The organism is Trueperaceae bacterium (genome assembly GCA_023954415.1).
Classification (GTDB): domain Bacteria; phylum Deinococcota; class Deinococci; order Deinococcales; family Trueperaceae; genus JAAYYF01.
This window is the reverse complement of record JAMLIB010000007.1, coordinates 57672-173014: the sequence shown is the minus strand read 5'-3', so window position 1 is coordinate 173014 and position 115343 is coordinate 57672. Positions and strand designations below refer to the sequence as shown.

109 protein-coding genes and 2 tRNA genes (2 of these 111 cut by a window edge) are annotated in these 115343 nt (G+C 69.6%); 55 read left to right on the top strand and 56 right to left on the bottom strand.

The genetic code is table 11. The annotated features are described in order from the left end of the window. Both M9914_10610 and M9914_10605 read left to right on the top strand, forming a co-directional pair. Positions 1–59 carry the 3' end of an excisionase family DNA-binding protein gene (locus M9914_10610; GenBank protein MCO5174629.1) on the top strand. The gene continues 166 nt to the left of window position 1, outside the view, so the window shows 59 of its 225 coding nt (coding positions 167–225); the start codon falls outside the window, past its left edge; the stop codon is at positions 57–59. Between the two features lie 75 nt (positions 60–134). Beyond that, the gene (locus tag M9914_10605) at positions 135–1292 is read left to right on the top strand and encodes a site-specific integrase (GenBank protein MCO5174628.1); all 1158 of its coding nucleotides are present in this window, start codon (positions 135–137) and stop codon (positions 1290–1292) included. 569 nt (positions 1293–1861) lie between these two features. Here M9914_10605 and M9914_10600 read toward each other — a convergent pair. The 3 genes from M9914_10600 to M9914_10590 form a co-directional block, all read right to left on the bottom strand. After that, a tRNA-Val gene (locus M9914_10600) sits at positions 1862–1936 on the bottom strand. A gap of 117 nt (positions 1937–2053) precedes the next feature. After that, positions 2054–2464: a type II toxin-antitoxin system VapC family toxin gene (locus M9914_10595; GenBank protein ID MCO5174627.1), complete on the bottom strand. Its 411-nt coding sequence runs from the start codon at positions 2462–2464 to the stop codon at positions 2054–2056. After that, on the bottom strand, positions 2461–2700 hold the full coding sequence (locus tag M9914_10590) for a type II toxin-antitoxin system Phd/YefM family antitoxin (GenBank protein ID MCO5174626.1): 240 nt from the start codon (positions 2698–2700) through the stop codon (positions 2461–2463). The genes M9914_10595 and M9914_10590 overlap by 4 nt, the downstream gene beginning before the upstream one ends. Before the next feature lie 290 nt (positions 2701–2990). Here M9914_10590 and M9914_10585 point away from each other — a divergent pair, with 290 nt between their 5' ends. Beyond that, the gene (locus M9914_10585; protein ID MCO5174625.1) at positions 2991–3839 is read left to right on the top strand and encodes an ABC transporter substrate-binding protein; all 849 of its coding nucleotides are present in this window, start codon (positions 2991–2993) and stop codon (positions 3837–3839) included. Beyond that, positions 3836–4882 carry an iron ABC transporter permease gene (locus tag M9914_10580; protein MCO5174624.1) on the top strand — a complete coding sequence of 349 codons (1047 nt, stop codon included), beginning with the start codon at positions 3836–3838 and terminating at the stop codon, positions 4880–4882. The genes M9914_10585 and M9914_10580 overlap by 4 nt, the downstream gene beginning before the upstream one ends. Here the strand turns inward: M9914_10580 and M9914_10575 are convergent. The 4 genes from M9914_10575 to M9914_10560 all read right to left on the bottom strand — a co-directional run bounded on the left by M9914_10575 (position 4848) and on the right by M9914_10560 (position 9076). Continuing rightward, positions 4848–5570 (bottom strand): response regulator transcription factor, encoded by a 723-nt coding sequence (locus M9914_10575; GenBank protein ID MCO5174623.1) that lies wholly within the window; start codon positions 5568–5570, stop codon positions 4848–4850. The two genes, M9914_10580 and M9914_10575, sit on opposite strands and share 35 nt — an antisense overlap. Positions 5571–5594: 24 nt before the next feature. Continuing rightward, complete coding sequence (locus M9914_10570) at positions 5595–6566, bottom strand: aldo/keto reductase (protein ID MCO5174622.1); 972 nt, start codon at positions 6564–6566, stop codon at positions 5595–5597. Between the two features lie 144 nt (positions 6567–6710). Then, complete coding sequence (locus M9914_10565; GenBank protein ID MCO5174621.1) at positions 6711–7625, bottom strand: hypothetical protein; 915 nt, start codon at positions 7623–7625, stop codon at positions 6711–6713. Continuing rightward, positions 7622–9076, bottom strand: a complete 1455-nt coding sequence (locus tag M9914_10560) for a rhodanese-like domain-containing protein (protein ID MCO5174620.1) — start codon at positions 9074–9076, stop codon at positions 7622–7624. Before M9914_10560 ends, M9914_10565 begins: the two co-directional genes overlap by 4 nt. A 197-nt stretch (positions 9077–9273) precedes the next feature. On the opposite strand from M9914_10560, the gene M9914_10555 reads away from it, so the two are divergent. After that, a complete protein-coding gene (locus tag M9914_10555) occupies positions 9274–10236 on the top strand; it encodes a LysR family transcriptional regulator (protein MCO5174619.1) in 963 nt (320 codons plus the stop codon). Next, on the top strand, positions 10229–11155 hold the full coding sequence (locus M9914_10550) for a hypothetical protein (protein ID MCO5174618.1): 927 nt from the start codon (positions 10229–10231) through the stop codon (positions 11153–11155). Before M9914_10555 ends, M9914_10550 begins: the two co-directional genes overlap by 8 nt. Before the next feature lie 37 nt (positions 11156–11192). Here the strand turns inward: M9914_10550 and M9914_10545 are convergent, their stop codons facing one another. The 4 genes from M9914_10545 to M9914_10530 all read right to left on the bottom strand — a co-directional run bounded on the left by M9914_10545 (position 11193) and on the right by M9914_10530 (position 17864). Continuing rightward, the gene (locus M9914_10545; GenBank protein ID MCO5174617.1) at positions 11193–12833 is read right to left on the bottom strand and encodes a THUMP domain-containing protein; all 1641 of its coding nucleotides are present in this window, start codon (positions 12831–12833) and stop codon (positions 11193–11195) included. 103 nt (positions 12834–12936) lie between these two features. Next, a complete protein-coding gene (locus tag M9914_10540) occupies positions 12937–15408 on the bottom strand; it encodes an EAL domain-containing protein (protein MCO5174616.1) in 2472 nt (823 codons plus the stop codon). Between the two features lie 144 nt (positions 15409–15552). Next, positions 15553–16731 (bottom strand): anhydro-N-acetylmuramic acid kinase, encoded by a 1179-nt coding sequence (locus M9914_10535; protein MCO5174615.1) that lies wholly within the window; start codon positions 16729–16731, stop codon positions 15553–15555. Continuing rightward, positions 16728–17864 carry a serine hydrolase gene (locus M9914_10530; protein MCO5174614.1) on the bottom strand — a complete coding sequence of 379 codons (1137 nt, stop codon included), beginning with the start codon at positions 17862–17864 and terminating at the stop codon, positions 16728–16730. The genes M9914_10535 and M9914_10530 overlap by 4 nt, the downstream gene beginning before the upstream one ends. Before the next feature lie 173 nt (positions 17865–18037). Here M9914_10530 and M9914_10525 point away from each other — a divergent pair, with 173 nt between their 5' ends. From M9914_10525 to M9914_10505, 5 genes are all read left to right on the top strand, one after another. Then, positions 18038–19537 carry an ABC transporter substrate-binding protein gene (locus M9914_10525; GenBank protein ID MCO5174613.1) on the top strand — a complete coding sequence of 500 codons (1500 nt, stop codon included), beginning with the start codon at positions 18038–18040 and terminating at the stop codon, positions 19535–19537. A gap of 11 nt (positions 19538–19548) precedes the next feature. Beyond that, positions 19549–20499, top strand: a complete 951-nt coding sequence (locus M9914_10520; GenBank protein MCO5174612.1) for an ABC transporter permease — start codon at positions 19549–19551, stop codon at positions 20497–20499. Then, a complete protein-coding gene (locus M9914_10515) occupies positions 20496–21335 on the top strand; it encodes an ABC transporter permease (protein ID MCO5174611.1) in 840 nt (279 codons plus the stop codon). The genes M9914_10520 and M9914_10515 overlap by 4 nt, the downstream gene beginning before the upstream one ends. 211 nt (positions 21336–21546) lie before the next feature. Further along, positions 21547–22281 (top strand): hypothetical protein, encoded by a 735-nt coding sequence (locus tag M9914_10510; GenBank protein ID MCO5174610.1) that lies wholly within the window; start codon positions 21547–21549, stop codon positions 22279–22281. Positions 22282–22463: 182 nt separating this feature from the next. Then, positions 22464–22892: a hypothetical protein gene (locus M9914_10505; protein MCO5174609.1), complete on the top strand. Its 429-nt coding sequence runs from the start codon at positions 22464–22466 to the stop codon at positions 22890–22892. A gap of 58 nt (positions 22893–22950) precedes the next feature. On the opposite strand, the gene M9914_10500 is transcribed toward M9914_10505, so the two are convergent. Then, complete coding sequence (locus M9914_10500) at positions 22951–24468, bottom strand: beta-lactamase family protein (GenBank protein MCO5174608.1); 1518 nt, start codon at positions 24466–24468, stop codon at positions 22951–22953. Positions 24469–24690: 222 nt separating this feature from the next. On the opposite strand from M9914_10500, the gene M9914_10495 reads away from it, so the two are divergent. The 7 genes from M9914_10495 to M9914_10465 are packed head-to-tail and all read left to right on the top strand — an operon-like array spanning position 24691 to position 32067. Then, a complete protein-coding gene (locus tag M9914_10495) occupies positions 24691–27693 on the top strand; it encodes a monovalent cation/H+ antiporter subunit A (GenBank protein MCO5174607.1) in 3003 nt (1000 codons plus the stop codon). Then, positions 27693–28031 (top strand): Na+/H+ antiporter subunit C, encoded by a 339-nt coding sequence (locus M9914_10490; protein ID MCO5174606.1) that lies wholly within the window; start codon positions 27693–27695, stop codon positions 28029–28031. Before M9914_10495 ends, M9914_10490 begins: the two co-directional genes overlap by 1 nt. Then, entirely contained in the window at positions 28028–29656 is a 1629-nt protein-coding gene (locus M9914_10485; GenBank protein MCO5174605.1) for a monovalent cation/H+ antiporter subunit D, read from the top strand. The genes M9914_10490 and M9914_10485 overlap by 4 nt, the downstream gene beginning before the upstream one ends. After that, a complete protein-coding gene (locus M9914_10480) occupies positions 29653–30138 on the top strand; it encodes a Na+/H+ antiporter subunit E (protein MCO5174604.1) in 486 nt (161 codons plus the stop codon). Before M9914_10485 ends, M9914_10480 begins: the two co-directional genes overlap by 4 nt. Further along, entirely contained in the window at positions 30135–30419 is a 285-nt protein-coding gene (locus M9914_10475; protein ID MCO5174603.1) for a K+/H+ antiporter subunit F, read from the top strand. Before M9914_10480 ends, M9914_10475 begins: the two co-directional genes overlap by 4 nt. Continuing rightward, on the top strand, positions 30416–30841 hold the full coding sequence (gene mnhG / locus M9914_10470) for a monovalent cation/H(+) antiporter subunit G (protein MCO5174602.1): 426 nt from the start codon (positions 30416–30418) through the stop codon (positions 30839–30841). The genes M9914_10475 and mnhG overlap by 4 nt, the downstream gene beginning before the upstream one ends. After that, positions 30838–32067: an MFS transporter gene (locus M9914_10465; GenBank protein MCO5174601.1), complete on the top strand. Its 1230-nt coding sequence runs from the start codon at positions 30838–30840 to the stop codon at positions 32065–32067. Before mnhG ends, M9914_10465 begins: the two co-directional genes overlap by 4 nt. Before the next feature lie 79 nt (positions 32068–32146). On the opposite strand, the gene nagZ is transcribed toward M9914_10465, so the two are convergent. The 4 genes from nagZ to M9914_10445 all read right to left on the bottom strand — a co-directional run bounded on the left by nagZ (position 32147) and on the right by M9914_10445 (position 37661). Next, positions 32147–33691 carry a beta-N-acetylhexosaminidase gene (gene nagZ, locus M9914_10460; GenBank protein MCO5174600.1) on the bottom strand — a complete coding sequence of 515 codons (1545 nt, stop codon included), beginning with the start codon at positions 33689–33691 and terminating at the stop codon, positions 32147–32149. A gap of 55 nt (positions 33692–33746) precedes the next feature. Next, entirely contained in the window at positions 33747–34856 is a 1110-nt protein-coding gene (locus M9914_10455; protein ID MCO5174599.1) for an ABC transporter permease, read from the bottom strand. Further along, positions 34849–35820, bottom strand: a complete 972-nt coding sequence (locus tag M9914_10450) for an ABC transporter permease (GenBank protein ID MCO5174598.1) — start codon at positions 35818–35820, stop codon at positions 34849–34851. The genes M9914_10455 and M9914_10450 overlap by 8 nt, the downstream gene beginning before the upstream one ends. 74 nt (positions 35821–35894) lie before the next feature. Further along, positions 35895–37661, bottom strand: coding sequence for an ABC transporter substrate-binding protein (locus M9914_10445; GenBank protein ID MCO5174597.1), 1767 nt, complete (start codon positions 37659–37661; stop codon positions 35895–35897). Between the two features lie 211 nt (positions 37662–37872). Between M9914_10445 and M9914_10440 the strand changes: the two genes are divergently transcribed. The 3 genes from M9914_10440 to M9914_10430 are packed head-to-tail and all read left to right on the top strand — an operon-like array spanning position 37873 to position 40606. Further along, positions 37873–38619 (top strand): GntR family transcriptional regulator, encoded by a 747-nt coding sequence (locus M9914_10440; protein MCO5174596.1) that lies wholly within the window; start codon positions 37873–37875, stop codon positions 38617–38619. Then, a complete protein-coding gene (locus tag M9914_10435) occupies positions 38616–39686 on the top strand; it encodes a GNAT family N-acetyltransferase (GenBank protein MCO5174595.1) in 1071 nt (356 codons plus the stop codon). Before M9914_10440 ends, M9914_10435 begins: the two co-directional genes overlap by 4 nt. Continuing rightward, on the top strand, positions 39683–40606 hold the full coding sequence (locus M9914_10430) for an N-acetylmuramic acid 6-phosphate etherase (GenBank protein MCO5174594.1): 924 nt from the start codon (positions 39683–39685) through the stop codon (positions 40604–40606). The genes M9914_10435 and M9914_10430 overlap by 4 nt, the downstream gene beginning before the upstream one ends. A gap of 10 nt (positions 40607–40616) precedes the next feature. On the opposite strand, the gene M9914_10425 is transcribed toward M9914_10430, so the two are convergent. The 3 genes from M9914_10425 to nirK all read right to left on the bottom strand — a co-directional run bounded on the left by M9914_10425 (position 40617) and on the right by nirK (position 43605). Then, entirely contained in the window at positions 40617–41498 is an 882-nt protein-coding gene (locus tag M9914_10425) for an SCO family protein (protein MCO5174593.1), read from the bottom strand. A gap of 10 nt (positions 41499–41508) precedes the next feature. Continuing rightward, on the bottom strand, positions 41509–42288 hold the full coding sequence (locus tag M9914_10420) for a formylglycine-generating enzyme family protein (GenBank protein MCO5174592.1): 780 nt from the start codon (positions 42286–42288) through the stop codon (positions 41509–41511). Positions 42289–42408: 120 nt separating this feature from the next. Next, positions 42409–43605, bottom strand: coding sequence for a copper-containing nitrite reductase (gene nirK / locus M9914_10415; protein ID MCO5174591.1), 1197 nt, complete (start codon positions 43603–43605; stop codon positions 42409–42411). A gap of 222 nt (positions 43606–43827) precedes the next feature. Between nirK and M9914_10410 the strand changes: the two genes are divergently transcribed. The 4 genes from M9914_10410 to M9914_10395 are packed head-to-tail and all read left to right on the top strand — an operon-like array spanning position 43828 to position 49173. Beyond that, the gene (locus M9914_10410; GenBank protein MCO5174590.1) at positions 43828–44328 is read left to right on the top strand and encodes an Rrf2 family transcriptional regulator; all 501 of its coding nucleotides are present in this window, start codon (positions 43828–43830) and stop codon (positions 44326–44328) included. 42 nt (positions 44329–44370) lie between these two features. After that, complete coding sequence (locus M9914_10405; GenBank protein ID MCO5174589.1) at positions 44371–45414, top strand: aldo/keto reductase; 1044 nt, start codon at positions 44371–44373, stop codon at positions 45412–45414. 2 nt (positions 45415–45416) lie between these two features. Further along, positions 45417–47138 (top strand): glucose-6-phosphate isomerase, encoded by a 1722-nt coding sequence (gene pgi, locus M9914_10400; GenBank protein ID MCO5174588.1) that lies wholly within the window; start codon positions 45417–45419, stop codon positions 47136–47138. A 4-nt stretch (positions 47139–47142) separates the two neighbouring features. Next, complete coding sequence (locus M9914_10395; GenBank protein ID MCO5174587.1) at positions 47143–49173, top strand: S8 family serine peptidase; 2031 nt, start codon at positions 47143–47145, stop codon at positions 49171–49173. 133 nt (positions 49174–49306) lie between these two features. Here M9914_10395 and M9914_10390 read toward each other — a convergent pair whose 3' ends face one another. After that, the gene (locus tag M9914_10390) at positions 49307–49786 is read right to left on the bottom strand and encodes a hypothetical protein (protein MCO5174586.1); all 480 of its coding nucleotides are present in this window, start codon (positions 49784–49786) and stop codon (positions 49307–49309) included. 272 nt (positions 49787–50058) lie between these two features. On the opposite strand from M9914_10390, the gene M9914_10385 reads away from it, so the two are divergent. The 6 genes from M9914_10385 to M9914_10360 all read left to right on the top strand — a co-directional run bounded on the left by M9914_10385 (position 50059) and on the right by M9914_10360 (position 55316). Then, the gene (locus M9914_10385; GenBank protein ID MCO5174585.1) at positions 50059–50622 is read left to right on the top strand and encodes a hypothetical protein; all 564 of its coding nucleotides are present in this window, start codon (positions 50059–50061) and stop codon (positions 50620–50622) included. Continuing rightward, positions 50619–51950 (top strand): hypothetical protein, encoded by a 1332-nt coding sequence (locus M9914_10380; protein MCO5174584.1) that lies wholly within the window; start codon positions 50619–50621, stop codon positions 51948–51950. The genes M9914_10385 and M9914_10380 overlap by 4 nt, the downstream gene beginning before the upstream one ends. 72 nt (positions 51951–52022) lie before the next feature. Continuing rightward, positions 52023–52394: a GntR family transcriptional regulator gene (locus tag M9914_10375; GenBank protein MCO5174583.1), complete on the top strand. Its 372-nt coding sequence runs from the start codon at positions 52023–52025 to the stop codon at positions 52392–52394. Next, entirely contained in the window at positions 52391–53350 is a 960-nt protein-coding gene (locus M9914_10370) for an ABC transporter ATP-binding protein (GenBank protein ID MCO5174582.1), read from the top strand. The genes M9914_10375 and M9914_10370 overlap by 4 nt, the downstream gene beginning before the upstream one ends. Continuing rightward, a complete protein-coding gene (locus M9914_10365; GenBank protein ID MCO5174581.1) occupies positions 53347–54033 on the top strand; it encodes a hypothetical protein in 687 nt (228 codons plus the stop codon). The genes M9914_10370 and M9914_10365 overlap by 4 nt, the downstream gene beginning before the upstream one ends. Before the next feature lie 131 nt (positions 54034–54164). Further along, complete coding sequence (locus M9914_10360; protein MCO5174580.1) at positions 54165–55316, top strand: carbohydrate-binding domain-containing protein; 1152 nt, start codon at positions 54165–54167, stop codon at positions 55314–55316. Between the two features lie 133 nt (positions 55317–55449). Here M9914_10360 and M9914_10355 read toward each other — a convergent pair whose 3' ends face one another. The 8 genes from M9914_10355 to M9914_10320 form a co-directional block, all read right to left on the bottom strand. Further along, on the bottom strand, positions 55450–56883 hold the full coding sequence (locus tag M9914_10355; GenBank protein ID MCO5174579.1) for an amidase: 1434 nt from the start codon (positions 56881–56883) through the stop codon (positions 55450–55452). Then, positions 56876–57082 carry a hypothetical protein gene (locus M9914_10350; GenBank protein ID MCO5174578.1) on the bottom strand — a complete coding sequence of 69 codons (207 nt, stop codon included), beginning with the start codon at positions 57080–57082 and terminating at the stop codon, positions 56876–56878. The genes M9914_10355 and M9914_10350 overlap by 8 nt, the downstream gene beginning before the upstream one ends. Before the next feature lie 88 nt (positions 57083–57170). Then, positions 57171–58184 carry a succinylglutamate desuccinylase/aspartoacylase family protein gene (locus tag M9914_10345; protein MCO5174577.1) on the bottom strand — a complete coding sequence of 338 codons (1014 nt, stop codon included), beginning with the start codon at positions 58182–58184 and terminating at the stop codon, positions 57171–57173. A 97-nt stretch (positions 58185–58281) separates the two neighbouring features. Continuing rightward, entirely contained in the window at positions 58282–59151 is an 870-nt protein-coding gene (locus M9914_10340; GenBank protein MCO5174576.1) for an ABC transporter permease, read from the bottom strand. Beyond that, positions 59144–60061 carry an ABC transporter permease gene (locus M9914_10335; GenBank protein ID MCO5174575.1) on the bottom strand — a complete coding sequence of 306 codons (918 nt, stop codon included), beginning with the start codon at positions 60059–60061 and terminating at the stop codon, positions 59144–59146. Before M9914_10335 ends, M9914_10340 begins: the two co-directional genes overlap by 8 nt. A 91-nt stretch (positions 60062–60152) precedes the next feature. Then, on the bottom strand, positions 60153–61682 hold the full coding sequence (locus M9914_10330; protein ID MCO5174574.1) for an ABC transporter substrate-binding protein: 1530 nt from the start codon (positions 61680–61682) through the stop codon (positions 60153–60155). Positions 61683–61827: 145 nt separating this feature from the next. Continuing rightward, on the bottom strand, positions 61828–62817 hold the full coding sequence (locus M9914_10325) for a succinylglutamate desuccinylase/aspartoacylase family protein (GenBank protein ID MCO5174573.1): 990 nt from the start codon (positions 62815–62817) through the stop codon (positions 61828–61830). Continuing rightward, on the bottom strand, positions 62814–63878 hold the full coding sequence (locus M9914_10320; GenBank protein ID MCO5174572.1) for a dipeptidase: 1065 nt from the start codon (positions 63876–63878) through the stop codon (positions 62814–62816). The genes M9914_10325 and M9914_10320 overlap by 4 nt, the downstream gene beginning before the upstream one ends. A gap of 176 nt (positions 63879–64054) precedes the next feature. On the opposite strand from M9914_10320, the gene M9914_10315 reads away from it, so the two are divergent. Further along, positions 64055–64786 carry a FadR family transcriptional regulator gene (locus M9914_10315; GenBank protein MCO5174571.1) on the top strand — a complete coding sequence of 244 codons (732 nt, stop codon included), beginning with the start codon at positions 64055–64057 and terminating at the stop codon, positions 64784–64786. Between the two features lie 24 nt (positions 64787–64810). Further along, entirely contained in the window at positions 64811–65857 is a 1047-nt protein-coding gene (locus M9914_10310; protein MCO5174570.1) for a dipeptidase, read from the top strand. Between the two features lie 138 nt (positions 65858–65995). Here M9914_10310 and M9914_10305 read toward each other — a convergent pair whose 3' ends face one another. From M9914_10305 to M9914_10255, 11 genes are all read right to left on the bottom strand, one after another. Then, complete coding sequence (locus tag M9914_10305; protein ID MCO5174569.1) at positions 65996–67375, bottom strand: right-handed parallel beta-helix repeat-containing protein; 1380 nt, start codon at positions 67373–67375, stop codon at positions 65996–65998. A gap of 112 nt (positions 67376–67487) precedes the next feature. Continuing rightward, on the bottom strand, positions 67488–68303 hold the full coding sequence (locus tag M9914_10300) for a MurR/RpiR family transcriptional regulator (protein ID MCO5174568.1): 816 nt from the start codon (positions 68301–68303) through the stop codon (positions 67488–67490). 60 nt (positions 68304–68363) lie between these two features. Beyond that, positions 68364–69230, bottom strand: a complete 867-nt coding sequence (locus tag M9914_10295) for a ketose-bisphosphate aldolase (GenBank protein ID MCO5174567.1) — start codon at positions 69228–69230, stop codon at positions 68364–68366. Between the two features lie 74 nt (positions 69231–69304). Continuing rightward, complete coding sequence (locus M9914_10290) at positions 69305–70960, bottom strand: iron ABC transporter permease (protein MCO5174566.1); 1656 nt, start codon at positions 70958–70960, stop codon at positions 69305–69307. Further along, positions 70957–72054 carry an ABC transporter ATP-binding protein gene (locus tag M9914_10285; GenBank protein ID MCO5174565.1) on the bottom strand — a complete coding sequence of 366 codons (1098 nt, stop codon included), beginning with the start codon at positions 72052–72054 and terminating at the stop codon, positions 70957–70959. The genes M9914_10290 and M9914_10285 overlap by 4 nt, the downstream gene beginning before the upstream one ends. A gap of 137 nt (positions 72055–72191) precedes the next feature. Further along, positions 72192–73226, bottom strand: coding sequence for an extracellular solute-binding protein (locus M9914_10280; protein MCO5174564.1), 1035 nt, complete (start codon positions 73224–73226; stop codon positions 72192–72194). Next, positions 73223–74179 carry a carbohydrate kinase family protein gene (locus M9914_10275; protein ID MCO5174563.1) on the bottom strand — a complete coding sequence of 319 codons (957 nt, stop codon included), beginning with the start codon at positions 74177–74179 and terminating at the stop codon, positions 73223–73225. The genes M9914_10280 and M9914_10275 overlap by 4 nt, the downstream gene beginning before the upstream one ends. Positions 74180–74329: 150 nt before the next feature. Continuing rightward, positions 74330–75199: an ABC transporter permease gene (locus M9914_10270; GenBank protein MCO5174562.1), complete on the bottom strand. Its 870-nt coding sequence runs from the start codon at positions 75197–75199 to the stop codon at positions 74330–74332. Beyond that, the gene (locus M9914_10265; GenBank protein MCO5174561.1) at positions 75196–76113 is read right to left on the bottom strand and encodes an ABC transporter permease; all 918 of its coding nucleotides are present in this window, start codon (positions 76111–76113) and stop codon (positions 75196–75198) included. Before M9914_10265 ends, M9914_10270 begins: the two co-directional genes overlap by 4 nt. A gap of 78 nt (positions 76114–76191) precedes the next feature. Continuing rightward, a complete protein-coding gene (locus M9914_10260; GenBank protein ID MCO5174560.1) occupies positions 76192–77688 on the bottom strand; it encodes an ABC transporter substrate-binding protein in 1497 nt (498 codons plus the stop codon). 127 nt (positions 77689–77815) lie between these two features. Beyond that, a complete protein-coding gene (locus tag M9914_10255) occupies positions 77816–78568 on the bottom strand; it encodes an amidohydrolase family protein (GenBank protein ID MCO5174559.1) in 753 nt (250 codons plus the stop codon). 176 nt (positions 78569–78744) lie between these two features. On the opposite strand from M9914_10255, the gene M9914_10250 reads away from it, so the two are divergent. Then, entirely contained in the window at positions 78745–79746 is a 1002-nt protein-coding gene (locus tag M9914_10250; GenBank protein MCO5174558.1) for a succinylglutamate desuccinylase/aspartoacylase family protein, read from the top strand. A 130-nt stretch (positions 79747–79876) separates the two neighbouring features. Here M9914_10250 and M9914_10245 read toward each other — a convergent pair whose 3' ends face one another. Then, positions 79877–80614 carry a GntR family transcriptional regulator gene (locus M9914_10245; protein MCO5174557.1) on the bottom strand — a complete coding sequence of 246 codons (738 nt, stop codon included), beginning with the start codon at positions 80612–80614 and terminating at the stop codon, positions 79877–79879. Between the two features lie 282 nt (positions 80615–80896). Here M9914_10245 and M9914_10240 point away from each other — a divergent pair, with 282 nt between their 5' ends. Genes M9914_10240 through M9914_10230 form a run of 3 tightly spaced genes read left to right on the top strand, consistent with a single transcriptional unit; the run spans position 80897 to position 84110 of the window. Continuing rightward, entirely contained in the window at positions 80897–81655 is a 759-nt protein-coding gene (locus M9914_10240; GenBank protein MCO5174556.1) for an amidohydrolase family protein, read from the top strand. 35 nt (positions 81656–81690) lie between these two features. Further along, positions 81691–83133, top strand: coding sequence for a M20/M25/M40 family metallo-hydrolase (locus M9914_10235; GenBank protein ID MCO5174555.1), 1443 nt, complete (start codon positions 81691–81693; stop codon positions 83131–83133). Next, complete coding sequence (locus tag M9914_10230) at positions 83133–84110, top strand: succinylglutamate desuccinylase/aspartoacylase family protein (protein MCO5174554.1); 978 nt, start codon at positions 83133–83135, stop codon at positions 84108–84110. Before M9914_10235 ends, M9914_10230 begins: the two co-directional genes overlap by 1 nt. An 84-nt stretch (positions 84111–84194) precedes the next feature. Here the strand turns inward: M9914_10230 and M9914_10225 are convergent, their stop codons facing one another. The 3 genes from M9914_10225 to M9914_10215 are packed head-to-tail and all read right to left on the bottom strand — an operon-like array spanning position 84195 to position 87020. Further along, the gene (locus M9914_10225; protein MCO5174553.1) at positions 84195–84920 is read right to left on the bottom strand and encodes a GntR family transcriptional regulator; all 726 of its coding nucleotides are present in this window, start codon (positions 84918–84920) and stop codon (positions 84195–84197) included. Between the two features lie 28 nt (positions 84921–84948). Next, a complete protein-coding gene (locus tag M9914_10220; GenBank protein ID MCO5174552.1) occupies positions 84949–85413 on the bottom strand; it encodes a RidA family protein in 465 nt (154 codons plus the stop codon). Next, a complete protein-coding gene (locus M9914_10215; GenBank protein MCO5174551.1) occupies positions 85410–87020 on the bottom strand; it encodes a tetratricopeptide repeat protein in 1611 nt (536 codons plus the stop codon). The genes M9914_10220 and M9914_10215 overlap by 4 nt, the downstream gene beginning before the upstream one ends. A gap of 271 nt (positions 87021–87291) precedes the next feature. Between M9914_10215 and M9914_10210 the strand changes: the two genes are divergently transcribed. The 4 genes from M9914_10210 (at position 87292) to M9914_10195 (ending at position 91717) form a co-directional block, all read left to right on the top strand. Next, a complete protein-coding gene (locus tag M9914_10210; protein ID MCO5174550.1) occupies positions 87292–88794 on the top strand; it encodes an ABC transporter substrate-binding protein in 1503 nt (500 codons plus the stop codon). 83 nt (positions 88795–88877) lie between these two features. Beyond that, positions 88878–89801, top strand: a complete 924-nt coding sequence (locus M9914_10205; GenBank protein MCO5174549.1) for an ABC transporter permease — start codon at positions 88878–88880, stop codon at positions 89799–89801. Further along, entirely contained in the window at positions 89794–90657 is an 864-nt protein-coding gene (locus tag M9914_10200; protein MCO5174548.1) for an ABC transporter permease, read from the top strand. The genes M9914_10205 and M9914_10200 overlap by 8 nt, the downstream gene beginning before the upstream one ends. 46 nt (positions 90658–90703) lie before the next feature. Then, positions 90704–91717 (top strand): succinylglutamate desuccinylase/aspartoacylase family protein, encoded by a 1014-nt coding sequence (locus tag M9914_10195; GenBank protein ID MCO5174547.1) that lies wholly within the window; start codon positions 90704–90706, stop codon positions 91715–91717. A gap of 58 nt (positions 91718–91775) precedes the next feature. Here the strand turns inward: M9914_10195 and M9914_10190 are convergent, their stop codons facing one another. From M9914_10190 to M9914_10165, 6 genes are all read right to left on the bottom strand, one after another. Further along, complete coding sequence (locus tag M9914_10190) at positions 91776–93218, bottom strand: amidase (GenBank protein MCO5174546.1); 1443 nt, start codon at positions 93216–93218, stop codon at positions 91776–91778. Beyond that, positions 93215–93421: a hypothetical protein gene (locus tag M9914_10185; protein MCO5174545.1), complete on the bottom strand. Its 207-nt coding sequence runs from the start codon at positions 93419–93421 to the stop codon at positions 93215–93217. Before M9914_10185 ends, M9914_10190 begins: the two co-directional genes overlap by 4 nt. Then, positions 93421–94320, bottom strand: coding sequence for an ABC transporter permease (locus M9914_10180; GenBank protein ID MCO5174544.1), 900 nt, complete (start codon positions 94318–94320; stop codon positions 93421–93423). The genes M9914_10185 and M9914_10180 overlap by 1 nt, the downstream gene beginning before the upstream one ends. Continuing rightward, positions 94313–95230: an ABC transporter permease gene (locus tag M9914_10175; protein ID MCO5174543.1), complete on the bottom strand. Its 918-nt coding sequence runs from the start codon at positions 95228–95230 to the stop codon at positions 94313–94315. Before M9914_10175 ends, M9914_10180 begins: the two co-directional genes overlap by 8 nt. Positions 95231–95309: 79 nt before the next feature. Next, a complete protein-coding gene (locus M9914_10170) occupies positions 95310–96863 on the bottom strand; it encodes an ABC transporter substrate-binding protein (GenBank protein ID MCO5174542.1) in 1554 nt (517 codons plus the stop codon). A gap of 371 nt (positions 96864–97234) precedes the next feature. After that, positions 97235–97945 carry a cysteine hydrolase gene (locus M9914_10165; protein ID MCO5174541.1) on the bottom strand — a complete coding sequence of 237 codons (711 nt, stop codon included), beginning with the start codon at positions 97943–97945 and terminating at the stop codon, positions 97235–97237. Between the two features lie 255 nt (positions 97946–98200). Between M9914_10165 and M9914_10160 the strand changes: the two genes are divergently transcribed. The 8 genes from M9914_10160 to M9914_10125 are packed head-to-tail and all read left to right on the top strand — an operon-like array spanning position 98201 to position 107314. Next, the gene (locus M9914_10160; protein MCO5174540.1) at positions 98201–99724 is read left to right on the top strand and encodes an ABC transporter substrate-binding protein; all 1524 of its coding nucleotides are present in this window, start codon (positions 98201–98203) and stop codon (positions 99722–99724) included. Beyond that, entirely contained in the window at positions 99725–100642 is a 918-nt protein-coding gene (locus M9914_10155) for an ABC transporter permease (protein ID MCO5174539.1), read from the top strand. 1 nt (position 100643) lies between these two features. Then, positions 100644–101522 carry an ABC transporter permease gene (locus tag M9914_10150; GenBank protein MCO5174538.1) on the top strand — a complete coding sequence of 293 codons (879 nt, stop codon included), beginning with the start codon at positions 100644–100646 and terminating at the stop codon, positions 101520–101522. A 33-nt stretch (positions 101523–101555) separates the two neighbouring features. Continuing rightward, positions 101556–102719 carry a hypothetical protein gene (locus M9914_10145; protein ID MCO5174537.1) on the top strand — a complete coding sequence of 388 codons (1164 nt, stop codon included), beginning with the start codon at positions 101556–101558 and terminating at the stop codon, positions 102717–102719. After that, positions 102712–104373, top strand: coding sequence for an amidase (locus tag M9914_10140; GenBank protein ID MCO5174536.1), 1662 nt, complete (start codon positions 102712–102714; stop codon positions 104371–104373). The genes M9914_10145 and M9914_10140 overlap by 8 nt, the downstream gene beginning before the upstream one ends. Before the next feature lie 56 nt (positions 104374–104429). Beyond that, positions 104430–105539 carry a Xaa-Pro peptidase family protein gene (locus M9914_10135; protein ID MCO5174535.1) on the top strand — a complete coding sequence of 370 codons (1110 nt, stop codon included), beginning with the start codon at positions 104430–104432 and terminating at the stop codon, positions 105537–105539. A gap of 2 nt (positions 105540–105541) precedes the next feature. After that, complete coding sequence (locus M9914_10130; GenBank protein ID MCO5174534.1) at positions 105542–106336, top strand: DUF108 domain-containing protein; 795 nt, start codon at positions 105542–105544, stop codon at positions 106334–106336. A gap of 36 nt (positions 106337–106372) precedes the next feature. Next, positions 106373–107314 (top strand): GntR family transcriptional regulator, encoded by a 942-nt coding sequence (locus tag M9914_10125; GenBank protein MCO5174533.1) that lies wholly within the window; start codon positions 106373–106375, stop codon positions 107312–107314. A gap of 89 nt (positions 107315–107403) precedes the next feature. Here the strand turns inward: M9914_10125 and M9914_10120 are convergent, their stop codons facing one another. The 5 genes from M9914_10120 to M9914_10100 form a co-directional block, all read right to left on the bottom strand. After that, entirely contained in the window at positions 107404–107742 is a 339-nt protein-coding gene (locus M9914_10120) for a type II toxin-antitoxin system PemK/MazF family toxin (protein MCO5174532.1), read from the bottom strand. Further along, positions 107727–107996 carry a ribbon-helix-helix domain-containing protein gene (locus M9914_10115; GenBank protein ID MCO5174531.1) on the bottom strand — a complete coding sequence of 90 codons (270 nt, stop codon included), beginning with the start codon at positions 107994–107996 and terminating at the stop codon, positions 107727–107729. The genes M9914_10120 and M9914_10115 overlap by 16 nt, the downstream gene beginning before the upstream one ends. A gap of 122 nt (positions 107997–108118) precedes the next feature. Beyond that, positions 108119–108364, bottom strand: coding sequence for a hypothetical protein (locus tag M9914_10110; protein ID MCO5174530.1), 246 nt, complete (start codon positions 108362–108364; stop codon positions 108119–108121). Continuing rightward, positions 108361–108900, bottom strand: coding sequence for an ABC transporter permease (locus M9914_10105; GenBank protein MCO5174529.1), 540 nt, complete (start codon positions 108898–108900; stop codon positions 108361–108363). The genes M9914_10110 and M9914_10105 overlap by 4 nt, the downstream gene beginning before the upstream one ends. Beyond that, positions 108893–109675, bottom strand: a complete 783-nt coding sequence (locus tag M9914_10100) for an ABC transporter ATP-binding protein (GenBank protein MCO5174528.1) — start codon at positions 109673–109675, stop codon at positions 108893–108895. The genes M9914_10105 and M9914_10100 overlap by 8 nt, the downstream gene beginning before the upstream one ends. Positions 109676–109927: 252 nt before the next feature. Here M9914_10100 and M9914_10095 point away from each other — a divergent pair, with 252 nt between their 5' ends. Together M9914_10095 and M9914_10090 are read left to right on the top strand one after the other, a co-directional pair. Next, positions 109928–110272: a metalloregulator ArsR/SmtB family transcription factor gene (locus tag M9914_10095; GenBank protein ID MCO5174527.1), complete on the top strand. Its 345-nt coding sequence runs from the start codon at positions 109928–109930 to the stop codon at positions 110270–110272. Beyond that, a complete protein-coding gene (locus M9914_10090) occupies positions 110269–110538 on the top strand; it encodes an SRPBCC domain-containing protein (protein MCO5174526.1) in 270 nt (89 codons plus the stop codon). Before M9914_10095 ends, M9914_10090 begins: the two co-directional genes overlap by 4 nt. A gap of 63 nt (positions 110539–110601) precedes the next feature. On the opposite strand, the gene M9914_10085 is transcribed toward M9914_10090, so the two are convergent. Both M9914_10085 and M9914_10080 read right to left on the bottom strand, forming a co-directional pair. Beyond that, positions 110602–110677, bottom strand: a tRNA-Ile gene (locus tag M9914_10085). A 180-nt stretch (positions 110678–110857) separates the two neighbouring features. Continuing rightward, positions 110858–112087 carry a DUF2156 domain-containing protein gene (locus M9914_10080; protein MCO5174525.1) on the bottom strand — a complete coding sequence of 410 codons (1230 nt, stop codon included), beginning with the start codon at positions 112085–112087 and terminating at the stop codon, positions 110858–110860. A gap of 227 nt (positions 112088–112314) precedes the next feature. On the opposite strand from M9914_10080, the gene M9914_10075 reads away from it, so the two are divergent. The 4 genes from M9914_10075 to M9914_10060 all read left to right on the top strand — a co-directional run. Beyond that, positions 112315–112791: a transcription elongation factor GreA gene (locus M9914_10075; GenBank protein MCO5174524.1), complete on the top strand. Its 477-nt coding sequence runs from the start codon at positions 112315–112317 to the stop codon at positions 112789–112791. Positions 112792–113003: 212 nt separating this feature from the next. Next, positions 113004–113570, top strand: coding sequence for a hypothetical protein (locus tag M9914_10070; protein ID MCO5174523.1), 567 nt, complete (start codon positions 113004–113006; stop codon positions 113568–113570). Beyond that, positions 113567–114553 (top strand): hypothetical protein, encoded by a 987-nt coding sequence (locus M9914_10065; GenBank protein MCO5174522.1) that lies wholly within the window; start codon positions 113567–113569, stop codon positions 114551–114553. Before M9914_10070 ends, M9914_10065 begins: the two co-directional genes overlap by 4 nt. Before the next feature lie 77 nt (positions 114554–114630). After that, positions 114631–115343: the 5' portion of a hypothetical protein gene (locus tag M9914_10060; GenBank protein ID MCO5174521.1), read on the top strand. 106 nt of this gene lie beyond the right edge of the window; only the first 713 of its 819 coding nucleotides appear in the window; it begins with the start codon at positions 114631–114633; its stop codon lies beyond the right edge, outside the window.

Here is a 115343-nt window from a genome sequence, read left to right as displayed (position 1 = left end):
TCATACCCGCCAGCGAACTACACGACTGGCCAGCACGAGAACTCCGAGGCGAGAACTGACCCCGTAAGCCCTCCCACAACCAAGCCACCTTGAGCCCACCCACGCGGTGGGCTTCTTCATTTCTGGAGGACCCCATGCGCAAGTACCAGAAGCTCCTCAACAAGCCGTACTTCAACGAACGCTCCAAGCTTTGGGAAATCCGCTTCTCCGCAGGCACCAACCCCGAAACAGGCGAACGAATCCGGCACGTCATCACCCACAAGACCAAGAAAGGCGTCAAGGAGAAGGCCATCGAATTCCTGAAAGTACAAGAACTAAACGAGATGCCCGCTACTGGCCTCACGGTCGGCGCCTACCTCCTGAAGTGGCACAACGATTCACAATACAGCTGGTCACCCCGCACCAAAGAGCTGTACCTGCATCAGATCGAGAAGCACATCATCCCCAGAATCGGAGACCACATCCTCGAAGAGCTGAAGCCGCATCACGTGCGAAGCATGGTCGCCGACATCGCTGAGAAGGGCCTGCTGTCCACCGCCAACAAGTGCCGCCGCCTTGTCTGGACCGCCATGGAGGACGCCGCCGACTCTGACCTCATCGCCAAGAATCCAGTGAAGACAGTGAAACCAGTGAAGGAGGAGGCGAGGAAGATACGCATCCTCGAACCGCACGAGACCCGCAAGTTGCTCGACGCCACCAGGAGCCACCGGCTCTACGCGCTGTTCTACGTTCTTGTCGCTACCGGCCTTAGGCGTGGCGAACTACTAGGGCTCAGCTGGAAGGACGTCACCGAAGATGGCCTTCTTATCCGAAACGCCCTGAAGCTAGTCGGCAATGAGCCGGTACTCGGACCGCTCAAGACCAAGAAGAGCCGCCGTTTCGTCGCCCTCTCCCAAGACGTGCTCGACGTCCTAAACGCCCACCATGACCGGCAAAAGCAAGAACGCAAGGAATGCTACGGCAGTTGGACCGAAACCGGCTTGGTCTTCACGACCAAGATCGGAACCGCCATCCACCCCAGGAACCTGCTTCACATCCTCAAGAACGAGCAGGAGAAGGCGGGACTACCCCAGACCTCCATCCACTCCTTCCGGCACATGAACGCCTCGCTGCTCATCACTAACGACCTCGATATCAAGAGCATCTCTGAACGCCTCGGCCACAGCAGCACCAGCTTCACCATGGACCGCTACGGGCACATCCTCCAAGAGCACCGGCATAAGAGCGCACTCAGCGTCGACCAACTCCTTGGAGTCAGTCAACCCACCGTTGCGCCAACCGAAGAGGAATAGCCGAGCATAGGCCTACTCCGCCTTAGGGCCTCCAAAAGCGATGAATCCAATCCCGGTCAACGCAACCGCAAGCAGGGCCGGGAAATAGACGATCGCCGGGATGCTGAACACCTTACGGGTCGGGGGAATAGCGTTTGCAAATTGGCCCGTGCACGATGCTGAGTTCCAGTCGGGCGACGGAAATGTGCAATCGATCTTCCTCCAAATGGGAAAGACCTCGGTTGTCTGGATCCAAAAGGTAAACCCACTCCGTGTAACCCCGTTGGAGGTGCCGAATCCCACTACAGACAACAAGAGTGCAGCCGAGACCAAGATGTATCCAAAGACTCTCTTACTCACGCCCCTACACCCCTTCACCACACAACTGGATGGTGGAATCATACCGCCTATCGGACAAACCGAGGCACCCGAACTTTCCTGTATCAACGCAGCGAAAAGGCGTACGACACATAGCGACCGGCTCACCTCCGAACATCGACTGGTCAGTGTGCTGGTCAGTGTGAGCAGATTTACCGGGAAAGCCCCCGGACTCTGTCGGAGGCTTTCCTCGTCCTACACGTAGTTTTTGGTGGTGGGCGGCACAGGGATTGAACCTGTGACCCCTCGCGTGTGAAGCGAGTGCTCTCCCGCTGAGCTAGCCGCCCACGTGACCAGCGCTCAATAGGGTAACGGTACGGTGGGATTCCGTCAATGAACCGACCCCCTCGGCCTAGGCCTCGAGGCGTCGGCGAGACACCCTCCGTCACGGTACTGGGCCCCCGTCACATCTCGAACGGGTTCAAGACTTCCACCTCGAGGCCATCGAAATCAGCCGTGTTCCTCGTGACAAGGGTCAGCCCGTGAACATAGGCGGTAGCGGCGAGCAGTCCATCGATCACCGGCAAGGTTCGCACGGCGTTCAGCCTCCCCCACGCTTCCGCCACTTCGATGGAGACCCTCAGGATGCGGTCGGCGTACTCGGTGCCCAGGGTGCCAAGCCAGGCCTCCAGTTGTGCAGCTCGGTACGCATCCCGCGACCTCAAGCGCTCTATGCCCTGGCGTATCTCACCCACCACCAGAACGCTCAAGAACAGTTGACGGTTCTGCACGCCCGCGAGCCAGGCCCTTACCCCCGTGTTCGCGTTGGCCTTCCTGATCTCGGATATCACGTTCGTGTCGAGCAGGTAGCTCACAGCTCGACCCGGCGGGCGGGTTCGCGTGAGCGCTCGATCTCCAAGTCGCTCAAGTCGGGCACAGCCAGGAGGAACGCCTTGAAGTCGAGCTCCCCGGTCAGCTTGGCATAGGTCTCGGCCGAGACGATCACCGCCACCTCTTCACCGTGGCGCGTCACGATCTGCGGCCCGTCCTCTTGAGCCTTGCGCAGTAGCTCGCTGAACCTCTGCTTCGCCTCCTGGACCTGCCATGCCATTCCAAGCCTCCATCTAGTCTGTCTAGGCCGAATATTACCACCGCGGCAACTCGTGAGGGTGCTAACCGGGGTACCCAAGGCACAGGCGCCTCGACCGTCACGTGGCCGGAAAAGCCCCCGGCGCGAAGCGGCGCGGTGGCCTCCTTACCGATTCGTGACAATTCGCACGAACTCCCTAGGGATAATCCGACTGTCGCGCGTGGGAGCCGTCCGAGCGCGCTCGCCGTTCACGAGCCGCCCGGCAGCGACGCTACCCACGATCCCCACCGCCCCTCCCGGAAGGAGCAGTCATGAAACTGCGCTCACTAGCTCTGTCCATCTTCGCCTTCGCCCTGGCCTTCGCCTCCCAGGCCGCCGCCGAGCGGATCATCTCGCTCGCGGGCGAGGTCACGGAGATCGTCTACGCCCTCGACGCCCAGGACCAGCTCGTCGCCGTCGACGCCACCTCGGTCTACCCCGCCGCGGCCAACGACCTCCCCAACGTCGGCTACTACGGTCGCCTCTCGGCCGAGGCCCTCATGGCCTTCGAGCCGACGCTCGTCATCGCCAACAACCAGGCCGGGCCGCCCGAGGTCCTCGCCCAGCTCGAGGCCGCCGGTGTCCGCGTCGTGCACGTCGGTGACGAGCCCTCGCTCGAGACCCCGGCCGCCAACGTGCGCCTCGTCGCCGAGCTCGTCGGCGCCCAGGCCAAGGGCGAGGAGGTCGCCGAGGCCATGAGCGCCAAGCTGGCCGCCGCGGCCGCGCGCGGCGCCGAGCTCGATCCGAAGCCCCGCGTCCTCTTCCTGTACCTCGGCGCGCGCAGCATGCAGTTCGCCGGCGGCACGAACACCGCGTCCAACGTCCTGATCGAGGTGGCTGGCGCCATCGACGTGGGCGCCGAGCTCGGCTTCTCCGGCTACGCCCCCTTCACGCCCGAGGCCATCGCCGCAGCGGCTCCCGACGCGCTCATCGTCACCGACCGCGGCATCGCGGCCCTCGGCAGCGAGGACGCCGTCTTCGAGATTCCCGGCATCAGCGATACCCCGGCCGCGGCCGGCAAGCACCTCAAGGTCTTCGAGGACCTCTACTTCCTCGGCCTCGGCCTCCGTACCGGCGACGCCCTGACCGAGCTGGTCGACTACCTGTACTCGCTGCAGTGACCACAACGGGCGAGCGCGCCGCCTCTCGGCGGCGGCTCACCTTCATGATCCTCGCGGCGCTCCTGCTGGGCGGGCTGATGCTCTCGCTCGGTTGGGGCGCCGTGAGGATCGCGCCCGCCCAGGTCGTTGGGATAGCGCTCGAGAAGGCCGGGATCCAGACCGGCATCGAGTTCTCACGGCAGCAGAGCGCGGTCCTCTGGAACATCCGTCTGCCCCGCGTCCTGATGGGCGTGGTCGTCGGCGCGGCGCTCGCCCTCGCCGGCGTCGCCCTGCAGGTCGCCTTCCGCAACCAGCTGGCCGAACCCACGCTCCTCGGGGTGAGCGGCGCGGCCACGCTGGGCGTGGTGCTCGCCTACGTCCTCGGCCTCGTGAGCCTGGGGCGCTGGGTCCTGCCGGTGGCCGGCACCCTCGCGGCCGTCGCGAGCGTCGTCTGGCTCCTCCGCTTCGCGCGGCGGCACGGCCGCTCGGACCGGCTCACCCTCGTGCTCGCCGGCGTGGCCCTGCAGCTCTTCCTGGGAGGCGTCGTGACCTTGCTCGTGAGCGCGTTCCGCAAGCCGGGCATGCCGGACGCGACCTCCCTCACCCTCGGCGCGCTCACCAGTGTCTTCTGGCAGGACGTCGGCGTGGCCGCCGTCCTAATGCTGGTGGCGGGCGCGCTGCTCAGGCGGCGAGCGCAGGTCCTCAACATCCTCCTGCTGGACGAGGGGACGGCCCAGGCGCTCGGCGTCGACGTTGGCCGCGTCCGCCTCGCGCTCGCCTGCCTGGCGGGCGTGGCGACGGGCACCGTGGTCGGTTACGCAGGCAGCATCGCGTTCATCGGGCTGATCGTGCCGTTCGCGGTGCGCCTGCTCATCGGGGACGACCACCGGTCGCTCCTGCCCGCGGCCGTCCTGGGGGGCGCCGCCGTGGTCACCGTCGGCGACGCGCTCGCGCGCAACCTCATAGCCCCCATGGAGCTGCCGCTCGGCGTCCTGACGACGGTGGTCGGCGGGCCGCTCTTCTTCTGGCTCACCGGCCGCGGGCGCGGCGCTGGTGGTTGGTGAGCGGCGTGAAGCGGTAACCGACGCCCCACACGGTGTGGAAGTAGATCGGCTGCGCCGGGTCGGGCTCGAAGTGGCGCCTGAGGCGCACCACGAAGTTATCCACCGTGCGGCTGCTCGGGAACGCGCCCTTGCCCCACACGGCGTCGAGGATCTCGTCGCGGCTCACGACCTCACCGGCCCGGCTCGCGAGCAGGCGCAAGATGCCCACCTCGCGCTCGCCAAGCAGGAGCTCGCGGCCGTCGGCCGCCCTGGCCGTCCACGACAGGAGGTCGACGGTGTTCTCGCCGAAGACCAGCCGCGCGTTCACGGCGCGCAGCGCGCCCGAGCGGTCGAGGAGCTTGCGCACCCGCAGGAGGAACTCGGGCAGGTGGAAGGGCTTGGCGAGGTAGTCGTCGCCCCCCGCCTCCAGCCCGGCCACGCGCTCCTCCGGGCTCCCCTTGGCGGAGAGGAAGAGGACGGGCGTGGCATCGCCGGCCTTGCGCCGCTCGCGGCAGAGCGTGTATCCGTCCTTGTGCGGCAGCATGACGTCGAGGACGACCAGGTCCGGGCACTCGTCGCGCCAGGTCGCCGCTCCGGCCCGTCCGTCGGGGGCGTGGCGGACCTCGAAGCCCTCGGCCTCCAGGTTGTCCTTCAGGACCGAGGCCAAGGCGGCCTCGTCCTCGACGATCAGTACCTTCGCGCTAGTCATCGCAGGCTCGCTTCTTCCCCAGCGTCAACCGGTCGCGGCCTCCTCGCGCCTGTCGTGAGCCGGCGGGACCTCTGGCGAGAGCGCCGTGATCTCGTCGCGCATGGTCTCGCTCATGACGAACTCGGCCGCGGCGAGGGACGGCTCCAGCTGCTCCACGCTCCTGGCCCCGACGATGGCCGCCGTGACGGCCGGATGCGACGAGCACCAAGCGACGGCCAGCGTCACCGGGTCGACGCCGACGCGTCTTGCATATGCTACGAAACGCTCGGCCGTCTCCGCGTAGCTCTCGTGCCCGTAGCGCGTGTGGTAGCGCGCGTTATCCACGAGGCGGCCGCTCACGCCGGCGGCGCCGTACTTGCCGGACAGCAGGCCGGCGCCGAGGGGGCTGAACGCCATGACCCCGAGCCGCTCGGCCAAGGCCAGCGGGAGGATCTCGACCTCCGCCTGGCGCTTCACCAGGTTGTACATGGGCTGTATCACGGCGAAGCGCTCCAGCCCGGCGCGCTCCGAGATCCCGATGGCCTTCATGTACTGCCAGGCGGCGAAGTTGCTCGCGCCCACGTACAGCACGAGCCCGCGGCGCACGAGGTCGTCGAGGGCGCGCAGGGTCTCCTCCAGCGACACGTTCACGTCGAACTGGTGCAGGAGGTAGACGTCGAGCCTGTCGGTGCCGAGGCGCCTGAGCGAGGCCTCGACGGCGCGCACGATGTGGCGCCTCGACGAGCCGCCCGAGTTGGGCTCCGGGTAAGCGCGCCCGAACACCTTGCTCACCAGCACGATGTCGTCGCGCCTGCCCTTCATGAGCCGGCCGACGATCTCCTCCGTGCGGCCGGCGTTGTAGACGTCGGCCGTGTCGACGAAGTTGACGCCCGCCCCCAGGCTGCGCTCGAAGATGCGCGCCGCCTCCGCCTCGTCCGCCTCACCGCCGAAGGTCATGGTGCCGAGGCAGACGCTCGACACCTTGACCCCCGTGCGTCCCAGTTGCCTGTACTGCATATGCCGCCTCTTCTCTCCGTCGCTACGCCCCGAACAGGTCTCCCACCAGGTAGTTGAGGCCCGTACCGACGGCTACCGTCACGACAGTACTCTCCGGACCGAGCTCCCGGGCCAGTTAGACGGCGACCGCCACGTTCGGCCCGCTCACCGGACCGACCTCACTTCCACGCTGCCGACCCCGACGTCGAGGCTCAGCCGGGCCGCCGGGAGTTCTCCCGCCACCGCGGCAGGGCTCGCGTAGACGTTGCCGTTACGCTCGAAGCCGGATCCGACGCGCACGGAACCGATGCCGGTATCGACCTCAAGCGTCAACGCCAAGCCCTCGGGCACGAGGAGGGTGACGCTCCCGACCCCACCGTCGATCTCACCCGTGAAGCCGCCTGCCCGCGGCAGGGTGACGGTCAAGCTCCCCACCCCGGAGTCGAGGTCGAGGCGGGTCAGCCTGGCCGCGGCCAGGTCCAGGTCCACGTTGCCTACCCCACCGTCTATGACCAGCTCGGTCGGCACGTCCTGATCCAGGGTGAGGTCCCAGGCGCCGCCCCTGCCGCCGCCCCATGAGAACGGCAACCAGGCGCGCCGGCGCGCCCTGATGCTCACCTCGGCACGGCCGTCGCGGAACGAGGTCGAACGCTCGATGCGCTCGCCGGCCGCTTGGCTCACGGTGCCTCGGATCAGGTCGCCGCCGCCCTGTGCCGCGCTCAAGCGCAGCGGGCTGACACCCACATCGAGTACGACGCGAGCGCTCGTCGCCGCGCCAACGGGCTCGCTGATGCTGATGGACTGGCTACCGCCCCCGCCGCCGCCGTAGGCGGCGAGCACGACGACCACGCCGACGGCCAAGGACGCGACGAGCAGCCGGTAACGCCCGCGCGTCAGCATGTCGGCCCCGACGGCTATGAGGGCGACGGGCCAGTACGCCAACAGGTTGCCGAGGAAGCGCCAGACGGGGCCGAGGCCCAACCCCAGGTTGCCGGCGAGTATCACGACCCCGAGCGCGATCAGGGCCAGCGGCCACCAGCCGCCCCCACGCGGCGACGGTCTTCCACTCGGTTCGGTCACGTTGCGCTCACCCCTTCCGCGCCGCCTGCCATAGCGCCGCCACTCGGAGCCGCCCCACCCGGAGCGTGGCCGACGCGCTCGAGCCACACGTCCAGGCTGCCGTCCAGCTCGACGACGTTGGCGAAGCCCCTGTTCCTCAAGGCGCTGGCCACCGCCGCCGCCCGCCCGCCGCCTTGGCAGTGGACCACGAGCCTGCGGCCGCGCGGCAGCTCCTGGAGCCGCGCCAACACGTTGCCGGCGGCGATCTGCCTGGCGCCCGGAAGATGTTTCGCGGCATGCTCGCTCGCCGTGCGCACGTCCAGCACGTCGGCACCCGCGAGCGCGTCACCGCCCTCGGGTCGCAAGAGCGGCAGGGGCGCAACCTCCAAGCCTTCCACGGAGGTCAGGTAGCCCCTCGCCCCGTCTATCCCGACGCGGGTCAGCCGCTCGCTCAGCGCCCGCGCATGCTCCGCGCCGGTGGCGAGGAGGACGATCTCGCGCGTCTCGACGTCGGGGTCGATGACCCACGCGGCGTACGTGGCGAAGGAAGCGCCACCCGGCACGGCCAGAGCGCCCGCGACGGAGCCGGAACGCTGCTCGGCGACCGTGCGCGTGTCCACCAGGACGAGGTCGCGGTTCACGCGGCCCCGCAGCTCGCCTGAAGAGAGGCGGCGCAGCGGTCCGCGGTCGCCGAGGACGGGCGGGCCGTCGCGGTTGACACGCTTCATGCGCCCGAAGTAGGTGGGGGCGTCCGGCTGGCCTTCGAGCAGGGCCGTCGTGAAGCCGGCCTCGTCGCCAGCCGCCAAGTACGGCGCCCACCAGGCGGTGAGGCGCTCGAAGCCCACCGTGCTGCTGGCCACCGCCCCGAGCGCCTTGCCGCACGCGCTCCCGGCGCCGTGGCCTGGCCAGACCTGCACGTGGTCGGGCAGGGTGAGGAAGCGGTCGCGGAGGCTGGCGAAGAGGCGCCGCGCACCCTCGAAGCGCGTGCCGGCGCCGCCCGCCACGGCGTCGAGCAGGTCGGGGCGACCGACGTCCCCGACGAACACGAAGTCGCCGCTGAGGAGGTGGGAGGGCAGCGCGGAGCGCGCGCCGTCGGTCACGAGGAGCGCGAGGTGTTCCGGCGTGTGGCCGGGCGTGTGGAGGGCCTCGAGCGTCACGTTGCCCACCCTGATGACGCTCCCGTGCGTGAGCCCGCGGTGGTCGAAGGCGTAACGCCAGTCGGGGCCGCCCTCGTCGGAGAGGTAGAGCTCCGCCCCGGCGGCCGCGGCCAGCTCCCGGGCACCCGACACGTAATCGGCGTGGATGTGGGTGTCGGTGACGGCGACGATGCGCAGGCCCTCGGCCGCGGCCGCCTCGAGGTAGACCCGGACGTCGCGCCGCGGGTCTACGACGACCGCCTCGCCGCTGGCCTGGCAGCCGATCAGGTAGCTGCCCTGGGCGAGGTCGTGATCGTAGAACTGTTGGAAGTACACTTCCGCCCCTCTCGAGCCGCGCCGCATGTCCGAACGGCCGTGGAACCCAGGTTAATGCCTGCCGGCGCGGCGCGGTGTGGGCGGCGCACCGTGCGGCCCGGGAGCGCAACGCGAGCGCCCGGCGCATCATGAGCGCAACGCGCCGTGGGCGCGGCGCCCACTCCCCCGAGAGTATGCGCCGAGTGCATAATGGTGCCATGCCAGGCTCGCCGGACGCCGATCAGCTCCTCACCCTCCTCGCCGTGGCCGAGGCGGGCAACGAGAGCGCAGCGGCGGAGCGCCTTGGCGTGGGCCAATCGTCCGTCAGCCGCAGACTGGCAGCTCTCCAGAAGCTCTCCGAGGCGCCGCTTACGCACCGGGCGGCGACGGGCACACGCCTGACGTCCGCCGGGGCCGCCCTGCTCGGACCGGCGCGCGCGCTGAAGGCAGCGTTGCTCGAAGCCGGGACCTTGATGGACCCGGCCGGCGGCGCCCTCGGCAAGGTCCGCTGCGGCGTCAGCCCGCACCTCGTCGCGCGCCTCGCGGGCGCGGCAGCGACCTCGCGCATAGAGGTTGAACTAGTGGAGGCCCACTCGGATGCCCTGGTGAACGCCGTGCGCCGCGGCGAGCTGCCGGCCGCCGTCACGTTGAGCGCGCCGGCCGGGGGCGAGCCGGGCCTGCGCGTGCTGCGCGCCGGCGAGGAGCGGCTCGTGCTCGCGGCGCTGCCCGGCGAGGGCGCGCTGCGCACTGGTCCCGCACGCTCGGGCACCGAGCCCGCGGGCCTCGCGCACGAGTCGTCGCGCGAGGCCGGCCCCCGAGACACCCGCAGCGGCACGGCGGCGCTCGGGCTCGTCAAGTGGCTCCTGCCGGCCGCGCCGAGCGTCGTCGGGGAACGCGCCCGGGCGCTGTTGCGCCGCGCCGGCCTCGCCGCCGCGGCGCAGACCCCCGTCCCCAGCCCTGGCGCCATGCGCGCCGCGGTGTTGGCCGGGGCGGGCGTCGGCGTCGCGCTGCGCTCCGAGCTCGCGGCTGAGGCGGCGGCGGGCTGGCTCGCCCTCGCGCCGCTCCCCTTCGGGGCGGAGGGCGACGACGTCGTGAGCGTCTGGCTCGTCGCCTCCGACTCGCTGGGCGAAGACCACGCCGAGAGCCTGACGGACCTGGCGGCGGAGGCCATGCGTGGCTGATGCCCCGGGCGCCTACCTTGGGCTCGACGCCGGCGGCTCGAGCACCCGTTGGCTCCTCGTGGGCGAGTCGGGCGACGAGCTGGCGCGCGGCAGCGGCGGGCCGATCTCGGCCATCCAGCTGCGCACGGACGAGCGGGAAGCCGCGCTGGAGCGACTGGCGGCACTCCTTGCCGAGGTCGGCTCGACCGCGCGCCCGGTGCGCGTGGTCGCGGGCGTCACCGGGCTCGAGCCCGGCTCGCCCGACGCGCTGACGCTGGCCATGACGGCGGCGCAAGCGTTGGCGTTGCCGGAGCCGGCGGTGCGCGTCATGCCCGACATCCACGTCGCCTACCTCAGCGCCTTCGCCCCGGGGTCGGGGGTGCTCGTGTACGCGGGAACGGGGAGCATCGCGTTCCATCTGAGCGCCGGCGGCGTCGGCACCCGGGCGGGCGGGCACGGCTACCTGATAGACGACGCCGGGGGCGGCTTCTGGATCGGCCGCGAGGCCCTCAAACGCGTGCTGCGCCGCGCCGACGAGCAGGGGGCCCCCGCCGGCGGGACGCTGGCCGGCGGGCTGTACGCCGCGCTCGGCGGTAGCGACTGGGACGCGATCCGCCGCGCCGTCTACGCAGGCGGCCGCGCGCGCGTGGCCGCCCTGACCAGGGTGGTCGCGCTGGCGGCGGCACGGGGCGACGACGACGCGCGCGCCGTACTGGCGGCGGCCGGCGCCGAGCTGGCGCGGTTGGCGCGCGTCGTGAGCGGTCGCCTCGGTGTCGCGCTGCCGGTGGTGCTGGCCGGGGGCGTAGCGCGCTGCGGCGCGCCGCTCACCTCGGCCATGGAGGAGGCGCTACCGTCGGGCACGCGCTTCTCGGTGAGCACGCGCGAGCCTGTCGAGGCCGCGGCCGCGCTGGCGCGGGAGCAGGCCGGGCTCTCTGGTTGAAGCGCGAGATCGAGCGGCGAGGCTCGACAGGACCCCGTCACCCCTCGAGGTAGGCGCGCAACGCGCCCTCGCCGCCCTTGAACGTGTGCGCCTTGACGCCGCCCTCGCGCAAGCGCTCCGCCACGTATGCGCTCCGCTGGCCCATCGGACAGAACGCGACGTAGACGCGCCCCGGCTCGAGGCTCCCGCCCGACAGGTCGCTCGGCACGGCGACGACCTCCGGCCAGTCCGGCACCCAGGTGCGCATGGCCTCGTCGCGGCAGTCGATGAGGACCGCCCCCTCGGGGAGGGCCGAGACGCGCAGGCCGTCATCGGTCGCGGCGACCACGAGGACCCCTTCGCCCTCGCGCATGGCGCGTAGCGGGATGCGGCTGTCGCCCCGCTTGACGCGGGCGAGCTCGGCGGCGAGCGCCGACTCGTCCATGCCCCCCTCCTGCCGCTCGAGCCTCTCCGCCCGGCTCGAGGTGGCCGGCCGCACGGGCGTGATGTTGCACTCCTCCACGGCCTTGGCGGAGAGCTCCGCCGTGCCGATGCGCTCGGCCAGCGCGATGATCTCCAGCTTGTCGTAGGCGATGAGCGGGCGCAGGACGGGCCGCGCCGCGGCCGCGTCGATGGTGCGCAGGTTGGAGAGCGTCTGCGACGACACCTGCCCGATGGCCTCGCCTGTCACCAGGGCGTCGACGCGGCGGCGCGACGTGCGCCTACCCCGCTGGCGCGGCCCCTCCTCGCCGGGTCCGGCGCCGGCGGACGCGTGGGCCTCGAGGGCGTCCGCCACGCCGTCGGCGGCCTTCACCATGAGGCGCTTGAGGCCGACCTGCCACAGGTTCGTGTCCAGGTGGCCACGCATCTCGCGCATGGCCGGCCGCAGGTCGACCACGTGCGCCTCGGGCCGCGAGCCGGAGCCCCACGTGTCCGACAGGCGCTTCGCCACCCGCAGCGCCAGGCGCTCCGACTCGAGGTCGCCGAGGCGGAAGTGCACGAAGTCCACCTCGACGCCGCGGCGCATCAGGGACCAGGCGGCGACGATCGAGTCGTAGCCGCCGGACAGGAGCGCGAGGGCGTGGCCGCCCGTGCCGAGCGGCAGGCCGCCCGGGCCATGGTGGCGGCGGCTGAAGAAGAGCGCCTGGCGCTCGTCGACCTCGATCTCGACGGTCACTTCCGGGTGCGCGAGGTCGACCTTGGCGCCGGGGTTGAGGGCGGCGCCCAACTTGCGCTCGACGTCCATCGACCCGAACGCGTGCCTCCCGACCCGCTTGCAGCGCACGGCGTAGGTCCTGCCACGCACGCGCTCGGCGTAGAGCTCGGTGCCGAGGGCCACGATGGCGGCGAGGTCCGGCGCGGCCACCGCCTCGACGAACGAGAAGGTGCCGATGCCGAACACGCGCTCGAGGGCGCGGGTCGCCAGGGCGGTCGCGTCGACGGCACCCGCGGCGCCGGCGGCACCCGCGGTCGCCCGGTCGCCGAGGCCGGCCTCGTCGCCAACGGTGCCGGGTGCGGTGCCGAGCGCCACCTGGACCATGACGCGGTTGCCGCGCACGAAGGCGCGCGCCTCGAGACCGGAGCGCTGCAGGGCGTCCTTCACCGCCAGCCGCAGCTTGCGGAGGAACGTAGCGCGTGTCGTGCGCGACTTGATGGTCACCTCCGCGGTCGGGCGGATGGTCACGAACAGCTGGTCCATGGGTAGTTCCCTCATGATGATCGCCGTGGGCGCTACCGGAGTGCGCCGCGCCGCGGTCCTAAAGATAAGCCCCGCAAGGCCCCGCCGCCCGCCGGCGCGCCTTTCAGGTAGCGGCGAGCTCGTCCCAGCCGGCCACGCGGCCGCGCTCAAGCAGGTCGCCGAGCGCCTCGGCCGGGGCGGGGCGGCAGATGAGGAAGCCTTGCGCCTCCTCGCAACCGAGGGCGCGCACGGCGCGCCACTGCGCGAGCGTCTCGATGCCTTCGGCCACGACCCTGAGGCCCATGCTGTTGCCGAGCGTGACGATGGCGCGAACGATGGCCCCGTCGGCGTCTGGGTGAACGTCGGCGTGCGCGGTCGCCGGCACCTCCGTGACGTCCCTCAGCCCCCGCACGAACGCCCCATCTACCTTCAGTGCGTCGATCGGGAAGCTGCGCAGGTAGGCGAGGCTCGAGTACTCGACACCGAAGTCGTCCAGCGCGACCCGCACGCCCATCCGCTTGAGCGCGGAGAGTTTCCTGGCGCTGCCGACCACGTCGGTCATGGCCGCGCGCTCCACCACCTCGATCTCGAGGGCCGAGGGCGGCAGGCCGGCGGCGGCGAGGGCCGCTCCCACCTCGTCGACCAGCTCGGGGCGGGCCACCTGGCTCGCGCTCAGGTTCACGGCCACGCGCAGGTCGGTCAGCCCGGCGTCGCGCCAGGCGCGGAGCTGGCGCGTGGCGAGCTCCAGAACGCGACGGCCGAGCGGGTGGATGAGGTTCGTCCGCTCCGCCAGCGGGATGAAGTCGCCGGGCGGCACGAGGCCGCGCTCGCCGTCCCGCCAGCGCACGAGCGCCTCCAGGCAGACGATGCGGCCCGTCCGGATGTCGATGCGGGGCTGGTAGTGGAGCAGGATCTCGTCGCCCGCGAGCGCGCGCCGCAGCGCCTCCTCGAGCTGCATGCGGCTCGCCGACGCCATCTCCATGTCCGGCTCGAAGTAGCCGTAGTGCGCCTTGCCGCCCTGCTTGACGTGGTACATGGCTATGTCCGCGCGGCGCAGCAGGTTCTCCGGACCGTCGCTGTCCTGGGGGAAGAGGCTGATGCCGACGCTCGCCGTGACGTTCACGAGGTGGTCGCCCACGCGGAACAGCTCGCTCAAGGCCGCGGAGACGCGCCGCGCGAGCTCGTCCGCCTCGGCGCGCACGTCATGGCCGACGACGAGCAGCATGAACTCGTCGCCCCCGAGCCGCGCCAACGCCTGACCGGGCGCCAGGCAGCCGGTCAGGCGCTCCGCCACGGCCACCAGCACCCGGTCGCCCGCCCAATGACCGAGCGAGTCGTTGACGAGCTTGAGGTTGTCCAGGTCGAGGAAGAGCGCGGCCACCTCGCTCCCTCGCGCCTCCGCCGTGGTCACCGCCTGGGCGAGGAGCTCGCGGAACCGCTCCCGGTTGGGCAACCCCGTGAGCGAGTCCGTGAACGCCAGCCGCTCGAGGCGCTGCTCGAGCGAGGCGCGCTTGATGAGCTGCGCGGCGTAGCCGGCGTACACGCGCGCCGCCTCCACCGACTCGCTGGTGAACTCGTCCGTGGCGGTGAAGTTGTCGAGCGTCAGGAAGGCCGTCGCCCCCTTCTCGCTCATGAGCACGGGCACCACGAGCACGGACCGGATCTCGGACGCGCGCCCGTGACGTACGAGGAGCTCCCGCTCGCGAGGGCTCAGCTCGGGGTCCATCTCGGGGTTGACGACGATCTGCGGGTGCGCGTCGTCGACGGACACGCCGAAGCCGACGCCCCTTGGCGAGAAGCGGATGCCGCTCAGGTCGCGGAGGTCGTGACCGTTCGTGGCGGCCAGGGAGTAGTGCCCGTCCTCGCTCCTGAGGAGGAGCGACCCGGCCTGCGCGCCGGGGATGGAGCCCACCGCCTGGTCGAGCATGTGCTGGTAGAGGTCGGGGCCGTAAGCGGTGAGGATGCCCTGCTCCATCATGTGGATGATGCCGCGGCGGAACTCCGCCATGCGCCCGATGCTGCGCTCGCGCTCCTGGAGGTCCTCCAACCGGCGATGGTTGGTGACCGCGACCTCCGCCAGGTGGGCCGCCACCCGCACGAACGCGCGCTCCTCCTCCGTCGGCGCGCGCGGCTCCAGGTAGTAGACAGCGAACGTGCCGACGACCTGCCCCTCGGGGCTGAGCAGCGGCGTCGACCAGCATGCCCGCAGGCCGTGCGCCAGCGGCAGCTCGCTGTTCCCCACCCACCGTTCATCCGTGGCTATGTCGGTGACAACGACCTCCTCGCCGTAGTAGGCCGCAGTGCCGCACGACCCGACGCTCGGCCCCACGAGGAGGCCGTTGATGTGCTCGTTGTAGCTGTCGGGCAGGCTCGGGGCAGCGCCGTGATAGAGGCGCTCACCGGAGCGGTCCGTGAGGAGGACCGAGGTGCGCACCCCTTCGAGCTGCTGCTCGAGGAAGAGCATTATCTCCGTCAGGACGGCGCTCCGGTCGGCGCCGCGAGCGATCATCTCGAGGACCCGGCTCTGGGTCAGCTGCAGCAGCCGCGCCTTGTTCCCATCGTCGCGCCGGTCGTGTGAAGAACGGATGGTTTCCATGCGAGCGCCCGGGCCGGCCCCCGCCTCGGTTAGGACATTCTGGCAGACGGCCCCGCCCGCGCCTGTGGGCATTGCGTCATGCCGGCCGGAGAGTGGCGGGTCTCACACCCCGCTCTGGCGACCGCCGTGCTCGCCGGTGGGGGCCTAGCCCGTCCTTCCAGACCACGGTCGCGAGACCTTGCCCGCGACGACCGGCCAGCGCGCCCCGGTGGCGGAGGGCAGGACGTTGGGCTCGCCGTGCACGCAGAAGTAGCCCATGACCGCCATGGCGAGGGTCTCGCGGTCCTTGTCGTCGAAGCCGAGCTCCGCGAAGCCTCGCACGGGCGCGCTCATGGCGCGCCGCAAGCCCTCGAGCAGCGCCGGGTTCCGCGCGCCGCCGCCGGCCACGAGCACCTCGTCGACGCCGAGGGGGGTCAGGTGGTCTGCGAGCCCGTCGGCGACCGTCCTGACGGTCAGCTCGGCGAGCGTCGCCATGAGGTCGGGGAGGTCGGGGGCGCCGTCCGGCCAGCCGCGCGCCAGGGCGGCGTCGAGGTGGAAGTGCTCGCGGCCCGTGGTCTTGGGCGGCCGGAGCGCGAAGTACGGGTCCGCCAGCAGGCGCTCGAGCGCCAGGCCGTCCACCGTGCCGGCGAGCGCCAGGCGGCCGTCGCGGTCGAACGGCTCGCCTGCGAACCGCGCCGCCGCCTCGTTCAGCAAGCAGGTCGCGGGGCCCGTGTCGAACGCGAGCACCCCGTCGGGGTCGCCGCTCGCCGGCAGGTACGTGACGTTGGCGATGCCGCCAAGGTTGATCACGGCGCGGGAGACGCCGGGCGCGGCGTACAGGACGGAGTCGGGGAAGCTGACCAAGGGGGCGCCCTGGCCGCCGGCCGAGAAGTCGGACTGGCGGAAGTCCGAGACCGTGGTCACGCGGCAGCGCTCCGTGACGACCGTCGCCTCGCCGAGCTGCAGGGTGCTCTTCACGTGCCAGCCGCGCTCCGGCTCCACCCGCGGGATGTGGTAGACGGTCTGGCCGGAGAGCGCCACGAGGTCGACGCGGTCGCGCGCCTGGGCGGCCGCGACGACCTCGGCGTAGAACAGGCCGACTTCCTGGTGCAACTCGGTCAGGAGGATCACGTCGGAGCTCTCCGGCTTGAGCGCCGCGTGCAGGCGCGCGGCGAGCGCGTCGGGGTAGACGTGCGCGGCGCGGGCGATGACCTCCCATCGCAACGCGCCCCCCACGCGCTCGAGCCGCGCCGTGACGGTGTCCACGCCGTCGAGCGAGGTGCCGGACATGACCCCGACGACGGTGGCGGGCGGGAGGTCGGGCTTGTCATAGCGAGGGCTCACGCGCCGCCCTCCGCGAACGCCTCGGCGACCGCGGCGTGGACCGCGCGCCGCAGGCGCATCACACCTTCAGCCGAGCCGCGCCTCGGGTGCACGCGGTTCGTCAGGAGCACGACGACGCAGCCGCGGCCGGGGTCGATCACGACGCTCGTGCCCGTGAAGCCGGTGTGGCCGTAGGCGCTCTCAGAGGGGCCGGGGCCGAAAGGCCAGTCGGCTTCCGCGCAACGCCACAGGATGCCGCGGCGCGGGCCCTCGCCGCCGGAGCGGTCGCGGACCGCCGCGCGCAGCAGGTCGGCCTGCGCGAACGGCGCCTCGAGGCGCAACCACGCTTGGGCGTAGCGCGTGAGGTCGGCGGCGGTAGCGAAGAGGCCGGCGTGCCCAGACACGCCGCCGAGGGCGTCGGCGTTCTCGTCGTGGACCCGTCCGACGAGGAGACCGCGCAGGCCGTCGTCCTCCGTGGCGGCGACGTCGAGCGGCGCGGCGCCGGTCAGCGGCCCGTAGCCCGCCCCCGTCATGCCGAGCGGCCCGAAGACGATCTCCTGGGCGTACTCGTCGATGCGCTTGCCCGTCACGCGCTCGACGATGGCCGTGAGGACGATGACGCCGATGTCCGAGTAGAGGTGCGCGCCGGCCGGCTCCGTGAGGCTGGACTGCAGCGCGTTGGCCATGGCGACCCGCCGGTCGTCCGTGAGCGCGAAGAGGGGTCGCCACGCCGGCAGGCCGGAGCGGTGGAGCGCCAGGTCCTCCACGGTCACGCTGCCAAGCGAGGGCTCCTGCATCCAGCCGGCGTTGCTGAAGAAGCGGTCGACGCGGTCGCCCAGCGCTACCTCGTCGGCCTGCACGAGGCTCAGGAGGCTCGGCAGGCACGCGGTCACCTTCGTGACGGAGGCGAGGTCGTAGCGCGTGCTCGCGCCGACGGCCGCGCCGCCGTACGCGGCGGCGCCGCGCGCGACGAACGCGCCGTGGCCCTCGGGGCCCGCCACCTGCAGGACGGCGCCGGGCGTGACGCGCTCGGTGACGGCCCGCTCGAGGAGCGGGGCGCAGGCGGCGACGGCGCGCTCGGCCGCTGCGGTCGCGGCCGTGCCCGCGGTGGCGGACGCGGCTGCCCCGGGCGGCTCTGTCGGGTTTCGCTGCATGAGGAAGAGTAGCACCTGGCCACAGACTGGTCTAGCAATGGTACGGTAGTGGGCGTAGACGCTCATCCCCACCGCCGCAACGCGCGGCCCTGACCGGTTCGGCGACGACGCACGCCCGAGCCGGCGCAGGCTCACCGAAGCGTGATGGCGACGCGACACGGAAGGAAGGGAACATGCGCGCAGCAAGACTCCTCCTCATCGCCGCCGTGGCCTTCGTCGGCACGGCCTTCGCCCAGCAGGGAAGGCTCGAGGTCGCCATCGACACGGCGCCGGTCGGGCTCGACCCGCACATCGTCACGGCCTTCTCCTCGTTCGCCGTCATCGGCCAGATCTACGACGGCCTCCTCGAGGTCGACTCCGGCCTGGAGCTCGAGCCGGCCCTCGCCACGTCCTGGACCGTGTCCGACGACGGGCTCACGTACGTCTTCCAGCTCCGCGACGGCGTCAAGTTCCACAACGGCCGCCCGTTCTCGGCGGACGACGTCGTGTACTCGTTCGAGCGCATCATGAACCCGGAGACGGGTTCGCCCCAGGCGAGCCGCTTCAACGAGGTCGCCTCCGCCGTCGCCACGGGCCCGCTCGAGGTGACGTTCACGCTCAACGTGCCCTTCGCGCCGTTCCTCTCGAACCTCACGAACCTGACGGTCGTGCCCCGCGAGGTCGTCGAGGCCAACGGCGGCAGCCTGCAGCAGGTGGCCGTCGGCACCGGTCCGTTCATGCTCAAGGAGATCGTCCCCGACACGTATGTGCTGCTCGCGGCGAACCCTGACTACTACCGCCCCGGCCAGCCCAAGGTCGCCGAGGTCCGCTACAACATCGTCCCCGAGGCCTCGACGCGCGCCGCCGGCATCCGGACCGGCACGTACCACATCATCCCGGACGTCGACCCGGCGACGGCCGAGACGCTCAAGAACGTCCACGGCGTCACCCTCATGGGCGTCCAGGACCTCTCCTACACGCTCCTCGGCCTGAACGTCAGCCGCGCGCCGTTCAACGACCCGCGCGTGCGCGAAGCCATCAACTACGCCATCGACCGCGCCGAGCTCATCGACGCCGTGTACTTCGGCAACGCCGTCGAGGGCGGGCCCCTCAGCCCCGGCCTGGCCGCGTGGGCGACCGACACGTCCGACTTCGCCTGCTACGCCAGCAACCCGGACAAGGCGCGCGAGCTGCTCGCCGAGGCCGGTTACCCCGACGGCTTCCACGCCGGTCTCCTCACGTTCGGCACCATCCAGGTCGTCAGCGACGCCGCTCAGGTCCTGCAGGCGCAGCTGGCGCGGGTCGGCATCGTCCTCGACGTCAACGTGGCCGAGTTCGGCGCGTTCGTGCAGGCGTGGCGCAACTCCGACTTCGACACCTTCGTGAGCCTCAACGGCGGCTCGACCGACCCGGACGGCTACCTCCACCGCACCTTCGTGACGGGCGGCTCGACGAACGTCTTCAAGTTCTCCGACCCGGCCGTCGACCAGCTCCTGCAGCTCGGGCGCACCACGACGGCCTTCGGCGAGCGCGTCAACATCTACGACCACCTGCAGAAGCGCCTCGCGTGCACCGGCCCCATCAGCCACCTCGCTTACGGCACGCTCTTCAGCGCGGTGACGGACGCCGTGACCGGCTTCCAGCAGCTCCCCACCCGTGGCCTGCGCTACCTGCGGGAAGTGGAGCTCCGCTGAGGGCCTGACGCTTGTTCCAGTACACGGTCAGGCGCCTGCTCGACCTAGTGTTCGTGCTCATCGGGGTATCGATCCTCGTCTTCCTGATGGTGAGGTTCATCCCCGGCGACGCGGTCGCCATCATGCTGGGCGCCAACACCGACATAACGCCTGAGCGCGTCGACGCGCTCAGGCGCCAGATCGGCCTCGACCTGCCCGTCTACGAGCAGTACTGGAACTGGTTGACCGGCGCCCTCAGGGGCGACCTCGGCACGTCCATCTGGACGGGCACGCCCGTCGGCCAGGAGATCCTCGCGCGGCTGCCGGCCACGTTCGAGATCACGCTCCTCGCCCTCGTCCTCGCCTTACTCCTGTCGTTCCCGCTCGGCGTGCTCGCCGCGCGGGCGCGCGGGACGGGCGGGGACGTGGTCGTCAGGGTCATCGCCATCGTCGGCCTCACGCTGCCGTCGTTCTGGGTAGGCGTGCTCCTCCTCTACTTCTTCTCCATCTACCTCCCCCGGTGGCCGGCCATCGGCTACGTGCCGTTCGGCGAGGACCCGCTCGGCAACCTGGCGCGCGTGGCGCTGCCGACGGTGGCCGTGAGCCTCCCCATGGTGGCCGGCCTCACGCGCATCCTGCGCTCCAGCCTCCTGGAGGTCCTCTCGAGCGACTACGTGCGCACGGCGCGCGCCAAGGGCGTGAGCGAGCGCGTCATGCTCTACAAGCACGCGCTGCGCAACGCCATGATCCCGATGATCACCGTCATCGGCGTGCAGCTCGGCTACCTGCTCTCCGGGGTCGTGGTCATCGAGCAGGTCTTCGCCATCCCGGGCGTCGGGCGCCTCATGGTCGGCGCCATCAACGAGCGCAACTACCCGCTCCTGCAGGGCGTCGTGCTCGTCGTGACCGGGGTGTTCGTGGTCGTCAACCTGCTCGTGGACCTGGCGTACGCGTGGATCGACCCGCGCGTGGAGTACTCGTGAACGCGAGGCGCTTCTTCGCGCGGCTATGGCGCAACCGGGTCGGCTTCATCGGCTTCGTCGTGGCCCTCGTCGTGGTGCTGGCGGCGGCCCTCGGTCCGCTGATCGCGCCGTACGACCCCCTCGCCCAGGCGATCCGCGAGCGGTTCCAGGGGCCGTCGGGAACGCACCTGCTCGGCACCGACAACTTCGGTCGCGACACGCTCTCGCGCATCCTCCACGGCTACCGCACGAGCGTCCTCGTCAGCCTCGGCGCGGTGTTCATCGCCACCATCGTCGGGGGCGGGCTCGGCCTCCTCGCCGCCTACTGGGGCGGCTGGCGCGACCGCCTCATCATGCGCTTCATGGACGTGCTCCTCGCCTTCCCCATCATCCTCCTGGCCATCGCGGTGCTGGCGGTCCTCGGTCCCGGGAGCTTCAACACGGGCCTGGCCATCGGCATCGTCTACACGCCCGTCTTCGCGCGGCTCGCGCGCGGACCGGCCCTGACGGTCCTGAGCTGGGACTACGTTGCCGCCGCTCGCGCCCTCGGCGGCGGGGCGCTACGCGTGCTCGGCAAACACGTGACGCCGAACGTGATGGCCCCCATCCTCGTGCAGGTGACGCTCTCGCTCTCCACGGCCATCCTCGTCGAGGCGTCGCTCAGCTTCCTCGGCCTCGGCACGCAGCCGCCCACGCCTTCGCTCGGGCTCATGCTCTCGGAGAGCCGCGGCACCATGCTCCTCTCCCCGTGGGTGTCGGTGTTCTCCGGTCTCGCCATCCTCCTCGCCTCGTTCGGGTTCAACCTCTTCGGCGACGGCCTGCGCGACCTGCTCGACCCCACCCTGCGCGACGCCTGAGACCGGCACCCGTGCCGGGCAGCCCGATCCGCGCCGCCTGCCGCCGTGCCCCACGCGCGCGGCCCAGTGGTGGGGTTGTCGTTGACGCCGCGCCCCTGCGCGCGGCCCTGTGGCCTCGTAGTCCGCTTGGCGACCGCGACCTAAGCGCTCCCTCAAGCAGCCTGGGCCGTCCCTCACACCCTCCCGACCGACCTGCCCTTACACTCGTGTCATGACCACGACTACCCGACGCAACGCCGCGCTGGTCGCTTCCCTCCTGCTCGCTACCCTGCTGGCGACGGCCTCGGCGCAGGTGGATGCCCGCGCCCGCGCCCTCCTCGAGGGCCTCCAACCCGTGACCACCGAGGAGATCCGCAACGTCGACCAGACGGTCGTGAACACCGTTTACATGGACGGCGAGGAGATGGCGACGAACGCCCGCATCGTCATCGACTTCGAGGGGAGGCGCCTGGTCATGCTGACCGAGGTCATGCCCGGGATGTCGACGAGCATCGTCCTCAAGGACGGTCAGGTCACGATGAGCATGCCCGGCATGCCGATGACCCTGCCCGTGCCCCCGGAGACGGCCACGGAGCTCGAGAAGATGTTCGATCAGAACGAGCCCATCCTCCTCGAGGAAGGCGACATCGCCACGTACGACGGCGAGGTCGACTACGGAGGCATCGTCTCGGGAGAGCAGGTCACCTACACGTTCCACGACGAGAGCGGCGAACCGACCACCCTCCGCTACGTCTTCAAGGACGGCAAGATCGTCGGCCTCCACATGGACATCGACTCGGCCGGGGAGTACCTCGTCGCCTACGACACGGCGGTGGACGCCCAGGCGCTGATGGGCTACGACTCGACGACCTACATGCTGGACGGCGACACGTGGAACATGGTCAGCCACTCGCATATCGAGGCGGTCGCCTACAACGTCGTGCTGGACGAGAGCCTGTTCGAGTAGGCGGAGGCTCGTCCACCAGCTCCCATCGGCGAATCAGGGTTCAGCGGCCTGGCCTGAGTGACCACTCCTACGCGAGCAGCACGTCGACGCTCGTTTCGGTGGTGACCACGGCATCTGCACGCATCACGAGCAACGTCCGTTTGGCGCGTGGATGCTGCTCTCCGGCACGCTACAGTGCCGCCATGCCCACCTTCGAGGACCTCGACGGGCTCGCGCGCGCCATGCCGGAGGCGGATGCCCGCCTGTCCACGACGGGCCGGCCCGATTACAGCGTCAAGGGCAAGAGCTTCCTGCTCCTGAGGCCGCCCCGCAAGGACGCCATCGACCCCGACACGGGCGAGCCGATGGACGACGTGCTCGTGTTCAGGACCCAGGGGCAGGCGGGCAAGAGCCGGTGGCTGGACGACCCAACCCTCCCGCTCTTCACCACGCCCCATTTCGACGGTTGGCCAGCCGTACTCATGCGCGTGCGGCACCTGGACGCGGCCGATGCCGCCTCGCTGCGGGAGCTGGTCACCCACGCATGGGCCGCGCAGGCGCCGAAGGCGCTCGTCAAGGCCTACCTAGCGCGACGCGACGCCGTAGACCCGCACTCGCAGCGGGAGAGCTGACGGCCTAAGGCGAGGCGAGAGTAGGAACCCCCGAGAGAACCCGGGGCGCGCGGACCGGCTACAACCTCCGCATCACGCGCCCGGACTGCAGCCCCCACACCTTCCCGCCGCCGTCGCGCAGCACGCGCGCGGCCGCCTTCCTGGCCGGGTAGACGAGCGCCACCTCGTCCGGGCCGACCACGAACGCGGGCACGTCGAGGGGCGGCCAGCCGACCTCGGCGCGCAGCTCCCCCGCCTCCGACAGGTAGAGGCGCGTCCGTCCGTACGGCTCGCCCGAGAGGTAGTCGCCTATGACCGACCCGGGCTCGCCGGCCGCTGTCGCGCCTGGCGAGTCGGCGTAAGGCGCGGGGTCGTAGGGCGCCGGGTCGTAGGCCACCGTGTCGAGCGGCAGCCCGGCGCATGCGTTCACCACGCTCACGAGGAGCTGCTCCGCCGGCACGCCCTCGAGGTTCGACAGGATCACGATCCCGATGCCGAGCTGCGGCGAGTAGCCGATGGCGCTTGAGACGCCCTTGAGGCTACCGCCGTGGCTGATGATCGTGAGACCGTGGTAGTCGTCGCGGCGGGCAAGGCCCAGGCCGTAGCTAGCTCCAGGACCACTGACGATGCGGGGCTCGACCAGCTCGCGAGCGCCGCCCGCCATGAGGTGGCGCACGTAAGCCCGTAGGTCCACGAGCGTGCTCTTGAGCATGCCGCCCCCCTGCATGACTCCCGTCGTCTGCCAGGCCGGCGAGCGCACGACCGCTCCACGGGCGTCGCGCGCGTAGACCGTGGCGTGGTCCGGGTCGGCCAGCACGCCCTCGAGGTCGAACCGTGAGCGGCGCATGCCCAGCGGCGCCAGGACCTCGCGCTCGACCGCCCGCGCGTACGGCTCGCCTGCCACCCGCTCGATGACGCCGCCGACCAAGCAGAAGGCGTCGTTGCTGTACGAGTAGAGCTCGCCCGGCGCGGCCAGGGGCATGGCGTGCGCGTCCAGCCATGCGCTCAGGCCCGCGAACGAGGCGACCCGTGAGGCCAAGGTGGCGATGCGACGCTCCGCGTCGTCATCTGGGATGGCGGCGGCCGAAGCGTCGACGTCCGCCAGCGACCTGGCGGGGGTTCCGGACATGCCCGTGACGCCCGGCGCGAGCGTGAGCTTGGCCTCGGCCAGCGTGGGCGCGGCGGAGACCGGATCGCCCGCCTGGCTGGCGTGGCGCAGCCACGTCATCGTCGGCGTGGGCGGCAGGCCGCTCGCATGACTAAGGAAGTGGTGGAGGCGCGCCGGCGGGCCGTCCGACCAGAGGCGCGCGAACGGCAGGTAACGCCCCACCTCGTCCTCGAGGCTCAGCAGGCCCCGCTCCCGCAACCCCAGCGCGGTGAGCGCCGTGAACGACTTGGTGATGGAGGCGACCCCGAAGACGGTCTCGGGCGTGACCGGCAGAGCAGCCTCGCGGTCGCGGTGACCGAAGCCCCGCTCGAGGATCACATCGGTGGCGGTGAAGACGCTGATGCCGAGGCCGGGGCTCCCGGCCTCGGAGCGAGCTGAATCGGCGACTTCTGCCAGCGTAGCGGCAAGGCCGGTGGGGAAGGCGGGCATGCCGCCGATTACACCATCGCCGGCCCCGCCTTGCCCACGTCAGCGGGCCTGTGCCGGGCCCCGCCGAGGCCGCGTCCAGCGGCACGCCGGCTGCGCCGGTCGACCGCCGAACGCCGCGGAGCGTGCGGTACACGTGAGACAGGACGCATCGCGGGGCGGGTCGAGGGTGTCACAATGGAGCACCGCGCCCGGTCGCCGTCGGGTACGCGCCCAACGCCAACCATGACCATAGCCGCCACCTACCTACCCGTACTGGCCCTGTTGCCTTTCGTGGTCGGTATGGTGGTCGCGCTCCTACCCCGCCACGCGCGCAACACCGCGGCCGGTCTGGCAGGTGGGACGGCGCTGGTCGGCGTGCTCCTCACCGCGCTGGCGTACGGCGGGGTGACGGAAGGCGCCGTCTTGCGCCAGACGTGGAGTTGGCTTCCCGACATCGGGCTCGAGCTCACGTGGCGGCTTGACGGCCTGAGTTGGCTGTTCGCCCTCCTCGTTACGGGCATCGGCGCCCTCGTCGTGCTCTACGCGCGCTACTACATGGCCGCGGAAGACCCGGTACCGCGGTTCTTCTCTTACCTGCTCTCGTTCATGGGCTCCATGCTCGGGCTCGTGTTGTCTGGCAACCTCATCCAGCTCCTGTTCTTCTGGGAGCTGACCAGCCTCCTCTCGTTCCTCCTCATCGGCTACTGGCACCACAACGAGAACGCGCGCGACGGCGCCCGCATGGCGCTCACCGTCACCGGGCTCGGCGGCTTCCTGCTACTGGTCGGGGTGCTGCTCGTCGGCCATGTCGTCGGCAGCTTCGACATCGACACGGTCATCACCAACCGCGAGGCGCTCATGGCCAGCCCGCTCGTCACGCCGGCCATCATCTGCCTACTCATAGGCGCTTTCGCGAAGAGCGCCCAGTTCCCCCTGCACTTCTGGCTACCGCACGCCATGGCCGCGCCGACGCCCGTGTCGGCCTACCTGCACTCGGCCACCATGGTCAAGGCCGGCATCTACCTGATGATGCGCCTATGGCCCGTGATGGCCGGCAACGACACCTGGTACTACGTCGTCAGCGTCGCGGGTCTGGTGACCTTCCTGCTCGGCGGCATCGCTGCCGCCTTCCAGTACGACCTCAAGGGCATCCTGGCCTATTCGACGATCAGCCACCTCGGGCTCATCACCCTACTGCTAGGCCTATCGACGCCGGCCGCGGCCGTGGCAGCCATCTTCCATACCCTCAACCACGCCACCTTCAAGGCGTCGCTCTTCATGGCCGCGGGCGTCATCGACCACGAGACGGGCACCCGCGACATAAGACGGTTGAGCGGTCTCCTCAGACACATGCCGTACACGGGCACGCTGGCCATAGTCGCCGCCGGCGCGATGGCCGGCGTGCCGCTGCTCAACGGCTTCATCTCCAAGGAGATGTTCCTCACCGAGACCCTGGCGTTCCATACGGGCTCGTTACTGGACCGGCTCCTGCCGCTCATAGCCACCCTGGGGAGCGCCTTCAGCGTCCTCTACTCCGTGCGGTTCATCCACCAGGTCTTCTTCGGGCCGGAAGCCACGGACCTCCCCCGCAAGCCGCACGAGCCCGTCAGCTGGATGCGCCTGCCCATCGAGCTCCTCGTCCTGATCTGCCTGGTCGTCGGCATCATCCCGAACCTGTCGGTCGGCCCGCTCCTGCGTTCGGCGGTCGTCGCCGTGCTCGGCCCGGAGGCGCCCCGCTTCCACCTCGAGTTGTGGCACGGGTTCACCCCGGCGTTCATGCTCAGCCTCGTCGCCATGGCGCTCGGCGCCGGCCTCTACTTCGCCCTCTACCGCCGCCTGGCCAACCGGGAGGCCCGCGACCGCCCCTGGGCGGGCCGCGTGCGCGCGCGCCGCATCTTCGACGGGGCCATGACCGGCCTGTTCGCCGGTGCCGGCTTCATCACGCGCCTGGCCGGCACCGTGAGGCTCCAGCCGCAGCTCTTCCTCATCGTCCTCGCCGCGGTCGTGGCGGGGGCGGCCCCCTTCGCCTACCACGCCGTGACCCAGGCCGGCGCCGGCCTCACGCTCGGGACTCGGCCCCTCACCCCCGTCTCGCTGCCGTTCATCGTCGTGTGGGCGTTCGGCATCGCCAGCGCCGCCGGCGCCACCATCCTCGCCAAGTTCCACCGGCTCGCCGCCCTCATCCTCACGGGCGGGGCGGGGCTGGCCGTGTGCCTGACCTTCGTCTGGCTCTCGGCGCCCGACTTGGCCGTCACACAACTCCTGGTCGAGATCGTGACGACCGTGCTCCTCCTGCTCGGCCTACGCTGGCTCCCCGCCCGCGTGGCCACCAAGGAGGACCTCGAGCGGTCAAGGGCCGTGGTCGTCGCGCGTCGGGGGCGCGACCTCGTGCTGGCGCTGATCGCCGGCGGCGGCATGGCGACCCTCGCCCTGGCGGCCATGACGCGCCCGAGGGTCAGCGGCATCGCCGAGTTCTTCAATGCCAACGCGCTGGAGGGCGGGGGTGGCCGCAACGTCGTCAACGTCATCCTCGTCGACTTCCGCGGTTTCGACACCATGGGCGAGATCACGGTGCTCGCCATCGTGGCCCTCACCGTGTTCGCGCTGCTGAGGCGCTTCCGGCCCGCCCGCGAGGTCGTCGGCAGCACTCGTCAGCAGCGGCGCCAGGACGCCTACGACGAGGCGCGATCGGACAGGGAGGTAGGCGACACCGCGCGCGACTACCTGTTCGTGCCCCGAATCGTCATGCACCTGCTCTTCCCCGTGATCACGCTCTTCGCCATCCATCTCTTCCTGCGCGGGCACAACGAGCCGGGCGGTGGCTTCGCCGCCGGGGTGGCGATGGCCACCGCGTTCATCATCCAGTACATGGCGCGCGGCACTCGTTGGGTCGAGGAACGCCTGCGCGTCCTTCCGCTCATCTGGATCGGGACCGGTCTCCTGGTGGCGGCGTTCACGGGGATAGGCGCCTGGTTCTTCGGACGGCCCTTCCTCACGTCCGCCCACGACCACTTGCACGTTCCGCTCATAGGTGAGGTGAGCCTCGCGTCCGCTAGCCTCTTCGACCTGGGCGTGTTCGCCCTCGTCATCGGCGCGACCGTCCTCATGCTCATAGCCCTCGCGCACCAATCCATCCGCAGCGCCCGCACCGGCCTCTCCGCCCAGGACCTCGAAGGGGCGACGAGCGCGCCCGGCCCCGCCGCGGCCGAACCCGCCGTCAAGCTCGGCGAGGCGGGAGGCGACTGATGGAGATCGTCGTCGCCATCGGCATCGGCGTCCTCGCGACGACCGGCGTCTACCTGATCCTCAGGCCACGCACCTTCCAGGTGATCATCGGCCTGTCGCTCCTGACTTACGCCGTCAACCTCTTCATCCTCGCCATGGGCAGGCTCGTGGTCGACGGAGCGCCCCTCCTGACGGAAGGCGCCGACCCGAGCACTTTCGCCGACCCCGTTCCGCAGTCGCTCGTGCTCACGTCCATCGTCATCAGCTTCTCCATGACCGCCCTCTTCTTGGTGGTGCTCCTGGCAGCCCGTGGCATCACGGGCACCGACCACGTCGACGGCGACGGGATGAGCGCATGACGGGGCTGCTGGAGGTACTCGACCGGCACGTGAGCATCGTGCCGATCCTGCTGCCGCTGGTCGCCAGCGCGGCCATGCTCCTGCTGCACGAACGGAGACGGCGCGCCAAGGCCATCGTGAGTTCGCTCACGCTCGCGGCCATGCTCGCCGCGACCTTACGGCTCCTCGCCGTGGTCGCCGACGCGAGCACGCCCGAGATCGTCGTCTACCGACTCGCGAACTGGAGTGCGCCGTACGGGATCGTGCTCGTCGCCGACAGGCTCTCCGTGCTCATGGTCCTGGTGACCGTGCTCCTCGGGGCCGCCGGCATGACCTACGCGCTCGCACGCTGGGCGACGCTCGGGCCCAGGTTCCATAGCCTCTACCTGCTGCTGCTCATGGGCCTCTGCGGAGCCTTCCTGACGGGCGACCTCTTCAACCTCTACGTGTTCTTCGAGGTGCTCCTCGCCGCCTCATACGGCTTGGCCCTGCACGGTTCCGGCAAGCGGCGCGTGAAGGCCGGCCTCCACTACGTCGCCATCAACCTGGCCGCCTCGGTCGTCTTCCTCGTCGGCGTCAGCCTCGTCTACGCCGTGACGGGCACCCTGAACATGGCCGACCTGGCCGACAAGGTCGGGCAGCTCGGCCCGGACAACCTCGTGCTCTTGAAGGCCGGGCTCTCCATCCTCGGCGTGGCCTTCCTCGTGAAGTCGGGCGCCTGGCCGCTGTCTTTCTGGCTCCCGACCACCTACTCCGCAGCCGCAGCGCCCGTCGCCGCCATCTTCGCCGTGATGACGAAGGTCGGCGTCTACGTGATCCTGCGGCTGGTGGCGCTCCTGTGGCCCGGCGGGGAGGCCCTCGCCCTGTTCGGCAGCTCGTGGCTGCTCTACCTCGGCCTCGCCACGGTCCTGTTCGGTACGTTCGGCGTGCTGGCCAGCGCGGAGCTGCCACGCATGGCCGGCTACCTCACCATGATCTCGTCAGGAACCGTGCTCGCCGTCGTCGCGAGCGGCGACCCCGTCGTGCTGTCAAGCGCCCTGTACTACCTGATCGGCTCGACCATCGGGATCGGCGTCATCTTCCTCCTCTGCGAGCTCGTGAACCGCCGCGACGGCGAGGTGGCCCAGGCCGTCGGCCCCGTCTTCCATGACGACTTCGAGACGCAGCTGCGCAACGAGTTCGAAGGCGTCGAGTTGGGCGTCACGCTGCCGCTCGCCACCACGCTGCTCGCCGCCGCCTTCTTCTTCGTGGCGTTGCAGCTGGTCGGGCTGCCGCCGCTCTCGGGGTTCATCGCCAAGTTCGGCATGCTGGCGGCCGTCGTCGAGGCGGGGTCGGGCGGCTACGCGCACGCGCCGGCCTCCGCGGCCTGGTGGGTCGTCGGCGTCATAGTCTTCTCGGGCTTCTGCGTTCTGGTGGCGCTCATGCGCAAGGGCGTCAGCGTGTTCTGGGCGGAGCCGGCCGGGACCACGCGGGTGGTCAGGCCGCTAGAGGCCGTCCCGGTCGCTTTCCTGATCGCCCTGCTCGTCGCGCTGACCGTGCTGGCCCAGCCGGCGCTGCGCTACACTGCCGCCGCCAGCGCAGGGCTCGAGGCGCGCTCAAGCTACCTGAGCAGCGTCCTGCAAGCACCCGCGGGGGAGGAGCCGTGAGGCGCATCGTCCCCCACCCCCTCCTCGCAGCCCTCCTTGCGGCCATGTGGCTCCTGCTCCAAGAGTCGCTCGCCCCGGCCGACATAGCTCTCGGGGTGGTGCTCGGGCTCGTGCTCTCGCGCGTGATGGTGGCGCTGGAGCAGGAGGCGCCCAGCATCAGGCGCCCCCTGGTGGCCCTCGGCCTGTTCCTGGTCGTGTCCTACGACGTGGTGCGCTCCAACTTCGCCGTCGTCGCCATCCTGGCGGACCGGCGCCGCAAGGCTCACTCCGGCTTCGTGAACGTGCCTCTGACCATCAAGAGCCCTTACGCGCTCGCCGCACTGGCGACGATCATCACCGCCACGCCGGGCACTTTCTGGGCTGCCTACGATTCCCGCACGAACGTCGTGACGATCCACGTGCTCGACCTCGTAGACCCCGACTACTGGGTGAGCGCGGTAACGCAACGTTACGAGCGGCGCCTCCGGGCGGTGTTCGAATGACGGCGGAGGCCATCCTCCACTGGGGCCTGCTGGCGGCCCACGGAATGCTGGCCATCGGCCTCGTCTTCGCCGCCGCGCGCCTCATCCGGGGCCCGCGGGCGCAGGACCGCGTCCTGGCGTTCGACGCCGTCTACCTCAACGCCGCGCTGCAGATAGTCATGTTCGGCATGCGCGCCGGCCAGAGCGGCTACCTGGAGGCGGCACTCGTCATGACGCTCCTAGGCTTCGCCGGCAGCTCCGCTCTCGCGAAGTTCCTCATGCGCGGGGAGGTCATCGAGTGACCCCCTTCGTCGCCGCCGTCGTAGTCCTTCTCGCGCTCTTCGGCGCGGCGCTCGCGGCCGTCGGCTCGTACGGGCTGCTGCGGCTGCGCTCCTTCTACGAGCGCGCCCATCCGGCGACGCTGGCGGCCACCCTCGGCGCCACGTCCATCCTCCTGGCCGCGCTCCTCTTCTACTCCACGTCCGCCGGCAGACTCCTCCCCAAGGCGCTGCTCCTGATCGTGTTCATCCCCCTCGTGAACCCTGTCACGACCATGCTCCTGGCGCGCGCGGCGCTCTCCCGCGACAGGGCGAAGCGGCGCCTCACGCCCGTAGTGACCGGGAGCGCCGACGAGGACTGGCTGCGGGAGGCCGACGAACTCGTGCGTGCGCAGGCCGAGGCGGCGAAGCAGCCGGCCGTACGAGAGGACGACGGTGGCGCGTGAAGCGGGGCAGGACCGGCCTGGGCAGCTGGCAACTCCTGGGCCTCGGCGTAGGCGCGGCTAGTCTGGCCATCACCTGGGGCCTCTACAACAACTTCATGCCGCTGCTTCTGCGGGACTACGTGCGTTCGAGCGGCATGCGCGGCGCGATCATGGGCCTCGACAACGTGATGGCCATGATCCTCCTCCCGCTACTCGGCACCTGGTCCGACAGGATCGACGGCCCGCTCGGCAAGCGTCTGCCCTTCCTGATCGTGAGCATGCCGCTTGCCGCCGTCCTGTTCGCGCTCCTACCCTTCGCGAAGGCCGCCTTCTGGACGCTCCTGGCGGTCGACGTCGCGTTCCTCCTCACCATGACCGCCTTCCGCGCGCCGCTCGCGGCGCTCATGCCCGACCACGTCCCGCCCAGCGGCAGACCCCACGCCAACGCGGTCCTCACCATGTTGGGGGCCGTCGGGGGCGCCATCGGCCTCCTCTTCGTCGCCCCCATGGCGGACGTGGCGCCCTGGTTCCCGTTCGCTGTAGCCGGCGCCGTCATCCTCGCGGCGCTGTTCGCCGTGCGGGCGGCCACGGAGCCGCATCCGCCCTACGTCAGCGCCGGCGTCATCCAGGAAGACGCGCCCCTGCTCGGTGGCCTGGTCCGCGACGCCGCCACGGTCTTGCGCGCTAGGGAGGGCGGGATCCTCCTGGTGCTGGTGGCCGTCTTCTTCGCCTTCTTCGGCTATTCGGCGCTGGAAGCGCAGTTCAGCACGTTCGCCACGGAGGAGTTCGGTCTGAGCGGCGGCAGCTCGGGCATGATCATGGGGGTGACCATCGCCGGCTTCGTGGTGATGGCGCTGCCGGCCGCCCGACTCGCGCACCGCCTCGGCGAGCTGAACACCATGCGTCTCGGCGCCTCGCTCCTCGCCCTCTGGCTGCTCGTGGCCACGCTGACCGCCGACCCCGCCACCCTCTCCATCTGGCTCGGACTGGGCGGCGCGTCGTGGGCGTTCGTACTCGTGCCCGCCTACCCTCTGGTCGTCAACCAGGGCGGCGAGGACCGCGTGGGCTTCTACACCGGCATCTACTACCTGTTCGGCTCGGCGGCCGCCATCCTGGCCCCCAGCTCGGTCGGCGCCGCCATGGACCTGTTGGGGAACAGCGTGCTCCTGCCGGCCGTCGGCGTCAGCATGGTCATCACGGCGGTGACGCTCACGCTGGCCATGCGCTCGCGATCGGCCCGAGCGTAAGGCCGGCCGGCCCAACGCCAGACCGCTGCCGGCGCCCCAGCTTCCCGAACTCCCCGGCGATCCGGCTGGAAGGCGGGCGCTAGGCGCGCGCCGTGAGCGGCACGGGCAGCTTCCCGGTGACCGGGCGGCCGAGCAGGGCGTCCACCACCGCTTGCGGCGCGCTCCCCCGGTAACCGAAGGCTAGCAGCGCCGGCCCAGGCACCACCGCGGCGGAGTACGGGTTCCAGAGGGCGACGTGGACGAACGGCACGCCGGCGTACCTGGCCCACTCGGCAGCGCGCAGGGCGGAGGCGACCTCGCCGTCAGCCACGCGCGTGCGGCTAGTCGAGACGTAGACGACCGCGTCCGGCAAGGGGTTCATGCCGCCCAGGCCGGGGGTCACGTCGGCCGTCTCGCCCCACGTCAGGTGGATGCGCTCGACGTAGACGCCCCGCCGTTCCAGCTCGCTCACGAGCCCGTCGGCCGGCCGCGCGCTGAGCTGGCTGGCGGCGTTGGCCCGCACGGCCGTGGTGGCTATCAGCGCGATCCGGTCGCCCGGCGCCAGCCTCGGGAGCTCACCGACCGCCACGAGCCCGCGCCGCGTGGCCTCGGCCATCGTGGCGTAGTCGGCCAGCTCGCCCGCGGTCTCGCCGCCTGTCCCGTAAGACCGGCCCGCGGGGCGTGCGGGGAAGCGCCGCGCGAAGCTCGCGATCCGCCCGAGAGTCGTGGCGTACTCCCCCGCGTCGAGCTCCCCGGCCGCCACGGCCCCCTCGATGGCGCCGAGCGCACGGCGCTGCACGGCCAAGGGACCCAGCGTGAGGGGCAGGTCGGCGCCGGCCCGCAGGGCCATGACGGCCGCGGTGCCGGGATCGAAGCGCTCAGACACCGCCTTCATGTCGAGCGCGTCCGTGATCGCCAGCCCCCCGTAGCCGAGCTCTGTGCGCAGCAGGTCGTGCAGCGCCCGACGCGAGAGCGTGGCCGGGAGGTCGGCCTCGAGGGCGGGGAGCACGATGTGCGCGCTCATCACGGCGGCCGCTCCGGCCCCGAACCCAGCCTGGAACGGCGGCAGCTCGGTGCGCCTGAGGTCGTCGAGCGAGCGCTCGACCGTCGGGAGCGCCAGGTGGGAGTCGAGGCTCGTGTCGCCGTGGCCGGGGAAGTGTTTGAGGGTGGCGCCGACGCCGGCCGACTGGAGCCCGCGCACGAACGCGGCGACGTGCCGCCCCACGAGGGTCGGGTCCGCCCCGAACGAGCGGTCGCCTATGACCGGGTTGAGCGGGTTGGAGTTGACGTCCGCCACCGGGGCGAAGTCGAGGTTGATGCCGATGCCGGCGAGGGCGCGGCCCGTCGCGGAGGCCACCGCCTCCGTTAGCGCCACGTCGTCCGCGGCGCCAAGGGCCATGGCCGGGGGCGGGAACGGCACGTCCAGCACCCGCAGGACGCCGCCGCCTTCCTGGTCGATGGCGACGATGAGGTCGTCACCGGCCAGCGAGCGCGCCTCTGCGAGGTAGTCGGCGAGCTGGTAGCGGTCCTGGACGTTGCGCCCGAAGAGGCAGACGCCGGCCAGCCGGCGCTCGCTCAGCAGCTCGCGCTCGTCCGGGGTGATGGCGGTGCTCGAGAGGTCGCCCATCAGTGGCAGCACGCTCACGCTTCGGTCACCTCGACCTTCGTCCGCGGCGCTCCGCGGGTCAGTGGAGCTCGGGTCATCTGGACCTGACGTCCGCGGCGTCGCGCAGGGCGTCGCCGACGAAGTTGAAGGCCAGGACGGAGAGGACGATGAGCGCGCCTGGCGCTAGGAGCCACGGGTAGAGCCTGAGCGACTCGAAGTTCTGCGCGTCCTTGAGGAGGAGCCCCCACGAGGTCATGGGCTCCTTCACGCCCAGGCCGAGGAACGACAGGGCGCTCTCGCCCAGGATGTAGCCGGGCAGGGCGAGCGTGGCCGCGACGACGAGGTACGAGGTCAGGTTCGGCACGACGTGCTTGACGATGACGGTGAGGTCGCGCACGCCGAGCGCCTTGGCCGCCGTGACGAACTCCGTCTCCCGCACGGCCAGCACCTGACCGCGCACGACGCGCGCGAGGCCCGCCCAGCCGATGACGGCGAGCACCGCGACGATGCCGAGGTACACGGCCGTCGACGGCCACGTCGTGGGGATGACCGTGGCGAGGGCGAGGAGGATAGGGATGCGCGGGAAGCTGAGGAGCACCTCGATGAGGCGCTGCAGGACCTGATCGATCCAGCCGCCGTAGTAGCCGCTGACGCCCCCCACCAGGATGCCGATGCTGAACGAGATGAGGATGCCGATGAGGCCCACAGTGAGCGACACCTGCGAGCCCACCAGCATGCGCGAGAGGAGGTCGCGTCCGAAGCGGTCGGTGCCGAGCGGGTAGTAGTCGCCCCCGACGGCGCCGAACAGGTGCCTGTCCGTCTCGATGAGGCCGAGGAACCTGTACCGCTCGCCCTTGACGAAGAGACGCAGCGGCAGGGGCTGCTCCTTGTCGGCGACGAAGACGCGCCGGAAGGTGACGGGGTCGCGCTCCTGGGTCATGGCGTACGTGTGCGGCCAGGCGAGGTGACCCTCGAACCAGAGGCTCAAGGGCTGGGGCGGCTGGTAGACGGCGCGGTGCTGGGTCGTCACGTCGAAGGGCGCGATGAACTGGGCCAGGAGCGCCACGAGGTAGAGAAGCAGCAGGATGATGCCGCCGAGCACGCCCGTGCGCGAGCGCGTGAACCGGCGCCAGGCCAGGCGGAGCGGGCTGGGCCCGGCGTCGTCCTGCTTGCGCTGGGCGGCCGCGACGGTCGCGTCAGTCATAGCGGATCCTCGGGTCCACCCACGCGAGCGCGACGTCCGCGAGCAGGTTGCCGACCATGAGGAGCGCGCTCGCCAGGAGCAGGAGCGTCATGGCGACGTACTGGTCCTTGGCGAGGAGGGAGTCGTAGAGCAGCGGCCCGATGGTGGGGAGGTTGAGCACGATGCTGGCGATGATGGTGCCGTTGATGAGCTCGGGCAGGCTGAGGCCGAGCATGGAGACGAGCGGGTTGATGGCGGTGCGCACGGCGTGGCGGTTGACGACGCGCCGCTCGGAGAGCCCCTTGGCGCGGGCGGTGCGCACGTAGTCGGCGTTCAGCACGTCGAGCAGGTTGGCGCGCATCTGACGCATGACGGACGCCACGCCGGTCGTGCCGATGGCCAGGATCGGGATCCACATGTGGTTGAGGAAGTCGAGGAACTTCTCCCAGCTCCACGGCACGCCGATGTACTTGGGGCTGAAGAGGCCGCCGACCTGCGTGCCGCCCGTCTGCAGGACGAGCGCGATCAGGAGGAGGGCGATGAGGAAGTCCGGCACGGCTAGCCCGACGTAGCCGATGAAGCTCGAGACGGCGTCCGTGAAGCCGTTGCGCCTCAAGGCCGTGATTATGCCGAGGGGCACCGCGACGACCCACGAGAAGAGCATGGTTATGCCGGCGATGACCACCGTCCAGAAGAGCCGCTCGCCGATGACCGTGGAGACGGGGCGGTTGGCGAAGAAGCTGAAGCCGAAGTCGCCCTTGGTGACGATGCCGGTGATCCACCGGAGGTACTGCTGATAGAGGGGCTCGTCGAGGCCGAGCTGGACGTTGATGCGCGCCACGGCTTCCGGCCCCATGCGTGGGTCCTCGAGATAGCGGTCCGTGAAGGAGCCCGGGGCGGCCTGGATGACCACGAAGCAGACGACCGACACCAGGAGGATGGTCGGGATCATGATGGCGACGCGCCTGATCAGGTAGGCGAACACTGGATGCTCCCAGTCTAGATAGGTCGGGCCGACACTTGCGCGTGTCGGCCCGACCGATGGGCGAAACTAGGCGGTCACTTCACGTAGTAGAGCGGGACCGGGTTGTAGCCGGGGATGACCCCGAGGTTGTAGACGTAGTTGCCGACGCGGTCGTGGACGGCGGCGATGTTGGCCGGCTTGGCCACCATGATTACCGGCGCGTTCACCGCGTTGAGGCGCTGCCACTCCTTGTAGAGCGCGACGCGCGCGTCCTGGTCGACGAGCGTGGTGCCCTGGTCGAAGATGTCGTAGACGCGGCGTTCCCACGTGGCCATCGCGTCGAAGTTCGGGGCGCCGCCCGGCTCGGCCGGCTGCGTGGCGCGGTGCCAGTAGTACAGCGAGCCGCCCGGCTGCCAGATGGGCTTGCGGAGCTCCGGGTCGGGCTGGTTGCCGAGGGCGATGATGATCGCCTGGTAGTCGCCCGCGAGGCCCGTGCCGAGGAGCGCGGAGCCGGAGACGCCGACGAGGTTCGCCTTGACGCCGATCTTCGCGAAGTCGTTCTGGAAGATCGTGGCCATGTCGGTGAACGTGCCGGAGTCGACGTTGTAGGTGAGCGAGAACTCGAGGTCCTTGCCGCCAGGCACGTTGCGGACGCCGTTGCCGTCGGTGTCCGTGATGCCGAGGGCGTCGAGGGCGGCGCCGGCGGCCGCGAGGTCGAACGGCAGCATCAGCGACTTCGTGTCCTCGTAGAAGGTGCCGTCGGCCGGCGCGGTCGGCGTGCCGGGGATCTCGGCGAGGCCGTTGTAGACGTCATCGATGATGCGCTGGCGGTCGACGGCCTGCTCCATGGCGCGGCGGAAGGCCACGTCCGAGAACCAGGCGCCGAAGGTGGGGTCGTCGAAGTTGAAGGCCACGTGCGGCGGGGAGCCGAAGAGCGCGGGGCTCGTGATCACGCGGAAGTCGGCGCCGGCCACCTCGCGGCTCTTGAAGTCGGGGAACTGGGCGCCGGAGATGTTGAGCGTGTCGAGGTTGCCTGCGAGGAACTGGGCGGCCTGAGCTTCGTTGCCGCGGACGACGAGGTAGTCGAGCCGCTCGGCGTACGGCAGGGAGGTGCCGTTGGTGTCGACCTTCCAGTAGTCGGCGTTGCGCACCAGACCGACCTTCTGACCGGCCACGTAGGAGTCGTACTTGTAGGGGCCGGTGCCGACTACCTCGCTCAGGGGGGTGTCGGTCGACCACGCGTTGTTGATCTCGGCCTGGGAGGCGCCGCCCTCGACGGAGTACGCGAGCAGCTTGTGCTTCGGCATCATCGGGAAGCGCTGCTGGAGGAGGAAGGCGGCGGACGGAGCCGGCAGCGTGATGACGACCGTGTTGTCGTCCGGCGCGTCGAACGTAACGGCGCGCTGCTCGCCATCGACCGTGTAGATGAACTGCGCGGCGTCGCCCGCGCGCGCTTCGGGGTTGGTGATGATCTGCGTGTAGGTGAACACGACGTCTGCCGAGGTGAACGGCGTGCCGTCGTGCCACTTGACGCCCTCGCGCAGGTGGAAGGTGTACACCGTGCCGTCCGCGCTAACGTCCCAGCTGGCGGCCAGGGCCGGCTCGATGGCGTACGTCTCGAGGTTGAACTCCACTAGCGAGTCGAAGACGACGCCCGTGAGAGTCTGCGTGTTGTTGTCGATCTGGCCGTAGTACATGAACGTCGGGGGCGAGTCGGCCAAGCTGAGGGTCAGCGTTCCGCCGACCGTCCCCGGCTCCATGCCAAGACCCGGGTAGCTGACTACCTTGGGCTGGGCAAAGGCGGCGCCTCCCACGGCGATCACCGTGGCGATGGCAAGCGTCATCAGCGTCTTGCGCGGCATTCGTGCCTCCTTGTCTTCACGTGCTGCTCAGTAGTACGCCCACAGGATAGACCAGTTGGAGACCACCCGCAAGGGCGGCCGCGGCGACCACCGGGAGGGCGACCCTCCCTTAGGACCGTTGACCGACTGGTATAGCAGAGGTACATTCAATGTGCGTCCCACAACGACCTTCGCCGGCGCCGGGCGCCCCGGAAGGACTCGAACCGCGACCATGAGGCTCACCGACATCCAGATCGACAAGGCTCTGCCGACTCCAGCGTACCTGCAGTTGAAGGAGTCCCTCGGCCACGCGATGGACTCGGGCCTACTCACCCCGGGCAGCGCCCTGCCGTCAGAACGGGGCCTGGCCACCAGCCTCGGGCTCTCGCGGATGACCGTGCGGCGCGCGTTCGAGGAGCTCGAGGCCGACGGACGCGTCGAGCAGAGGCAGGGCTCCGGCACGTACGTGCGCGGCCAGCGCGTGGAGCAGATCATCGACAGCCTCACGGGCTTCACGGACGAGGCGAAACGCCTGGGCCTCCGCCCCGGGACGAAGCTCCTCAAGGCGGAGCGGGTCGGGGCCGACGAGGCCACCGCGGTGGCCCTCGGCGTCGAGCCAGGCACGACGGTGCTGAGGCTTACCAGGCTGCGCACGGCGAACGACGAGGCCCTCGCCCTGCAGGAGGCGCACCTGGCCACCCACCTGTCCGGGCTGTCGCTAGACGCCCTGCAGCTCCGCGGCTCGCTCTACCGCAGCCTCGAGGAGCAGTTCGGGGTCAAACCGGTACGGGCGCGCCAGACGATCGGGGCCCGCCTGCCGACGCGCGCGGAGAGCACCGCCCTCGGCATCGGCCGCGAGGTACCCGTCCTGGCGCTGGAGCGCACTACCTACGACGCGGAGGAGCGCCCGTTCGAGTACGTGCGCAGCGCCTACCGCGGCGACAGCTACCGTCTCGCCCTCGACCTGAGGGCCTCGTGACGGTCGCCGGCGGAGGACCGCGCGCCGACCGCGTAGCGCTCCGCACACTCACGCCCGATGAGGCGCTCCTCGTGCCCGAGGTCTGGCGCGCCGCCTGGGCACCCGGGGGCGCCGTTCAGGACGGCGGTCCGGCGGACGACCGCCCGGAGACCCCTCGGCTCGGGGCCACCCGCGCATGGGAGCCCGGCCCCTACCCACTCGAGGAGCGCGTCTGGCGCGAGCGCCTCGCCGCGCACCACGCCCCCGACCTACTCATCGGCGCCTTCGCCGGACCGGAGCTGGTCGGCGTGGCGTACGGGCGCCTGCCCACCGCGGCTTGGCTCCCGAGCGACGTCGGCTGGGTGTCGCTGTTGGCCGTCGCCGCCGCCTGGCAGGGCATGGGTGTCGGCACACGCCTGTTCACGGAGCTCGCCGGGCGCCTGCGCGCCGCGGGGGCGAAGCGGTTCAGGCTCGGCAGCGAGGCCAACCACCTCCTGCCCGGCCTGCCGCAGGAAGCCCCCGCCGCCGCGTGGCGCCTCGCCAGGCGCGCCGGCGCGCGCTTCACGGCCGCCGAGCACGACCTCCACCTCGACCTCGCGCCGCCGCTGCCGGCCGCTCCCTTACCCGCAGGCTGGCGCGTGCGGGACGACGACCCGGCTGGGGCGCTGGCCTTCGTCGCGCGAGCGTTCCCGGGCCGGTGGACGCACGAGGTCGAGGCCTACCTCGCCGCCGGCGCGACCGTCCTGACCCTCGTCGACGAGCACGCCGTCGGCGCGCCTGACGGCCGGGCCCAGACCCAGGGGTTCTGCGCCGTCTTCACGGGTGACGAGCGGCTCGTCGGGCCGCAGCTCTACTGGCGCCTGGCGCTGCCGTCCAGCGCGCGCGTCGGCGGCATGGGGCCCCTCGGGGTCGACGACTCGGCGCGCGGTGGCGGCCTCGGCCTCGCCATTGTCAGGGCGGGTGCCGAGTGGCTCAAGGAGCGCGGCTGCACGGACGCCGTCATCAACTGGACGACGCTGACGACGTTCTACGGCAAGCTCGGGGCGCGGGTGTGGCGCACGTACCAGCGCGCGGAAGGACCGCTATGAGCAGCAGTCGACGCGAAGGCGGGCGGCCGAAGCCGGTCGCGACGGAAGCGGCGGCGGCCGATTACTCGGGCCTCGACGCCTGGCCGGCCGGCGCCATCCTCGCGGCGATCACGGCCTCGAACCGGCGGGCCGTCGAGGCCGTCGAACGCGCCATCCCCGAGCTCGAGCTGGCCGCGCTCGGCATCGAGGAGCGGCTGAGGGCCGGCGGGCGCCTCATCTACGTCGGCGCAGGCACCTCTGGGCGCCTTGGCCTCCAGGACGCGGCCGAGCTGGCTCCGACGTTCGGCTTCGACGACGCCACGACGCTCCTGGCCGGTGGCGACGCCGCGCAGAGCAAGGCGAAGGAAGGGGCGGAGGACGACGTCGCGGCCGCCGTACACGACGTTGACGCGGCCGGGATCGGCGCGCGGGACGCGGTGGTCGGCATCGCGGCGAGCGGCGCCACGCCGTTCACCGTCGCCGCGGTGAGGCACGCCAAGGCGCTCGGCGCGTTCACGGTAGGCATCGCCAACAACCCCGCCACGCCGCTCCTCGAGGTGCCGCACGTAGGCGTCCTGCTGGAGACGGGGCCGGAGGTCCTCGCGGGCAGCACGCGTCTGGCGGCCGGCACGGCGCAGAAGGCCGCCCTGAACGCCCTCTCGACCACGGCGCTCGTGCGCCTCGGCGGGGCCTACGAGAACCTGATGGTGGGCATGCGCCCGGTGAACGCCAAGCTGCGCGTGCGGGCCGTGAAGATCGTCGCCCAGGGGGCAGGGGTGAGCGAGGCGGCCGCGGCCGCGGCCCTGGAAGCCGCCGGTGGCGACATCCGTTGCGCCATCGTGAGCGCCAAGGCCGGCGTGAGCGTCGAGGTCGCGCGGGCGGTCTTGGACGAGCACGGCCGCAACGTGCGCTCGGCACTCGACGGCCTGCGGGCGGGCTGAGCCGGCCCCGTCAGTCGTTCGCGGCGCGGATCGCGGCGAGCGCCGGCTCGGGATCTACGCCGAGCCCCTCGAGCCGCGCGGTAGGCACGCCGTCGGCGTCGAGCACCGTGACGAGGTTGCTGTGTGCGAACACGCCGTTGCCGCCGTCGCGGTACTGCACGCCGAGCAGCGTGGCGAGCTGGCGCGTCAGGAGCGGGCTGCCGATCAGCCAGTGCCAGCGGTCCTTGTCCAGGCCCTTCTCGTCCGCGTAGGCGCGCAGCTTGTCCGGCGTGTCGCGGTCCGTGTCGAACGACACCATCACGAACTGGGTGCCTGCCGCGATGTCGGACGGCAGCGCCGCCTCGATGTCCTGCGCGGACTTGACGAGGAGCGGGCACGCGGTGGTGCAGTCGCCGTAGAACATCACGACCACCGAGGGGTGGCCGCGCAGCTCTGCGAGCTTGAACTCGGCGCCGTCCTGGGCCGTGAACGCGCTCGTCAGGTGGAAGAGCGAGGTGCCCGGCAGCTCACCCGCGGCCAGGACCGTGTCGGCGTGCTCGGCGACGGGCTCGGCGTGGCCGGCGTGGGCGGCCGCGTCTTGGGCCTGCGCCGCGCCGGCGTGCTCGGCGTGCGCGGATGCGGCCGGCGTGGGCGTCATCGGGGCGGACTGCTCGGTCGGCGCGCCGACATGCTCGGCATGGGCGGCCGCGCCGACGGCGTCAGGCTGCGTGACCGAGGCGGCGTGGGCGGCATGGGAAGCGACCGCGTCGGCGCTCGCGGCCTGCTCGCGCTTTCCATCACAAGCGGCTAGGAGGAGGGCCGCGGCCACCACGAGCGCCGCGCCGCGGCCACCACGGCCCGCGAACGGTCCGCGGGCGGCCACCTTGCCGTCCAAGCCTCTGCCGTGTCTCATGCCGGTCTCCTCAGTTCGCGCAGCGGAACCCGAGTCCGCCGCTCGAGTAGTCGCCCGTCAAGCCGCTGCGGAAAGCGTAGCGCAGGAACGCGGCGTAGTCGCTCTTGTCTACGGCCCCGGCGCTGCCACCACCGCAGACGAGCTGCAGCCGCCTGTCGCCGTCGCTGCGGCTGTCGCCCGTGTTGAAGCTCGCGCCGATGTCGAACACCCACTCCCACACGAGACCGTGCATGTCGTACACGCCGTAGTAGTTGGCGGCGCCGAGCCCGACCGGGCCTGGCACAGGGTCGCGGCTGGCAGTCAGCGAGAGGACCCGTTCGTTGTAGCCGGGCTCGTTCCGGCCGAGCTCGCTCGAGAACCCGGCGTTGGCAACGAACTCCCACTCGGCCTCGGTGGGGAGGCGCGAGCCCCGCGCCTCGCAGTACGCCGCGGCGGCGAACCAGGTCACGTTCGTGACGGGGGCGTCGGGGTCGAGAGCGCCCAGGTCCGTGCCGGAAGCCCAGCCGCGCAGGTAGGCGGCGCCGCCGAACACCTGGGGGACGTTGCCCCGCTGCCACTCCGGGTGCGTCTCGACGAAGGCGAGGAACTCGGCGTTGGTCACGGGCAGGACGTCGATCCGGAACGCGGCCACCACCGTCGCCCCTTCGCCCTCGATCGGGAAGAGGGGCTCCACCAGGCCGCCGTCGACCGCCGCCATGCTTGCCGCGGCAGCCGGGCCGGTGAAAGCGCAGGTCGCGGCGAGGAGCAGGGGCCTCCATGCCTTGCGGAAGATGTCGGTGAACGTGCTCATCGCGCCTCTCCGGCCGGGTCGGCGGCGCGCCTCTCCGGCGCGCCGCCGTCTAGCTCCTGGGGTCGTGCGCCCTCGCGCCTCGACGGCGAGCGGCGGCCCGACCCCACGACTGGCAGGTTCCTACTGGCCGTCGGCGGGGACGTACGGGCGGATGTCGGTGCGCTCGGTGAAGACCACGTGGTCGTGATCGCCGGTCACCACGAGCTGCCCCACGGCACCCTTGTTGAACGCGCGGAAGATGGCGTGGTCGACGAGGTTGTACGTGCCCGGCACGTCCGTCTTGAACTCCACCACCGTAGCGCCGCCGGCCGGCACGAGCGTCGTCTGGACGTCGTGATTGACCAGGCCGCCCGCCTCGACGTAGACGTTGTCGAAGATCTCGCCGATCACGTGGAAGGAGCTCGTGAGGTTGGGGCCGCCGTTGCCGAAGAAGATGCGGACGGTGTCGCCGGTCTCCGCGAAGATGGCGTTCTCACCGACGAGGGAGCCGACGGAGCCGTTGAAGACGACGTAGGCGGCGTCCTCGTCGATGGCGCGCTGCATGTCGAAGTCCTGCAGGCCGCGCTCGCCGAAGTTGCCCTTCGTGTAGAAGTCGCCCTGCACGACGTAGAACTCCTTGTCGACCGGCGCGTAGCCTTCCTTCGGCTCGACGACGATCAGGCCGTACATGCCGTTGGCGATGTGCATGCCGACGGGCGCGGTGGCGCAGTGGTAGATGTACACGCCCGCCTGGAGCGCCGTGAAGGAGAACGTCGCCTGCTGACCGGGGGAGATGAGGGTCGCCTCGGCGCCGCCGCCCTGGCCGGTCACGGCGTGCAGGTCGATGTTGTGGGGCATGAGGCTCGACGGGTGGTTCTGCAGGGTGAAAGTGACGAAGTCGCCCTGGCGGACGCGGATCATGGGGCCGGGGACGGAGCCGCCGAAGGTCCAGAAGCGGTACTCGACACCGTCGGCCAGGCGCATGACCTCCTCGGTGACCTCGAGCTCGATCTCGACGTGGGCGCGGTAGTCGCGGTCGACGGGCGGCGCGACGTTGGGCGCGTAGCCGAGCACGCCCTCGATCAGCGGAAGCTCGGCGACCGGCACGAGGTCCTCGGGGTCGTCGAGGAACGCCTTCCTCGTCGTGGGCATGTTGACGGTCAGCTCGTGGGCGTGGTCGGTCGTGCTGGTCGCGGCGTGCGCGGCGTGCGCGGGCTCGGTGGCCGTGGCGGCGTCGACGCGGCTGCCGAACAGGGCCACGCCCACGGCGAGCGCAACGAAGAGGGCCGCCAGGCCGTAGATCGCTCCGATGGGGACGTTACCGCGTTCGTCTCGCATGCTCTTTCCTCCTGGGCTCCGGTCTCTTTTCGTTCGGCGGCGGGGCTCGCCACCAAACCCGGATAACTGACTCCAAATTAGTCCTCGGGAGGCCGCCCTTCCAAGGACAGATGTCCTGTCCGTCGCCCTGCGGTAAACCGATTAACCGTAGCTCCAGACGGCACGCGCGGCTAGAGTGCATTCCAGGAGGTGCGGGTCCGATTCACCTGCTACCCTGGATGCGTGGCTGAGCCCATCGACCTCTCACCGTACCGGACCCTCCTGCGCCGCGAGGAGAGCTACGCCATCCACGCGCTCATCTACGCCTCGGAGAACCCGGGCGCGGCCGCGGCCAGAATCGCCGGTGACCTGAAGATCCCCCCTGCCTTCCTCGCCAAGGTGCTGAGACGGCTCGCCCAGGTCGGGTACGTCGAGAACCGCCAAGGGCGGAACGGCGGCGTGAACTTGATAGTAGACCCCACGAGCATCTCCTTGCTCGACGTGATAGAGACGATGTCGGGGCCGCTCATAGTCGACACGTGCCAGACGAAGGCCCGCTGCGCCACCCAGGAGCGCAAGGGCTACTGCCGCCTGAACGTGGCGTGGGTGAACGCCTCCCTCGCCATCCGGGAAGTGCTGGCGGGCGTGCGCCTCTCGCACCTGATCGATCCGCCGCGGGCGACGACGCGCTCCGGCGACGGCGCCGGGCCCCGCCCGCTGGGGCGCGTGACCGCGGACGCCTGAGCGAGAGGCGCTATAACCTAGGGCGTGACCGACGCCCCAGCGATGACGTACGCCCGCACCGGCCGTTCCGGGTTGCTCCTCCCCAAGGTCTCCCTCGGCCTCTGGCACAACTTCGGCGACGACCGCCCGTTGGCCTCGATGAGCGCCGTCCTGCAGCGCGCCTTCGAGCTCGGGATCACGCACTTCGACCTCGCCAACAACTACGGCCCGCCGGCCGGCGCGGCCGAGAAGAACTTCGGCGAGATCCTCGCGACCGACTTCGCCGGACTGCGCAACCGGCTCGTCATCTCGACGAAGGCCGGCTACTACATGTGGCCGGGGCCTTACGGCGAGTGGGGCTCGCGCAAGTACCTCCTCTCCAGCCTCGAGGAGAGCCTGGACCGCATGCGCCTCGACTGGGTGGACATCTTCTACAGCCACCGCTTCGACCCGGACACCCCTCTCGAGGAGACCATGGGCGCGCTCACGAGCGCGGTCCAGCAGGGCCTCGCGCTCTACCCCGGCATCTCGTCGTACTCGGCCGCCACGACCCGCGAGGCGGCGCGCATCCTGCGCGAGTCCGGGACCCCGCTCCTCATCCATCAACCTTCATACTCCATGTTCAACCGCTGGATCGAGGACGGCCTGCTCGACGCGCTCGGCGCCGAGGGTGTCGGCTGCATCGTGTTCTCGCCGCTCGCGCAGGGTCTGCTCACCTCGCGCTACCTGGGCGTGAACGCGTCCGACGTGGCGGGCAGCCTGCCGGCCGGCTCCCGCGCGACGGAGGGCGGTTCGCTCAAGGCCAGCTCGCTCACGCCGGACAAGCTCGAACGCATCCACGCCCTGGCGGCGATCGCGAAGCGGCGCGGGCAGACGCTCGCCCAGCTCGCCCTGGCGTGGTGCCTACGCGACGAGCGGGTGACGTCGGTCCTCATCGGGGCGTCCAGCGTGGCGCAGCTGGAGGAGAACGTCGGGACGCTCGCCAACCTCGAGTTGAGCGCCGCCGAGCTGGCCGAGATCGACGAGCTCGCCGTCGAGGGCAACATCAACATCTGGCGGAAGTCGAGCGAGGCCGGCGGGGAGCGCCCGGCGGAAGCGCGGAGCTGACGGTGGCCGGCTCGTCCGAGCGGCCGGCGGCCGGCGGCGCCCGACCCGGCAACGGGGCAGGCGCCGCGTACACGGGCGCCCCGGCACGGGCCGCCACCGCCTGGGCGGCCCTGCGCGAGCACCAGGAACGCCTGCGCAACGTGCGCGTCGCCGACCTCTTCGCCGGCGACGATGGGCGCTTCGAGCGCTTCTCGTTCCAGGCGGGCGAGCTGTTCGTCGACTTCAGCAAGAACCGCGTCACCCCCGAGACGTTCGCGCTGCTCCTGCGCCTGGCGGAGGCGAGCGGGGTGGAGGAGCGCAAGCGCGCCATGTTCGCGGGTGAGCGCGTGAACACGACGGAGGACCGCGCCGTCTTGCACGTCGCGCTGAGGAACCGCTCGAACACCCCCATGTACGTCGACGGGCACGACGTGATGCCGGAGGTGAACGCCGTGCTCGCCCAGATGGAGCGCTTCGCGGACGCCGTGCGCTCCGGCGCCTGGCGCGGGCATACGGGCGAGCGCATCACGGACGTCGTGAACATCGGGATCGGCGGGTCGCACCTTGGACCGCAGATGGTCGTCACGGCCCTGGGCCCCTACACGACGCCCTCGCTCCGCACGCACTTCGTCTCCAACGTCGACGGGGCCGACATCGCCGGGGTACTTGAGGGCCTGCGGCCGGAGTCGACCCTGTTCGTCGTCTCGTCGAAGACCTTCACTACCCAGGAGACGATGACCAACGCCCATACGGCGCGCCGCTGGCTGGTGGAGGGCCTCGCGGACGAGGACGCCGTCGCGCGGCACTTCGTGGCGGTGTCGACCAACCTCCAACAGGTGGCCGCCTTCGGCATCGACGAGGCCAACGCGTTCGCGTTCTGGGACTGGGTGGGCGGGCGGTACTCGCTCTGGTCGGCGATCGGCCTCTCCATCGCCCTTGCCGTCGGCTTCCGGCGCTTCGTCGAGCTACTCGAAGGGGCGCACGAGCTGGATCGCCACTTCCTGAACGCCGCGCCGGAGCGCAACGTGCCGCTGCTCCACGGCCTGCTCGCCGTGTGGTACGGCAACTTCCTGGGCGCCGAGAGCTGGGCGGTGCTCCCTTACGACGAGTCGCTGCGCTACCTCCCCGCCTACCTGCAGCAGGCGTCGATGGAGAGCAACGGCAAGGACGTCGACCGCTCGGGCGAGAGCGTGGCGTGGCAGACGGGCCAGATCGTGTGGGGCGCCCCCGGCACCAACGGGCAGCACGCCTTCTACCAACTGCTCCACCAGGGCACCAAGCTCATCCCGGCCGACTTCATAGTGCCGGCGAGGCCGCTCCACCGCTTCACGGACCACCACGACATCCTGCTCTCCAACTTCCTAGCCCAGACGGAGGCGCTGATGCGCGGCCGCACGCGCGAGGAGACGCGCCGTTCGCTGGCCGGCCAGGGCTTGACGGGCGAGCGCCTCGAGCTCCTCGCGGCGGCGAAGGCCTTCGCGGGCAACCGCCCCACTACGTCCGTCCTCATGCCCCAGCTCACCCCGCGCGCGCTCGGCAACCTCATCGCTATGTACGAGCACTCCATCTTCGTGCAGGGCGTCGTCTGGGACGTGAACAGCTTCGACCAGATGGGGGTCGAGCTCGGCAAGGAGCTGGCGACCAAGCTCCTCGGCGAGGTGCGCTCGGGCGCCTCGGAGCCGGGCGCGCACGACGCGTCGACCGCTGGGCTGCTGGCGCATATCGCTCAGTTGCGGGCGTCCTGAGCCGGTGGGCGCGCCGGTAGCGCTGCGCCTCCGCGCCAGGCTCACGCTCGGCGCGCTGCTCTTGGCGTTGGTCGGCTGCTTCGACACGACGCCCCAGGTCGTCGAGCTCGCCGTGCCCGTCCTCGAGATGAACGGCTTCACCCGCTCGAGCGTGACGGTGACGGCGCCGGGCGCCTGGACGCTGGACGTCATCCCGGTCGACCCGACGGTGCGCGGCGCAATCACCCTCTCGCGCTCCAACGGCACCGGCTCCATGAGCGTGGACGTGAACGTCGACCCGACCGCCATGCCGCGCATCGACCAGGCGTTCCGGCTGCGCCTGATCGCGAAGGTGCGGGGCGGCGAGGTCGTGAGGACGAGCGACGCCGTCACGTTCTCCTACCCCGACGTGGTGGGGACCGTCGCGGTGGTCCCCGAGGGGGCTAGGGCCGCCGCCGGGCTCTTCGGCACCGGCACCGCCGACGCGCCCTCCGGCACCGCGGCGCCCGTCGACATGTCCGGCGGCGACCTCGATGCGCCACTCGATCCCACCGCGCCGAGGACCACCCTCATAGTCGGCCTGGAGCCGCGCGGCGTCGTGCTCAGCCAGGACGGACGCGTGGCGATGTCGGCGACATCGCCGAGGTCGGCGACATCGCCCGCGCTGGCCGTCGCCACCGCACTCGCCGACATGGGCCTCGGCGGGGCCGGGACGGACGCGTTCGAGGGAGCGAACCTGACCCTCGTCGAGGTGCCGACGCGCTCGGCCGCTGCCGCGGCGGCGGCACTGCGCGCCACGCCCGGCGTCAGCTACGTGGAGTTCCCGCGGCCGCTCTACCCGGCGAGCAACGACCCCTACCGCCAAGAGCAGTGGAACCTGGACGAGCTGGCCGTCGAGCCCCTCTGGTACAGCGCCAGCGGGGCCGGCGCCACCATCGCCGTCATCGACTCCGGGTTCTTCCCCGCCCACCCGGACCTGTTCGCCAACGTCGTCGGCACCTACGACGCGGTCACGGGCGGCAGCTCCGTGACCTTCACCAACTGCGGCACGCACGGCACGCACGTGGCCGGCATCGCCGCGGCGGTCGCGAACAACGGTGAGGGCGTGGCCGGGGTGGCGCCGCAGGCGAAGCTCCTGCTCGTGAACGTGGGGAACGCCGCAAAGACGGACTGCGTTATGAGCACGGAGTGGCTGATCAAGGCCCTCGAGTACGTGACGAACGGCGGCAGCCCACGCGCGCAGGTAGTGAACATGAGCCTCGGCAACAACAGCGGCGCCGACCTCGGCAGCGGCGTGCGAGCGGCCATCCAGGCCACGGCCACCGCGGGCGTGAGCCTGGTGGCCGCGGCGGGCAACACGGCCAGCGGCGTGTGTCCGAGCGGCTTCACCGCCCAGCCGATCATGTACCCGGCCAGGTACCCGCAGGTACTCGCCGTCGCCGCCACGCGGCCGGGCATGACGCGCGCCTGCTACAGCCACGTGGGCCCCGAGATGTTCGTCGCGGCGCCCGGCGGGGCGGGGCCGGGCACCCCGGCCGACCCGGACCATCAAGTCCTCAGCACCGTTGCCGGCGACGACTACGGCGTCATGGCCGGCACGAGCATGGCCTCCCCTGCCGTGGCCGCCGTCATTGCGATGCTGCGGGGCGCCGTGCCGAGCGCGAGCGCGTCGCAGGTGGCGGACGCCATCGCCGGCACGGCCCTGGACCTGGGCGCCCCAGGCCGCGACTCGTGGTACGGCTACGGCTTCGTCGATGCCCAAGGGGCGTACACGCAGCTGGTCGGCGAGCCGCCCGAGCCGCCCGAACCCGTCACCGGCCTCCTGCTGCGGGTACCCGGCTACCCGGACGCGCTCCTTGACGCGGACCTGGCGTTCACGCTGCTCGAGGCCGCCCCCGGACCGCTCGTCGTTGAGGTCGGCAGCGACGACAACGGCAACGGCACCCTCGGCGAGCCGGGCGAGTGGTACGGCACGGCCACGCTGACGGTGCGCTTCGGGCTCACGGCGCCGGACCCGGCCAACCGGGTGACGGTGACGGTCGCACGCGTCCCCTGACGCTCCTGCCGCGCGCGAGACCCCGACCGCGCGGCGCGAGGGAGGGCCCGCCGAGACGCTCGGGCCTTCCCTCGCTGTTCGCTTCAGACTACTGGCGTAGGGCCGTCACAGCGCCCATGGCGCTGCTCGGCGGTCACTGCGCGAGCTGCTCCGCCTGCGTCTTGGCGTCGACCAGCGCGAGCCTGACGTGGTAGTGAGGTTCGGCCATGCCGGGGTGACCGCCGTTGTACGAGATGTCCACATGGTCGACGACCTTGCCCAGCCGCGCGAGCAGTCCGGCCGCGAGGTCGCTCCAGTTGGCCGCCTTCTGCATCTCGCTCACGGGCACCATGAAGAGGACCTCGACCAGGTCGCCGTCCTTGCCGTACGCGAGCCACGGGCCGACGGGGGCGTCCGCGGGGTCGATGTACAGCGCGCCGGCGCCGGGTATGAAGTCCGGCAGGGGAAGGATGGACGAGACGGCGACGTACGGCGCCGGGGGAGGCGACTGCAGCAGGTCGCTGTCCTGAGCGAGGGCGACGGCCGCCGCGAGCGCGACGGCGAGGGCGACGACAGGGAGCCGCCAGGTCCGGAACGAGGTGACAGGTGTGGTCGTGTGCGTGGTGGTGTGCATGGAGGTCCTTTCCTGCGCTTGAACGGGTGAGGCCTCATCCCGACGCGCATAGGATACTCCTTGATGGCAATAATGCAAGTCATAATTGTTATTATGGCCACCAAGCGGGGCTCGGGGACCGGGTAGAGTGTCCCGAGACCGCCGTTGCACGCGAGACCGCTCGAGGAAGTGGGTGCGAGACGCAGTACCAGGGCATCATTGGCGGAACTTCCGCTCCGAAGACGACACGGGAAGCGCTCCTCGACGAGCTCCTGGCCGCCAAGCCGGAGGGCTTGGCGCTCGACGAGCTGGCCCTCAGGCTCGGGGTGACGAGGACCGCCGTGCGCCAGCAGGTCGCGTTCTTGGAGCGCGACGGGCTCGTGGCGCCCAACGGCCTCCGCCCCAGCGGCCGCAGGCCCAGCCGCACCTACGGCCTCACCGAGCTCGGCCGCGAGTCGTTCCCGCGTCGCTACGACCTGTTGTCGTCGAGCATGCTGCAGGCGCTGCGCAAGTCGGTAGGCGACGAGACGGCCGAGGACGTCCTCATGGCGATGGCCGACGACCTGGCCGAGCGCTGGCTGGCCGCCGTCGCCGGTCTCGAGCCGGCGGCCCGCAGGACCGCGGTGATCGAGAAGCTGAGCGAGCTCGGCTACCATGCGCGCCTGGCGGGCGACGGCCGGTCGGTCGAGGCGATCAACTGCGTGTACCACCTGGTCGCCAAGGAGACGCGCGCGGTCTGCCGTTTCGACGAGCGCCTGCTCTCCCGGCTGCTCGGGACCGAGGTGCGCCTCACCTCCTGCATGGCCGAGGGCCAGCGGAGCTGTGTCTTCGCCGACCGCGCCGGGGGAGAGCCGTGACCTCCTTGGACCGCGCCGTCCGTTACACCCTCCGGCCGGTGGTCGCCGCCGCCGCCCTAGCGCTAGGCGCATGCGCGGTCGCGCAGGACGCCGCGTCCGCCGGCCCGCCCCCGCCTCAGGCCTCCGCCGCCCTGCGCCCCATCGCCGTGCCGGCGCGCCCGGAGGGAGCCGTGCTCGACCTCTTCCAGTACGACACCGCCTTCGTCAAGCAGAGCACGGCCGGGAGCGCCGAGTCCGTCCTCGACGACGTGCTCATAGGCACCCGCTCCCTCAGGGCGACCACGGACGGCGACGGCAAGCAAGTGAACCTGCGAGCCACCAACGTCGGCCCGTTCGATCTCGGCGGCGCCTTCCTGCGGCTCGACCTCAAGCTGCGCGGCGTTGCCGCGCTCGACTACCTGCTCGTCTACCTGAGCACGGACGGCTTCGAGACGTACGACGCCTTCCCCGTGCTCGGTGGCCAACGACCCTCCGAAGAGACGTACGCGGAGGACGACGAGTGGTTCACCATCACGGCGAACCTCGGCACGACGGTGGCCGGCGGGCCCCCGACCATCGACCTCGGCCAGGTGACCGACATCCAGTTGAGCCTGCGCGACTCGGGGGCCGGCCCGGTGACGGTCTGGTACGCGGCCCTCGAGGCCGTGGCGGCGCCTGCACGCGGCCTCGTCTCGATCGTCTTCGACGACGCGCGCGACGGCGTCTTCTACTACGCGTTACCGCTGGCCAGGCGCCTCGGCGTGCCCGCCAGCATCGCCGCCATCGTCGACCTGGTCGGCGAGCCGAGCTTCATGACGGTCGAGCAGCTCCGCGTGGCGGAGCGCTTCGGTGGTTGGGAGGTCATCGCCCACCACACGACCCCCCTCGAGGAGGGCGGCTTCGACACGCTGTCGCCAAAGGACCTCGACCTCGAGCTGGCCGGGGTGAAGGGGTGGCTGCTCGCCAACGGCTTCCGCCACGGGGCCGACGTGATCGCGTACCCATACGGAGGGTTCGACGACGCCTCGCTCGAGCAGGTCAGGGGCTACTTCGCGGCCGGGCGGACGATCATGCGCACGCAGGGCCTCGAGACGTTCCCGCCGGCCGACCCTTACCGCGTGCGGGCCATCAGCGTGGTCCCGGGCGACGGTCCCGGCGTCGTCAAGGCCCTCATCGACCGCGCCGCGCGGGAGCGCGCCTGGCTGGTCCTCGTGTTCCACCAGGTCGCTCCCTCCGGGTCCGGGTACGACACCTACTACGCGGCCGAGGACCTGGCCTCCATCTTCGGCTACCTGCGCGTAGCCGACGTGGATACTGTGCTCTTCAGCGACGCGCTCTTCGGACGGTGAGCGCCGCCGCTTGACAGGATCATCGCTTAAGTGGTTACCTAGTGGAGTAACCAACCACTAGGAAGGACCACCGTGGTCGACGACAGCAAAGCCCTCTTCCTCCAGATAGCCGAGCGCGTCGAGGACTCGATCGTGGACGGCAGCCTGGCCGAGGACTCCCAGGCGCCGTCGACCAACGAGCTGGCGGCCTTCTACCGCATCAACCCCGCGACTGCCGCCAAGGGCATCTCCCTCCTGGTCGACAAGGGGGTGCTCCACAAGCGCAGGGGCATCGGCATGTTCGTGGCGCCCGGCGCCAGGCGCGCACTGATCGCAGAGCGCCGCGCGGCGTTCGCCTCCAACTACCTGGACCCCCTGGCGGCCGAAGCGCGCAAGCTCGGCCTGGACGTCGACGAGCTCACCCAGCTGCTGAGAGAGCGGTTCACCGAAAGGACCAAGGCATGACGAGCGTGATCGAGGTAGAACACCTCACCAAGCGGTACGGAGCGGCCACGGCCCTGGACGACGTGAGCCTCTCCCTCGCCGAGAACACCGTCCACGGCCTCCTCGGTCGCAACGGGGCCGGCAAGACCACCCTCATGTCCATCCTCACCGCTCAGAACTTCCCGACCTCGGGCACCGTCAGGGTGTTCGGCGAGGCCCCCTACGAGAACGCCCGCGTGTTGGGGCGCCTCTGCTTCGTGCGGGAGAACCAGAAGTACCCCGACAACTTCAAGCCGGTGCACGCGTTCCGCGCCGCGAGCTACTTCTACCCGAACTGGGACCAGCACCTCGCCGAGCGCCTGGCCGCGGACTTCCAGCTCCCCACCGACCGCCTCATCAAGAAGCTGTCGCGCGGGCAGCTCTCCGCCGTCGGGATCATCATCGCCATGGCGGCACGCCCCGACGTCACGTTCTTCGACGAGCCCTACCTCGGCCTCGACGCCGTGGCGCGGCAGGTCTTCTACGACCGCCTGCTGGAGGACTACTCCGACCACCCGCGGACCATCGTGCTCTCGTCGCACCTCATCGACGAGGTCGCCAACCTGCTCGAACGCGTGATCGTGCTCGACAAGGGTCGCGTCGTCATGGACGCGGCAGCGGACGACGTGCGCGGCCTGGCGGTCTCGGTCGTCGGCGACGCGTCGGCGGTGGCGGCCTTCGCCGCCGGTCGTGAGGTGCTGCGGCGGCAGAGCCTCGGCAACGTCACGTCCGCCGTCGTGAAGGGCCGGGTGTCGGAAGCGGACAGGGCGCGGCTGGCGCGCTCCGGCATAGAGGTGACGCCCGTCTCGCTGCAGCAGCTCATCGTCAGCAGTGCGGGCGGTGGCCTGGACCAGGCCGCCGACGGCGTAGGCACGGTGGCCGGCTCACGCCTGGGCGACGAGAGCGTCGTCCGCGCGCACGAAGGAGGCGCAAGGTGACTCGCATAGGCAACGTGATGCGGCTTCAGCTCGTAAACCGTCAAGCGTACGTCGTCCTTCCGCTCATCGTCCTGGGGGGCGCCGTCCTGATCGCGTTCCTCGTCTTCCTACTCGTGCCGTACGGCGGCCCGAAGCACGCGATCGGGGCCACGGCCGCCCCGCTCTGGGCGTTCGTCGTCGTCGGCATCCAGGCCCTGACCCTCTCGTTCCCGTTCTCCCAGGCCCTCGGCGTGACGAGGCGCGACTTCCACCTCGGCACCGTCATGACCGCCGCGCTCACGTCCGGCATGCTCGCCCTGATCTACCTGGCCATCGCGCTGCTCGAGAAGGCCACCGGCGGCTGGGGCATGAGTGGCTTCTTCGCCTTGCCTGGCCTGGACGGCGACGCGCCGCTGGCCGCGCTGGCCAGCTACTTCACGCTCGCCATGCTCTGCTTCCTGAGCGGGTACTGGTGCGCCGCCATCTTCAAGCGGTGGGGCACCGTCGTGCTCCTTACGGTGCTCGTCGGCGTCTCGCTGGCCGTGGTCGCCGCCGCTCTGCTGGTGATCCGCTTCGGCGCTTGGGACGCCGTCGTCGGCTGGCTCGTCTCGCAAGGAGTGTTGGGCATGTCGGCGTGGGGCCTCGTGTTGGCGGCGGCCCTCACCGCGTCCTCATACGTGACCCTCCGCAGGGTCACCCAGTAACGTCCCGGGCACGGCCCGCCTGAACGAGATGCAAACGAACCCAAAACCGGACCTGAACCGCGGGCCGCTAGCCTCACAGGCGTAGGCGCGACGGCACGGACACATGAGGCGCGCCACCAGGAGGGAAGACCATGACGAACCTCGACGGAACCACCACCAGCGGCCCGGCTCCAAGCGTTACGCGCCCCTTCGCCAGGCTGGCCAAGCTGTTCACGGCACCGATCCTCACCCTGCTCGCCGCCTGCGCCACGTTGCCGGCCATGGCGCAGCCGTCGGCGGGCGCCACCATCACGTTCGCCGACCAGGCGACGGTAGCGGGGGAAGGCGCCGTGGCGAGCGCCGGACACGTGACCATCACGGCCGGCGGCACCTACGTGATCTCGGGCCAGAGCAGCGACGGCTCGGTCACCGTCGACGCCGCCGGTGCCGGCGTCACGCTCGTCCTGAGCGGCGTCGACGTCACCAACCCGGAAGGCCCGGCCATCTACGTCGCCGCCGCCGAGTCGGCGACCGTCACCCTCGCCTCCGGGTCCGCCAATACCATCACCGACGGGGGCGAGAGCGAGTACGACGCGGCCCTCTACAGCGACGCACCCCTCGTGATCGACGGTGACGGCGCCCTCGACGTGCACGCGGTCTACGAAGGGATCTCGAGCACGTCGCACATCGACATCCAGGGCGGCACCATCAGGATCTTCGCGACCGAGGACGGCATCAACGCGAACCAGGACGGCGTGAGCCGCATCACCGTCAGCGGCGGCTACGTGTACGTCGCGACCGAGTCGGGCGACGGCATCGACTCGAACGGGACCATAACGATCACGGGCGGCGTGGTCGTCACCCAGGCTGCCCTCGTGGACGCCAACAGCGGCCTCGACGCCGACGGCGACGTCACCATCGACGGCGGCCTGGTAGTGGCGACGGGCAGCACGATGATGGGCTCCCTCGCCACCGCCTCCGCCCAGGAGAGCATCGTCGTCGACTACGGCGCCAACCAGTCCGCCGGCACCCTCATCGTCGTGCGCGACGAGGCCGGCAACGACCTCCTGACCTTCGCACCGGCCAACGGCTACCGGCAACTCATCTTCAGCTCGCCCGACCTCCAGGACGGCGTCACCTACACCGTGTACTCCGGCGGCACGCCCGCTGGGGACGGCAGCGACGGCCTCTACGCCGACGGCGCCTCCGATCCGGGCACGGCGGTGACCACCGTGACGACCGAGAGCTCGCAGGGTGCGGGCGGACCGGGCTTCGGGCGCGGGGGCGCCCCCGGCAGGCCGTGACCTGATCGGCGGCCCGGAGTGGAGGGGCAGCAGCGACACACATGACTTCGCCCGCGGCGCCGGACCGGCCGCGGGCGAAACCGTTCAGTAGGGCGGTCGGATGAGGAGCCGCGTCACCCGTTGCTCCTCTACCTCACGCGACGGGCGGCCGCCTCCCATGCCAGTCGGTCGCCTTCTGGAAGGCGTTGCCGACGCGCAGCACGGTCGCCTCGTCGAAGAGCCTGCCCGCGATGTGCAGGCTGAGGGGCAGGCCCTCGTGGTCGAAGCCGGCGGGCACGACCATCGCCGGCGTGCCGGCCAGGCTGAACACGCGCGTGTACTGACCGGCGGCCTTGCCGACGCCGTAGATCTTCTCGAGCGCCTCCTGCTTGGTCTTGATGGGTGGGCGCGGGACGATGGGCACCGCGCCGCCGGCCGAGCCGGCCCCAACCAGCACGTCGACGTCCTGGAGGGCGTCGAGGACCTGCTGGCCTATGACGATCCTCGCGCGCTGAGCCAGGTTGGCGAGGCCGGCGGGCAGGATGGCGCCCACCATGGAGCTGACGCGCGTGTTGTAGTCGAAGTCCATGTAGCGTTCGAGGAGGTTCCGCCTGTGATAGGCGGCCGCCTCCGGTTTCGTAAGCCCCGGGGAGATGAAGCGCGTCTCGCGCATCAGCGGCAGGCTCACGCTCGAGAGGACCGCGCCTTGCGACTCGAAGAACTCCAGCGCCCGGTTCACGGCCGCGATGGCATCCGGGCCCGTGATGTCGTCCTTGACCATCTCCTCGACGACGCCGACGCGCAGCCCCTTCAACGAGATGTTCGTCAGGGCGGCCGAGTAGTCGGGGACTGGCTCGCTGCTCGTCGTCGGGTCGAGCGGATCGCGGCCGGCGATGACCTGCAGGACCACGGCGACGTCCTCGACGGTCCGGGCGAGGGGTCCGACGCAGTCGAGGGTCCAGGCGAGCGGGAAGACGCCGTCGCGGCTGACGCGCGACCAGGTCGGCTTGAAGCCCACGACGCCGCAGGCGGTCGACGGCCCCCTGATCGAGCCGCCCGTGTCGCCCCCGAGCGCCGCGCTGACCAGCCCGGTCGCCAGCGACGTGGCCGAGCCGCTGGACGAACCGCCCGGGTTGCGCTCCAGGTTCCAGGGGTTGCGTGGTGTGCCGTAGGGGAAGTTGATGGTCGGGCCCATGTGGAACTCGTGGGTGTTGAGGGTGCCGAGCAGGATGGCCCCGGCCGCCTTGAGCCTGGCGATCACGGTGGCGTCGCGCTCGCAGATCGAGTCGGCGTAGATCTTCGACCCGCCCGTCACGCGCTTCCCCTCGATCTGCATCTGGTCCTTGACGCCGACGGGGATGCCGTGGAGGGGGCCCTTGTAGTCCCCTGCCCTGATCTCCTGCTCAGCGAGGCGCGCCCTCTCGAGCGCGGAGTCGGCAAAGACCGTGATGAAGGCCTTGATCTTGTCGTCGTAGCGGGCGATGCGGTCGAGGTAGAGCTCGACGAGGGCCACGGGCGACAGCTCGCCGGCGCGGATGAGCGCCGCCTGCTCTGTCAAGGACATGAAGGCGAAGCGCTCGTCAAGCATGGCCGCCTCCCAAGTAACCCACCAACACCGGCCACGGCTCGTTCTGCAGCTCCCCGTACCCTTCGAGGTGCGTCAGGCCCTCGATGAGCGCGTTCACGCTGGCCGTGACCTCCACGAGCTCCTCCTCGGGGATCACGTACCCCTGTTGCTTGAGCAGCAGCCTCACCTGCTCGAGGTCGAGGTCAAGACCGGTACCCATGTCGCCACCTTGCTTCGCATGTGCCACTTGGTCACTCACTTCCTGGTTCCGAAACCGTAAGCGCTTACCCGCCGAGTCATCCGACGGCTCACTTCCCGTTGACGATCGGCTCCGCCGTGGCGCCGTTGCAGAGGATGTAGGCGTAATCGCCCGGGTTCACGCGCGACAGCGTGCCGCGCAACATGATGACCACCGTCTGGTCGTAGGGTGCGGTGAGCTCTTCGAGCAACTCGAACGTGTGCGGCGAGTAGACGCGGCCGAGGACCGTGCCGGCCGGCACCGTGTCGCAGAGCCGGTCGAAGCCGAGCTCGGGCACGAAGAGGCCGCCGTGCCTGGGCGCGAGGAGCGTGCGCGCGCCGCTCAGCATGGTCTGCTGCGGGGGAAGCACGATCTGACCTTCGAGCATTCCCAGGTGGATCAAGACGTTCCTGATCCCGACGAAGCACCGGTCGACGTACGCGGCCGGGTTCGTGACGTTGCCGCCCCACTGGGCGATGACGGAGGGGATGCCGAGGCTCTTGGCGTACTGGGTGAGGGTGCCCGTCTGCTCCGGCGTCGGGGCGGTGTAGAGGAGGTCGCTCCCGCAGAGCTTCGACAGCTCCACCGACTTGCGCCCGACCTCGCTCGGGTCGTTCTCGAGGAGGACGTAGTTGATGGCGGTCTCGGAGTTGCCGCAGTGGAAGTCGATGAGCGCGTCGAGGCCGGGAACGAACTCCTCGCTGATGACGTGGGCGATCTGCTCCGTGAGCCAGCCCGTCGACTTGCCGGGGAACACGCGGTTGAGGTTCGTCTTGTCCGTGTTCATGCCCTGGCCGGTGGAGCGCGTGAACGACTCGAAGGCGACGGGGTTGCCGACGGGCAGCGCCCGGATGGTGCCGCGCAGCTTGGCCGGGTCCACCCTGTCGAGCACCGCCTTGATCACCTGGACCGTGAACGCCTCGTCGCCGTGCGAGGTGCTGAAGAGCCCGAGCGTCGGGCCGGGCTGGGCGCCGTGAAGCGTGTGGATGGCCAGGCTGAGGGTCTCACCTGAGGCGCGGGTGGTGACGGGCGCCCAGCGGTGGGAGCGGCCGGGTTTCTGGCTCGTAGGGGTTGCGAGTGCCATGCGTACTCCTATGACTGGACGGCGGTGGAAGTCTCGTGTGAGAGCCGGCCGCCAGCGTGTGGTGGTCTTGTTCGAGGGACCGTGGTCGAGCGTTCCGCTAGAGCGTAGGGTCGAACACGTCGCGCAGCCAATCTCCGAGGAAGTTGACGGCCAGCACCGTGAGGACGATGGCGAGGCCGGGGAAGGTCGGGAGCCACCAGGCCAGGACGAAGTACTCCCTGCCTGACGCGAGCATCGAGCCCCACGTCGGGATCGAGGGCGGTATGCCCAACCCGAGGAACGTGAGCGAGGCCTCGGAGATGATGACCGTGCCCAGTTGCAGGCTGGCGATGACGATGACGGAGGCGAACACGTTGGGCAGCACGTGCTTGAGCATGATCACGAGGTTGCGTGCGCCGAGCGCCCTGGCGGCGGTGACGTACTCGAGCTCGCGCACGGACAGGACCTGGGCCCGGACGACCCGGGCGTACTCCACCCAGCCGGTGATGGCGAGTACCAGGATGATGTTGCCGAGACTGGCGCCGAGCATGGCCATGAACACGATCGCCAGCAGCAGGAACGGGAACGCGAGGAAGACGTCGACGACGCGCATGAGGATGGCGTCGACCTTGCCGCCCAGGAAGCCGGCGAGCAGCCCGAGGAGCGTGCCGAGCGTGCCGGCCAGGAGGACGACGGACACGCCAACCAGCAAGGAGATGCGCGTTCCGTAGATGACGCGGGAGAGGATGTCCCTGCCGAGCTGGTCGGTGCCGAGAACGTGCACGTTCGTGCCCTTGGCCACCCACATCGGCGGCGCGAGGCGGGCCCGCAGGTCCTGCTTGGCCGGGTCGTGGGGCGCGAGCAACGGGGCGAACGCCGCGAGCGCCGCCAGGCAGACGAGGATGACGGCGCCGACCGTGGCGGTGCGGCTTCGCAGCAACATGCGAAGGCCGGTCAGGCGGCGCTTGTTGGTCTTGGCTTCACTCATAACGTATGCGCGGGTCGATGAGCGCGTAGAGGAGGTCGATCGCCAGGTTCAGGAAGACGAAGGTGACGGAGATGACGAAGACGCTCGTCTGCACGACGGGGTAGTCGTAGTTGTAGATCGACTGCGTGAGCAGCCTGCCGACGCCCGGCCAGGCGAAGATAGTCTCCGTGATGATGGCGCCCCCGAGCAGGTGGCCCGCCTGCAGACCGACGACCGTGGCGATCGGGATGAGCGCGTTGCGCATGACGTGGCGGTTGAGGACCCGGGTCTCCGTGAGCCCCTTCGCCTTGGCGGTGCGCACGAAGTCGTGGCCCATGACCTCGAGCAGGCTCGAGCGCGTGAGCCTGGCGACCATCGCCGCCAGCCCGGCGCTCAAGGCCACGGCGGGCAGCACGAGATGGCGCCACGTGCCGAAGCCCGAGGGGGGCAACCACTTCAGGTAAGCGCCGAACACGACGATGAGCATGATCGACAGCCAGAAGTTGGGGACCGCCCTGCCGAGTACCGCGAGGGTGGTCGCCAAGTTGTCGTAGACCGAGTTGCGCCTGACGGCCGAGACCGTGCCGAGCAGCATGCCCGTCGGAACGGCCAGGCCGAGCGCCACCAGCGTGAGCAGCAGCGTCGCCGGCATGCGCTCCAGCACCAGGCCGAGCGCCGGCCTACCGAACGTGAACGAGTTCCCGAAGTCTCCCTTGACGACATCCGCCATGAACCGGACGAACTGGACATGCAGCGGCACGTCGAGCCCGAGGGCGTGACGGATCTGCGCCAGGTTCTCGCGCGAACCCTCCGGGCTCACGAGGAGCCTGGCCGGGTCGCCTATCGCGCGCAGGAGGATGAACGTGACCACCAGCACGGCCAGGATCACGAACACGGCCTGCAATGAACGCCTGACTACGTAACGGCCCATCTCTCCTCGAAGGATCTAGTGGAAGTTGGCGGAAAGCCGGGGCGCCGGCCGGCCCCGGAAGGAGGCCGGCCGGCGCCGTGGAAACGAGGGCTCAGCGGAGCGTGATGTCCTTGCCGAGGATGTACTCGTCCTTGCGGGCCTTCCAGTCGAGGCGCTCGTTCACGCCGTAGGTGTCGAGCTGGAGGTAGAGGGCGATGACCGGCAGGTCGTTGTAGAGCTTCTCCTGGATCTCGTGGGCGACCTGGTTGCGCGCCTCGACGTTGACCTCGGAGCCGTACTCGTCGACGAGCTCGTTCAGGACGGGGTCGTTGTAGAAGGCCTCGATGCCGCCCGTCTGGACGAGCGCCTTGAGCGGGCTCGTGGCATCGGGGATGGCGGCGCCGTAGTTGAACATGAACAGCGGCTCGACGTTGCCGCCCGCCGGGTCGGGGTTGCCGATGTACATGTCGCGCATGACCTGCAGGGCCACGGGCAGGACCTCGACCTTGATGCCGACGTCGCCGAGCATGGCGGCGAGCGCCTCGGCCACCTCGACGCCCTTGTTGACGATGCCGTCGCTCGTCATGAAGCGGATGGAGAAGCCGTTCGGGTAACCGGCCTCGGCCAGGAGCTCCTTGGCGCGCTCGGGGTCGTACGGGTAGGGCTGGAAGTCGGCAGAGTAGCCGGCCATGTCGGGGCGGAAGATGGTCGCGAGGGGCGTGCCGTAGCCGTTCAGGACGGCGTCGATGAGGAGCTGCCTGTCGACGGCGTAGCTCATGGCCTGCCTGACGCGGACGTCCTGGAGGGGCTTGGCGCCGTTGAGCAGGTCCATGTGCATCATCACGGTGCGGCGCCCGGAGTTGGCCTCGACGCGCAGGTTGGGATCGGCGTCGACGAGCGGGATGGCGTCGTAGTTGAGGCCGGTGATGATGTCGACCGTGCCGGCCTGGAGCTCCGCGAGGCGCGTGGAGGCCTCGGGGATCGGGCGGAACACGAGCCGGTCGACGCTGGGGCGGCCGTTCCAGTAGTCGTCGTTGGCTTCGAGCACGAGGCGCTGACCGAGGACCCATTCGACCAACTTGTAGGGGCCGGTGCCGATCGGGTGCGTCCCGAACTCCTCCTCGCTGACGGAGGCGGTGTAGACGGGCGGCACCATGTGGAGGCCGGCGATCTTCGCGATGAAGACCGGGTCCGGCGTCTTCAGGTGGATGAGCACGTGGTAGTCGTCGACCACGTCGACATCGCCGATCTGCCGGAAGTCGGTGTTGAAGCGCACGGCGTTCGGGTCGAGGATGCGCTCGATCGAGTAGCGCACGGACTCGGCCGTGAACGGCTCGCCGTTGTGGAACGTGACGCCTTCGCGAAGCGTGAAGCTCCACGACAGGTCGTCGATCTGCTCCCACGAGGTGGCCAGCGCCGGCGTGACGGACATCATGTCGCCGCTCAACTGCACGAGGCCCTCGAACAGGTTGAACAGGAGGTGACCGCCGTTGGCGCCTCTCGTCTTGTGCGGGTCGCCGGACGGCGGGTCGTCCGTCAGGGCGATGGTCACGGTCGTAGGCCCGGCGCTCTGCGCGTGGACGAACGAGCTGAAGAGTAGCAGTGAAGCCAGGAGCGTGAGGATCAAGTGCCTGCGTCGCATGTGCGTTACCTCCGAAGCGTGTCTGTCTTGCCAACCCCCGCCTATCAACGGAGTCGATTATCTACGGCCTAGATGAACCTCCTTACCGGCGAGTCGCGCGCCGGTCCGTACCCCGCCTCGCCGTTCCCCGAGCCGCCCGAGCGCTTCATGCCGGCTCCGCCGAATCGAGGTCGGCGATGATGAAGGCGTAGTCACCCGGCTGGACGGCAGACGGCAGGACGCGCATCTGGAGCAGCGCGGAGCGCGCGTAAGGCGCGCGTATCTCCCCGACCTGCTCGAGCGAGTAAGGGTTCATGACCGTGCCGAGCACGGTGCCGCCCGCCACCTCGCCGTCGATGACCTCGAGTCCGACGGTGGGGTGGAAGATCCCGCCGACCGGGACGCGCACGAGGGTGCGCCTAGTGAGCAGCACCTGCTGCTCTGCGGGCCGGACGATGGCGCCGTCGAGCATATGGAGCGCGCGCATGACGTTGAGCACCCCGGTCGAGGCGCGCTGCAAGTAGCGCGGGTCGGTATACAGCGTGCTGCCGCCGATCTCGGCCAGGACCGCCGGGATCCCGCGCGACGCCGCGTAGCTCGTGATGGAGCCCTCCGAATGCGAGCCGCGGTAGAGGAGCTTGAGCCCGAAAGCCCGCGAGAGGTGCTCCGTTACGCCGTTCCCGGAACCGTCCGACTTCACGAAGGTGTAGTGGATGACGCGCTCGATGGCGCCGCCGTCGATGTGAAGGAGGCAGTCGCTGCGGTCGACGAGCGGGGCGATGGCGGCGGCGATGCGCTGGCTCAGCCACCCTTCCTCGCTGCCGGGGAACTGGCGGTTTAGGTCGAGCATGTCGAGCGGGCTGTTACGGGTGTTGGCCGCCAGCGCGGGAGGGTTCGCTACCGGAACCGCTATGACCGTCCCGTGCAACCGCGCGAGGTCGATACTCGCCAGCGCCGTGCGGATGGCGTCGATCGCGAAGATCTCCTCGCCGTGGACGACCCCGACGACCATCAACGTCGGCCCCGGGTGCGCGCCGTTGAGCACGTGGAGCGGCACGCTGAGGGAGTAGCCGCCCGCCACGTCGGCCACCGGCAGGCGGGTCGCGCCGCGCGCGCCGGGCGCTACCTCGAGCCCCAGGTGACGGAAGGCGCTCATCTGCCGCTCCAGGTCTGCTCGAAGACCCGCAGCCAGTTGCCGCCCAGGATGGCGATGACCTCCTGGTCGCTGAACCCGCGCGCCACGAGGCCGCGCGTGACGTTCGGCCATTCGAACACCGTGTCGAAGCCGGCGACGTACTTCTCGTCGATGCCGTACCCGCCCCAGGCGCCCGGCACCAGGCTCCCGAACTGGAAGCGGAAGACGGACTCGCCGAGGGTCTTGCCGCCGAACAGGTCGGTGCCGATGCCGACGTGCTCGACCCCCACGAGCTCGGCCACGTAGACGATGTGGTCGAGGAAGTCGTTCAGGGTGGGGCGCAGGCCGCGCTCCTTCTCGCAGAACTGCGAGTGCGGGCACAGGCCGACCAGCCCGCCCGTCCCCGCAGCGGCCCGGATCTGCTCGTCCGTCAGGTTGCGGGGGTGGTCGGTGAGGGCCTTGGCGCAGGAGTGGGAGAACACGACGGGCGCGCGCGAGCAACCCGCCGCGTCGAGAGACGTCCGTTCGCCCGTGTGGGAGAGATCGACCGTCATGCCGACGCGGTTCATCTCGAGGACCACGCTGCGCCCGAACGCCGTGAGCCCCTGGTCGACGCGTTCCATGCAGCCGTCGCCCAAACGGTTGCGCTGGTTGTACACGAGGTTGGCTACCCGCACTCCCAGCTCTTGGAAGATCCTCACGAGGTAGGTGTCGCCTTCGAAGGGGTCGGCAGCCTGCAGTCCGTAGACGAGGCTAAGCACTCCGTCCGCGTCGGCGCTCCATACGTCGGCCACGTTCTGCGCGCGGCGCACCCTGCCCCTGGCGACCTCGTCGAGACACAGGTAGTCGTAGACGCGCCGGATCGTCGTCCGCGCGTCCTCTCCCGGCATGGCGATGGTCTCGTTGCTGACACCGACGCCGCTCCTGCGGTACTGGTCGATCCTGTCGGCGCCGTCGACGTCCGGAGCCGGGCGCATGAGCATTGAGCCCCCGAGGCCGTCCACGATGAGCGCCTGTGCGTGGAGCGCGGTGGCGCGCTGTTCCTGCTCTCTGTCGAGTCCGAGATCGAACGCTTCCTGCACGTCGTCTAGCTCCCGTCGTGGAGGCCGGCTCACGGTCGGCTGTCCGCTTGATTGACTGATTGTCAGACAATCTGTGGGTCTGATAATATTGGGGCGTCGAGGCGTTGTCAATACGGAAGTGTCCTCGGTAACCGCAGCGACGAGAGAGGAGGCTGCAGCTTGCTGCAGAATGAGGAATGTCCGTTTTCACTCGAGTAGACAGGTCGAGCGTCTCAGACACCGTGATCGACCAGATCATGGCCCTGATCAGCACCGGCGCGCTCAAGTCTGGCGACCGCCTACCGACCGAGCACGGCCTGAGCGAGCAACTTGGGGTCGGGCGCTCCTCGGTCCGCGAGGCGCTCAAGGCCCTGGAGATGCTCGGGCTCGTCACGCGCCGCAAGGAAGGCTCGTTCGTGAGCGCCGAGATGAGCATGCCGGCTTTGACCAAGGCGCTCTACGTCGACATGTTGGCGCGCGAGCTGGAGATCCGGCACGTCTACCAGGTCAGGCGCCTCCTCGAGACCGAGCTGGGCGAGCTCGCCGTGACGAACCTGGAAGACGACGACCTCGCGGAGCTGGAGGCCTTGTGCCTCAGCATGGAGAGCACTCCGGACACCGACATTCAGCGGCACGTGAAGCTCGACCGGCAGTTCCATCGCACCTTGAGCGAGCTCGCCGGCAACCCCGTCATGACGCGTCTGTGGGAGGTGACGTTCGAGGTGCTGCTCGAGGTCAGGCAGCGCATCCCGTTCACTCCGCAGAACATCAGACATAGTGACGCCCGCCACCGGGTCCTCCTCGACGCGCTGCGCGAGCGCGACCCTGCCAAGGTGCGGCAGACGATCGCCGAGACCCTGGAGAACGGCGAGGCCCGACTCGTCGAGCGCCTGGCGCAGCTCGAGGCCGAGAACGACGGGGCGGCATGAGACCTTAGGAGGAAGACGAGCAGTATGAGTAGCAGCACGGTCGCAACCACGCCAGACGGCGTACACGCCAACTCCATCGTCATCGACGGCCTGTTCTGCAAGCTGTACTCGCCGATCCCGCCGCAAGGCGGTATCGACGACCTGATGTTCGACCACATCCTCGCGAGCGGCGTCACGGCGTTCTGCAACTCCATCGTGGCCGATGCCTACCCGCAGTCGATGCAAGAAGCGATGATGAACCTGTACCACGAGCACGGCATCGCGGAGGCTTTCCCCGAGAAGTCGCTGGTCGTCAGGAGCGTCGACGACATCCACGAGGCCAAGCGCAGCGGCCGGGTCGGCATCGTCATGTCCACCCAGGGGCTCGCGTGCATCGGCGAGGACACGCGCAACCTCTGGGTGCTGAGCAACCTCGGCATCAAGATCGCGCAGATCACGTACAACGAGCGCAACGCCATCGGCTGCGGCTGCATGGAGCCGAACGACACGGGCCTCACGCGCGTCGGCCAGAAGGTCGTCGAGGAGATGAACCGCCTCGGCATGGTCGTCGACCTGTCGCACGTCGGCCAGCGCACGGCCCTGGAGGCCGCCAAGCACTCCAAGGCCCCCGTGATCGTCTCGCACGCTGGGGTCAAGAAGCTCAATCCGCACAAGCGCAACGTGACGGACGAGCTGATCGACACGGTCGCCGCCACGGGCGGCGTCATCGGCCTATGCCCGCACTCCATCATGGTCGAGAAGGAGCGCAGGCAGTGGCCCACCGTCGACGACTACATCGACCACATCCAGTACGTCGTGGAGCGCGTCGGGATCGACCACGCCGCGATCGGGACGGACAACTTCCAGTACGACACCCACTACGTGCGCGTCAGCCGCGCCAACTTCGAGCGGACGTTCCCGGGCTTCTTCGGCGGCTACCCGGAGGACCAGAAGCACGCCAAGGGGTTCTCGAAGTGGTCGGATTGGCCGAACCTCACGGCCTCGCTCCTGCGCCGCGGGTTCAGCGTCGAGGACACGCAGAAGGTGCTGGGCGGCAACTTCATGCGCGTGTTCGGCGCGGTCTGGCGGTAAGGCGGCCCGGCGGCGTGCCGGCCGGGGCCGCGTAGGCCCGGCTCCAGGCAGCTGCCCACCGGGGGCCCGCATTACAGCGCGGGCCCCCGGCTTCTCGCGGTCGACGCCCCGGCCGGGCCGCGCGTCCTTCGGGCTCCCTCAGAACCAGAACTGGACGGCGTTGTTGCTGTGGAAGTTGGTGCCGTCGACCGGCCCGGTCAGCACGGTCTCCGCAGTCATCTGACCGGCAGCCGACGCGCCTTGTACGTTCGCGTTCCAGGTGTTGCCGGCGGCCCTGACGGCGCCGATGGAGGAGTCGAAGGCGTACAGGCCCGCCAGACCGTTCGCCCGGATCGTGTTGAGCCCGGGGTCGAGGCTGTTGCCGAGGTCGGCCATCGACACCATCGACGTCACCGTGCCGAAACCCCGCAGGTAGACGCCGCGACCGCCGTTCAGCTGGATGGTGGTGCCCCTGAGCAGGAGCGAGGCAGGCTCGAAGAAGGACACGCCTTCCGCGGCGTTGCCGCTGATGGTGGCGCCCCGGACCTCCACCCTGCCGAAGCCGCTGACCTGCAGCCCGAAGCCAAGGTTGTCGACTATCCGTGTCCCCTGGATGTAGAGGGTTCCGCCCTCCTCGAGGTCGTCGTCGCCGACCATCTGCACGGCCGGTAGGCCGGAGCTCGCCCCCGTGACCTTGCCGCCGTTCAGCCACAGCTCGCCGAGGAAGTCCTGGGCGCTCACCCCCATCTCTCCGGCGCCGTCGATGGTGACGTTGTCGAGGGTCACCTTGGCAGTGGAGTCACGCACGTAGACCGCGCTGCGAACGGTATCGGTGACGGTCATGTCCGACAACGTCACCTCCGGTTCGCCGCCGGGGACGTAAAGGGAGTAGTTGGCGTTCGCGACGGTCAGGTTGGAGGCGCTGAGCCGCGCGGTCTCCGACGCGAAGAGGCCGATGTTGCCTCCGCTCACGCTGCCGCCGGTCAGCGTCACGGTGGCGTCCTCGATCGCCCTGACGGCGCCGGCCGAGGCCAGGTTCTGGAAGACGCACGACTGCACGGTGACCTCGCTGTCGCCGGCCGCCGAGACCGCCTGGACCTTGATCCCGACGAACGTCACACCCACCAGCCTCACTTCCCCGCTGCTGGCGGTGATGCCCACCTCGAAGTCCTGGATGCGCAGGTCCTTCACGGCCCCGCCGGAGGCGAACGTCAGGGCCGTCTTCGTGCCCGCCACGGCGCTCACGAGCACGGCGTCCCCGGCGGTCACCGACCCGAGGGTGACGCCCTTCGGAACCGCGAGCGGCCACGCCTCGTCTCGGTACGTGCCGGCCTGCAGGTAGACCTCGCCGCCCTCCTTAACGAGCTCGAAGGCACGGCCTAGGGTCTTGAGTGGCTCGGTGGTCGTGCCCTTGGCCGCGTCCGAGCCGGACGTCGGGTTGACGAACAGCGGGCCGGGCGGGGCGGACGGGCCGCCGCATGCGACCACGAGCAGCGCTGCCAGCAGCAGCGCAGTCAGTAGTGAAGCGAGTCTACGCATCGTTCTGCCTCCCGGGAAGGAGCATAGGACGAAGACGCGGTTAGGTGGCTGGAGAGACGAGGGCCGGGCCGGGGCTCGGAACCGCCGCTCGGCGACCGGCCGGCGCCGCCGGCTAGCTGCGTCGCAAAGCCAGACCCGCGTACAGCAGGTTGACGGCCGCCAGCTGCGCCGTGCGCTCCAGCGCGCGGTGACCGTAGATGGCGCCCTCGCCGCAGAACGGCGTCTGCAGCGAGACGTCGGCGAGCTCGCGCAGGCGGTTCTCGCCCCATGAGGTGACGCAGATGACGCTCGCGCCCTTGCGCTTGGCATCGGCGACGATGTCGACGACCAGGGGCGTGTTGCCGGACATGGAGAAAGCGAGGACGACGTCGCCTTGGTCGTAGCGCTCCATGGCGACCTCCTCCGGCTCGTAGACGGAGAAGGTGGCGCACGGGATCCCGAGCCTCCTGAAGTAGTGCTGGGCGTGCCGCGCGGCGATGGCCGAGCCCCCCGTTCCCACCACCCGCAAGAACCGGGCGTCCTCCAGGAGGTCGAGGGCGGCGGCCAACCGCTCCCTGTCGAAGGTCTCGAACGTCTCCCGCAAGGCGTCCTGCATGCGGTCGAGGACGAACGAGATCAGCTTCTCCTCGGAGTCGACCTCGTCCAGCTCGACGCGCTCGCCCGCGGGACCGGCTCGCGTCGGGACGCTGACGGCCGCGCGTTTCAACTCCTTTATGCCGCGGAAGCCGATGCTGTTGCAGAAGCGGACGACGGTTGGCTCACTCACGCCGCTCTCCCTCGCCAGGTCGGCGATGGTGCAGTCGATGAGGCTCGCGCCGCGCGCGAGGGCGACATCGGCGACGCTGCGCTCCGCCCGACTGAGGCCGTCGTACTTCTGGAGGACACGCAGTCGCAACGCCTCCGAGCCATGGAAGCCAGCCAGTTCCACTACTCTCCTAACCTCCGCCGGCCCTGACGCTCGGCCGCGGTCGACGACCCTCGCCCGATCCTAAGCTTTGCCGGCGCTGCCGAAGAGCTCCATCTTGATCATGGCGACCCGCTTGCTCGCCTCGAGGCCGTCGGCGAGCAGGGCCCTGGTGGCGAAGCCTTTGCCCTTGAGGTCCCTGCCTTCCTCGATGTAGCGACGGACGGCGGCCGCGAACGCGAGCTGGCACTCGGTGTTGACGTTGACCTTGCAGACCCCGAGGTCGATCGCGCGGCGGACCATCGCGTCCGGGATCTCCGATCCGCCGTGGAGCACGAGCGGGATCCCGCCCGTGACCCGGCCGACCTCTTCGAGCACGTCGAAGCGCAGCCCGGGCCAGTCGGCGGGGTACTTGCCGTGGATGTTCCCGATGCCGGCCGCCAACATCTGCACCCCGAGCTGGGCTAGCAGGCGGCACTCCTCCGGATCGGCGCACTCGCCCATCGCGGCGACGCCGTCCTCCTCCCCACCGATGGCGCCGACCTCGCACTCGAGCGACACGCCCGCCTCACGGCAGACGTCGACGAGGTGCGCCGTCTGCCGCAGGTTCTCCTCGATGGGCAGAGCCGACCCGTCGAACATGACCGACTTGAAGCCGGCCGCGATGGCCTCGAGCGCTTCGTCGTAGCTGCCGTGATCGACGTGCAGGGCGACGGGCACGGTGATACCGAGGAAGTCGATGAACGGTTTCACCGTGCCGACGATGGTGCGGTAACCGCCCATGTACTTGGCGGTCCCGCTCGACACCCCGAGGATGACCGGGGAGCGCAGCTCCTGCGCGGCGAGCAGGTAGGCGCGTATCGACTCCATGTTGTTGAGGTTGAACTGCCCGACGGCGTAGCCGCCGCGCTTGGCATCTTCCATCATCTCTGTGCAAGACACATATCCCATGATCGGCCCCTCCTAGGGCCTGCCGTTCTTCACGTCTAAGGTGGTCGCCGGATCGTTCGTCACGCGACCACTCGTCACAAAGCCAGGTCGCGGTTCTTGGAGAAAAGCATGAAGAGCGCCAGAGAGAGCACGGTGAACAGCATCAAGATGGTCGCGACCGCCGAGGCGGGGCCGTCGACGCCGCGGCTGACGAGGACGTAGATGGTCAGCGTGAGGGTCTGCGTCTTGGCGCTGTAGAGCATGATCGAGGCCGACAGCTCCGTCAGGATGGTGACCCAGCTCAGGATGGCGCCGGCGATGATGCCGTTGGCCATCATGGGCGTGGTTATGCGGAAGAACGTCTTGAGCTTGGACGCGCCCAGGCTGATGGCCGCCTCCTCCGTGGCGACCGGGATCTGCTGGAGGATCGCGACGCTGCTCCTGATCGTGTACGGGCTCCGGCGGATGCACATGGCGACCACCATGATCAGCACCGTCCCGGTCAGGACCAGCGGGCGGGAGCTGAAGGCGAGCGCGAGGGCGATCCCGACAACGGAGCCGGGGATGATGTAGGGGAGCATCGACATCGTGTCGATGGTGTTGTTGAGGACGCTGCGGCGCCTGACGACCATGTAGGCGATGAGGATGGACATCAGGACGACCACCACGAGGCTCAGCCCGCCGATGAGCAGCGTGGTCGGCAACGCCTTGCTCACGTAGCGCCACGCCTCGCGGTAGCTGTCGAACGAGTAGCCGGCCACGAAGTTGCCGAAGACGTTCGTCTTGCGGAAGGAGCTGTAGGCCAGGTAGGCCTGGGGGAGCATGCTCACCGTCACGACCAAGTAGGTGAAGGCGTGGATCAGCACCGACGCGAGGGGCTTGGCCCGCTTCGGCTCGATGCGGTTCATCGCGTTCATCTTGAAGCTGAAGCGGTTGGCGGCGAGCTTCTGCAGGAGGAAGACGATGGCGGTGATGGCGATGGCCACCACGCTGATGGCGGCGGCGAAGCTGTAGTTCTGCGAGGTCTCGCCGACGTACTGCTTGTAGATCTCGACCGGGAAGGTCCGGTAGCCCTCGCCGATGACGAGGGGGGTACCGAAGTCCGCCATCGCGCGCATGAAGACGAGCAGGGCGGACGCGAGGATCGAGGTCATGCATAGCGGCAACACGATGCGAAAGAAGCGCTTCAGGTTGCTGGTGCCAAGGCTCTGCGAGGCCTCGAGCAATGACCGGTCCACGTTGCGCAGCGCCCCGCTGACGTAGAGGAACACCAACGGGTACAGCTGCAGCGTGAGGACGAGGACGACCCCGTTGAAGCCGTAGATCGTCGGGATCTCGATGCCGATGGAGTTGCGCAGGAAGCGGGTGATGAGACCCGAGCGCCCGAGCAGCAGGATCCAGGCGTAGGCGCCGACGAACGGGGCGGACATGGAGCTCAGGACGATCAGCACCTGGACGATCGAGCGGCCCCTGATGACGTAGAAGTTATAGAGATATGCGAGCGGGATGCCGACGAGCAGTGCGAAGCACATCGTGGCGAAGGACAGCTTGAAGCTGTTCAGCACGGTGTTCAGGTAGTAGCGCTCGCTGAAGAAGCGCTGGAAGTAGCGCAGCGAGAAGGCGCCGTCGGCGCCGAGCACGGAGTCCTTCAGCATCCCTAGGAGCGGGTAGACGAGGAACAGCACGTAAACGGCCAGGATGCCGATGCTGACGAGGTGCCACAGCTCCAGCCGCTTGGGCGAGCGGGTCATACGGCCGTACCGGCGGCCATCAACGAAGCGGCGCCCGACTCGTCGAAGACGTTGATCTTCTCGGCCTTGATGCCAAGGTACACGACCCCCGCCCGTTCGGTCGGGTCCTCCATGACCGACTCCTGGACGATCTCGATCGACTCGCCCGAAGGCAGCCGCACGTGGTAGTGCGTGTTGAGCCCCAGGAACACGCTGCGCTCGACCGTCCCCTGGAGGACGCCGGTGCCGGGCGCGGCGATGTAGAACTCCTCGGGCCGGATGGAGACCTTCACGCTCTGCGGTCCCGCGTCGTCGGCGAGGGTCGTCAACGGAACGCGCGCGCCCGCGACCGAGACGCCGGCCTCGGGGCCGCTCCTATAGAGCTCGCCCCGCAGGACGTTGGTGTGGCCGATGAAGGTGGCCACGAAGAGGTCGGCCGGTCGTTGGTAGAGCGCCCTTGGAGTGCCGATCTGCCTGATGACCCCGCCGTTCATCACGGCGATGCGATCGGAGACCGCCATGGCCTCCTCCTGGTCGTGCGTGACGTAGACGGTCGTGATGCCGACGCTCCGCTGGATCTCCTTTATCGCCTCGCGCATCTCCAGGCGGAGCTTGGCGTCGAGGTTGGAGAGCGGCTCGTCCATGAGGAGCACGTCGGGATGGATGGCCAAGGCCCTGGCGAGCGCGACCCGCTGCTGTTGGCCGCCGGACAGGCGCTCTGGCAGGCGGTCCTGGTACTCGGCGATGCGCACCAGGGAGAGGAACTCGTCCGTGCGCGCCGCGATCTCGTCTGGCGGCAGCTTGCGGTTCCGCAGCCCGAAGGTGATGTTGGCCCGCACCGTCATGTGCGGGAAGATAGCGTAGTTCTGGAACACCATCCCGATGTTCCGCCTGGCGGGGTCGAGGTCGTTGATGCGGGTGGTGTTGAAGTAGAAGTCGCCGCCCTCGATGGAGTTGAACCCCGCGATCATCCTTAGCAGGGTCGTCTTGCCACAGCCGCTCGGCCCGAGCAGCGTGAAGAACTCCCCCTCGCGGATCCGCAGCGAGAGATCCGGGATGATCACCGCATCGCCGTAGCGCTTAACGGCGTTCTCGATGGTGATGCTGACGCTCATCCGCGCGGTCCTTCCCCTGGCTGGTAGGAGCCGCGGCGGGCGGGGCTCCTACCAGCGCTGAACGTGAGCGCCCTGGCGACCTTGCTCCGCGGCCGCGCTCGCGCCGGGGAAGGGTCCGACTTCCAGCGGCTCTGAAGTCAGTTGTTGTGCTTGACGTACAGCGCCTGGAACCGCGCCAGGATCTCCTCCCGGTGGTCGCTCAGGTACTGATGATCGGAGTCGACGATGAGGATGTCGGCCGCGTCCGTCAGGTACGGGTTGGTCGTCGGGATGGTGGTGTTCGCCTGACGCGCCGTCGAGGTGGCCCACAACGTCTGCGCCTCGTCGGAGACGACGTAGTCCATGAACAGCTTGGCGAGGTCCAGGTTGCGCGCGCCCTTGACGATCGCGGAGGCGAAGGGGAAGGCCGAGGTGCCCTCCTCCATGTACACGATCTTGACGGTGTCGTCGAACCCGGCCTCGTAGTACGACACGGCCGGCGCCTCGTAGGTGAGGCCGACGACGTACTCGCCCTCGTACACGGAGCGGAAGGGGATGCTGGAGCTGGAACCGATGACCAGGCCGTTGGCGAGGAGCTGGTCGACGTACTCCCACGCCGCGTCGCTCTCGTAGCCGCCCATGGTCACCAACATCGTGGCCAGCATGTTCCAGGCGGACGAGGACGCCGAGGGGTCGGCCCAGATGAGCTTGCCCTTCAACCGGGGGTCGAGGAGGGAGCGGAAGCCCGTGATCTCGTCCGCGTCGATGCCGGCGCGCTTGGCGGCGTCGTAGCTGACGAGCAGGTTCTCGAGCTGGATGGTCATCCACGTCAGGTAACCGCTCGTGTTCCGCATGGACTCGGGCAGGCTGGCGTCCGTGGAGGACACGTACTCTTCCCAGAGGCCCAGGCCGGCGTCCGCGTAGCTGAGCCCACCGAACATGACGTCGGCCTGAGGGTTGGCGGCCTCGGAGCGGATGCGCGTCTTCAGCTCGCCGGCGCCCGCTTGCACCGACTCCACCTTCACGTTCGGGTACTTGCCCTGGAAGCCCTGCTCGATGATGAGCTTGTACTCGATGTCGTAGGTGGTCGTGTAGATGACCAGCGTGCCGGTCACGGACGGGTCGCTCTGGGCCTGAGCCAGGCCGACGAAGGCCAACAGGGCTGCTAGTGCTGTCAGGACGGTGCGCTTCACTTCGTTACCTCCTTGGGTGTTGCTTGCTTCGGCGTTGCGTTCTTCGCGTTGCTTGCCTCGAGCCCGGACTCGACCGTCGCCCAGTCCGGGATCCCCCGACGTCCACCCATCTGCCCACACTTCTTCCCCGCGGCGTACTGCGCGAACCGGATGCACTCCTCCACGCCCTTCCCTCGCAGGCGCGCCGCCAGGAAGGCGCCGTGGAACACGTCGCCCGCGCCGGTGGTGTCCACCACCGCCACGCTGAAGGCCGGGTAGTGCCTCACCTCGCCCCCAAGGACCGCGTAGACGCCGTCCTGGCCGACCGTGGCGGCCACGAACTCCGGCCCCCACGTGCTCATCTCCAGGAGGGCCTCGCTCAAGCTCCCCTTGCCGGAGACGAGCATGGGGTACACGGAGTTGGTGATGAGGACGTCGGCCATGCCGGCGAGCCTGCGGTTCAGCGCGTTGTCGCTCTGCCGCGTGGAGCCGTCGAGCGAGACGGTCACGCCGTGGTCCTTCGCGAGTGCGGCGGCCCGCACGGCGTTCTCGTAGTGGGTCCCGTCAAGGTGCAGGACCTTGGCTCCGCTCAGCACCTCTCGCTGGCGCTCGCTCCACGCGATGGGCGGCATGCGGTCCTTGAAGGGGAACTTCGTGCGGGTACCCCGCGTGGGGCAGATCATCACGTAGGAGGAGAGGCTCCTGACGCCCTCCAGGCGATCGACGGCGGAGATGTCCACCCCCTCCCGCAGGAGCTCGTCGGCGATCTCGTCGCCGATGCGATCAGCGCCGAGGTTGCCTATCAGCGCGGCGTCGATCCCCAACCGGGCGGCCGCCACGGTGGCGGTAGCCGCGGCGCCGCCGCCCTGGAACTCGATCTCCGTGATGCGCGTGGAGCCGTCCTCGGGCGGGTACGCCTCGACGACGCAGAGGTGGTCCTGGCAGATGTGACCAACCCCGACCAGCTCCGGCACGGAAACCTCCTGGAGGAAGCGTTACGCGCAGCGTAGCAGTCTCATCAGAAGCTGTCAATATTCTGTAGTAAACTTATCATGTTCGGCGCGACGCTCCGAGCCGCCGAGCGCCGGCTGGCGGCCCGACGCGCACCGCCCCGCCGGGAGGGCCTAGAGGTAAGGGTCGCGAGCGTCCCTGAGCCAGTCCCCGATGGTGTTGACCGCCAGAACGGTCAACGTTATGGCCACGCCGGGCAGCGTGGCGAGCCACCATGCGGACGACATGTACTGCCGCCCGGTGGCCAACATGGTGCCCCAGGTCGGGATGGCGGGCGGAACACCCAACCCCAGGAAGGTCAACGAGGCCTCGGCCACGATGACGGCGCCGACCTGGAGGCTGGCGATCACGATCACGGAGGCGAGGATGTTCGGGAAGATATGCCGCCACATGACGCCCGACTTGACCACCCCTAGGGCCTCGGCGGCCGTCACGTACTCGGTCTCGCGCAGCGCCAGGACCTGAGCCCTGACGGTCCGGGCGTAGTCGAGCCAGCCGGTCAGGGCGAGCACGAAGACGATGTTCTTGAGACCAGGTCCCAGGGTCGCCATGAAGACGATGGCGAGCAGCAAGAACGGGAACGCCAAGAAGATGTCGACGGTACGCATGAGCACGGCGTCGACCCGGCCGCCCAAGTAGCCGGCGGCCAGCCCGAGGCCCGTCCCTATGCTCGCCGCGATGACCACCACGGACAGCCCGACCAGCAGCGATACGCGGGCGCCGTGGATGAGCCGACTGAGGACGTCGCGGCCCAACTGGTCGGTGCCGAGGGCGTGCGTCTGCTCGCTGCCGACCAACGGCACGGGCGGGAGGAGCCGGCTGCGGAGGCTCTGCCTGGCCGGGTCGTGCGGAGCGAGGTACGGCGCGGCGACGGCCGCGACGGCCAACACGAGGAGGAACGCCACGGAGAGCGCCGCTGCCGGCCTCCTCAGCAACGCCTTGGAGTAACCGGGCCGCTTCTGCCCGCCCGCGGGCCGGCTCATCGGTACGTCACCCTGGGATCGATCAGCGCGTACAGCAGGTCGACGAGCAGGTTCAGGGCCACGAAGCCGAAGGCGATGACGAGGACGGCCGCCTGCACCACCGGGTAGTCGTAGTCGTTGATGGACTGGATGAGGAGCCGGCCGATGCCCGGCCACGCGAAGATGGTCTCGGTGATGATGGCGCCCCCAAGCAGATGCCCCATCTGCAAGCCGACGATGGTCACGACGGGAAGCAGGGCGTTCCTGAACGCATGGCGGTAGACGACCTTCATGGGCGTCTGGCCCTTGGCGTAGGCGGTCCTGACGAAGTCGGCCCGCAGCACCTCCAACATGCTGGAGCGCGTCAAGCGCGCGACGATGGCCGCCAAGCCGGTGGCCAGCGTGATGGCGGGCATGATGAGGTGACGGAAGGTTCCCGAGCCGGACGGCGGCAGCCACCTGAGCTGCACGCCGAACAAGAGGATGAGGATGATGGCCAGCCAGAAGTTGGGGACGGCGCGGCCCAGCACGGCCAGGTTCGTGGCCACCGTGTCGACGGCGGAGCCGCGGTTCACGGCCGCCGTGACCCCGAGCGCGATGCCGCCGGGGACCCCGACCAAGAGCGCGCCCATGGTGAGCAGCACGGTGTAAGGGACCCTCTGGAAGACCAACTGGAAGGCCGGGAGGCCGAAGGTGTACGACGTGCCGACGTCGCCAGAGACCAGGCCCCTGAGGAACCGCACGAACTGTAGCCACAGGGGCGCGTCCAGCCCCAGCGCGCGCCTGATCGACTCCAGGTCGGCCATGGACCCTTCCGGGCTCATGAGCAGCCGCGCAGGGTCGCCGACCACCCTGAGGAGCACGAAGGCCAAGGCCGTCACCGCGAGGATCACGAGCAGCGCTTGGACGAGGCGCCCCGCGAGGTACTCCGCCATCCAGTCTCCCTCCAGAGGTTCCGAGCTGCTCGGGCGCGCGAGGACGCGCGCCCGAGCAGCCGTTCGTTCAGCGGTGGGCTAGCGGATGGAGATGTCCATCCCAAGCACGTACTCGTCCTTCCGCGCGGACCAGTCGAGGCGTTCGTTGACGCCGTACAGGTTCGCCTGGAGGAAGAGCGGGACCTGCAGCATCTCGGCGTACAGGTAGTCCTGGAGGTCGTGGGCCATGCCCAGGCGGACCGCGTCGTCGCCTTCCGAGGCGAAGGCGTCGATCCGGGCGTCCAGCTCGGGGATCCTCGTGAACGAGGACGTGCCGGAGGTGTGTAGCAGCCCGAGCAGGGCGCTCGTGGCGTCCGGGATGCCGGCGCCCCAGTTGGCAAGCCACATGGGCTCGACCTCGCCGGGCTGGAGGTTGTCGCGGTTGACGTTGGCGATGTACATGTTGCGCCTGACCTGATCGGGCACGACGACGACCTCCGTGACTATGCCCACGTCCGTGAGCATCGACGCGACCGCCTCCGCGACCTCCAGGCCCTTGTTGATGACGATCTCGCTGGTGAGCATCCGCACGGCGAAGCCGTCCGGGTAACCGGCCTCGCTCAGCAAGCGCGCCGACTCGTCGGGATCGTAGGCGTAGGGCTCCAGCGTCGGATCGTAGCCGAACATGTCCGAGCGCCACAGGGTGGCCAACGGCTCGCCGTAGCCGCCGAGCAGCGTGTCGATCAGGAGCTGCCTGTCAACGGCGTGGGCGATGGCTTGGCGAACGCGGGCGTCTTGCAGCGGCTCCAGGCCCGCGATGTGGTCCATGTTCAAGAAGACGGTGCGCCTACCGGGCGCGGCCTCCACCCGGGTGGCAGCGTTGCCGTCTATCTGCTTCAGGTCGTCGTAGTTCGGGGCTGCGATGATGTCGACCGTACCGGCGAGGAGCTCCGCCAGGCGCGTCGACGCTTCCGGGATCGGACGGAACACCAGGCGGTCCACGGCCGGCCTACCCGCCCAGTAGCCGTCGAACGCTTCCATCACGAACGGCTGCCCCGGCTGCCAGCTGACGAACTTGTAGGGGCCGATGCCTACCGGGTTGAGCGCGTACTGCTCCTCGGAGACGGAGGAGGTGTACTGCGGGGGCACGACGAGGAAGCCGGCCAACACCGCCAGGAAGCTGGGGACCGGGGCCTTGAGCCGGACCTCGACTACGTAGTCCTCCACCGCTTCGACCGCCTCGAAGTTGGGGAAGTCGGAGTTCAGGCGGACCGCGTCGGGGTCCATGAGGCGCTTGAACGAGTACTCGACCGCGGCGGCGTTGAAGGGCTCGCCGTTGTGGAAGGCGAGACCCTCCCGCAGCTGGAAGCGCCAGGTGAGCGCGTCGAGCTGCTCCCAGGACGAGGCGAGCATGGGAGACACCCTCTCCATGTCACCGCTGAGCTCCACGAGCCCGGCATGCAGGTTGAAGAGGATGTGTCCACCCTGAGCCCCGCGGGCCTTGTGCGGGTCGCCGCCCGGGGGATCGCCGGCGAGGCCTACCACGACCTCCCGCTGCCCCTGCGCGGCGGCGAAGCCGCCCAGCGCGAGAGCCACCGGGAGGAGTATCAGTAGTAACGAACGTACCTTGCGCACTTCGTTCACGTCCCTTCTAGGGTGAGAGTAGCTGCGTAACCACCTGACCGCTTGGTTGGCGAGGTCACCTCCGATCGTCGACGACGAGTCACAGCCCCAGCAGGCGCTTGGCCGTGCCGCTCAGGATCTTCGTGCGCGCCTCATCGGTGAAGGCCATCTCCTTGATCGGATCGAGGTTGTGCTTGAACCGCCAGAGCTTCGTGGGGCTGGCGTCGGAGCCGTAGATGACCTTGTCGTCCGACCTGATCCAGCTCAGCAGCTCCGGACCGATGTTGGGGATCAACCGCGCGATGTTCGTGAAGCGCACGGAGGTGTCCATGTACACGTTGGGGTGCTTGCCCACGATGTAGGGGTCGTGGGAGAACGGCTGGCCGTGCGCCATGATGATCGTGGTGTCCGGGTGCCGGATGGCCAGCTCGTCGAAGAGCAGCGAATCACCGAAGCGGATGACGCCCGTCCTCAGGAAGACGCCGCCCGTGTGGAAGAGCACGGGTATGCGCAGCTCCGCGCACTTGTCCATGAGCGGGGCCAGGCGCGGGTCGTCCACGGAGAAGTGCTGGATGGGCGGGTGGAGCTTCAGGCCCTTGAAGCCGGAGGCGATGAGCGCTTGCAGGTCCTTCACGGCGTTCTTGTGCGTCGGCATCACGGACGCGAAGCCGATCAACCTGTCCGGATGTTGAGCCACCACCTTCTCGATGTGGGGGTTGGCCTTGTCGAGCGTCTCCTGGTCGGCCCCCAACGACTGGATGACCGAGATGTCGATCCCCTGGGCGTCCATCTCCGCCAGGAAGGCCTCCAGGTCGGTGCCGGGCTGCACGTGGGTGTGAAAGTCAATGATCACAAAGACCTCCTCTTGAGCTTGGGGGGATTGTCGACTTCCACGAAGATAGCATTGTGGCTTCTACCGTTGTCAAGTTCTCCGTCCATCACGCATTTATCCAGGCAGTGATTGACAGGGTCCCGGGCTCGACATACACTCCACGTCGAGCGATTGTCGACAAAAACGAGGAGGCAGAGATGGACCCGTTCAGACTCGAAGACGTGAGCGTAGCTCCGGGCACAACCGGGATGACCAACCTGCACGTTGGCAGGCTGTCGAGCGGCCACGACCTGGCGATCCCCGTCCACGTCGTGCACGGCTCGCGGCCCGGCAAGACCTTGATGGTCGTGGCCGCCATCCACGGCGAGGAGATCTACGCCACCAAGGTGATCAAGGAGCTCCTCGCGGCCACCGATCCCAAGTCGCTGTCCGGTACGTTGCTGCTGGTACCGGTCGGCAACCCGCTCTCGCTCGAGCAGGAGACCAGGAACACGCCGTTCGACATGCTCAACATGAACCGCGTGTTCCCCGGCAAGAAGGACGGGTGGATCTCCGAGCGCCTGGCGGCGGCCCTGGCCGACCTCGTCCCGCGCTGCACGGCTGTGATCCACATCGACGGCGGCTCAGTGGAGCGCCTGATCCACTACATCTACATCAAGGAGTCGCAGGACGAGTGGGCCAAGCAGACGCACGAGCTGTCGCGGCTCTTCGGCCTGAAGGTCGCCTACCGCGGACCGTTCTTCGAGGGCTCCCTCACCGCGTACGCGGCCCAGCTCGGCGTGCCGTGCATCGTTCCGGAGATAGGCGGAAGCCTGCTCATGCAGAACGGCGAGTACATGCAGGAAGCGCTGCGTGGGGTCCGCAACATCATGGTCCACTACGGCATGGTCGCCGGAGAGGTCGTCCTGCCGGACTCCCAGGTGGTCATGACCAAGCGCACCCTCATCCGCATACCGACCGGCGGGATCTTCGTGCCGCACGTCGGTCTGGCGGAGCTCAACGTGCCCCTGGCGAAGGACACCGTGCTGGGCACCATCTTCGACCCCTACACGCTCGAGGAGACGGGGCGCATCCTGGCGCCGTGGGACGACGCGATCATCTTCCAGATGCGCGCCCTGATGTCGGCCGTCCAACCGGGCGACTACGCGTACATCATCGGCGACGGCCAATCGGCCGTGCCGCTGAGACCGCTGGCCTGAGCCGCAGCGCCGCCGGCTCGACTCGCGTCGATCCAGCCGCCCGGCCGGCCAGGACGGCGTGTGGCGCACTCGCGTGACCGCAGTTATAGCTCGCCCCGGCGAGCTATAACTCTTTTCGCTTCGCGCTTCGTTACTTGGTGAGACCCGCCTCGGATACGCGCTGCCGCGTCTTGGCCCACTCCCCGTACGTGAACGGGACTCCCGCGGCGATCACCGCCGCCACCTGCACCTTGCCCGAGAGGATGATGCCGCGCACGCACTCGGCCGCCCCGTAGGCGTCCCGGCTCCAGATCAACCTGACCAACTCCCGCTTCCGCTCGAGGATCCCCGTCGACCTGCCGCTATCGAGACGCAGCAACCGCGAGTAGCGCGCGCCGCGCTTCCAGAACGTGTCAACGAGGGACACCAGCGTCTTGTTCTGGCAGAAGGAGTAGAGGAGGAGGTGGAAGTCGGTGTTCTGGGACTGGAAGTCCTTGATGTTGCCTTCAGCGGCCGCCTTCTCGAGGTTGGCGAAGGCCTCCATGAGCTGTGCCAACTGCTCGTCGGAGCACACCTCGACCGCGAGCCGGGTGCAGTAGGCCTCTAGAACGGCACGGACGTCGTAGAACTCTCCAGCCGCCCTCACGGTCAACGGCGCGACCCTGGCGCCCTTGCCCGGGGCGATCTCGACCAGCCCTTGCTGCGACAGCACCCGTAGAGCCTCGCGCAGCGGAGACCTGCTGACACCCAGGTCATCGGCTATCTCTATCTCGCGCAGGGGCGCACCGGGAGGATAGGTACCTTGGATTATGCGCTCGGTAAGCACGGACACGATGTGCTCCGTGAGGTTCTTCCTCTTGGTCGTGTGCTTACCGGTATGCGAAGTCATGGATCGTGGGGCCCTCCCACCCCGCTCTTACCTACCACCACCAGCCCGGCAGGTCGATGCCCACAAGTCTACCGGCCTCGCGCCATGTCGGCGCGATATCGGTCGGGTCGTGGCGTCTCCCGCATGCGGCGCGCCCGCCTGTGCTATGTTCTGCGCTAGGTGGCTGTCGACAGTCGACATATAGCCTGGGGCGTCCCCGGGTAAGCGCACGACCGCAACGCCGCCACATCCAGAACTGGTCCGCCACGACCGCCGGCCGGGCCAGAAAGGTCGGAGGGTCCAGTGGTAATCGACTTTCACACCCACATACAGCCGAGGACTGACGTCGATCACTTCCTCGCCGAGATGGACAAGGAGGGCATCCAGCTCTCCGTCGTCCTAGCGCTCGGTCAGGACCAGGAGGAGTTGGAGGAGTCCAACCGCCTGATCGCCTCGCTCGTCGAGAAGCACCCGAGCAGGCTCGCCGGCTTCGCTTCCGTCACCCCCACCCGCAAGAACGCCGTCAAGGACTTCGAGGAGCTGGTCAAGAACCACGGCTTCCGCGGCCTGAAGCTCCACCCACCCATCCAGCACTTCTCGATCGACGACCCCCGCGTCTCTCCGCTCATGGAGAAGTGCGCCGAGCTCGACCTGCCGGTCCTGTTCCACACGGGCGGGGTGTTCCTGCGCGAGGGCGTGATCCGCTTCGGCGACCCGATCCTCATCGACGAGCTCGCCATCCGGCATCCGAACACCACCATGATCATCGCGCACGGCAACCCGTTCGGCCCGGACCCCTACATCGCCGGCAAGCACCCGAACGTCTACCTGGACACGACGCTGACGTTCGCGCAGATCGCTAGGCTCATCCCGCGCGTCGGCCCCGAGATGATCGACTGGATGCGCTCGGACGACAAGATCCTCTACGGCTCCGACGCCAACCCGAACCGCACGTGGCGCTTCAAGTACAACCTCGACCCCATCCGCGAGATGGACGTTAGCGAGGAGTCGCGCGCCAAGATCCTGGGCGGCACCGCCCGCAAGCTGCTCAAGCTCGACTGACGGGGAGGAAACACATAGTGTCTGTGACGAGAAGCATGAGCCTCGACGATGCCCTGGCCAAGCTCTACGAGCATATCGACCGGAACTTCGACGGCTACCTCGAGGAGATCAAGAGGCTCGTGCGGCAGCCGAGCGTCGCCGCGCAGAACTGGGGCGTGCAGGAAGCCGCCACCATGGTCCGCGACATGATCCGCGACCTCGGGTCGAAGGACGTGCGCCTGGTCGAGTACGAGAGCGGCAGCCCCGTCGTCTACGGGCGCCTCGACAGCGAGGACCCCGACGCCGGCACCCTCATCGTCTACTGCCTGTACGACGTCCAGCCGCCCGAGCCCCTCGAGGAGTGGAACGTCGAGCCCTTCAGCGCCGACATCGTGGACGTCGCCGGGTACGGACCGTGCGTCGTCGGGCGCGGCATCACCAACTCCAAGGGCCCGCTCGTCAACTTCTTCAGCGCCGTCAAGTCCATGCAGGCCGTCCTCGGCTACACGCCCATCAACCTCATCTTCGTCATCGAGGGCGAGGAGGAGGTCGGCAGCCAGAACCTCAAGCGGTTCGTCCCAGAGCACGCGGACGAGCTGCGCGTCGCGGACGGCGTCTACCTCCCCGGCCTGCGCCAGGACGAGAACGGCAAGCCCAAGGTCCTGCTCGGCAACAAGGGCATCGCCTACTTCGAGCTCGAGATCAAGGGCGGCGACTGGGGCGGACCCCGCAGCGTCGACATCCACGGCATGAACGGCGCGTGGATCGACAACCCGGTGTGGCGCCTCGTTCACGCCCTCTCCACCCTGCGCACCGCCGACGGCCAGGTCCTCGTCAAGGGCTTCTACGACGACGTGCTGCCCCCCGGCGACACGGACAGGCAGCTGCTCGACCGCCTGCTCACGACGTTCGACACGCAGATGTTCGCCGAGCGCGCCGACGTCGCCCGCTTCACGGACGGCCTCGAGGGCAGGGCGTTGATGGAGAAGTTCCTCTTCACCCCCTCCTTCAACATCGACGGCATCTTCGGCGGCTACACCGGCCCCGGTCAGAAGACCATCGTCCCCTACCGCGTGCGCGTCAAGATCGACGTCCGGATGGTCCCGAACATGAACGGCGACAAGATCATCCAGAGCGTCCTCGACCACCTCGCGGAGCACGGCTACCCGGAAGTCAGCGTCACGTTCAGCGAGGTGACGCCGTTCTCCAAGTCAGACCCGGACTCCGACCTGGCCCGCGCGGCCGTCGTCGCCATGGACAAGGCGGGCCACACCAACGGCGAGATCTGGCCCATCTACCCCGGCTCCGGCCCCGCGTACCTCTTCACCAACGAGTACCTGAACGTCCCCTTCATCGCGTACGGCCTCGGGCACGGTGGGCTCATCCACGCCCCCAACGAGTACGCCGTCGTAGAAGGCCTCAAGGACAACATCAAGTCGGTCTGCGCCACGTTCGTCGAGTACCTCCGCATCGGAGACGAGAAGAATGGGAACAACTGATGGGCAAGTTCGAATGGCTAACGGTAACCACCAGGTCGTCTGGCGAGAACCTCAGCATCGGCATGCACACGCTCGAAGGCGCGAGCAAGGGCCCGACCCTCGGCCTCTTCTCGACGTCCCACGGCGACGAGGCCTACGCGGTGCTCGTCATACGCGAAGTGCTCAGGCGCGTCGACCCCGCCAAGCTCAAGGGTAGGATCCTCGCGATCCCGCTGGGCAACCCGGTGGCGTTCGAGTCGTTCACGCGCACGACCGGCCAGGGCATGAACACCGACATGAACAACATGAACCGCGTGTTCCCCGGCGACAAGGGCGGCTGGCTCACGCAGCAGATGGCGCACGCCATCTCGAGCAACTTCGTCTCCAAGGTCGACTACCTGCTCGACTTCCACTGCGGCGGCGTCGAGAGCGGCATCGACTACGTGCTCACCCACGCGGGCGGCAACGAGACGCACGAGCGCTCGCGCCAGCTCTCGCGCATCTACGGGACCGAGATCCTGTTCGAGCACGCCAAGGCCGTGCACTCAGGCACCCTCACCGACCTGGCGATCGAGCAGGGTAAGCCGTCCGTCGTGGTCGAGGTGGGCGGCTCCATCCCGGCCAACGACCCGAACTACCTGGAGAAGTGCGTCCAGGGCGTGTTCAACGTCATGATCGAGCTCGGCATGTGGGAGGGCAAGAAGGTCCTGCCGAAGAAGCAGTACCTCATGCGCCGCCGCGTGCTCGTGCGCCCGACGAACGGCGGCATGTTCCAGCCAGAAGTGCTCATGGACCGCCTCGGCAAGTCCGTGAAGGGCGGCACCGTGCTCGCGCGCGTGTTCAACGCCCAGACGTTCGAGGAGCTCGACGTGTTCACGGCGCCCTACGAGGAGACGATCATGATCATGATGCGCGGCCTCCTCTCGCGCGTGAACCCGGGCGACTACGCCTACATCCTCGGCGACTTCTCCTCGGCCGAGGTGATCGAGAACGCCTGACCGCTAGACGACCTACGCCTCGAGAGAGACGGCGGGCCACCCAGTTCGGGTGGCCCGCCGCGTTCGGTACGGGGGTCGGCGGGCCTAGCTGAGCGCCTCGCGCTTCTTGATCCAGTACTGGTAAGGGTCGGCGGCGCCCTGGGTGAGGGCCTCCAGGACGTCGCCCTTCCCGCCCAGGATGATCTCCGTGATCTGCTCCGCCACGGCGTCCGCGTCGCCGGCCTCCAGCGCCGTCATCAGCCGGGTCTTGCGCTCCACCGACGCGCGAAGCCGCCACGGGTCTCCCCGCAGCAGGTAGCCGTAGCGCAGGGTGCGCCGCCAGATCATGCGCACGAGGTCGACGATGGTCGAGTTGGGACAGAAGCTGTAGAGCTCCGTATGGAACGCCCAGTTGATGTCCTGGTAGGCGGTGACGTCGCCCTTCTCGGCCGTTTCGCGCAGGTCGTGGAGGACGTGCCATAGCCTCTCGCGCTGCGCCGGGGTCATGGCTGGCACCGCCAGCCGCGCCGCGGCGGACTCGAGCAGCGCCCGCGTGTCGTAGAACTCCGCGGCGCGGCGCGGCTCGAGCGGGCTGACCGTCGCGCCCTTGCCGGGCACGAGCTCCACCAGGCCCTCTTGCGCCAACACCCTCAAGGCCTCGCGCAGCGGGGAGCGGCTGCAGCCTAGGGTCTCGGCGAGTTCGACCTCCGTGAGCGGGGCGTTGGGAGGGTACTCCCCCGTGATGATGCGCGACGAGAGCCACTCGACTATCTGCTCGGTGAGCGTGTAGCGCTTGATGCCTGTGGTCGGCGTTGCTTCGCTCAGCAACATCGGGAACCTCTACTTTCCTAGCGACCGGTCAACGGATCTGCACGATGAACTCGATCTCGACAGAGATGTTACTCGCCAGCGACGAGACGCCGATCGAGCTGCGCGCATGCCGACCGTTCTCCCCCAACAGCGCGATCCATAGGTCGGAGAACCCGTCGATCACCGCGCCGTGCTGCTGGAACTCCTCCGTGGCGTTCACGAACCCTAGCACCTTCACGACCCTCACGATGCGGTCGAGGTCGCCCAGGTACGACTTGAGGTTGCCGAGCGCCACCACGGCGCAGTTCCTGGCCGCTTGGTAGCCCTGTTCCACCGACAGGTCCCTACCCAGCTTGCCCTTCAGGCGTATCACGCCGTCGGGGTCCGTGGGGGCGTGTCCGCCCACATACAAGAAGTCTCCGACATGATTGACGGCCACGTTCTTGCCCTTGTTCCACACGCGCTCTGGCACGGCGAGGCCCATGGCGGCGAGGCGCTCCTCGAGCAGGCTCACAGCAGCCCCCGGTAGAGCTCGGCCTCCGAGGCGACGTGCGCGAAGCCGCCCCAGGCCGTCCCGTTGTCGACGACCTTCAAGAAGTACTCGCGGGCCGTGTCGGCGTTCCCCTCGTAGAGGTGCCAACAGGCCAGGCCGTAGTACGCGGCGAAGGCCAGGCCGCCCCGTTCGAACACCTCGACCAGCTGCGCCTCCGTCCACTCGCCCTTGTAGAAGAGGAGCCGCTTCAGGTACAGGTGGTTGTTCATCGTCGTGGCCATGTCCTTGTGGATGGGCCCGATGGCCGCCGCGGCGGCGGCGTGATCGCCGACGCGCCTCAGCGCCAGATAGACCCAGTCCGTGTAGGCCACGGTGTGGGACTCGTTCTCGGCCAGGGCGAGCGCCCGCTGGAAGGCGGTCAGCGCCTCGGGGAACTCGCCGAGCATCCAGTGCGAGAGGCCCAGGTGGTACCACACGTCGTTGGAGTAAGGAGCCAGCGTCCTGGCCCGCTCCAGATCGGCCTTCGCCAGCTCGAACTGCCGCATGTTCACGCGGTAGTGGCCGCGGTCGCATAGGAGGAGCGCGTGATCGGGGGACCGCCCGAGGGCGGCGTCGAGAACGGCGACGGCGTCGCGGTAGCGCGCGGCGCCGCTGGCCAGGGCCTTCGCGTAGGCTCGGACCTTGTCGGTATCGTCCGGGGCCGCCTCGTGAGCCGCGCGCGCCTCCGCGACCTTCTCCCCCAGCTCCTCCGCCTGCTCGCCCTGCGAGACGATCGAGTAGAGCGGGTCTCCGAGGATGCCGTACGTCTCCGGCTGCGCCGGCTCCAGCCCGTCGAGCAGCGCCAGCTCCAGCTCGCAGGCCGCGACGCCGAAGGCCGGCCAGAAGTCGGAGTCGGCCCCGGTCACGAAGTGGCGGCGCGCCGCCTCGACATCGCCGTTGGCCAGGTGCCACGTGCCGAGGCCGAACGACAAGGAGCCTTCCGACTTGGTGCCGGGCGTCTGGGCGGCCACCAGCTCGCTCTCCGTCAGGCCCCCCTGGTAGAAGCGGGCGCGCAGCTGATAGTTGAGGTTCTTGCCCTCGAGGTCGACGTCCCATTCGATGGTGGGGAGGAGCGCCCTCGCCACGGCCTCGTTCCCGCTGCGGCGCAGGGCGGTGTACTGCCACGTCCTGGCGGCCAGCCGACTCGAGGCGCTCGGGGTGACCTCCGCCGCCTTGTCGAAGGCCTCCGCCGCCTCGGCGAAGCTCAGCGAGAACCAGAGCGCCAGGGCGTAGTGGTACCAGGCGTCGAACGCGTCGGGAGCCAGGCGCACGGCCTTCTCCAGGTCTCTCAGCGCCGCCTCGACCGCCCTTAGGTTCACGTAGGTATGCCCACGCTCGATGAGCAGGTCGGCGGCGTCGGGCCACCGCTTCAGGCCGGCGGTCGCCCTGGCCACCGCCATCCGGTACCTTCCGGCTTCCCGTAGGGCCGCGATGAGCCGAACGCGCGCCGCGGGGCCGTCGTTCGCCGCCACCGCCCGCTCCGCTTCCGCGACCTTGGCGTCGAGGGCCCCGACGTCGGCCCCCGCACGGACCGGCGCCGCGAACAGCGGCTTGCCGAGGAACGAGACTGCTTCGGGCCTTATCGACATACGTTGCCACCTCTTCACTATCGGTGCGACCGTCCTCCGGAGGGTCTGGGCGGCGCACGGGGTGCGGCTAGTGTACATGGTCGACAGCCGACCGTTGACAACGAGCAATCCCCGCCCATATAGTCCAAGTTGGAGGTCCCAAACTGATCCACCAGGACTTTTGGCCTGCGCGACGTGTAACTAGCGCCGGGAGACCGATGGACCAGCTCGTGGCCGCGAGTCTCGCATCAGTGGGTGACGTCTGATTTATGGCATGCAGGAGGGAAGTAGCATGAAGAGAACCATCCTCGCCGTACTCGCATCGCTCGTGCTCTTGGCGGCGCCGAACTCTTTGGCCGCCAACCCGGGCGAACTCGTCATCGCCGTGGAGGCGTTGGGCGATCACCTCGACCCGCACCGCGCGCCGGGCAACTCCGCGCACGCGCTCATGGCGCTGTTCGACGGCATAACGCGCCTCGACAAGGACGGCAACCTGGCCCCGTCGCTCGCCTCCTCGTGGGAAGCCATCTCGGACACGACCTGGGTCTTCAACCTCCAGCAGGGTGTCAGGTTCCATAACGGCGAGGAGTTCAACGCCGACGTGGTCATCGCCAACCTCGAGCGCATGAGCGATCCAAACGAGCCTCGCGCCAGCTACTCGTTCGACGTCTTCGCCGGCTGGCGCAAGACGGGCGACTACCAGTTCGAGATCTCGACGGTGGCGCCGGACCCCCTCCTGCCCGCGCGCATGAAGAACTTCTTCATCGCCCCGCCGAGCATGCTCGCCAACCCCAAGAGCGACGATTTCAACCGTCACCCGATCGGCACCGGCCCCTTCAAGTTCGTCGAGTGGATCGCCTCCGATCGCGTGGTCCTCGAGGCCAACGAGGACTACTACCTCGGCGCGCCAGCGGTCAAGCGCCTGGTCTTCCGCGCCATCCCGGAAGCGTCCTCGCGCGTCTCGGAGCTGCTCGCCGGAGGCGTCGACATCGTGACCGGCCTGCAACCCGAGTTCATCGGCCTGGTCGACTCGAACGCCGGCACCCGGGTCGTGACCCGCGTCAGCCCGATCAACGAGGTCATCACGCTCCGCACCGACGTGGAAGGCCCGCTGCAGGACGTGCGCGTCAGGCAGGCGATGAACTACGCGGTCGACTTCGACACCATCATCGGCACGCTGTTGTCCGGCTACGCCCACCGCTACGCCACCGTGGTGCACCCGTTCGTCCTCGGCTTCAACCCGGACGTCGAGCCCTACCCCTACGACCCGGAGAAGGCCAAGTCCCTCCTCGCCGAGGCCGGCTACGCCAACGGCTTCTCCGTCGACTTCGACATCACGCCGTCCGTCGGCGGCACCAACAACATCGAGGTCGCGCAGGCGGTCGTCGCCTACCTCGGCGAGGTCGGCATCGACGTCAACCTGCGCGTGCACGAGTACGGCGTCATGCGCACGCTCGTGTACGGCGACCGCAGTGGCGCGCCGATGATCCGCTGGCAGTGGAAGACCTGGGACAACGACCCCGACGGCATCTTCTACGGCATGTTCCACTCCAAGGGGACCGGCACCTTCAACAACGACCCGGTGACGGACGAGATGATCGTCGCCGCCAGGTTCAACCTCGACCAGGAGGACCGCGCCCGCATCTACCGCGAGCTCCAGGAGCGGGTCAAGGAGCAGGCGACGCACATCTTCATGTACTACACGGACTCCATCTATGGGCTGTCCGACCGCGTCACGTGGGAACCGCGCATCGACGAGCGGCTCTACTTCTACGAGGCCGTCCTCAACGACTGACGTCATGGGCATGAGGGTCCGCTCCCAGCTTCTTCTGGGAGCGGACCCGAGACGCCTTCCGACTGCGAGGTGAACCCCTCCGGATGCTGACGTACGCCCTCCGCCGCATCGGACTGGCCGTGCCCACGCTGTTCGGCGTGCTGGTCACGGTCTTCTTGCTACTACGCATGCTCGGCGACCCGGCGGTCATGCTCATCCCGCCCGACACGACCATCACACCGGAGCAGCTCCGGGAGATCCGCCGCTCCATCGGCATCGACGAGCCGCTACCAGTCCAACTGTGGCTCTTCATCACCAACGCGGTGCGCGGCGACTTCGGCGTCTCCTACTACGGGGGCCAGGACGCCATGCGGAGCGTGATATCTCGCCTCGGCCCCACGCTCGAGCTCTCCCTCATCGCGCTCGCCTTCGCCGTGGCTGTCGGCGTGCCGCTCGGCATCGCGGCGGCCCTGAGGCGCAACTCGTTCGTCGACATCGGCATAAGCGCCGTCTCTCTCTTGGGAATGTCCATGCCGAACTTCTGGCTCGGCCTCATGCTCATCCTCGTCTTCGGCGTGCAGCTCAAGTGGCTGCCGATCTCCGGGCGTGGGGAGCTGCAGAACCTGATCTTGCCCGCCTTCACCCTGGGCGCCAGCATGGTCGCCATCGTCCAGCGCTTGATAAGGACGGACGTGCTCGAGACCCTGACGCAAGACTTCGTGCGCACGGCCAGGGCCAAGGGCGCGCCGCCTCGGGCCGTGGTGTGGCACCACACGCTCAAGAACGCCCTGATCCCGACCGTCACGGTCCTCGGCCTCCAGTTCGGCGCCCTGCTCGGGGGCTCCGTGGTCGTCGAGACCGTCTTCGCGTGGCCGGGGGTGGGGCGGCTGATGATCCAGTCGATCTCCAGCCGCGACTACCCGGTCGTGCAGGCCGCCGTGGTCCTGTTCGCCGTCTTCTTCGTGGCTATCAACCTCGTCGTCGACATCGTCTACGGCTTCCTCGATCCGAGGATCCGCTATGACTAGGTCGGCCTCCCTGAGGCGCTCGCTCCGCTACTTCGGGCGGAACAAGATGCTGGTCATCGGCTGCATCATGCTCGTCGTCCCGGTGGTGTGCGCCCTGGCCGCCCAGTGGCTGGCGCCCGCCGACCCGGGGGCGCAGACGTTGATCATGCGCCTGAAGCCGCCGTCCTGGCTGGGGGGCGACCCGCGTTTCCTGCTCGGGACGGACGGCCTGGGGCGCGACATCCTCTCGCGCCTGATCTACGGCGCCCGCGTGTCGCTGATCGTCGGCCTCACCGTCGTGGCCATCGGCGGCACGTTCGGGACGCTCGTCGGGCTCGTGTCCGGCTACGTCGGCGGGCTGTTCGACGCCATCGTCATGCGCGTGGTCGACGTCTTCCTCGCCTTCCCGTTCCTCGTGCTCGCCCTCGTGGTCATGGCCCTCACCGGTCCCGGGCTCGGCAACGTGATTCTCGTGCTCGGTTTCACGAGCTGGGTGCCGTACGCGCGCGTCGCGCGCGCCAAGGTCCTCGGCCTCAAGGAGCGGGAGTTCGTGGAAGCGTCGCAGGCGCTGGCCGCCGGCGCGTGGCGCGTGATGCTCCGCCACGTGCTGCCCAACATCTTCTCCTCCATCATCGTCATCGCTTCCTCGCGCGTCGCCACTGCCATCGTCTCCGAGGCGACCCTGTCGTTCCTCGGGCTCGGGGTCGGCGCCACCACCCCGTCCTGGGGCGCGAGCCTCTCGGACGGCAGGACCTACCTCCTCGTCGCCTGGTGGCCGGCGACGCTGCCAGGCCTGGCCATCATGCTGACCGTCCTGGCCATAAACCTGATCGGCGACGGCCTGCGCGACAGGCTCGACCCGCGCCTGAAGACCTGACCGGGTCCGTCGCCGACCGACCCGCGCTTCGAAGGAGTGACCGTAGATGAAGTCGATTACCATCGCAGGCGTCACCGTCCACCCGGGCGAGCACAAGCTCGTGCGCATCCCGGTGGCGCGCATGCCGCGCGGCGACACGCTGGAGCTGGTGGTGCGCGCCGTCGTTGGCCTGCACGACGGGCCGGTCCTCGGGCTCGAGTCCGGCTCGCACGGCGACGAGGCGTTCGCGATCAGGACCATCCACGAGGTGCTGGGCGGGCTCGACCCGACCACCTTGCGGGGCGCGGTCCTCGGCCTGCCGGTATGCAACCCCGTGGCGTTCGAGACGTTCACGCGGCTGACCGGGATCGGCATGACCACCGACGCCGTGAACCTCAACGTCGTCTTCCCGGGCTCCGCCTCCGGGTCGCTGGTGGCGCAGATGGCTCACGCCATCGCCACCGACTACCTGCCGCACCTCGACGCCCTCATCGACTTCCATAGCGGCGGCCTCGAGAGCGCCATCGACTACACGCTCGTCAAGCAGAGCGGCAGTCCCGTCTCGCCCCGCATCCTCGAGCTCTCGAAGGCGTTCGGCTCCGACTACCTGTCCATCACCCGCACGGAGCCCGACTCCGTCAGCTCCATCTCGGAGCTCGCCGAGTCGCTCGGGATCCCCGCGGTCGTCGCCATGCTCGGGGGCTCGGTCACCAGCGGCGACGACAAGGTGCTGGCGCGCTCCGTGGCGGGCGTGCACAACGTCATGCGCGTGCTCGGCATGCTGCCGGGCGCCCCGACACGCAACCCGCGGCAAGCCGTCATCGGCGACCGCAAGCTCGTCCGCCACCTGCAAGGCGGCGTCTTCATCCCGGCCGTCGGGTTCGACAAGCTGGGAGCGGTCGTGCCGAAGGGGACGCCCGTCGGCTCGGTGCGCGACGCCAACACCTTCGAGGCGCTCGAGGAGTACGTGGCGCCCTTCGACGAGACCATCCTCATCATGATCCGCGGAGTGTTCGGGCGCGTCTTCGCCGGGGACTACGCCTACATCTTCGGGGACGCCGCCACCGCTAAGCCCGCCTGACGACGGGCCGGCCCCGCCGCGACCGCCGGTACCCGGGCGGTCGCGGCGGGGCGCGACGTCAACCCGCGAGGTCGGGGTGGCGCGTCGACCAGTCGGTGGCCGCCTCGTACGTATGCGCCACGCGCAACATGTCCGCCTCGCAGAAGTGCTTCCCAGCCAGTTGGACCGACAGGGGCATGCCCTCGGCGTCGAACCCGCACGGCAAGGTCACGGCCGGGTTGCCGGACAGGCTGAACACGCGGGTTAGCTGGCCGGCGCTGGTGCCGACGCCGAAGATCCGCTCCTCGGCCTCCTTCCGCGACCCGACGTGGCCGCGCTGCCTGCTCTCCGGCGCGCCGCTGGGCGAGCCGGGGCTGGCCAGCACGTCGACGCCCTCGAACGCGGCCACGACCTCGAGGCTGACCACCTGCCGCGCGCGCTGCGCCTGCGCGACGACGCCCGCCGGCATGGCGGCGCCCACCATCGCGCTGATGCGCGTGTTCGCGTCGTACCCGAAGTAGTCCTCGAGCAGCTCGGAGCGGTGGTAGGAGTACGCCTCCGCGTCGATGAGGAGGGGGATCACGAAGCGCGTATCGCTCACCTTCGGGATGGAGACTGTGACGACCTCGGCTCCCAGCCCCTGCAGCACGCCGATCGCGTCCTCGAACGCGGCGCGCGCCTCGTCCCCGACCATGCGGCTGGTGAGCATGTCCTCCACCACCCCGATGCGCATGCCCTTCACGCCCCCGACCAAGGCGCTCGAGTAGTCTGGCACCGCCCTCGGGGTGGCGCTGAGGTCGCCCGGGTCGGCGCCGGCGATCACCCGGAGCACCGCTGCGGCGTCGGCGACGGAGCGCGTGACCGGACCGACGCAGTCGAGGCTCCACGCCAGCGGGAAGACCCCCTGCCGCGACGCGCGCCCCCACGTCGCCTTGAGCCCGACCACGCCGCAGAGCGCGGCGGGCGCTCGGATGGAGCCCCCGGTGTCGCCCCCGAGGCTGAACGTGCATAGGCCGGCCGCGACGCTGCTCGCCGAGCCGCTCGACGAGCCCCCCGGGTCGCGGCTCAGGTTCCACGGGTTCTTCGGCGTCCCGTACGGGAACTCCTGCGTGGGTCCCCAGTGGAACTCGTGGGTGTTCAGGGTCCCGAGGAACACGGCCCCGGCGGCCCGCAGCCTGGCGACGACCGTGGCGTCGGAGTCGGCCACGCGTCCGCGCCGCGAGCGCGAGCCGCCCGTCACCTCGACGCCGGCTACCTGGAACTGGTCCTTGACCGCGAACGGCAGCCCGTGCAGCGGACCCCTGACCACCCCGGACGCGCGCTCGGCGTCCGCCGCCTCGGCGGCCCGCAGGGCCTCGGGGCCGCAGACGGTGATGAAGGAGCGGAGCCCGGCATCGTAGGCCGCGATGCGGTCGAGGTACCGCTCCACCAACGCCTTGGACGTGAGCTCGCCCCGCGCCATCATCGCCGCCTGCTCGGCGCCGCTCATGAACGCGACGGCTTCGGCCGGCCCAGCGCTCATCGGAGGAGCACTCCGACGTGAGGCCACGGCTCCAGTTGGGTGTCGACGTAGTCGAGCTGCAGGAACCCGGCGACGATCGCGTTGATCCGCGCCGTCACCTCCTCCAGGTCGTCAGGCGGCACGACGAAGCCCTGCGCGCGCAGGACCCTGTCGACCTGCTCCAGGGTCACGGCATCCGAACCTATGAGTCCTTGCGTAACCATCAGCTCCTTCCGAGCGTCGGGTCTATGGCGTCCCTCAGCCAGTCGCCGAGGAAGTTCAGGGATAGGACGGTGAGTACGATCGCCACCCCAGGCAGGGTGGACAACCACCAAGCGACGGCCAGGTAGTCGCGACCGGTCGCGAGCATCATGCCCCAGGTCGGGACGGAGGGTGGCACCCCGAGACCGAGGAAGGTCAGGGAGGCCTCGGCGATGATCACGCTGCCCACGTGGAGGCTGGCGATGACGATCGTGGGGCCGACGATGTTCGGCAGGATGTGCTTGGCCATCAGGCGCGGGGCCTGGGCGCCGAGGCTCTCGGCCGCCTTGACGTACTCGATGTTGCGTAGCGCCAGGACTTGCGCCCTGACGACCCTCGCGTACTCCACCCAGCCCGTGAGGCTGAGGACCAAGACCACGTTCTTCAGGCTCGGCCCCAACGTGGCCATGAACACGACCGCGAGCAGCAGGAAGGGGAACGCCAGGAACACGTCCGTGATCCGCATGATCAGCGTCTCGACGCGCCCCCCGAGGTACCCGGCGAGGAGGCCGAGCGCCGAGCCGAACGCCGCGGCTATCAGGACGACCAGGAAGCCGACGGAGAGCGACACCCTGGCGCCGTTGACGAGGCGCGACAGGATGTCGCGACCAAGTTGGTCGGTGCCGAGAGGGTGCCCGGCCGCGGCAGGGGCCTGCGACATGGGCGCGACGAAACGGGCCCGCAGGTTCTGCTTGTCCGGGGAGACTAGGGGCAGCATGGGCGCCAGCGCGGCGGCCAGCGCGACGATGAGGATGTAGACGACGGCCGCCGTCGCGGCCTTGTTCCGAAGGAGCGAGCGGAGGGAGAGGCCGCGTGACTCGGAGCTCTGGGCGGCGGTGGTCGCCGGCGCCGAGTCAGTCATACCGGACCCTCGGATCGATCAAGGCGTACACCAGGTCGACGACCACGTTGACGAGCACGAACGCGGAGGCGATGACGATGATGGCCGACTGCACGATGGGGTAGTCGTAGTTGTTGATGGCGCTGATGAGCAGGCGCCCGATCCCCGGCCAGGCGAAGACGGTCTCCGTGATGATGGCGCCCCCGAGCAGGTAGCCCAGTTGCAGGCCGATGACCGTGACGACCGGTATCAGGGCGTTCCTCAACGCGTGCCCCAGCACGACCCGGTCCCGGCCAAGCCCTTTGGCCTTCGCGGTGCGGACGTAGTCTTGAGATAGGACGTCGAGCATGCACGAGCGCGTGAGGCGCGCGATGGTGGCTGCCAAGCCGGCGCCGAGCGACACCGCCGGCATGACCAGGTGCGCGAACGAGCCGTAGCCCGACGGCGGCAACAGGCGCAGCTGCACGCTGAACACCATGATGAGCATGATCGCCAGCCAGAAGTGCGGCGTGGCCCGGCCTATGACGGCCAGGAACGTGGCGATCTGGTCGAGGGCCTTCTTGCGGTTGACGGCGGCGACGACGCCCATGAGCATGCCGAACGGCACGCCGATGAGGAGGGCCGCGCCCGAGAGCAGCAGCGTGGCGGGCAGCCGCGAGATGACGAGCCTGAACGCGTCCGTGCCGTGGATGAAGGACGAACCGAAGTCGCCGACGAAGCTGCGGCCGATGAACCGCACGTACTGTTGCCATAGCGGCACGTCGAGCCCGAGGACGCGGCGCAAGGACTGCAGGTCCTCCATCGTGCCCTCGGGGCTGACGAGCAGGCGCGCCGGGTCGCCCACCGCCCGCAGGATCACGAACGCGAAGGTCGTAACCGCGAACACCACCAAGACCGCTTGCGCGATCCTTCTTGCGGAGTAAGAGAGCAAGTCCGGCTCCGATGCGGCAGCGAGCGTGGTTGGCCGGGGTTCACACCCCGGCCAACCTGATCTCGAGAGTAGGTGTCGCTTACCTCAGGCTCATGTCGACGCCGAGGATGTACTCGTCCTTGCGGGCGGTCCACCCGATACGTTCGTTGACGCCGTAGAGGTCGAGCTGGAGGTAGAGCGGGATCACGGGCAGGCTCGTGTAGAGGAGCTGCTGCAGCTCGATGGCCTGCGCGCGGCGCGTCTCCGGGTTCATCTCGGACACGAAGCGGTCGATGAGCGCGTCGAGCTCCGGGTCTGACATGTAGGAAGTGACGCCGCCGGTGCGCAGCAGCCCGGTCAGCGGGCTCGAGGCGTCGGGGAGCTGGGAGCCCCAGTTCCACATGAAGAGCGGGGGGACGGCGCCAGAGGTCTTGTCCGGGTTCCCCAGGTAGGTGTCGCGCTGGGTCTGGTCGGACACGACCTGCAGGTCGACCGTTATCCCGACCTCGCCGAGCATGGACGCGATGGCTTGCGCGATCTCGTCGCCCTTCGTCACCGTGGTCGGGCTGGTGGACATGCGCACGGTGAACCCGTCGGGGTAACCGGCTTCGACCAGCAACGAGCGCGAGAGGTCCGGGTCGTACGACTGGGCGGGGAGGTCGGCGTCGAAGCCGAACATGTCCGGACGGAAGAACGTGGCGAGCGGGGTGCCGTAGCCGTTCAGGACGCCGTCGATGAGGAGCTCGCGGTCGATGGCGTGGCTGATCGCCTGCCTGACGCGAGCGTCCTGCAGCGGCGCGAAGCCCCCGAGCTGGTCGACGTGGACGAACACGGTGCGGCGACCGCTGTTCGCCTCGACCCTCAGGGCCGGGTCGTTCTCGATGACGCTGACCGTGTCGTAGTTGACGCCGGTGATGAAGTCGACCCTACCGGTCTGCAGCTCGGCCAGCCGCGTGGAGACTTCCGGGATGGGGCGGAACACCAGCCGGTCTACCACCGGCTTGGTGCCCCAGTAGCCGTCGTACGCCTCGAGGGTCAGGTGATCGCCGACGGTCCAGTCGACGAAGCGGTAGGGGCCCGTGCCGACGGGGTTGCGCCCGAACTCCTCCTCGGAGACGCTGGCCGTGTAGACGGGCGGCACCATGTGGACGTCGGGCAGCCGCTCGATGAACATCGGATCGGTGGTGGACAGGTGGATCACGACCGTATGGTCGTCGACGACCTCCACCTCGCTGATGTGCTTGTAGCCGGAGTTGAGGCGCACGGCGTTCGGGTCGAGCAGGCGGGCGATGGAGTACTTGACCGCCTCGGCGTTGAACGGCTCGCCGTTATGGAACGTGACGCCCTCGCGCAGGTGGAACCGCCAGCTGAACTCGTCGACCTGCTCCCACGACGTGGCGAGCTTGGGGAGCACTTCCGTCATCTCGCCGTTGAGGGCGACCAGGCCTTCGTAGACGTTGTAGAGCAGGTGGCCGCCGTTGGCGCCACGCGACTTGTGGGGGTCGCCGGACGGTGGGTCGTCCGTGAGCCCGATCACTACCTCGACGGGGGCCTGCTGCGCGTGCACGAACATCGCCTGCAAGGGCAGGACGAGCAGCAGCGCGAGCCCAAGCAGCCTCGCCAGCCTGTTCACGGGTTCATTGCCTCGCTTCATCTTGTTCCTCCTGGTCTAGGCACTTAATGATTGTCGACGGTCGATTGTCGACTGAGGTAGCGGACTGACTCCCCTGTTCCTCGACTGCGATTGGGACGTACTGTAGACAATAGCTGCGCGCCTGTCAAGGCGTCTTGCGGCCCGGATGGCGCGATTGTCGACAATCGGCCGGCGCGGGCTCGATGACTACCGAGGGCCGCGAACCCCTCGACAGCGGTCGGGTGTTGGGTGTTACAGTTCACGCTACTCATGCCGGTAGCCGCTCGGCCGACACGCAGAAGGCGCCCACGCCTCGACGTCTGGACCATCGCCAGCGTCGTCTTCCTGCTCCTGGCGGTCGCCGGCTCCTCGCTGCCTCGCCGCGGTTCAGCCTAGCGGCCGTACTCCTCGAGCACGGCCGCCGCGGGAAGGACCCGACCGAACAGCTTGTCGAAGGCCCGCAAGGAGGCGTCGTGGGACTCCTGGTCCCTGGCGGAGCAGCCGTCGTCCACGATCGTGCAGTGGTAGCCGCGATCGGCGGCGTCGCGGGCCGTGGTCTCGACGCACGCGTCAGTGGCGACGCCGCAGAACACGAGGTGCTCGACCCCGAGGTTGCGCAGGAGCTGATCGATGCCCGTGGACGTGAAGGCGCTCTTGGTGGTCTTGTCCAGCACGAGGTCGCCCGCCGCCGGCGCTAGCTCTCCGTAGACCTCGTGCTCGAACGTCCCGACGTTCGCGATGATCCTGCGCCCGTAGCGCTCCAGGGTCCTGAGCGCCGAGTCGCGGTGGAACGGCATCACGTCCGACCAGTCGGGGAGGGCCGAGCCGAGCCGGAAGTAGATGACCCGCGCCTGGCTCCGCCTGGCGCGCTCGATCAGCTTGCGGACGTTGGGGATGACGACCTCGTTCATACGCCGGTCGCGGTAGGCGTACACCTCGGGGAAGTGCTCCTTGAAGACCGGCGTCCAGCCGCAGTCGGGGTGGCACGAGTAGTTCTGCATGTCGACGATGAGCAGCGCAGACTTCCTCGGCTCGATGGGCGGCCGGGGGTTGTCGGATGCCTTCGTCCTGGCCTTGGCCCAGGTCCCAACGTGGTCGTGCATCGACGCTCCTAACCCTGCTGTGAGGACGGCGAACGGGCGTGCCTCGCATGCCGGTTCGGCGGCCGAGCGAGCCGGAGAGGCGCGGCTGGCCGCGCTGCCCGTTGCCCTCCCCCAAGTCTCCTATGTACTATTACACCAATCACTACCGGGAGGTGACGACCACATAGAGACCACCGCCTCGAGGAGCATAGTTCCGGATGACCTCCAGCCGGCCGGCATAGCCCGCCCGCGCTGAACGTACCAAGGGAGCCCAAGATGAAAGTACTGAACCGCCTGTTGGCCCTCGCTGCGGCGCTGTCCCTGTCGGCAGCCGTAGCGCAAGGCGCGCCGCCCCAGTCCAGCTTCGTGCTCGGCATGTCCGCCGAGACCGCCACCTTCTACCCGCCCGGCACCGGTGGCCTGTTCGAGCGCAACAGCTTCCTGCAGATCTTCGACTCGCTCATGCACCGCGAAGCGGACGGTACCGTGGTGCCGCGCATCGCCACGGCGTGGGAGGCGGTCGACGCCACCACCTGGCGCTTCACCATCCGGCAGGGTGTGACCTTCACGAACGGCGAGGTCCTCGACGCGACCACGGTCAAGGAGAGCATCGACCTCTACCGGGCGCCCGAGAGCGTCGTGGCCTCGCGCTACCGCAGCATCGTCGAGGTCGTGGCGGTCGACGACCAGACCATCGAGATCCACACGAGCGTGCCAGACCCGTTCCTGCCGAACGCGCTGACCGACAACGCCTTCATACTGCCCACCAAGTACCTGGCCGAGGTCGGCAAGGAGCAGTTCGCCTCCAAGCCGATCGGCTCGGGCCCGTACCTGCTCAGCGACTGGGTGCGGGGCGATCGCATCGTGTTCTCCGCCAACCCCGACTACTGGAACGGCGTCGCAGGCATCCAGCAGGTCGTATGGCGCACCATCCCCGAGCCCTCCTCGCGCGTCGCCGCCCTCCAGAACGGCGAGGTCGACCTGATCTGGGAGATCCCGGCCATCCAGGTCCCGCTGCTCGAGCGCACCCCCGGCGTCCAGGTCCAGTCCGGCCCGTCGCCCCGCGCCGTCTACATCGGCCTGTGGCCCGATAGCCCCGTCGCCGGCGGCGAGCCGCTGCGCGACGTCCGCGTGCGCCAAGCGCTCAACTACGCCGTGAACAGGCAGGCGATCGTCCAGGCGCTGCAGCGCGGCTACGGCACTCTCATCAGCCAGCCCATCCCGCAGCCCACCTACCTCGGCTACGACCCGAGCATCGAGCCGTACCCCTACGACCCCGCCAAGGCCAAGGAGCTGCTGGCGGAGGCTGGCTACCCCAACGGCTTCACCATCGAGCTGCTCGCGACCGCGCGCTACCTCACGGCCGAGGAGTCGCAGGCCGTGGTCGCCGACCTGGCCGCCGTCGGCGTCACCGTCAAGCTCGTCGAGGTCGAGTACGGCCAGTTCGTCACGCGCCTGACGCAAGAGAAGTCCCAGTCGCCCATGTACTCGCTGTCCATCCAGGGCACGCAGGGCGTCGACGCCTACGAGATCTACAGCATCGCCATCGCCAGCACCGGGACGTTCAACTGGAACCACTACACGAACCCGGCCGTCGACGCGCTGGTGGCGCAGATGGCCAGCGAGTTCGACGACGCCACCCGCGCCGACCTCGCCAGACAGGCCGCCCAGCTCACGCACGACGATCCGCCGTGGATCTTCCTCTGGAACAACTCCTCGATCTACGGCCTCAAGGACGTCTGGCAGTGGCAGCAGCGCTCGGACGACCTGATCTCCGTCTACGAAGACGTCTCCTGGTAGATGAAGCCGCGGTTCCTGGTATCACGGCTGGCGCAAGCGGCCTTCGTGCTCCTGGGCGTGTCGTTCACCGTGTTCGCGCTGTCCCACCTGAGCGGCGACCCCGTATCGCTGATGGTGGGGCCGACGGCGACTCAAGCGGACATCGACGCCCTGCGCCGGTCGATGAACCTGGATCATCCGTTCTTCTCGCAGTACGCCGCCTTCCTCGGCGGCGTACTGCGGGGCGACTTCGGTACCAGCCTCTGGCAGCACCAACCCGCCATCGGTCTCGTCCTCGAGCGTTTCCCCTACACCATCCAGCTCGCGGCCGCCGCCCTGTTGCTGGCACTCCTGGTAGCCGTGCCGCTCGGGATCCTGAGCGCCGTGTTCCGCAACAGCTTCCTCGACCGGCTGGCCATCGGCACGTCGCTCGTCGGGCAGAGCGTCCCCGGCTTCTGGCTCGGGCTGCTGTTGATCCTGCTGTTCTCCGTGACCCTCCGACTGCTGCCGACGGGCGGTAGCGGCAGCCTCAAACACCTGATCCTGCCGGCCGTCACGCTCGCCTCCTTCACGATGGGCCGCATCGCGCGGCTCGTGCGCACCAACATGCTCGAAGTCCTCGGCAGCGACTCGCTGCGCACGGCCCGGGCCAAGGGGCTACGCGAGTTCACGGTCGTCATCAAGCACGGCCTGCGCAACGCCGCCATACCCATCGTCACGCTCATCGGACTCGACGCCAGCGCGCTGCTCGGCGGCGCCGTCATCACCGAGACGATCTTCGCCTGGCCCGGCCTCGGGCGCCTGGTCGTGCAGGCCATCAGCCAACGCGACTTCCCGCTCGTCCAGGCCGCGACGCTCTGCATCGCGGTGATCGTGGTCGGTGTCAACCTGCTCGTCGACCTCTCGTACTCGCTCCTCGACCCGCGGGTGAACGCCTAGCATGGCGGCCGAAACCGTCCCGACCGAGCGGCTACGCAGGCGCCGCGGCAAGCGCCGCATGCCCGCGACGATCGTGGTCTCCGCAGCGGTGCTCGCCGTCATAGTCGTCTCGGCGCTGGCGGCTCCCATCGTCGCGCCTCACGACCCGCTCGCCCAGGACCTCATCAACCGCTCGCTGCTCCCGCCGGCGTTCGCGGGCGGCGATTGGTCGTACCCGCTCGGCACGGACGCGCTCGGCCGCGACCTGCTCAGCCGCATCATCTATGGCGGGCGCGTATCCCTACTGGTCGGCCTCGCCGCCACCACCATCGCCGGTCTTCTCGGGCTGGTGATCGGCGTCCTATCTGGCTACTTCGGCGGCTGGATCGACATCGTGTTCATGCGTATCGCCGACGTGCAGCAGGCGTTCCCCTTCATCCTGCTCGCCATCGTCGTCATGGCCGTGTGGGGCCCCGGCCTGTTCAACCTCATCGTCGTGTTGGGCGTGACCGGCTGGGTGATATTCGCCCGCGTGGTCAGGTCCATCGTCCTGGTCCTCAAGGATCAGGAGTTCGTCCAGGCCGCTATCGCCCTCGGCACGTCGACGCCCAGGATCCTCTGGAAGCACATCCTCCCGGGCGTCACGAGCACGATGCTCGTGCTCGCCACCTTCGCGTTCGTCCAGTTCATCCTGGCCGAGGCCGCGCTGAGCTTCCTCGGCCTCGGCGTGCCGCCGCCCGCGCCGACGTGGGGCGGCATCCTCTCGGAAGGCCGGGTCTACATGGTCATGGCGTGGTGGATCACGGCCCTGCCAGGCGTGGCCATCCTCCTGACAGTCCTCACCGTCAACCTGATCGGCGACTGGGTGCGCGACCGCCTCGACCCGCGCCTTCGCCACTGACACGCGCTTCCTCACGACACTAGGAGGGAACAGTTGCCCCAATCGGTCAAAGACGAAGCCACGCTGCTCGCGTTCTGCGAGCGGCACGAACTTCCCGTGCGCCGTCTCGGCACTACGCTCTTCGGCCGCGGCATCCACGCCATCGACCTTCCAGGTCGCGACCTTCCGGGTCGCGCGCTCTCCGGGCGCAACGCGCCGCCGCCCATCGTCATCACTTCCGGCTCGCACGCTACCGAGCCGGCCGGCGTCCTCGCGGCCCTCACCCTCGCCAAGGAGCTCGACCTCGACCGGCGCGTAGTGATCGTCCCGATCCGCGACCCCCTCGGCTGGGAAGGCTACGCCAACTACCTGTCGTTGGCGTCCGGCACGGACGTCACGCTCGAGCCGGACACGGACCTCGGCGAGCTCCTCTCCGCGCTCGGCACGGTTCTGTACCGCGAGGACGACCTCGTCATCTCCCAGGTCGGCGAGGTCGCGTTCCTCGCCCGACCGGTCGCAAAGGCCGGTCGCGGGCCCATGGACATCTGGAAGCACCTCCACGACGTGCTCGACGCCGACCAGGGCGTCGTCAGGACGTTGCAGTCCCGCCGCCTCGTGTTGCCGGAGAACCTGCCGGACGTCGAGGGCTGCGGGGTCTACGACCACGCCTTCACGGCCTGGGTCACGCCCGAGGGCGGCGTCGGCAACTTCAACCGGCTCTTCTCCTTCCACGACGCGCCCGTCGAGGTCGCCGTCATCGGCGACCTGGTGCGCGAGCTGCGTCCGGAGCTGGTGATCGACCTGCACGAGAGCCAGGGGAGCAAGTTCTCCATCTTCGCCCACCCGGAGTTGCGGCCCGGCGCCACCGAGGTCTACTTCGGCGCGACCGGCGCGGTGTTCGCCGCCGGCCACCCGATCGAACGGGTCGAGGACATCGTGCCGATCATCGGGGCCGCCCACGCCGCGAAGTTCACGGACGAGGGCGGCGGCGTGTTCACCGGCCTCAACGAGTTCCCGGGCCAGGGGTGGCAGTTCACCCACCTCTGTGCCGAGCTGGGCGCCGTGACGGTCGTGAACGAGACGGGCCGGTGGCAACCGCTGGCGACGCGCGTCGAGCAGCAGGTGCTGGCCGCCCGCGGCGCCGTCTTCGCCTACCTGAACGCGGGGGCCTTCGAACGCGGCCGCGCCTACGCGCCCGGCCGAACCGCCCATGGCTGAGCGCGCACCCCTCACCCCGGAAGGGGCCGTCGCGCTCGGCGCGGCGGTCGGCCTCCACGTGCCGAGCGACCTGGCCGGTGGGGTGGCGGCCCGCCTGAACGCCGTGGCGTCCGCGGCCGAGCGTTGGCGCCCCACCGTCGACCGCGACGTCGTCCCGTTCCTCGACTTCGAGTTGCCGCGCCCCGAGGCGGCCGGGGCTGGAGCGGCGGGCGCTCGGGTCCGCCAGGCAGCGAGCGCCGCCGCCACGGGGCCGGGACCGACCGGCGGCACCGGACCGACCGATCGCACGTGGCCGGCCCGCACGCCCGACGACGCCGGTGACCTCTTCGACCTCGCCGCGAGCATCCGCGAGCGCCGCCTGTCGCCCGTCGCGGTGGCGGAGGAGAAGCTCCGCGCGATCGCCGCGCTCAACGGCGAGCTCATCGCCTACCTGACGGTCGCCGGCGAGCGGGCGCTGGCCGACGCCGAGCGCGCAGAGCGGGAGCTCGCGCAAGGCGTCTACCGCGGCCCGCTGCACGGCGTGCCCATCGCCCACAAGGACCTCATCCCCACCAAGGGGATCCGCACGACCTACCACACGGCCGCCTTCAAGGACAACGTGCCGGACGAGGACGCGCCGATCGTGAAGCGCCTCGCGCGCGCCGGGACGGTGCTGCTCGGCAAGGCCAACACACTCGAACTCGGCAGCGGCGACGGCGACGTCTTCGGTCTGGCGCGCAACCCGTGGGACCCGGCCAGGCAGGTGGGCGGCTCGAGCTCCGGTTCGGCCGTCGCGGTGGCGGCGGGGCTGGCCGCCGCCGCCACCGGCACGGACGCGGGCGGCTCCATCCGCATCCCCGCGGCGTTCTGCGGCATCGTCGGCGTCAAGCCGACCGCCGGGCTGGTCGAGGTGAGCAAGGGCACCAACGGCATCTCGGTGACGGGCCCCATGACGAGGACTACCCGCGACGCCGCGCTGATGCTCGAGGTAATGACCGGCGATACGGGCCTGACGGAGCGCGTGACGGGCGACGTAGCCGGCCTCACCGTCGGCATGCCCGTCGACTGGCTCGACACGCCCCTCGAGGACGAGATCGCGAGCAGCATGCAGCACGCGCTCGACGTCCTGCGTGGCCTGGGGGCCAGCGTCCGCGAGGTGCGCCTGCCGCACGCCAGCGCCAGCGAGGTCCTCGGCGGGGTAGTCACCCACGTCGACAACTTCGCCAAGTACCGGTTCCTCCTCGAGCAGGGCGCCCAACTCGGGAAGTTCGTCCACGAGCTCCTCCTCGCGGCCGAGCTCTACCCGGCGGCGGCCTACCGCCTCGGCCAGCGGCTCCGGCGGCTCATGGTGGAGGAAGTGACGGCGGCGCACGCGACGGCCGACATCCTGATCACGCCCATGGTGCCGTACCGGGCGGCGCGCCTCGGCGAGACCGAGCTCCGCATCGGCGCCACCACGGTCAACCCCCGCACCGGTCAGGGGCGTTTCACGCGGCTGAGCAACCTCACCGGCTTCCCCAGCTTGAGCGTGCCCACCGGGTTCGACTCGAACGGCATGCCGCTCTCCGTGCAGCTCCACGGCCGCCCGTTCGAGGAGGCCGTCATCCTCTCAGCCGCTCGAGCCATAGAGCTCAACAACGACAAGCGCTCCGCGCGCCCCAGATTCCACGCCTGAGCCAGGCAGCCAAGGACGGTCACACCATGCTCCTGAACCGCGACAAAGCCCGCCAGATGATGCGTGAAGAAGGCCTCGACGCGCTGGTCGTCGCCTACACCGAGAACGTCATCGTCTTCACTGATTTCATGCACGTGAACAGCAACCGGATCAAGCCGCGCCTCAACTACGTCGTCTTCTTCGCCGACGAAGAGCGCACGCCCGTCTTCCTCGTCCCCCACCAGGACTTCGACGACGCCAAGCGCCAGACGTGGATCACTGACGTGCGTCCGACCGCCGAGTACGTCTACCCCGGTCGCCCCAACGTCGTCGTCGACAAGGTCGGGGCCGTGTGCGACATCGTCCGCGCCGCCGGTCTCGAGCGCGGCGTGATCGGCTTCGAGAACGCCTCGCTGCCTTACGACGTTCACGAGGCGCTCGTCGCCGGTCTGCCGAACGCGACCTTCAAGCCGGCGAGCCCGCTGCTCGCCAGGCTCCGGGCGATCAAGAGCGAGGAAGAGCTCAGGCGCATCCGCAAGGCGATGGACGCCACGCAGGCCGGCGCCCGCGCGATCATGAACAACGTCCGGGCGGGCATCACGGAGAAGGAGTTGGCGGCCCTCGCCAAGGAGGCCTGCCTGGCCGCCGGCGGCGAGTACGTCGACTTCCTCATCGTGGGCGCCGCCGAGAACGGCGCCATCGTCCACGGCACCCCGACCGACTACGCTCTCAAGGAGGGCGACATCGTGCGCTTCGACCTCGGCGCCGTCTACGGCTCGTACCCGGGCGACTTCGCCCGCACGTACGTGGTCGGGTCGCACCCAAGCGCCGAGGACGCCCGGCTCTACGCCGCCGTCAGGGCCGCGGTCGAGGCCGGCGTCGAGGCCGTGAGGCCGGGCGCGACCGCCGGCGACGTCTACGCCGCGATGCTGCGCGCCGGCCAGGCCATCGACCCGCAGCTGTACCGCGAGCACGCCGGCCACGGCGTCGGCCTGGAGATCCACGAGGAGCCCATGATCTACCAGGGCTCCGAGTTCGTCCTCGAGCCGGGCATGGTCGTGATGATCGAGTGCGGCCGCTACATCCTCGGCCAGGCCGGGTACCAGCTTGAGGACCTCGTGCTCGTCACGCCAGCCGGGCACGAGCTCATGACCGACGTGCCCCGCGACCTGGTGGTCGGCTCCTAGCCGTGGCGCAGGTCGATCTCGCCCTGTTGGGGGCCGGCGGCATCAACACGGTCGTCGCGCAAGCCGTTCGCGCCGGGCGGCTGCCCGGCGTCCGGATAGTGGCCGTCGCCGGCTCCAGCGTCAGCTCGGCGGGCGCCAAGCAGCTCGCGAGCGAGCTCGGCGCGCAGGTCGTCGCGCCGACCGACCTCGCGAGCTGCGGCGCCGCGTGGGTGCTCGAGGCGGCCGGTGGCGCGGCCGTCCGCGCCCACGTGCCCGGACTGTGGGCGGCCGGCATCAACACGATCGTGATGAGCGTCGGCGCCATGCTCGACGAGCACGTCTACGCCGCGTACCAGCGCAGGGGCGGCGTGCAGGTCGTGTTGCCGAGCGGTGGCATCGCCGGGCTGGACGGCGTGCGCGCGTTGGCCGCCGTCGACGGGCTCACCACGGCGCGGATAACCTCGACCAAGAAGCCGGCCGGCTTGCGTGGCGCGCCCTACTTGGAGCAGAACGGGATCGAGCTGCCTGAGGACCGGGCCGTGACGGTCTTCGAGGGCAGCGCGCGCGAGGCCGTCGTCGGGTTCCCGGCGAACGTCAACGTCGCGGTCGCGCTCAGCCTGGCCGGCATCGGCCCCGACCTGACCAGGGTGGTCGTGCGCTCCGATCCGAGCGCCGAGGGTGTCATGCAGCTGATCGAGGCCTCCGGACCCTTGGCCAGCCTGGAGGTGAAGATCCGGTCCCAACCGAGCCCTCAGAACCCTCGCACCTCCTACCTGGCGGGAGCGGCCGCAGTATCCGCCGTGCGCGCGATTGGGTAGTCTAGTGGGAAACCTAATGAGCGGCGGGCTGTGAAGATGTCTGGCAAGGGCACACGTTTGAAGCAGGTGATCATCGACCGCATCCGGTCGGGCGACTACCCGGTCGGCCACCGGTTGACCAGCGCGCGAACCGCGGCCAACGAGTTCGGCGTCCACTCGAACACCGTCAGCCGCATCTACCGGGAGCTGGCTGACAACGGCATCGTGCGCACCGTCCACGGCAGCGGCACGTTCGTGGTCAGCGTGCCCGGCCCTGAGCACGGGGTGGGGGCGGTCGACGAGCTGTCGTCCTCCCTCACTGCCCTGGCCGAGCAGGCCCGCCACCTCGGCTTGTCGCGCCAAGCGTGGGACGAGCTCGTGGCCGAGAGCGCCGATCAGGCGTTCCTCGGCTCCGAGCCGGGCATCTGGATGGTGGAGTGCAGCAGGAAGGACGTCGAGGAGCTGTCGCTCCGGCTGTCGACGCTGCTGCGCCGCAGCGTGAACCCGCTGCTCGTCGACGAGGTCCCTCGCCAGCTCCACGACTGCGGCCCCGACGACATCTTCTTGACGACGCCGTTCCACTACGAGGAGGTCTCCGCCATGCTGGAGGCGGAGAGGTCGCTCCTCAACGTGAACGTCGTGCCCACGACGGACACCCTGGTGGCCTTCGCCCAACTGGAGCCCGGCGCCGACATCAACATCGTGTCGGCCAACAGACCCACGCTGGAACGCCTCGTGCGCATGGTGAAGACGTACGCCCGGGCGACGCCCGGCTGCGCCACCCTCATCGACGCGCCGGAGGCGCCCGCCGCGGTCCGCTCGGCGCGGGTGCTCGTCGACACGCAGTCCATCCACGAGCGCGTCATGGGCTGGGCGCCTACCGGGCAGGTCCTGACCGTCCGCTACCAGATAGAACCCACCTCCGTCGCTTACGTTCGGGAAGTGTTGCGGATGCGCGAGCTCGTGCCTGGGCATGCGGAGCTCGTCGGGCAGCTCTAGACTGGGCGCCAAGGCGCTCACGGGCTCATCCGGCCGGCGTGTCATGCGCTAGCGAGGCGAGGACGACCGGTCCGGGACCGGCCAGCCGCTCACCCGCCCACGATCTCGTTCAGTCCCTCCACGGCCAAGTCGACCTCTTCCGGCGTCGCCTTGCCGATGAGGTCGCCCACCCTCTCCACGGCCAACGTGCGGACCTGACTCACCTTCACCCACGAACGCCTCGGCAGCCCGGGCGCGCGCGACTCCAGGGTGAGCGGGAACCCGGCTCTGGGCTCCTGGCTGGTGAGGGCGACGGCGATCACGGTACCCGACCTCTCGTTGAACACGTCATGGCTTATGACCAGCACGGGCCGGCGCCCATCCTGCTCACTGCCGCGAGCGGGGCTCAGGTCAGCCCAGCGGACTTCGCCCCTCAGTACCGCGGCCACGCAGCCAAGTCGGACGTCAGGCCCTCTTCCGCGAAGGCCTGCTCCTCGGCGGGGTCGATGGCGTTGAGCGCCATTATGAGCCTAGTGCGCTTGAGCCTCGTCAGCTTCTCGACCACGGCCGACTCGATGGCCAGGCTGCGGTTGACGAACCGCCGCTGCCTCACGAACTCATCTAGTTCCTCGAGCACCTTGCGCTCGATCGTGATGGCTACCTTCGCCTTGGACACGTCCGACTCCGTAGTATTACCAGGCATCATACCGCCTCCGCATGCACCTAGCCTGGCACGCGACGAGGCCGGGCGCTCGCCGGCCTGGGCCGCCGCCGAGTATCCCTAGTCTTGCCGGGCGGCAAGACCGCCCAACCGGCCGCCGAGCGTTAACGCGTGCTCCAGCTGAACCACCGCACCCCGACGAACACCCCCACGACGCCGTAGACGACTATCGCGATCACCCCGGCGGTGCCGCGCCAACCCCAGCTCGTCAGGCCGACGGCGCCGGCGTACGCGTCGATGAGCGCGCCCACCGGCGTCCACTCGCCCACGGCCTGCACCGTCGGCCCCAGGGCACCGCTCACCCCGATCAGGCCGAGCAGCAGTAGGACGATGTAGGCGAAGCGGCTCACGCGGCGCTCACCACCGCCGCCGACCGCACGAGGGCGACGAGCGCCTGCGCCAGGGCCAGGAACATGGCCCCGCCCAGGACGGAGACGCCGAGCAGCAGTAGGAGCTGCCCCGCACCGAAGGCGGCGTGGTGCAGAGCGGTGGCCACGATCACGACGATCACCGTCATCACCAGGTCGGCCACGAGCTGCAGCAGCAGGCGGCTGCCCATGATCTGCCAGGTCGGCGTGGGGGTGAGGCGCAGGCGCTGGAAGACGCCCGCTTCGCGGTCGCGGGCCAACGCGATCGAGTACCCGAACAGGCTGGACGTCATGAGCCCGATCGTCAGCGCCAACGCGATGGCGAAGGCGTCGCCGCCGATGGCGCCGGCGAGAGCGCTCGAGGTGCCCCGGCGACCCAACAACACCACGATGAAGACGGGCACGATGAAGTTGAGCATCAGGACGACCGCGCTGTGCGTGATTGCGATGAAGTCGGCGCGCAGCAGCGCGGCGAAGGTACCGGCCCGCCCTGGTCTCTTCGCTACGGGTTCAGTCACGGAGATCACTACCCGTCAGAGCGATGAACACGTCTTCGAGGGTCACGGTGCCGTGCGCAACGCTCAGGACGCGCGGGTCGTCCTGGTACTTGGCGATCAGGTCCGAAGGCGCGCTGACCGTGACGAGCTTGCCATGATCGATGATCGCCAGCCGCGCGCACACGGCCTGCGCCTCCTCCATCGAGTGCGTCGTGAGGAGGACGCTCCCACCCGCCCCCTGCTGCTTCCGGATACGGTCCCACAGGCTCCGGCGCGACTGCGGGTCGAGGCCCGCCGTCGGCTCGTCGAGCAACAGCAGGGGCGCGTCGTGGATCAGCGCGATCAGCATGGAGAACCGCTGCTGCTGCCCGCCGGAGAGGGATTTGAACGGCTTGCCCAGCTCGCCCTCCAGCCCGAAGCCGCGCAGGCGGTCCACGAGCTCGTCGTCGCCGATCATCACGCCGTAGAGGCCCGCGTACAGCCGCGCCAACTGCTTGATGCTCAGCTGCGGCTGGAAGCTCGCCTCCTGCAGCAGCACGCCCACGCGAGCCCGGGCAGAAAGCGGGTCGCGCTGGACGTCGATGCAGTCGACGATCACCTTGCCGCCGACCGGCCTCAGCAACCCCTCGATGGCGCTCAAGGTGCTGGTCTTCCCCGCTCCGTTCGGCCCGAGCAGCCCGAAGATCTCGCTGCGGTGAACCTGGAAGCTCACGCCGTCGACGGCGGTCTTGCTGCCGTAACTCACCACCAGGTCCTGGACGTCGAGGATGGGGGCGGGCGGTGAGGCTTCGGCCATGCGGACTCCCAGGTGCGGGGGTGTCGGGCGCCCGGGTCGAGCGTCGGGCGGTCCCGCGCGTGCACGTAACGATAGGTCCGTAGGGGCGTCGCGGGTGTCCGTTCGTCACGGGCGTTGCGGCGCGGGTTCCTGTGGCCGCGAAGCCCCGGCTCCTCGGGCTGCCCTGCCGAGGGCTTGACGGACGGCGCGAGTCGCGCGTATATTCAACCATCATGTATAGAACCGATCGGTTGAATAGGCGAGACTGGAGAGATGTCGCGGGTCGATGAGTTGAGCCGCACCTTCGCCGCGCTCGCGGACCCCACGCGCCGGGCCCTCCTCGCCCGGCTCGCGGAGGGCTCCTCGACGGTGGGGGAGCTCGCCGAACCGTTCGAGATGACCTTGGCCGCCGTCTCGAAACACTTGCGCGCGCTCGAGAACGCCGGCCTCGTGCATCGCGGTCGCAACGCCCAGTACCGTCCGGCATCTCTCGACGCGCGCCCGTTGCGCGCCGCCGCCGCTTGGCTCGGCGACTACCGGCGGTTCTGGGTCGACAGCTTCGACGCCCTCGACGACCATCTGATCACTCTCACGAACAAGGAAGAGGAGAAGCCATGACAGGGATCACCACCGACGGCAACACGATCGACTGGACCGGCGAGTTCGTCGAGGTCGCCCCTTACGAGCGCCTCGTGTTCACCATCACGGACCGGCCGGCAGAGCCCGGAAGGGCCACGATCGTCGTCGAGCTCACGCCCACCCCGAGCGGGACCCGGATGCGCTTCACCCAGGAGACCCCCGGCTTCACGCCCGAACAGCAGCAAGGCGTGCTCGCCGGCTGGCAATCGTTCATCGATGTGCTGGGGCAGATCGTCGTGGTGTAGCGCGGTCGGGATGCTCGCTCATCGAGCGGCTGGGCGGTCGCATGTCGCCGACCGGGCGAATTTTGGTGGGCCCTGCTGGGTTCGAACCAGCGACCAATCGATTATGAGTCGACTGCTCTAACCGCTGAGCTAAGGGCCCTAGCCACCACCGCGACCGAAGGCGCCCATATGCACGCTCGCGTCGCGGACCAGATTGTACCAGGGCCCCGGCTCACCCGCTGAACGCCCTCGCGCCGCGCCGCAGCCGCTATCGTCGCGCCGCCTCACCTCGGCCGGGCGCTCGACCGGCGCCCACGAGTCGTCCCCGCCGGCCGAGTCGCTATCTCCGCGCGCGGCCCGCTGGGTCCGCGACCGAGCGCCTCCCCGGCCCGTACGCCCGCCACACCCCCTGCGCCAGCGCGTTCACGGGTCGCCCCCCGGTGAACGCCGCCGCCACCGCGTACAGCGTCCGCAGGCCTATGCTCTCGCCGCCGACGAGGTAGATCGGCTCCCAGCGGGGCGGCCAGAACTTCTCCTTGAAGGCCTCCAGGCCCGCGAAGTCGTAGAAGCGCCTCCCGTGCGCGTAGCCCCACGCGAACGCGAGCCTCAGCCAGGCCGGGCTCTCGCGGCGAGGCTCCTCGACGGGGCGGTGCATGCGCGAGAGTGGGCAGAGGCCGAGCGTGAGCCGGCTCGCGCCCAGGTCGGCTAGGTCGGTGGCGGCGCTGTCTATGAGGAGCTCGGCCGTGCCGTTCGGCGCCGCCGGGTCGCGCACGACCTGCTCGATGAGCCAGCCGTTGCGCATGGGGATCGGGGAGGCGACGAGGTAGCCGACGGCGTCGCCACCGCGGGAAGCAACGTACAGGCGCCGGTCCAGCGTGAGGGGCCCGTTCGGGTCCGCGTCGTCCGGTAGGAGCTCGGTGCCGGTGAGGAACCCCAACGGCGGCAGGCCGTGCGCCGTCGCCCAGCGCGTGCGCAGGCCCCTGAGCTCGGCCGCTCCCGGCTGACCCCTGACTAGGCGGGGCGTGGGCCAGCGCTCGACCGCCACCCCCTTGTTGCGCGCCCGGTTGAACTGGGCGCGTAGCGACGCGTGGGAGTCGACGGTCTCGCGCCACGTCGCGGCGTCCCACACGGGCTGCGCGCCGATGAGCGCGACCTCCGAGCGCCGCCTCACGAGCTCGAGCCAGCGCGGCTCGACGGAGAAGTAGCACGTGCGCAGGCCGCGCGCCCGACCGTCGTCCTCGAACGCCCTGGCGATCTCGGCGAGGCGGTCGTAGTGGCAGACGGGCGCGCCGGCCACCACCCTCACGCCCGCGTGCTGCACGTAGCCGACCAGCGCGTCGCCCGCGGGCGTGAACCAGTGCAGGATGTCGGGGTTGAGGACCTGGTAGACCGTCGTGTTCCAGCCGTGGCGGAGGACGAGGTCGCGGGCGACCGAGTGATCGGCGCCCCGGCGGGCGGCCGCGGCGCCTCCGATCCACGCGTCAGGGACAGACTGCGCACTCACCGCCGCGCCCGCGGCGGCGCCCTCTGGCGAGCCGCCAGCGATCTGCCCGAACCGGGTCCACACCACGCGTGCATGCTAGCGCCCACCGGGCGGGCGCCGGAGAGCGAACGAGCGTGGGCGGCGGCCAAGCTGCTCTGTGGCCCCCTCCACTCACGTACTCCCCGCCACCCGGCATATAATCCCGAGCGGACGTTGCCCGGCGGTCCTCTTGGTTCCGCCGACTCGCTTGCCGCCAGGCCCGCCGTGGGTGGCGTTCGGGAGCGGGAGCCTACCCCCGCCAGGTGAGGAGCACAGTGTCCAAGGAACCCATCCAGATGACCGCCCGCGGGCTCGAGAAGCTCAAGGAAGAGCTTCGCTACTTGAAGGAAGACAAGCGGCAGGAGCTCGCCGACTACATGGGCGCCGCCCTAGCGGACGGCGACCTGCGCGAGAGCGCCGCTTACGACGAGGCCCGGTTGCTGCAGAGCGCCAACGAGGCCCGCATCGCCGACCTCGAGGAGCTCGTCCACCGCGCCGTGGTCGTCGAGCACGAGGACGGCGGCGAGGCCGTCGCGCGCCTCGGAGCCTCGCTCACCCTGCGGTCGCAGGACGGCGAGAACGTCGTGTTCCACCTCGTCGGCACGCACGAGGCCGACATCCTCGAGGGGCGCGTCAGCGACGAGTCGCCGCTCGGGCGGAGCTTGGTCGGACGCCGCGTCGGCGACGACGTCACGGTGCAGATGCCCGTCGGCGCCGCCGTCTACCGCGTGGTGGCCGTCACCTTCGACTGACGGCTCCAGCGGCCTCGCAGGGAGGCCGGAGCCGACGAAGCTCCGGAGCGCCGCTACCGACTGCCCCGACCCGCCTCGCGCTGTACCCGTCCGGTCGAAGCCGGACGCGCGATCGGCTGTCCGGACGCGAACGCCGTCGAGCCCGCTTCGGTAAGCCTTCGGTTATCGCCGTGGTCACCTTTCTCAGTCGCGCGCGTTGGTAGTCTCGCCGTATGGTGCGCTGGGCAGCGATAGCTTTCGCCGTGGTGGTCGCCGGCCTCGTCGTCCTGGCGCTGTCGCCGCAGGCGCAGCCGACCGTCCCTAGCGCGCTCATCCAGCTGAGCTCGGTCGACCTCACGCTCTTCCCCCAGTCCGACCCCGACGCGGTCTGGTACTTCTCCGCCCCGACCGCCTCTTACGCGCCAGACCGTCAGGAGACGACCCTGGACGAGGTCTCGGACGGCCGCCGCGTGCTCGCTGGGGAGACGGACTTCACCCTCACGGCCGAGAGCGTCACCATCGACCGGGCAGACAACCTGCGCGGCGACCATATGCACGCGCACCTCATAGCCGACGACCTTGACCTCGACATGAGTTCCAAGGGCTCACGCACGGTGTTCATCGACCAACGGGCGGGGCGCTTCGAGGTCCCGCGCGCGGTCATGACCGGCAAGGACCTGGGCGAGAGCGTGTTCGAGGACATGCGCATCAGTTTCGATTTCACGGAGTTCGAGGCGGGCGGCCCCGGAACGGTCGGCTACGCCCAGTTCATAGTCGACTCGCCCGGGAGGAACCAGTGATCAGCCGTCACAAACGTACCGCGCTCCTACTCGCGGCCCTAGCGGCCGGCCTCGCCGTCCAGGCCTTGGCGCAAGACGGCGCCCAGGAGGCCGCGAGCAAGCGCATCATCACCATCGACGGCTCCGGCGGCACGCAGAGCGGGAACCTGCGCTCCGGCCCGATCGTCTACGAGCACCCCGAACCCTTCGGCATCACGGCCACGGTCTCGACCCTGAGCATCTTCGGTCACCACGCGGTGCTGAGCGCGCCGGAGGGCGAGTCCATCACCCGCGGGGGAGAGCGCGTCGCGGCCTTCACGGACGGCGTGCGCGTCGAGCGCGGCCGCCTAACGGCCACCGGACCGGGCCTCGAGTACAGCGAGGCGACGGGCCTCGGCGTCCTCGCCGGGCGCGCCGAAGTGATCCTGGCGCCGGAGGCCGATGGCGACGACGAGGTGCGGATAGAGGCCGACAGCGTCGCGTTCGACGTCGACACCGACCGCTCCACGAGCAGCGGCAACGTCGCGCTCCGGAACGGCAAGCAGTCGGCCGAGGCGAGCGAGCTCATCTACGAGGAAGGGCGCGAGCTTGGCGTACTCACGAGCGCCGGGGCGCAAGCGAGCATCACCCGCCTCGACGACGACGGCGGGACGACCGTGATCACGGCCGACGAGATCCGCGTGCTGACGGGCTCCAAGCTCCTCTACGCGCGCGGCGACGTGACGGTGGTCGACGGCGCCATCACGAGCACGGGCAACGAGGTCTTCTTCGACGACAACTCGGGAATCGCCGAGGTCATCGGCACCCCGGACGCGCCGGCGCGGGCGCTCGACGCCGACTCCGGCACCACGCTCGTCACGGACCGCATCCAACAGGACGTCGAGTACGACTTCTTCGAGGCCATCGACGCCTCGGTGCCGAGCGTCTACGACGCCGCCACCTTCGCCCTGACAGAGCGCCCGCTCGCACCGGACGGCGGTGAAGGGCCAGCGGGCACGGAGTGAACCGCTGGGCGCGAGGGCCGCGCGCGTCGGCGGTGCCGCACGTTGCGCCGGGGCGGCACCGGGATTCCCGGCGCAACGTGCGGCGCCGGCACCGGCCGCCGCCTTCGCGCCGAGCGCCGCTCCTCGCGCTGCTGGCAACGCTCGCGGTGGCCGGCACGGTGTTGGCCCAGACGAGCACGACCTTCAGCGTCAAGCGCGACGACGCCGAGCTCGTGGTGACCAACCGGGGGCTGGCGGCGGACGGCGCGCGCACCATCGGCAACAACCGCAACTGCTCGGAAGGGGAGCGCACGACCATCGTGTACGCGCCGGCGCCGGGCACGGTGGAGACGCGCGTCGAGGACGCGGTCCTCACGTCCAGGCTCGCCGTCATCACGACGCCGGACGGCGCCGAGGCCGCGGCGGGGGAGGAGACGTTGGAGCTGACGGGCGACGACGTGACGTTCTCTCGGCCGGGCTGTATCGATGCGCGCTCCCCCGCCGAAGGACCGACCGTACGCCTCTTGCAGGGCAAGACGAACGTGACGGGCACGCGTTTCTTCCTCGACCGCGAGACGGACACGGGGGAGATGAGCGGCCCGATCGCACTCGAGCGTGACGCCGGCGAGGGTAAGGAGCCGCTACACGCCACCGCGGACGCCATGGAGTTCGCGGTCGGCGCCCAGCGTGCCACGCTGACGGGCAACGTGAGCGTCGTCAGCGAAGACCGCACGACCACCGGCGAGCGGCTCGAGCTCGACGAGGAGGCCGGCACGGCCATCCTCACCGGCAACCCGGCCCGCAGCGTGAA

Excerpts from the sequence above, each read along its gene's own strand:
- M9914_10605 (MCO5174628.1), top strand. The coding sequence starts at position 135 with ATGCGCAAGTACCAGAAGCTCCTCAACAAGCCGTACTTCAACGAACGC.
- M9914_10590 (MCO5174626.1), bottom strand. The coding sequence starts at position 2,700 with ATGGCATGGCAGGTCCAGGAGGCGAAGCAGAGGTTCAGCGAGCTACTG.
- M9914_10585 (MCO5174625.1), top strand. The coding sequence starts at position 2,991 with ATGAAACTGCGCTCACTAGCTCTGTCCATCTTCGCCTTCGCCCTGGCC.
- M9914_10575 (MCO5174623.1), bottom strand. The coding sequence starts at position 5,570 with ATGACTAGCGCGAAGGTACTGATCGTCGAGGACGAGGCCGCCTTGGCC.
- M9914_10570 (MCO5174622.1), bottom strand. The coding sequence starts at position 6,566 with ATGCAGTACAGGCAACTGGGACGCACGGGGGTCAAGGTGTCGAGCGTC.
- M9914_10555 (MCO5174619.1), top strand. The coding sequence starts at position 9,274 with ATGCCAGGCTCGCCGGACGCCGATCAGCTCCTCACCCTCCTCGCCGTG.
- M9914_10545 (MCO5174617.1), bottom strand. The coding sequence starts at position 12,833 with ATGGACCAGCTGTTCGTGACCATCCGCCCGACCGCGGAGGTGACCATC.
- M9914_10540 (MCO5174616.1), bottom strand. The coding sequence starts at position 15,408 with ATGGAAACCATCCGTTCTTCACACGACCGGCGCGACGATGGGAACAAG.
- M9914_10530 (MCO5174614.1), bottom strand. The coding sequence starts at position 17,864 with ATGCAGCGAAACCCGACAGAGCCGCCCGGGGCAGCCGCGTCCGCCACC.
- M9914_10525 (MCO5174613.1), top strand. The coding sequence starts at position 18,038 with ATGCGCGCAGCAAGACTCCTCCTCATCGCCGCCGTGGCCTTCGTCGGC.
- M9914_10510 (MCO5174610.1), top strand. The coding sequence starts at position 21,547 with ATGACCACGACTACCCGACGCAACGCCGCGCTGGTCGCTTCCCTCCTG.
- M9914_10505 (MCO5174609.1), top strand. The coding sequence starts at position 22,464 with ATGCCCACCTTCGAGGACCTCGACGGGCTCGCGCGCGCCATGCCGGAG.
- M9914_10500 (MCO5174608.1), bottom strand. The coding sequence starts at position 24,468 with ATGCCCGCCTTCCCCACCGGCCTTGCCGCTACGCTGGCAGAAGTCGCC.
- M9914_10495 (MCO5174607.1), top strand. The coding sequence starts at position 24,691 with ATGACCATAGCCGCCACCTACCTACCCGTACTGGCCCTGTTGCCTTTC.
- M9914_10490 (MCO5174606.1), top strand. The coding sequence starts at position 27,693 with ATGGAGATCGTCGTCGCCATCGGCATCGGCGTCCTCGCGACGACCGGC.
- M9914_10485 (MCO5174605.1), top strand. The coding sequence starts at position 28,028 with ATGACGGGGCTGCTGGAGGTACTCGACCGGCACGTGAGCATCGTGCCG.
- M9914_10475 (MCO5174603.1), top strand. The coding sequence starts at position 30,135 with ATGACGGCGGAGGCCATCCTCCACTGGGGCCTGCTGGCGGCCCACGGA.
- M9914_10455 (MCO5174599.1), bottom strand. The coding sequence starts at position 34,856 with ATGACTGACGCGACCGTCGCGGCCGCCCAGCGCAAGCAGGACGACGCC.
- M9914_10445 (MCO5174597.1), bottom strand. The coding sequence starts at position 37,661 with ATGCCGCGCAAGACGCTGATGACGCTTGCCATCGCCACGGTGATCGCC.
- M9914_10440 (MCO5174596.1), top strand. The coding sequence starts at position 37,873 with ATGAGGCTCACCGACATCCAGATCGACAAGGCTCTGCCGACTCCAGCG.
- M9914_10430 (MCO5174594.1), top strand. The coding sequence starts at position 39,683 with ATGAGCAGCAGTCGACGCGAAGGCGGGCGGCCGAAGCCGGTCGCGACG.
- M9914_10425 (MCO5174593.1), bottom strand. The coding sequence starts at position 41,498 with ATGAGACACGGCAGAGGCTTGGACGGCAAGGTGGCCGCCCGCGGACCG.
- M9914_10420 (MCO5174592.1), bottom strand. The coding sequence starts at position 42,288 with ATGAGCACGTTCACCGACATCTTCCGCAAGGCATGGAGGCCCCTGCTC.
- nirK (MCO5174591.1), bottom strand. The coding sequence starts at position 43,605 with ATGCGAGACGAACGCGGTAACGTCCCCATCGGAGCGATCTACGGCCTG.
- M9914_10405 (MCO5174589.1), top strand. The coding sequence starts at position 44,371 with ATGACGTACGCCCGCACCGGCCGTTCCGGGTTGCTCCTCCCCAAGGTC.
- M9914_10390 (MCO5174586.1), bottom strand. The coding sequence starts at position 49,786 with ATGCACACCACCACGCACACGACCACACCTGTCACCTCGTTCCGGACC.
- M9914_10370 (MCO5174582.1), top strand. The coding sequence starts at position 52,391 with ATGACGAGCGTGATCGAGGTAGAACACCTCACCAAGCGGTACGGAGCG.
- M9914_10360 (MCO5174580.1), top strand. The coding sequence starts at position 54,165 with ATGACGAACCTCGACGGAACCACCACCAGCGGCCCGGCTCCAAGCGTT.
- M9914_10355 (MCO5174579.1), bottom strand. The coding sequence starts at position 56,883 with ATGCTTGACGAGCGCTTCGCCTTCATGTCCTTGACAGAGCAGGCGGCG.
- M9914_10350 (MCO5174578.1), bottom strand. The coding sequence starts at position 57,082 with ATGGGTACCGGTCTTGACCTCGACCTCGAGCAGGTGAGGCTGCTGCTC.
- M9914_10345 (MCO5174577.1), bottom strand. The coding sequence starts at position 58,184 with ATGGCACTCGCAACCCCTACGAGCCAGAAACCCGGCCGCTCCCACCGC.
- M9914_10340 (MCO5174576.1), bottom strand. The coding sequence starts at position 59,151 with ATGAGTGAAGCCAAGACCAACAAGCGCCGCCTGACCGGCCTTCGCATG.
- M9914_10335 (MCO5174575.1), bottom strand. The coding sequence starts at position 60,061 with ATGGGCCGTTACGTAGTCAGGCGTTCATTGCAGGCCGTGTTCGTGATC.
- M9914_10330 (MCO5174574.1), bottom strand. The coding sequence starts at position 61,682 with ATGCGACGCAGGCACTTGATCCTCACGCTCCTGGCTTCACTGCTACTC.
- M9914_10325 (MCO5174573.1), bottom strand. The coding sequence starts at position 62,817 with ATGAGCGCCTTCCGTCACCTGGGGCTCGAGGTAGCGCCCGGCGCGCGC.
- M9914_10315 (MCO5174571.1), top strand. The coding sequence starts at position 64,055 with ATGTCCGTTTTCACTCGAGTAGACAGGTCGAGCGTCTCAGACACCGTG.
- M9914_10310 (MCO5174570.1), top strand. The coding sequence starts at position 64,811 with ATGAGTAGCAGCACGGTCGCAACCACGCCAGACGGCGTACACGCCAAC.
- M9914_10305 (MCO5174569.1), bottom strand. The coding sequence starts at position 67,375 with ATGCGTAGACTCGCTTCACTACTGACTGCGCTGCTGCTGGCAGCGCTG.
- M9914_10295 (MCO5174567.1), bottom strand. The coding sequence starts at position 69,230 with ATGGGATATGTGTCTTGCACAGAGATGATGGAAGATGCCAAGCGCGGC.
- M9914_10290 (MCO5174566.1), bottom strand. The coding sequence starts at position 70,960 with ATGACCCGCTCGCCCAAGCGGCTGGAGCTGTGGCACCTCGTCAGCATC.
- M9914_10285 (MCO5174565.1), bottom strand. The coding sequence starts at position 72,054 with ATGAGCGTCAGCATCACCATCGAGAACGCCGTTAAGCGCTACGGCGAT.
- M9914_10270 (MCO5174562.1), bottom strand. The coding sequence starts at position 75,199 with ATGAGCCGGCCCGCGGGCGGGCAGAAGCGGCCCGGTTACTCCAAGGCG.
- M9914_10265 (MCO5174561.1), bottom strand. The coding sequence starts at position 76,113 with ATGGCGGAGTACCTCGCGGGGCGCCTCGTCCAAGCGCTGCTCGTGATC.
- M9914_10250 (MCO5174558.1), top strand. The coding sequence starts at position 78,745 with ATGGACCCGTTCAGACTCGAAGACGTGAGCGTAGCTCCGGGCACAACC.
- M9914_10245 (MCO5174557.1), bottom strand. The coding sequence starts at position 80,614 with ATGACTTCGCATACCGGTAAGCACACGACCAAGAGGAAGAACCTCACG.
- M9914_10235 (MCO5174555.1), top strand. The coding sequence starts at position 81,691 with ATGAGCCTCGACGATGCCCTGGCCAAGCTCTACGAGCATATCGACCGG.
- M9914_10230 (MCO5174554.1), top strand. The coding sequence starts at position 83,133 with ATGGGCAAGTTCGAATGGCTAACGGTAACCACCAGGTCGTCTGGCGAG.
- M9914_10225 (MCO5174553.1), bottom strand. The coding sequence starts at position 84,920 with ATGTTGCTGAGCGAAGCAACGCCGACCACAGGCATCAAGCGCTACACG.
- M9914_10215 (MCO5174551.1), bottom strand. The coding sequence starts at position 87,020 with ATGTCGATAAGGCCCGAAGCAGTCTCGTTCCTCGGCAAGCCGCTGTTC.
- M9914_10210 (MCO5174550.1), top strand. The coding sequence starts at position 87,292 with ATGAAGAGAACCATCCTCGCCGTACTCGCATCGCTCGTGCTCTTGGCG.
- M9914_10205 (MCO5174549.1), top strand. The coding sequence starts at position 88,878 with ATGCTGACGTACGCCCTCCGCCGCATCGGACTGGCCGTGCCCACGCTG.
- M9914_10200 (MCO5174548.1), top strand. The coding sequence starts at position 89,794 with ATGACTAGGTCGGCCTCCCTGAGGCGCTCGCTCCGCTACTTCGGGCGG.
- M9914_10195 (MCO5174547.1), top strand. The coding sequence starts at position 90,704 with ATGAAGTCGATTACCATCGCAGGCGTCACCGTCCACCCGGGCGAGCAC.
- M9914_10190 (MCO5174546.1), bottom strand. The coding sequence starts at position 93,218 with ATGAGCGCTGGGCCGGCCGAAGCCGTCGCGTTCATGAGCGGCGCCGAG.
- M9914_10185 (MCO5174545.1), bottom strand. The coding sequence starts at position 93,421 with ATGGTTACGCAAGGACTCATAGGTTCGGATGCCGTGACCCTGGAGCAG.
- M9914_10180 (MCO5174544.1), bottom strand. The coding sequence starts at position 94,320 with ATGACTGACTCGGCGCCGGCGACCACCGCCGCCCAGAGCTCCGAGTCA.
- M9914_10170 (MCO5174542.1), bottom strand. The coding sequence starts at position 96,863 with ATGAAGCGAGGCAATGAACCCGTGAACAGGCTGGCGAGGCTGCTTGGG.
- M9914_10165 (MCO5174541.1), bottom strand. The coding sequence starts at position 97,945 with ATGCACGACCACGTTGGGACCTGGGCCAAGGCCAGGACGAAGGCATCC.
- M9914_10160 (MCO5174540.1), top strand. The coding sequence starts at position 98,201 with ATGAAAGTACTGAACCGCCTGTTGGCCCTCGCTGCGGCGCTGTCCCTG.
- M9914_10155 (MCO5174539.1), top strand. The coding sequence starts at position 99,725 with ATGAAGCCGCGGTTCCTGGTATCACGGCTGGCGCAAGCGGCCTTCGTG.
- M9914_10150 (MCO5174538.1), top strand. The coding sequence starts at position 100,644 with ATGGCGGCCGAAACCGTCCCGACCGAGCGGCTACGCAGGCGCCGCGGC.
- M9914_10140 (MCO5174536.1), top strand. The coding sequence starts at position 102,712 with ATGGCTGAGCGCGCACCCCTCACCCCGGAAGGGGCCGTCGCGCTCGGC.
- M9914_10135 (MCO5174535.1), top strand. The coding sequence starts at position 104,430 with ATGATGCGTGAAGAAGGCCTCGACGCGCTGGTCGTCGCCTACACCGAG.
- M9914_10125 (MCO5174533.1), top strand. The coding sequence starts at position 106,373 with ATGTCTGGCAAGGGCACACGTTTGAAGCAGGTGATCATCGACCGCATC.
- M9914_10115 (MCO5174531.1), bottom strand. The coding sequence starts at position 107,996 with ATGCCTGGTAATACTACGGAGTCGGACGTGTCCAAGGCGAAGGTAGCC.
- M9914_10100 (MCO5174528.1), bottom strand. The coding sequence starts at position 109,675 with ATGGCCGAAGCCTCACCGCCCGCCCCCATCCTCGACGTCCAGGACCTG.
- M9914_10095 (MCO5174527.1), top strand. The coding sequence starts at position 109,928 with ATGTCGCGGGTCGATGAGTTGAGCCGCACCTTCGCCGCGCTCGCGGAC.
- M9914_10090 (MCO5174526.1), top strand. The coding sequence starts at position 110,269 with ATGACAGGGATCACCACCGACGGCAACACGATCGACTGGACCGGCGAG.
- M9914_10070 (MCO5174523.1), top strand. The coding sequence starts at position 113,004 with ATGGTGCGCTGGGCAGCGATAGCTTTCGCCGTGGTGGTCGCCGGCCTC.